The sequence below is a fragment of the Micromonospora sp. NPDC007208 genome (assembly GCF_042869175.1).
Lineage (GTDB): Bacteria > Actinomycetota > Actinomycetes > Mycobacteriales > Micromonosporaceae > Micromonospora > Micromonospora foliorum.
On sequence record NZ_JBIAFG010000008.1, the window covers coordinates 112621 to 224248 of the forward strand.

Here is a 111628-nt window from a genome sequence, read left to right on the forward strand (position 1 = left end):
CGTGTACCCGGCCGAGGAACTCGCCCGAGGCGCCGCGTACGAGTTGTTCAGCACCGACGAGGTGGCCGGCTTCGAGTGGGCGCCCCGCCCGGGTAGCGCCCTGCCGTGGCGCCGCTTCGTGCACGTCACCGAGGTGACCGCGGTACACGGGGCGACGGAGCCGGCCGACGAGCCGGAGACGCCGCTGCTGATGCCCGCCCACCGCGAGCGGGGCTGGGCGTACCTGCACCAGCTCAGCCAGCAGCCGGCGGCGGCGGGCGACCCGATGCTGACGATGGCGCGCGCGTCGGCGGTGGTTCGGCGGGGCACCCGGATGATGAAGGTGCTCTCGGCCCAGCAGCTCGCCGGCTACGTACGGGGTTGGCTGCCGCACGGCTTCTGCTTCCGCGAGCACGACGTGGCGCACCTGCGTACGCCGGCGACGACGACGGTGCTGCGTACCGACGGTGACGCTGGCCGGGACGGCCCGGACGTGGCGTACGCGCTGCGCTGGCGCGCGTCCGACCCGGGCGACTACGACGTGCCGGTGGGCCCGGCACACCGCGGCCTGACCGCGTTGGCCTCCCGGGACCGGCTGGGCGCCCCGGTGCTGGGCACCGGCTTCGTGCCCAGCAATGGTCAGCTCATCCCGGAGTTCATCACCCGGGACTTCGCCGACCTGCCGATGCCGGCGAACGCCGCCCTCATCGCGTACCCGGCGGAGGGGGTGGAGGTGGTGCTGTACACCTACCAGGCCGAGCAGCGCGGGTGGCTGCGGATGGTGGGCCCGCAGTGGCGGCACCTGTTGGCCGCGGTGCCGGGCCTCTCCCCGGACCAGGAGTACGTGCCGAACGCCGACGCGCCCCGCTCCACCCAACTGGTCGGCATGTACGGCGACACCGAGTACGAGGCGGTCGCCGACCTGCCCGGCGGGTTCCGGGTGCTGGCGATGACCCGGGCGGCCCGTTACCCGGTGGACGCGGTGGCCCGCCGGGTCCGGTTCGCCCAGTGGCGGGGCGTGCCGTGCCTGGTGCTGCGGGAGGAGGCCGGCTGGCTGCGGGTACGCCTGCGCTACCCGAACCCGGACACCGTGGTCACCACCGGCGCGCAGTGTCAGGAACGTGGCATCTACGAGGCCTGGGCGCCCGGCGCCGAGGTGACCGACGACCAGGTGATGGACACCCGGTACGCGATGTGAGGGCGCGCGGCGGGCGGGGCACCCCGCCGCCGCGCGCGTCGTGCGTTCAGTCGGCCAGCCGGGCCAGTTCCTCGTCGACGATCGACGGGTCGAGCTTGCGGAACACCGGCTTCGGCACGGCCAGCGGCCGGCCCGCCTCGATCGGCACCGACTCCCAGCGCGCGCCGACGGTGTAGTCCCCGGTGAGCACCGGGTACGCCGGACCGCCGTCCAGGTCGTCGACCTGCTCGATCACCGGCATCGGCGCGTGGACGCCGGTGCCTCCGAGCAGCTCGTGCACCTGCTGCGCGGAGTGCGGCAGGAACGGGGTGAGCAGTGTGTTGGCATCGCTGATCACCTGGAGGGCGACGTGCAGGATGGTGCCCATCCGGGGCTTGTCCGCCTCGTCCTTGAGCTTCCAGGGCGCCTGCTCGGAGAGGTACCGGTTGGCCTCGGCGACGACCTTCATGGCCTCACCGATCGCCTGCTTCTGCCGGTGCCGGCCGATCAGGTCGCCGACCGTGGTGAAACCGGCCCGGGCGACGGCGAGCAGCGCCTCGTCGGCCTCGGTGAGCCCGGCCGGGTCGACCGGCGGGATCGCCCCGAAGTTCTTCGCGGCCATCGAGACGCACCGGTTGACCAGGTTGCCCCAGCCGGCGACCAACTCGTCGTTGTTGCGGCGAAGGAACTCGGCCCAGGTGAAGTCGGTGTCGTTGCTCTCCGGGCCGGCGGCGGCGATGAAGTACCGCAGCGCGTCGGCGTCGTAGCGCTCCAGGAAGTCGCGTACGTAGATGACCACCTTGCGGGACGACGAGAACTTGCGCCCCTCCATGGTCAGGTACTCGCTGGAGACCACCTCGGTGGGCAGGTTGAGCCGGCCCAGCTCGCCCGGCTCACCGTCGCGGGAACCCTCACCGGAGTATCCGGAGAGCAGCGCCGGCCAGATCACCGAGTGGAAGACGATGTTGTCCTTGCCCATGAAGTAGTAGGACTGGGAGTCCTTACCGGCACCGTCGGTGGACCACCACTTCCGCCACGCGTCGGGGTCACCGGAGCGGCGGGCCCACTCGATCGAGGCGGACAGGTAGCCGATGACGGCGTCGAACCACACGTAGATCCGCTTGTCCGACCGGTCGCGCCAGCCGTCGAGCGGGATCGGTACGCCCCACTCCAGGTCACGGGTGATCGCCCGGGGCTGGAGGTCGTCGAGCAGGTTGCGGGAGAACCGCAGCACGTTGGGCCGCCACCCCTCGCGGGTGTCCAGCCACTGCCGCAGCACGTCGGCCAGGGCCGGCAGGTCCAGGAAGAAGTGCTCGGTCTCGACGAACTTCGGAGTCTCCCCGTTGATCCGCGACTTCGGGTCGATCAGGTCGATCGGGTCGAGCTGGTTGCCGCAGTTGTCGCACTGGTCACCGCGGGCGCTGTCGTACCCGCAGATCGGGCAGGTGCCCTCGATGTAGCGGTCGGGCAGGGTGCGCCCGGTGGACGGGGAGATCGCCCCCATGGTGGTCTTCGGGACGATGTAGCCGTTGCGGTACATCCCCTCGAACAGCTCCTGCACCACCGCGTAGTGGTTGCGGGTGGTGGTGCGGGTGAACAGGTCGTAGGAGAGACCGAGGCCGTGCAGGTCCTCGACGATCACCCTGTTGTACCGGTCGGCCAACTCGCGCGGGGTCACCCCGTCGGCGTCGGCCTGCACCTGGATCGGGGTGCCGTGCTCGTCGGTGCCGGAGACCATGAGCACGTCGTGGCCGGCCATCCGCATGTACCGGGCGAAGACGTCGGAGGGAACGCCGAAACCGGAGACGTGGCCGATGTGGCGGGGGCCGTTGGCGTACGGCCAGGCCACTGCCGCGAGAACGTGACTCATGAGCAGTGAGCCTAGTGACCCGTCCGGGGCGTCCGCGAACCAATGGGGGGTGCCCGACCGGCGGACCGGGTCGACCAGCTCGCCCGTTGGTCCGATTTGTCGTCGACACGCGGCTCAGCTGCCCGTTTCACCTCCTGCAGCGGTGTGCAATGAACGTCGTGACGGGCAGAGGAGCGGCGCGGGACCACGAGGACCGTCCCACCGGACCGGGGGTCGGCGACGATCCGGAGCCCGAACCCGCCGTGCACCGGGTCACCGGGGTCGCGCCCCAGCCCCGGCTGGTCCCCGGCGCCGACCCGGGCGCGCAACGTCCCACCCCGGCGGGGAGGTCCGCTGCCCCGGCCCGCCCCACGCCGGCGGCGCCGTCGCCCACCCCGACCCGGCCGACCCCGGGGGCACCCGTACCCAGCCCGGCCCGGCCCGGCTCGGCGGGCGCGCCGACCGGATCGGCGTCGGCCGGTGCGGGGCCCGTCGAGGTGGAGCCGACGACCGGCGCGCCGGTGGACGCGGTGCCGCGTCGGGTGCCGGTCCGGCAGCAGGGCCCCCGGCAGCGGGACCACCGGCCCGACGGCGACCCGTCGGACGACGACGACGGCGCTTTCTGGGCACCGATCGAGCAGGTGCACTGGGACGGCACCCCGGTCCGCACGGACCCGGCACCGGCGCGGTTCCGCGGCTTCCGGCTGACGCGGCGCCGGGCACCCAGCCGTACGCCCCCACCGCCGGATCCGCTGCCCGGACTCGCCGCGCTGGTGATGCTGAGCCTGGTCGCGGCCTTCTTCGCCTGGGTCAGCGCCGGCCCGTTCTGGCTCGCGGTCGGGCACGCCCAAACGGGCACGGTGGTGATCGACGAGTGCTCCGGCGGCGGGCTCACCCAGCGGTGCCGGGGGATCTTCACGGCCGAGGACGGGCGGTTCATCGCCCATGGTGTGCGGGTCAGCGGCGTTCCCGTCGAGGGCAGCGCGGCCGGTACCCCGCTGCCGGCGCGGATGACCGGCCCGGACAGCGGCACCGCGTACGCGGACGTCGGCCTGAGCCGGCACCTGCGGTGGCTGCCCGGGCTGTTGGGGGTGCTGGGCTGCACCGCCGGCATCGTCCGGTGGACCGGATCGGCGCGGCTGCCCGGCCGCCGGCACCGCCGCTGGGCGGTGGCCGCCGCCATCGCCGGCCCCACGCTGATCACCGTCGGCTTCCTGGCCGCCGCGTGGTGAGCCCGCTGTCCGGCGGGCCCGACCACCTTGGTCAGCTGTGCACGATCGTGTAGACGTCCCGGCGGCGCAGCGCGTACTCGGTGGCGACGTCGGTGATGGCGTCCCGGCGGGACCGGCCGGCGGCCTCCCGCTCGGCGACGGCGGCGCGCAGGGTGTCGTCGTCGGGGCGTTCGGCGGCGGTCACCGGGGCTCCGGCCACCACCAGGGTGATCTCCCCGCGCGGGTCTCCCTCGGTGGCCCACCGGGCCAGCTCGCCGAGGGGACGGCGGAGCACCTCCTCGTAGGTCTTGGTGAGTTCGCGGCAGAGCGCGGCCGGCCGGTCCGCTCCGAACGTGTCGGCCAGGTCGGTGAGGGTCGCCCCGATCCGGTGCGGCGCCTCGAAGAAGACCAGGGTGCGCTCCTCGGCGGCGAGCGCGCGCAGCCGGGATCGGCGGCCGCCGCCGGTGCGGGGCAGGAAGCCCTCGAAGCAGAACCGGTCGCAGGGCAACCCGGAGACGGCCAGCGCGGTGGTGACCGCGCTCGGCCCGGGGGCGACGGTGACCGGCGCACCGACATCCAACGTGGCCCGGACCAGCCGGTAGCCGGGGTCGGAGACGCTCGGCATCCCTCCGTCGGTGACCAGCGCCACCACGTACCCGCCGAGGATGGCCTCGACCAGCTCGGGGGTGCGCCGCTCCTCGTTGCCCTCGAAGTAGGAGACGATCCGACCTCCGACGGTGAGGTCGAGATCGCGGGCCAACCGGGTGAGCCGGCGGGTGTCCTCGGCGGCGACCACGTCGGCGCTGATCAGCACCTCCCGGAGCCGGGCCGAGGCGTCGGCGGGGTTGCCGAGCGGAGCACCGAGCAGAATCAGGCGCCCAACTTCGGACATTTCACCCACGGATTCGTCTCCTTCATTGACTGGGAATACCGGTATCAGGGACGACGGACGCCGCCGGACACCTTGGCAGCCTACGATCGCCGGGTGACGAGTGCGTCGACAGCGCAGAGCCCGAGCGCCGATCCGGACAAGATGATCCAGGTGACGGGCGAGCCCGGTGCCACCCAGGAGCCGACGGCACCGAACGCCGAGGGTGGCGGGGTGGCCGCCGTGATCCGGCGACGGTTCGCCACCGTCGACACCCAGGCGGACCGGTTCTCCTGGCTCGCCACGGCAGTGGTGGTGGCCATCGCGGCGATCCTGCGCTTCGTCGGGCTGTCCAGCCCGAAGGGCAAGGTCTTCGACGAGACGTACTACGCCAAGGACGCCTACGGGCTGATCTCCCGTGGCGTGGAGTGGAACTACAAGGACAACGTCCCGTCGTACGTGGTGCACCCGCCGCTGGGCAAGTGGCTGATCGGCATCGGCGAGTGGGCCTTCGGCTATCAGGACGTCGAATCCAAGGTCTCCGTCCCCGGGCACCTGATGACCACCGCGCCGGCGTTCGGCTGGCGATTCTCGGCGGCCGTGATCGGCACGCTGTCGGTGCTACTGCTGGTCCGCATCGGTCGGCGGATGTTCCGCTCGACGGTGCTCGGCTGCGCGGCTGGCCTGCTGCTCGCCCTGGACGGCTTCCACCTGGTGCTGTCCCGCGCGGCGCTGCTCGACATCTTCCTGCTCTTCTTCGTGCTGGCCGCGTTCGGCGCGCTGGTGCTCGACCGGGACGCCCGCCGCCGGCGTTGGGCACGGGCTCTGGACGACGGGCTCGATCCGAGCCAGCCGGGCCGGGCCGGCCGGCCGCCGACCGGTTGGCGCACCTGGCCGTGGTGGCGGCTGGCCGCCGGGGTGTTGATCGGCTGCGCCTGTGCGGTGAAGTGGAGCGCTCTCTACTTCGTGCCGGCCTTCGCGCTGCTGGTGCTCTTCTGGGAGGTCGGCGTCCGCCGCTCGGCGGGGGTCCGCCGGCCCTGGCGGGACACACTCATCGACGAGCTGCCCTGGCTGGTGCTCGCGGGCGTGCTCATGGTGGGCACCTACGTCGCCACCTGGTCGGGCTGGCTGCTCACCGACGACGGCTACTACCGGCTCGCGTCGGCCTACCCGAGCGCCCCGCTCAGCGACCGCCCGGTGATCGGCCCGCTGATCAACCTCTTCGAATACCATCGCGCGGCGTACGGCTTCCACGCCCAGCTGGACGACGCGCACAAGTACCAGTCGTGGCCGTGGCAGTGGTTGCTGTTGGGCCGGCCGGTGGCGTTCCACTACGCCAGCAACGGCGTCTGCGGCGCGCCGAGCTGCGCCTCCGAGATTCTGCTGCTCGGCACCCCGCTGCTCTGGTGGTCGTTCCTGCCCGCCCTGGTGGCGCTGGTCTGGCTGGGTGTTGCGCGGCGGGACTGGCGGGCCGGCGCGATCCTGCTCACCGTGGCCGCCGGGCTGCTGCCGTGGTTCTGGTTCGCCCTCGACGGCCGGACGATGTTCTCGTTCTACGCCGCACCGGCGGTGCCGTTCCTGGTGCTGGCCGTGGTGTACGTGCTGGGCGCGCTGATCGCGCCCGCCGGGGGTGAGGTGGGTGCGATGGCGCCGCTGGTGCCCGGTGACCCGAGTTACGAACGCCGGCTGGTGGGCAGCATCGCGGCGGGGGCGTACGTGCTGCTGGTCGGGCTCTGCTTCGCGTACTTCTATCCGATCTTCGTCGGCCGGGTGATTCCGTACTCGGACTGGCTGTCCCGGATGTGGCTCGACGGTCGGTGGATATAAGCGTCGACAGGCGACGCGCCGCACAGCGCGACGAGAGAAGGGCCCGCACGCCGAAGCGTGCGGGCCCTTCTTCACAAAGACGCGCGCCCCGATCGCCTGCCACGGGGGAAGCGGGCGATTGGGGCGCGCATGAAGAGCTTAACCACCGCGCACCACCGGCACAACGGGTCGACTTGGGTCAGATTTCCGACGGATGGTGGCCGGGCCGACACCTTCCCTCGCACAGTTGACCGAGGGTGACCCGCCGTGGACCCAGAGCGTGGGCGCGGCCGGCCCGAGGTGGCCGCTGACCCGGCCGGTGTCGTCAGCTCCGCGCGCCTCCACCCAAACGATCATCCAAAGTGGATCTCACTACACTGCCGGTCGTGATCAACTTCAGACGATCGACGGCGGTCCTTCTCGGGCTGCTGGCGACCACCGCACTGGCCGGGCCCTCCCCGGCGCAGGCCGACGAGGAGCCGGCGCCCGAGCCGCCCCGGGTCGAGCTGGTGCTCGACGTCAGCGGGTCGATGCGCGCCGCCGATATCGACGGACGCACCCGGATCTCGGTCGCCCAGCAGGCCTTCAACGAGGTGGTGGACGCGCTACCCGAGGAGACACAGCTCGGTATCCGGGTGCTGGGCGCGACCTACCGCGGCAAGGACAAGAAGGTCGGTTGCCAGGACACGCAGCAGATCGTGCCGGTCGGCCCGGTGGACCGGTCCGCCGCCAAGGCGGCCGTGGCGACACTCCGGCCGACCGGGTTCACCCCGGTCGGGCTGGCGCTGCGCTCCGCCGCACAGGACCTGGGCACCGGAGCCACCACCCGGCGGATCGTGCTGATCACCGATGGAGAGGACACCTGCGCTCCGCCGGACCCGTGCGAGGTGGCCCGGGAACTGGCCGCCCAGGGCACCAGCCTGGTCGTCGACACCCTCGGCCTGGCCCCCGACGAGAAGGTCCGCCGGCAACTGCTCTGCATCGCCAGCGCGACCGGCGGGACCTACACCGCCGCGCAGAGCGCCGAGGAGCTGACCGACCGGATCAAACAGCTCGTCGAGCGGGCCGCCGACACGCACACCCGGGCCCCGACCGTGGTGGGCGGCACGACCGCGTGCGACTCCGCGCCACTGCTCGCCCCCGGCGTCTACGCCGACCGGGAGGCGTTCTCCGAGCATCGCTACTACCGGGTGCCGATCCGCCCCGGGCAGGAGCTGCGGGCTTCGGTGAGCATGGCGTTGGACCGAGCCGTCAACCGGGACTACGGGGTGCTGCTGCGGGCCACCGCGGCCGACGGCCGGGAACTGGTCCGGGGCGCGGACGCCGGCAGCGGACGGACCGACGTGCTCTCCGCCGGGCTGCGCTGGTCGGCCACCGCCGACGACGAGGATGCCGCGGAGACCGAGGAGAGTTCCGCGCCGGTCGTCGAGCCCACCACCGTCTGCCTGGTCGTGAGCAACTCGTTCGCCCCGCGTCCCGGCACCGCGGCGACCCCGGGCATGCCGGTGGAGTTGACCATCGACGTGGTCGCCGCCGCGCCCGCACCGGACGGACCGGACCTCGGCCGCGGCTGGGTGCTGCTCGCCCTGCTCACCATCGCCGGGCTGATCACCGGTCTGCTCGCCGGCCTGCTCACCCGCTGGTGGGTCGCCACCTGGAGGGAGAACTGATGCGCACCGCACTGTTCCGGTCGATGGCGGCGCTGCTCGCCGCCGGCGGGGCCGCTCTAATGCCCGCTGCGGCCCTCGCCGCACCGACCCCCTCCCCCGGTGCCACGCCGGTGAACCGTGCCGGTACGTCGTTCCTCAGCGCCACCCCGATCACCGCCGGACAACCGGTACGGGTGGACGCCTCGATCGGCGACCACCTCTACTGGTCGTTCCCGGCGACGGCCGGCCAGGTGCACGAGATCACCGCCACCGTCACCTTCCCGAAGGGACGCAGCGGCGCCTCCACCTGGACGGTGGACGTCTTCGACGGGCTGCGCCGACGCCAGGCGTGCACGGCGGGGGCACAGACCCCGACCGTGGACGCGAAGGCGCCGAACGTGGTGCTGGGCTGCACGCTGCGCGAGGTACGGCCGTGGGCGGAGCCCTGGTCGGCCGATCCACTGCCCGGCACGTACGTCGTCCGGCTCTCCGTGATCGACCTGCCGGAGCCGGATCTGGGTGCGCCGATCGACGTGGACCTGCTGGTCGGCACCATCGCCGACCGGGGCGCCTCGGCCGACGACGGCGAGTTGGCCGCCCCGCTGGTGCCGAACACCAAGGCCGGCACGGTGCTCAACGCCGTACCCCCGGTGGACGCGGAGGCCGACGACGAGGGCGATCCGCTGGCGGACTGGTTGCCGGATCTCGGCTCGCGCTGGGTCTGGACCGGCATCGGCGGCGCGCTCGCCGCGGTGGCCGGCGTGTTCGGCTTCGCGGTGACCCGACGGCCGCGACGTCGCTGAACGCCCCGCTGGTGACCCCGCCCGGCGGTGGGGTCACCAGCGGGTCAGCTACGCCGGGAGCCGCGCGGCAACCAGCCGATGAACCGGTCCTGGAGCGACATCACCGGAGCGGCGCGCAGATCCTCCGCGGCTGCGGCGAGGCAGGAGCCCAGGTAGACGCTGAGCATGGCGCGATCACCCCCGTACTCCGCCAGTAGCCGGGTGCGCTTCGTCGCGCACGGCCACTCGTCACCGCAGGAGCCGCAGCTCCAGCACGGGGTCTTCGGGGCGTGCTCGTCAGCCCGCACCCCCGGCCGTTCCGCACCATCGGTCATCGCACGTCCTTCCAGATGTCCACGGGACTGGCGGCTGCCACGCCGGCCAGCATTGATGGTGGTCCCCCCGGAGCCATCAGGGAGAGCGCTGCGCGTCCCTCCGGTGTTACATCTTTGCGGTACCTTCGGCGGTCATGGGAGTCGGAAAGTTGACGGTTAACTCGATGCGTCATTCCTACCGACCAGTAGGTAACCGGAATGCGTGACCTGCTGCCATCGACGGTCGCTGTTGCCGTCGCCGGGCTCGAGGACTGGACGGGCGAGTTGCTCCCCGCTGAGCAGGCATGTCTCGGCGAGCGAGCGGCGCAGACCCGTCGGCGGGACTTTGCCGCGGGAAGGATTTGCGCCCGCAGGGCCTTGCGTGACCTCGGCCTACCGCCGACCGCCGTGCCGGCCGCCGCCGACCGCGCGCCGGTCTGGCCGGCCGGGGTGGTCGGCAGCATCACCCACACCGCCGGCTACTGCGCCGCCGCGGCGGCGCACACCACCGACATCCGGTCCGTCGGAATGGATGCCGAGCAGCACCGCGAGGTCAATCCGGGAGTACGCGGACTCGTGCTGCTGCCCGAGGAGGAGGCCGCCTGCGCGCGGTTACCCGGCGACGTCCACTGGCCGGTGGTGTTGTTCAGTGCGAAGGAGACCGTCTACAAGGTGTGGTACCCGGTCGTCCGTGGGTGGTTGGACTTCCATGACGCTCGACTCGACCTCGATCCGGATGCCGGCACCTTCACCGCTCGGATCGCGCCGGCCCGGGTGGACGCGGCGGGGGTCGACGACCCGCCGGCATCGATCACCGGCCGCTTCGTGATCGCCGACGGGCTGGTCCGGACCGCCGCCGTGCTTCCGCTGCGCTGACCTCGGCCGGTTACTCATAGCGATGAATGGAATACCGGTCCATATTGGCGTTCGGTGACCAACCGAACACCGTCCACGCTGGCCAGTGGGGCGACGCATTGCCTTCGATGGGACTCCCTCCAACGTGGCGACTGGGCGCTCCGCCACCCACGGTAACGTCGAAGGGTTCCCGCACCGCACGTACCGAAGCGTCAAGGAGTACGGTGACCCACCCCCAGCCCTCCGTCAGGCCGCAGGACCCCCACCAGCCGAACCCGCAGTCGCCGAGGCGTCCGTTCGCGGCGACACCGCAGCCGCCGTTCTCGGGGGCCGCGTACCCGGCTGCTGGCGGGTACCGGGACGCTGGCGGCGGATACCGGGCACCCGGTGGCCCGGGCTACCCGATCATCGCACCACCACCGGTGCAGACGGACCGCGCCAAGAAGTCCGTCGTGCTCGTCGCGGTCTCGGCGGCCGTCCTCACCCTGCTCACCTGCGCCGGTGGCATCGTGGCGGTCGTCATCGGCACCAACCGCACCTCGACCACGGTGAGCGAGGCGCGGGCCACCCCGTCGACGCCACCGCCGGTGAACGACGACACCCGTGACCTGTCGCCCGGCGACACCCTGGTCGTCAACGGCGACGCCGGCACCGTCGAGATCACCGTGACGAAGTTCAGCAGCGCCACCAAACCCTGCAAGTCCCACGGACTGAAGCCCGGCGAGGGCGTGTACGTGATCGCCGACGTGACGGTGGCCGTCACCAAGGGCACCGCGTCGACGAACCCGCTCTACTTCCAGTGGGTCGCCGCCGACGGCACCAAGACCACCGCGATCGGTGGCGCCTTCTCCGGCTGCGGCAAACCGATGCCGGCCATTGACGACCTCACCGCCGGCACCAGACGCACCGGCAGCGTGGTGTTCGACGTGCACGACACCTCAGGCGCGTTGGAGTACCAGGACCAGTTCCAGACCGCCGGTTCCTGGAAGCCGTGACCGTCCGGCCGGGGGCTGGTCCAACCGGGCCAGCCCCCGCGTCCGGCGTCGTCAGTAGGTGTGGCGGGCGGGCTACCGCCCCCACGCCTCGGTGGCGGTGACGACCGGCCGACCGGTGCGTACCGACTCTTCGATGGCGAGGCTGATCAGGTGGTCCTGGCAGGCCTCGGCGAGCGGGTACGGAGCCGGGCCCTCCTCCCGCGCCCACGCCCCGGCGCGGGCGACGATGTCGGCGACCGCGATGTCGTCGTCGGACATCCCACTGCCGACGAACGGATTGCGATAGACCACGTCGCCGTCGAAGCTGATGTGCTTCAGGTCGAGCCCCTCCAGGTTGAGGTCGAGACCCGTCTGGCGTCGCACCAGGGATGACTCCACCGGCGTGGTCGGGTCGACCAGGCGGACCACCCGGTCGTCCACCAGCTCACCGCGCGAACCCCGCACCACCAACCGGCGGGTACGCAGCGGGTTCCACCACTGGTTGTCGGTGAAGTCGTACAACCCCATCCGCCCGCCGAAGTCGATGGTCGCGAGGGTGGTGGTGAGCTGCTGCGGGGTGTCGTCGCCGCTCCAGCCGGCCGGCGAGAGCGGATTGGCCAGCGGCGCGACGAAGGCACGCCCGCTGACCTCGGCACTCTCGTGACCCACGCCGAGCAGGCCACGAATCAGCGACACCGCGTGGTACAGGTGGGTGGAGGAGATCTGGACCGAGGTCGGCTCGCCGAGCACCCCGGCGCGGACCAGCTCCAGCCGGGCCGCGTGCCCGGGCATCAGCAGGTACTGCTCGGCGACCTGCACCAGACCGCTGCCTCCGACGTCGGCCCAGAGTGAGCGCAGACCCGCCAGGTCGGGGGCGGGCGGTGTCTCGGCGAGCACCGGTACGCCGGCCGCCACCAACTCCCGGGTCGCCTCGGGCGTCACCGGCCACGGCACCGACACGATGACGAAGTCCGGCCGCTCGTGGGTGAGCAACTCCGCCGTCGTGCGGAAGGTCGGCACGCCCCAGTCGGCCGTCACGGCGGTTCCCCGCGATTCGGTACGCGTCACCACCCCGGTCACCCGGAACCGTTCGGGGAGCAGCCGGGCCAGGCGAAGGAAGAACTCACCTCGCCAACCGCTGCCGACGATGCCGAACCGGGTCTGGGCCACCGAAGTCATCTGGGCTCCTCACGTAGAGGTCCGGATGCTAACCGGTCTCCTTCGCTACGGTTGCGCTGGTGACCACCGACCCATTCCGCGCGGCATCCGTCTCGGCGACCGTCGAGGTGACCGGGCCGCGACCGTCCCTGGACTACTACCTGGTCCTCGCCCAGCATGGTGACCGTGACCCGACCGCCGATCCTGACGGGATCGTCGTCGAGGAGTTCACCCGCCACCACGATCACTCCACGACGGGCCTGGACAGCGCGGGCTGGACGCCGGCTTCCGGCTGGTGGAGTTCGGCGGCGCTGAGCCGCGGCATACGTACCGACCCCGACGCGCTCGCACGGGTGGTGCCCACCTGGCGGCGTGAGGCCGAGAGCGTCTACCGCACGCTCGGTGGCGGGCACCTGCCCGACGAGACGACGCTTCGGACGTACTTCCGCGACCACCAACCGATCGCGAGTGCCCCGCCGCTGCGGCTCGGCCCCGCACAGCCACCAGCCGGCTTCCACGAGCGGCGCGTGTACCGCGTCCTCTTTGCCAAGGATCTTCGGGTCGATCAGGTGACGAGTCTCCGGGCGGCCTGGCAGACGCCGGCCGAGGGCAGCGGCGCATCGGTCGCGAGCGGTCATCTCGACCGGGATGGCGACCGGTTCACCTGGGACCTGCGACGGGTCGGCCACACCCTCGCCTGGTGTCTCGACGTGACCGTCCTGCTGAGGACCGCCACCGCCCGGGCGGTGGGTCCGACCCTGTCCGACCTGACGAACGTGCTGCGACGGCACGGTCTGATACCGGTGACGACCGAACGCTTCTCCTAGCTAGCTGTTCCGAAGCACGAAGAAGGCTGTCAGGTCTTCACGTCGAGGAAGGCGACCCTCGCGCGACCCACCCACCCCGGTCGATCATGGAGTTGTGGTGCCGACTTGATGCCATGGCGGCCGTTTTGTTACCCACCACAACTCCTTGATCGACGAGGCGAGGCAGAGGGGGCGGTGGACATCCACCGCCCCCTCGTCCTCAGCCCCAGTCCGGTGAGGTGCTCATGATTTGCAGGTGGCGACTGCCGCCGCACTGGCCGACAGCGCACCTATGCCCGCTGCGGCGATGCCCAGGGAGGCCCCGAGCGTCACCGGTGCGGCGGCAGCTGCTCCGGCAACTAATGCGGCTGTGCCCAGCGCTCCAGCCACAGACGCACCCAGGGCTGCCGCGCAGGCGAGGCTGGGTGCGAGGCCGGTCGGGTCGACGTAGTTCACCGGGTTGCCGGCGGCGTACGCGTACCGGTTGCCGCTGGCCGGGTCCGCGAGGAAGCTCAGGCTGTCCTGTTGGGTGAAGCGGCCGGTGTTCGGGTCGTACCAGCGGCGACCGAACTTGGTCAGGTCGTCGTGGCGGGTGCCGCTGGCGAACCCGATCGCGTTGTCGATGATCTCGTTGTTGCTGCCGACAGTCCTGATCACCTTGCCGTACGGGTCGTAGGTGTAGGAGCCGGCCAGCGAGCCGTCGTACTTGATCAAGGCGACCACCGAGCCCAGCCCGTCGAACACGTAGAAGTAGTGGTGGAAGGTGCTACCGGTCTTGCCCCGGAAGCCGAGAGGCGTGCCGAGCTGGTCGCGCTCGACGTAGTGCCGGCCGTAGGTGCCCGGCACGGTGTAGCTCTGCACCACGCTCTGACCGTTCTGGTCGTTGCGGCCGAAGAAGTACTCGTACTCGAACCGGGGCGTGCCCTTCCAGCCCAGTTCGATCTGGTCCGGCCCGTTGTACGCCCAACCCAGCTCCGCGCCCCCGGCGGTGAAGCCGCGCATCAGCTGCCCGGCGGAGTTGTACTCGAAGTCGCGCAGCGCGGAACCACCGAGCTGGTTGCCGGCCCCGTCGTGGGAGTAGCCCGAGCTGGTGATCTGGTTCCCGGCGTTGTACGTCAGCGTCTGCGTGGTGGCCCCGTTCACCTTCTCCGAGGTGCGGTTGCCGTTGCTGTCGTACGCGTAGTCGTAGGTCCTGCCGTCGATGTCGGTGGCCTTGGTAAGCCGGTTGCCCCGGTCGTAGGTGTACAGGCTGACCGCGCCGCCGCGGTGGTGGTCGGTCTGCCACTGCCGCAGGCCGGTGTCGTCGGCCTTGGCCGTGGAGCAGGCGGCGGTGCCGACCCGCTTGGCGTAGCAGTACGACACGTCGAAGACGGTGCTGGCCGTGCCGCCCTGCCACCGCTTGCTGGTGGTCCGGCCGATCCGGCCGGACTGGTCGAGCGTGTTGACCGTCTCGGCCACGGTCACCGAGGACACGGCGAGCTTCGTGGAGGTGCGTCGGCCCTCGTCGTCGTAGCCGAAGGTGTAGGTGCCGTTCGCCGCCACCAGCTTGGTGAGCAGGTTGCGGGCGTTGTAGGTGTAGTAGGAGCTGCCCCGCTCGTCCTGCTGCTCGATGAGGTTGCCGACCGGGTCGTAGACGTACCACAGGCCACCGACGCTGCCGGTGCGCCGCCCGGTCAGCCGGTTCAGCCGGTCATAGAAGAAGTTCTGGTACGCGTTGCCGTCGATGCGGGCGTAGACGTTGCCGCCGCCGTCGTACTCGTAGGCGACATCCGGGATGTCGGGGTAGTTGATCCGGGTGACGCGGTCGTCCAGGTCGTACTCGTGCTGCACGGTCCGCCCGGCGCCGTCGGTCGTCGTACGTACCCGGCCGAACTCGTCGTAGCTGTACCGACGAACCCCGAGCGTCGTCCCCGTCGGTGGGGTGATCGAGGTCAGCTGCTTGTTGGCGTCGTACTGGTAGGTGGTCTTGTTCGCGCCGTTGCCCGGGTCGATCGACGAGGCGATCGTTCCGTCGGTGTTGTACTCCACCTTGGCCTCGGCGGCCAGGGCGTCCGTCGCCGACAACCGGTTACCCGCCCCGTTGTACGTGTACAGGCTGGTGTTCCCCTGGGTGTCCGAGTGGGACGAGGGCTGGAAGTTCGCCGTCGGGTTGGCGGGCGTCGCCACGTTCGCGTAGTCGAGGGAGGACTTCGCGCCGGTCGGCGTGACGACCAGGGTCGGCGACTGCCCACCGTTCGCCTCGTACGAGATGGTGGTGAAGCCGCCGGTGCCACTCTGCGTCGACGCCACGTCCAGGTTCGGCGTGTAGGAGATACTGCGGGCCTTGCCGTCCGGGTCGACCAGGCCGGTCACCCGTCTGTCGGCGTTGACCGTGTACGTGCTGCGCGGCACCGAGGTGACCGGCTGCGACTGGTTGGTGTTGGCGTCGGCGATGAGCGTCTGGGTCGCCGACGGGTACGCCCACCGGGTGGTCGCGCCCACCGACGGGTTCTCCGGCTTGAAGGCCCGGGTCAGCGAGGTCACCCGGTGTGCCGCGTCGTAGGTGATCGTGGTGGCGTTGCCCAGCGCGGACCCCTGGATACCGCCCGAGATCCTGGTGACCCGGCGGGACGAGTCGTACTCGAACCGGGTGTCCGTTCCGGTGGCTGAGCGGATCTGTGTCAGGTTGCCGCTGCCGTCGTAGCTGTACCTGACGCCGCGGTACTGCCCGCCCGCGCCGGTCTGCTCGACCGTCGACACGTAGCCGTTCGAGCCGTAGAGCACCTTCGCGGTACGAACGGCCGTGGCACCCCGGTCGGACGTCACAGTGGTCAACCGGCCGCCGGCGTCGTAGCTGTAGTCGGTCACGCTGTCGTTGCGGTCCTGACTGCGGTCCAACAGTCCGGCGGACGTGAAGAAGAGCTTCCGCCCGCTGTCGTGCTCGACCAGCTTCCACCCGGAGCCGTCGGCGGAGAGCGTCGCCTTGAACTCCTTCGCGGCGGTGTAACCCGATCCGCTCGGGGTGAACCGCCCGATGACGCCGTCGGCCGCGACGTACGTGACGGAGCCGTCGTCCGCCCTGATCAACCTGACGTCCACCCCGGCCCGGGTACGCCAGCTGTGACCGAAGGAGCCGGCCGGCACCTCACTTCCGGTGAGGAGGCTGTTGTACGCGGCACCCAGCACCACGTTGTCCGCGATGCCCGGCAGGACCAGATCGGTGCTGCGGATGAGCAGGTTGCCCGAGCCGGTGTTCACCTGGGCGGTCAACCGGTCGGTCAACTGGAAGGTGCTGAACAAGCCGTTGCGCACCGGCCCGGTGCCGATCGGGACCGAGATCGGCCCGTCGAGTTGGCTGACCGGGGCGTTCGACGGCCCGAGCGCGCGCTGCTCCGGCGAGCCGGGCGACGCGGGCTGGGACGGCGGGGCCGAGGCGGGTTTCACAGCCGCCTGCGGTGGCGCGGCGTGCGCTGGCACGACCACCACGCCGGACGTCGACACCAGTAGGACACCCAGCGCGACTCCGGTGGCACGCCGTCGGCCACCCGCCCTTGGTAGGAACCTGAGCATTCAACTCCCCCTTGACGATCCTCGAGACAGGAAGGGCTTCACAGACGCGCTCGTACGCGGCGCGTCCGCTTCCGCTGCGGTGGTCGCCTCTGGTCAAGGACCCGCGCATGCCGTCGGCCGAACTCCCGACCGTCCGGTCAGGACTGCGACGACCCGCCGCGAGATCGAGTAGAGCATCGATGATCGCCGCTTCCGGCAGGAAAGCTGTTCGGGACGGTTCGGGCCAGTACGGGCCCGTTCGGGACACGCCGCACCTGCCGCTGCAAAGATCGAAGAAGGCCGCCTCCCATCACGGGAGACGGCCTTTTACCGGGGATGGAGACCCCTCAAGGCTGGTCGGTTGTCGTGCGTCGCCGCCGAGCAACCCCTCGCTGTGCACGATAATTTCTAAGGTTTACCCAGATGAGCACGCCGAGGCCGACGATGGTCAGCGGTCCGAACCAACCGCCGCGACCGGCGATGATGCCGCAACCCCACGAGCGATCGCGCCTATGGTGTCTTCCACCGCCTCAGCGTAAGTGGCCGCTGGAAGCCCGTCGATTGGCCGCCGAACGCATGCCAGCACCGGCGATACCAGCGCCACCGGCCATTGCCAGTAGGCCCACGAAAAAGAGCACCAACGTCGCTCCGCTCCAGATCGCGTACTGCATGAGCATGGCGCCACCGGCCCACATCACGGCACCGCAGGCGAACTGCCATCTGCTTGCCTGGATCAGTGACCTCATCTGCTACCTCGCCAGGTCGGTCATGAGCGGCGCGCCCCGCGACGCGAGCGTCAAACGAAAACGGGGCCCGAAGGCCCCGGATCCTTGCTGACTTGTGCCGGGTCTGTGCCCGCCGATCTTGCCGGCGGGATCTTCCCGGATCGTACGTGTTGCTGGTGGAGCTGAGGGGATTTGAACCCCTGACCCCCTCGATGCGAACGAGGTGCGCTACCAGTCTGCGCCACAGCCCCCCGCCGGCGAACCGGCTTCGGTCCCACCCGGCTTACACCGGGCGGGCCGGCAGCAAGGCTAACAGGTCGCCGGCCCTCACCGCGAATCCGCCCCCTGCCCGGCGCTGCGGCCCACCCGAAGATCGACTCGGGTTCCCGGAAACCGGGGCATCCCGGACGCCGCGACCCCCCGACTTCCAGGAACCCGAGTCGATCAAGCCAGCCGGGCGCGGCCGACGCCGAGACCACGGGCGCGGCCGAGGCCAGGGCGCGTCAGGCGCCTCGGCCGGCCTCGTAGGGGCGACCGCGGAGGCCGCCCGACCGCCGGTACGAGACGGATCCGCCGTTGACCGCCGCCGGCAGGTCTCCCGGTCGGTCCAGGCCCATGGCGGCTCGGCGTACCCCCTCGCGCTGGGCGGCCAGGCGGCGCTGCGCCTCCCGTCGGGCCGCGGCCCGACGGGCCTGCTCCCGGCGCACCTCGGCCTGCCGCGCGGCCAGCCAGGCGGCCTCCCGGGCTCGGGCGAGCCGGCGGCGCCGCCCGGCGAGGGCCCGACCCCGCAGGTGGACGACGTACAGGGCCAGCAGCAGGAAGGTGACCCCGAAGCCGACCCAGAAGCCGGGGCTGACGAACAGCACGCCGATCAGCTCCACGACGTTGAGGAGCAGCAGAGCGGCGAGCACCCGGCGACGCCGGTACACGGCGGGGGTGTGCTGCCGGCGCGGCGGGGGGCGGCGACGGGACCGCTTGGGTGCGGCGGGCACGGCGCGCAGCCGACCGGAGCGGCGGACGGCGGGGGGCGCGGAAACCGGCGGGCTCAACACACCGGTAGTCGCATCTTCGCTGAGGGTGACGACAAGTGAGCGCGGAGGGTGGACGGGTCGCCGTCCCGGCACAGTACGGCGCCGTCGGCGGCGCTGGAGCACCCGCGCCGTCGACTGCGCCCGCTCCGCCACCAGCCGCTCGGTGGCGTCGTACCGGCGAACCAACGCCGGGGCCAGGGCGAGCAGGCCGGCGGCGGCGAGGACGGCGAGGAGCACCGAGGTCGGCACCCTCACCCCTCCCGTCACCGAATTCGAAGCAACCGCCATCCGACCGCAGGATCTTCCACCGATCGCGCCTGAGTGCGTGGATCGTCCGGCCGGGGAGCGCTTGCCGCAGCTTGCAGTTACTTGAGGTTACGGCGCGCCGACCGGGATGCCACCGCGCCGCGCCGATCCCGTCCGTGGGACGACGGGGAGGAGGTCCGGAAATCCTCCTACCGCGCGTTGGCCCGAACCCGGTGCCAGCGGGCCAGCAGGCCGCCCTCGGCGGCGATCTCCTCACTCGTCATCGCGTACCCGATGTGGTCGCGCCACGCGCCGTCGATGTGCATGTAGCGCACGTGGTACGACTCCTCGCGGAAGCCCAACTTTTCCACCACCCGCCGGGACGGCCGGTTCTCCGGGCGGATGTTCACCTCCACCCGGTGCAGCCCACCCGGACCGAACGCGTGGTCAACGGCGAGCGCGAGCGCCGTCGGGATCACACCCCGGCCGGCGACCCGCGCGTCCACCCAGTAGCCGACGTAGCCGGAGCAGAGCGCCCGCCGCACGATGCTGCCGATGTTTATGTGCCCGACCAGCCGGTCCCGATCGGCCTCACGCAGGCAGACCGCGAACGGCATGCCCTCACCCTCGCGGGCCGAGCGGCGCTGGTCACGGTGCACCCAACGGAACGCGGCCGGCGAGTTCATCTCGTCCCAGCCGCCGGGCAGCGACGACTCCCAGGGCGCCAACCAGGCCCGGTTGGCGCGCCGCACCTCCGACCACGCCGCCGCGTCGGAACGCCGGTAGGGCCGCAGCAGCACCGGGCCGTCGGCCAGCTCCACCGGCCAGCCCGGTGCCCGCGCGGGTCCGAAGAGACTCACCCGCACAGTCTCCCGCGCGGGACCGTGTCGCGCGCAAGTGGCCCCGCCGCGTTCACCGCAGCAGACCTTCGACGACCATCCGACGCGGGCCGCGAGCGGACCGGCCGGGACAGGTCACCGGCGGCGGTCCAGCAACAGGACGTCCACGGTGGAGCCGGCCGCGGCAGTGGTGACCCGCTCGCCGAGCACCAGCAGCCCGTTGGCCTCGGCCAGCCCGGAGAGGGTGAACGGTCCGCCGCTGAGCGGCTGGACCGTGTACCCGCCGCCACGTCGCTCGGCGACGTGCGCCGGCCGGAACTCGCGCAGCCCCGCTGGCGACGACACGGTCTCCAGCAGGTGTGCCCGCACACTGGGTCGGAACACCGGCTCGGCGCCGGCGAGCAGTTGGATGGCGGGGCGGGCCAGCACCTCGAAGCCGATCAACGCGGCGCCCGGGTCGCCGGGCAGGCAGACCACCGGCACCTCCTCGGCGCCGACCGTGCCGAACCCGAGCGCGGTGCCGGGATAGAGCGCCACGTCGGTGAAGGTGACCGGCCCGGCGCGCCCGCCCTCGCGGCGGGAGAGGATCCGGCGCACCATGTCGCCGGGGCCGGTGCCGGTGCCACCGGTAGTGATGATCAGGTCGGCGCGCAGCGTCTGGTCCTCCAGCAGCCCGCGCAGCCCTTCCGGGTCGTCGTCACAGATTCCCACCCGGTACGCCAACGCGCCCACCTCGGCCGCCGCGGCGGTCAGCGCGTGCGAGTTCGCGTCCACCACCTGGCCGGGCTGGCTGCCCCGGCCCACGTCGACGAGTTCGTCGCCGGTGGCCACGATGACCACCCGTGGACTGGGCCGGACCACCACGTGCCCGATGCCGGTAGCCGCGAAGACGGCGACCAGGGCCGGGGACACGTAGGTGCCGGCCCGAGCGAGCAGGGTGCCGGCGGGCAGTTCCTCACCAGCGCGGCGTACCCCGTACCCCCGTTTCGGGGTGCGGAAGATCTCCACCGCGGCCATGCCCTGGTCGGTCCACTCCACCGGGACCACGACATCCGCGGCGACCGGCAGTGGCGCCCCGGCGGCCACCGAGAAGCACGAGCCGGGGGTGAGCCGGACCGGCCGCCAGCTCGCGGCGCCGAGATCGCCGACCACGTTGAGCCGGATGGTGCGGCCACCGGGTGTGCCGGAGGGGGCCGGGACGTAGCTCGGCCCCCGGCCCCCTCCGGAAATGTCCTCCCAGCGCGCGGCGTAGCCGTCCACGGCCGCCTGGTCGAAGGCCGGGAAGGCGTGCGGCGCGACGACGTCCTCGGCGAGGACGTTGCCGTGCGCCTGGGTGAGGTCGAGGTCGAGTGGCGGCAGCGCGCGCAACCTGCGCAGCACGCTGCCCAGGTAGTCGGCGAGCGGCGTCAACTCGTTCGCGGCCGCCTCGGCGTCGGCCGTCGCGGTCATGTACCAGATCCGCCTGCCGCGTCGGCCTTGACGAAGTCGGCCAGCCAGGACCGGAACTCGGCGCCCAGGTCGTCGCGCTCGGCGGCGATCTGCACCACCGTCTGGAGGTACCCCAGAGGCATGCCGGTGTCGTAGCGGGTGCCCCGGTAGACGATGGCGTGCACCGGGGTGCCCTCGGTACGCAGCAGCTCCATCGCGTCGGTCAGCTGGATCTCGCCGCCGCTGCCCGGCTTGGTCCGCCGGATCGCGTCGAAGATCTTGCCCGGCAACACGTATCGGCCGAGCACCGCGAGGTTGCTCGGGGCGTCCTCCGGCTGCGGCTTCTCCACCATCCCGGTCACCTTGACGACCTCGCCGATGTCGGTCAGCTCCGACTCGGCCGGCTCGACGGAGGCGATCCCGTACCGCTTGGTGTCGGCCGGGTCGACCTCGAAGAACGCGAGCACCACACCGCCGGTGCGGGCCTGCAACTCCAGCATCGCCGGCAGCAGCGGCTCCGACGGCTTGACGAACTCGTCGCCGAGCAGCACCGCGAAGGGCTGGTCGCCGACGTGCGACTCGGCGTACCCGACGGCGTGGCCGAGCCCGAGCTGCTCGGGCTGCCGCACCGTGTAGATCTCGGCCAGCTCGCTGGGCCGACGCACGGCGGCCAACCGCTCGGAGTCGCCCTTCTCCTCCAACCTGGTCTCCAGGTCCGGACGACGGTCGAAGTGGTCCACCATCGACGTCTTACCCCGACCGGTGATCAGCAACACGTCACCGATGCCGGCCTGTGTGGCCTCCTCGACGATGTACTGCAACACCGGCCGATCCACCACCGGCAGCAGTTCCTTGGGCACCGCCTTGGTGGCCGGCAGGAACCGGGTGGCCAGTCCGGCGGCCGGGATGACGGCCTTGACCGCCAGGGGACGGCCGGTTGCGGCGGCCGCCGATGAGGGGTTCGCTGAGTGCTCCGACATGCCGCGAGACTATCGGCCACGGCTCTGCCGCGGCGGGTGTGGCCCAGAAGACGCGCCGCCACCCGGCCCCGGCCGGGCCACGTCCGGGCCGGCGCGCGCCGCGCCCGGCGCGCTTTCCGGTGTGTCGTCGGCCGAATCCGGTCGGGCGTGCGCCGGGCCCGCCAGCGATGATTCCGGTACGCCCATCGCCGGGTCGGACCGGGCGGGCCCGCCCGGCTCCCGGATGGCCTGCACCGGCTGGCCGGCGCGCGGCAGCCCGTCGGGTGGGCTCACCGCACACGCGAGCACCGGAATCTCCCGGGTCGGCAGATCCGATCGCACCTCCGCGACCCGGTACGTGTCGCGACCCGCCGCCTTCGCCGCGTAGAGCGCGTCGTCGGCGGCCTCCAGCACCTCCCGCCCGGTGCTGCCGTGGTCCGGGAAGACGGCGATGCCCACCGACACGGTCACCAGGACCGGCCCGGCGTACGCCTCGACGGCGATCGGCGTGTCGCGGACCGCCGCGCCGAGCCGTTCGGCCACGATCGCCGCGCCCCGGGCGTCGGTCTCCGGCAGCAGCAACACGAACTCCTCACCGCCCTGACGGAAGGCCAGGTCGACCTCACGAATCTCCCCGCGCACCCGCCGGGCGAACTCGGCAAGCACGGTGTCCCCCGCGGCGTGCCCGTAGGTGTCGTTGACGTCCTTGAACCGGTCCAGGTCCAACGCGAGGACGCTGAGCATCCGCCCGAAGCGGCTGGCCCGTTCCACCTCCCGCCGGATCGACTCGCGCAGGTAGCGGTAGTTCCACAGCCCGGTGAGCGGGTCGGTGAGGGAGAGCCGCTGCGCCTCCTCGTGCACCCGGACGTTGTCCACCGCCACGGCCGCGTGGCCGGCGAAGGTGCGCAGGGTGGCCAGGTCGTCGTCGTCGAACTCGTCGGCGCCCAGCCGGTCGTAGAGGGCAAGCACGCCGACCGCGGCCGCCGAAGCCGCCTCGTCGGCCGACCCCGACGGTCCGCCGAGGGTGGTCGTGGCGCCGCCTCCCGGGGCGGCGAACGGAACCGCGACATACGTGCGGCAGCGCGGTTCACCGGTGGGTGCCTCGGTCGGCTCCGCCCTCCCCCGCTGCGGTTCTCCGGTGGCGGCGACCTCGCCGACCACGCCGACGCCGACCGGCACCCGGAGCGGCTGCGAGCCGTCCGCCTCATCAGCCGGCCAGTGCCCGTCCAACCCCTCGGTGCACTGCGCGACGAGCACCCCGCCGGTCTCCACCAGCAGCACGGCCCCGGCACGCGCGCCGGTGGCCCCGATGGCACTACGCAGGATCACCCGCAGGATGCGTTGCAGGTCGTGCGTGCTGGCCAGGGTGTCGCCGAGCACCGCGAGGTGCCCGCGCAGTTGGTCCCGGTTGCTGGTCAGCGCCGCGACGTAGGAGCCGGTCTCCCTGGTCATCCGGTTGAACGCGGCGGCCAACCGCCCCAACTCGTCGCGACTGCGTACCGGCACCCGGGCGGTCAGGTCGCCCTGGGCCACCCGGTCGACCGCACCGACCAGCTCCGCCAGCGGTCGGGTGGTCACCCGGGCCAGCCGCCAGGCGGTCAGCACGGCCAGCAGCCCGGCCAGCACGACCACGCCGACCAGCGTGGCGTGCAGCCCCGGTGGCCGTTCGCTGGGCACGGAGAGCACCAGTGGCAGCGGCTGCGCGTCGGAGGGCCCGAGCCGCCGCACGTACCGGCCCTCGTTGGTCTCTGTGACCTGTTCGCCCCGGACGGCGACGGCGGCGGCCAGCACGTCGTCGCGTACGTCACGGGTCTCGGTCGTGTGGGTCACCCGCGCGGCGCGCGCCCCACTGTCGAGCAGGGTGACCGCCACCCCGGTCACCGCCGCCAGTCGGGCCACGAAGGCCGGGTCGACCAGTTGCGCGGCGGTCACCGTGCCCAGCCGGGTGCCGGCGCGGTCGCGCAGGTCGACCTGGGCGGCCAGCGCGCGGACCGGGCTGGACGAGGCCCCGTTGGAGCCCCCGGTCGTTCCCCCGTTCGAGCCATCGGTCGAGTCGCCGGTCGAGCCGGCGCAGGCCTGCCAGGGGGTCGACGGCGCGCCGGGCGAAACGTAGGTGACCTGGCCGGCCACGTCGGTGATCAGCACCGCGGCGGCCAGACCCCGGCCGACCAGTTGCGCGGCGGCGACGGCCGGATCGGCGGTGAGCGCCACCGCGTCGGCGGTGGCGCGTAGCTGCTGGCAGAGCGCGTCGACCGAGGTACGCACGCTGGACGCCGCCACGGCCAGGCGCTCGGTGGAGCGGCTGCGGTCGACCGCCGCGACGGTGGAGGCGACGAAGAGCGCGCCGAGCAGGACCGGCCCGAGCACCACCACGAGGAAGGCTGCCGTCAACCGCCCGCGTAGCGTCACTCGGTCCCCCCGGAAGTTCCGCCTCCGTTGCTTGCGATGCTGACACAGAGCAACCGTGGGAGAGGCGTTGCGTCAGGAGTGTTGCGTGACGGAATTTTCTGATGAAGCGGAAGTGACCCGGCTGGCGAAGCGGGACACCCGCGTCGAGCTGCTCGCTCGCCGCCGGTCGCTGCCCGCCGCGACGAGGGCAGCCGCCGCCGGGCGCGTCCAGGCCGAGCTGGTCGCCCTGGTACGCCGGCTGCGGCCACAGCGGATGACGGCGTACGTGCCGGTCGGCTCCGAACCGGGCGGCGCGGACCTGCCCGAGGTCCTGCGGGCGGCCCTGCCGGTGGACGCCGAGTTGCTGCTGCCGGTGCTCCTCGCCGACCTGGATCTGGACTGGGCGGCGTATACCGGACCGGATGCCTTGATCGCGGCCGGTCGGGGTATCCGAGAACCAGCCGGTGCACGCCTCGGGGTGATGGCCGTGGCGCACGCCGAGCTGGTGGTCGTACCGGCTCTCGCAGTCGACCACCACGGTCGGCGGCTCGGACGCGGCGGCGGCTCGTACGACCGGGCACTCGCCCGGGTACCCGAGGCGGCCCTGACGGTGGTGCCCCTGCACGACGGTGAGGTGGTCGAGGCGCTGCCGGCGGAGCCACACGACCGCCGGGTGCGCGCGGTCGTCACTCCCGCCGACGGGGTGCGTACGCTTGACGACGGCCCGGGTGCGGCGCACGGTGTCGCGCCCCACACGTCCGCTGGACGAACCCGGGGCGAATGACGCACCATTGGCACTCGAATACGTCGAGTGCCAACTGGCCGAGCCGAGATCCGGAGGAGAACGTGCCCACGTACCAGTACGCCTGCACCACGTGCGGTCACCAGCTCGAGGCGGTGCAGTCCTTCTCTGACGAGCCGCTGACCGAGTGCCCGGCGTGTCAGGGGCGGCTGCGCAAGGTCTTCAACTCGGTCGGCATCGTCTTCAAGGGCTCGGGCTTCTACCGCACCGACTCCCGGGCGTCCGGCTCCGAGACGACGGCCGGCGGCACGGCCACCAAGCCGGCGAAGTCCGAGTCGTCCTCCGGTGACAGCTCCTCGTCCTCTTCGGGGTCCTCCTCCTCGTCCGGGTCGTCCTCGGGGTCGTCGTCCTCCTCGGGGTCGTCGTCCGGGTCGTCTGGGTCGTCCTCGGGTGGATCGGGCGGCGGCAAGGCGGCGGCGGCAAGCTCCGCGTCCTGACCGTCGAAGGCCCGACCCCCACGGGTCGGGCCTCGATCAACTCGGGTTTCAGGAAGTCGGCCCATCCCCGCTGCTCCAACCACCCGGGTTCCTTGATCGCGAGTCGATCAAGGCGGCGGCCATAGCAGAGCGAACCGACGGATGGGCGTTTTCCACAGGCCGACGGGTTGTCCACAGGCGTCGGCCGTGGGTCGGCCGTGGCCGCGGGATCTGCCTAGCCTGCCGTCCATGGGTGCCACTGCGGTGCTCTGGGACGGAAGGCGGCAGAGGCGATGGTCGATCCGGATTCCGCGCGGGCATTGCGCCCGCTGCGCCAGCTCACCCTGCCCGGCGGGCGCACCCTGCTCCGAGCCGGTCTGGTCGCCGCACTGCTCGGCCTGGCCGCCGCGATCCTGCACACCCCGGCCGGATGTCCGCCGGCCGCCGTGCCCTCCAACGCACCGTCGGAGGCGGTCAGCACGGCCCGGTAGCTCGACGAGGACCGACCGGCCGATGCCAGCACAGGCTCCCCGACCATGATGGGCCAGGTCTTGCTCCGGAGCCGTTCGGTCCAGCACCGCACGGTCGGCTTCTGTACCTGACGTCGTGAAAATCTGGCCGAGCCGCCGCGGTCAGTCCCAGTGCGGGGGGCGTTCGGCGAGCAGCCAGTCGTCGTTGCCGCCCGACCGCTCGCCCCAACCACGGTCGGTGTCGTCGGAGGTCTGCTCGGGCAGCACCACGAAGTCTTCGCTCAGGTCGACGGCGCGGTCGTCGTCACCACGTGCGCCGTGCGTGCCGGGGTCTTCGGTGCTCACGAGCGGCAAGACTAGCGCAGCCGACGACGCAGGACCGGGCCGTCCAGCGTGGCACGCCGGCCAGAAACGACCGGGCCGCCGGTGGCGTTGGTAGCGTCGGACGGCGTGACGACCCCCAGCGGTGGCAGCACTCCGGACGACTACTGGCGACGACCCGACACCGGTGACGACGCGGTGGCGGACCAACCTCCCGCCGCGCCCGCGTTCACACCATTGACCGGGCCCACCAACCCACCCGCGAGCGGGACCAGCAACCCACCGCCGACCGGGCCCACCAACCCACCGCCGACCGGGCCAGCCAACCCACCGCCGAGCGGACCCGACGGCCCAGCATCGCCGGGGCACCCTGCCGGCGGGCAGGCTGGACCACAGGCCGGGCAGACCGGCCCGCTACTGGCAGGGCAAACCGGCGCAGCACAGGCCGGGCAGACCGGCCCGTCACAGGCCGCGCAGACCGGCCCGCCACAGGCCAGCCAGACCGGCCCAGCGTCGGCGGGAGGCGCTCCCAGCGGATACTCCGGCCCGCCGCCGAGCGTGCCGCCGCCGGCGGGTTGGCGACCACCCGTACATCTTCAGCCGGCGCCGCCGCGACAGCTTCCGCCGCAGGACATGGCCGACCTGGACGCGGCCGAGCAGCGCTCGCAGCGGGTCACCTACGGCTTCGGCGCGGCGGCCGGCGTGGTGCTGCTGGTTCTGCTCTGCCTCCTGTGCTCGCGAGTCATCTTCTGACGCTCGGGACCGCAGCCCAGCGGGGGCAGCGGCCCAGCGGGGGCAGCAGCCCAGCGGGGGCAGCAGCTCAGCGGGGGCAGCACGCCAGCGCTGTAGCAGCTCAGAGGGTGGTGCCCCAGACGGTCTCGGCGCCGGAGTGGCCGGTCAGGTAGACGTAGATCAGGGCGGCGATGGCGAGCCCCACGGCCGCTACCGCCAGCACCGGGATGACCAGCGCGGGCAGCTGCGGCACCCGGGGGTGCCCACTTGTCGCCACGAGCAGCAGGATGGCCACGATCCCGAGTGGCACCACGATGCGGAGCAGGATGTCACCGTAGCGGGAGTGGTCGAAGATCTGATCGAGGATCGGTCCCTGGAAGCCCCGGGCTACCAGCGCGTCGGTGAGAGCCTCACCCGACTTGACCGCGACGTAGGCGGTCACCGGCGCGGCCACGGCGAGGAGGCCCAGGGCCCAGTCCAGCCGGTGCCGCCACCGCGGCAGTCCCACGTACGCGATGGCCAGCACCGCCAGCAGCGGCACGAATACGACGACCGCGTGGATTACCAGGACGTGCACCGGTAGACCCAGGATCTCCTCGAACATCGAACCCTCCAGGTGGATCATGGTCAGGGGTGGCCAGCCTATGGTCCGCCGATCGTCCCCAGGCTCTCGACCGGTGACACGCGCGCCGCGTCGATCGGGTTCACCCTCCGGGCCGTACTCCCGATCTTGCCTGGCTGTGTCGGTGCCCACCCGGAGCGGGCGACGGTTGTCGATGCCGATCGGGCGTGCTGTCATTGGCCCATGTCCGGTGCCGAGGAGCTGCTGCGGTCGAGGGGCCTGCGGGTCACGCGGCCCCGCCTCGCGGTGCTCGACGTGCTGGCCGACGGCGGCCATCTTGAGGTCGACGAGATCACCCGACGGGTTCGCGAACGCCTCGACTCGGTCTCCACCCAGGCTGTCTACGACGTGCTGGGCGCGCTGTCCCGGGCCGGGCTGTCGCGCCGGATCGAGCCGGCGGGCAGTCCCGCCCGCTATGAGGCGCGCGTGGGCGACAACCACCACCACGTGGTCTGCCGGAGCTGCGGCGAGATCGCCGACATCGACTGCGCGGTGGGCAGCGCCCCGTGCCTGGAGCCGAACACCGCGCACGGGTTCGAGGTGGACGAGGCCGAGGTGACCTTCTGGGGTCTCTGCCCGGGCTGCCGGGCCCGCCGCTCCGCCGACGTCTGACCGGCGGCACCGGCGGCCCAGGCCGCACTGGCGGCCCGGGCGCGGCACCGGTGGCACGTGACCGGCGAGGTCGGCCCGGCCGTGGCACTCTTGAGCGGTGGACTCCGATGACCTCGGCCTCTTCGGTCCGGGTTCGGTCACGTGGAAGGTGCACGAGGAGCCGATCCTGATCGTCGCCGGCCTGCGCTCGCTCTACCTCCAGGCGTTGCACCCTCGGGCCATGGCCGGGGTCGCGCAGAACAGCAACTACCGCACCGACGCCTGGGGTCGACTGGTCCGCACCGCCACCTACGTGGCGACCACCGTCTACGGGACCACCGCCGAGGCCGAGGCCGCCGGGGCCCGGCTGCGCCGGCTGCACGACCGGCTGCGGGCCACCGACACGCTCACCGGTGAGCAGTTCCGGGTCGACGAACCGGACCTGCTGCGCTGGGTGCACGTGACCGAGGTCGAGTCGTTCCTGAGCACGGCCCGACGCGCCGGGCTGCCGCTGAGCGACGACGAGGTGGACGGCTATTACACCGAGCAGCGCCGGGCCGCCGCCCTGGTCGGCCTGGACCCGACCACCGTCCCGGGCACCGCCGCCGAGGTCGCGGACTACTACGAGGCCGTACGGCCACAGTTGCGGATGACCCGGGAGGCCGCCGAGACGGCGGTGTTCCTGACCGCCCCGCCGCTGCCGTGGAAGCTCAGCCTGCCGGTCCGGTTGGGGCTCACGCTGGGCCCGCCACGCTGGGCGTACCTGGGGATCGCCGGCACCGCGTTCGCGCTGCTGCCGACGTGGGCGCGTCGGATGTACGGAGGTCTCGGCCTGCCGACCACCGCGCTGTCGGCGGACCTGACCCTGCGCGCGCTGCGGCTCGCGCTCGCCGCCGTCCCCCGCCGCTACCTGGAGGGGCCCTTGATTCAGGCAGCCAAGGAGCGGGCCGCGCGGCACGCCGCCGCCTCGCTGGCCAGCTGACCCGACCCTCGGGCAGCGGAGATCAACCGTCGGCGGGCCGGTCCATGGCCGCCCACGGCTCCTTGCCCGGGACCTGCGCGCCCGTGGGGCAGTGCCGCCGGAAGTCGCACCAGCCACAGCGCGGGCCGGGTGCCACCGGGAACGCCTCGTCCGCGTCGGCGCCGTCGGCGACGGCCCGTTCGGCGGCCATGATGTCGCGGGCTGTCTCTTCCGCGCGGGTCAGTTGTCGGGCCAGCGACTCGACTGTGTGGTCGTGGCCGGCGACCGTGCCGGTCGGCAGGTGGTGCAGCTCCACCCGGCGGCACGGCCGGCGGAACACCCGCTCGGCGGCGTACGCGTAGAGCGCCAGCGCCTGCGAGCCCCGGGCGTCGTCCGTGTCCAGCCCGGTGCGACCGGTCTTGTAGTCGACGATGACCAGCTCCGGCCCTTCCGGCCCGGGCCGCGAGTCGATCCGGTCGGCGCGGCCGTTGAACGCCAACACCGCGGTCTTGACCGCCACCACCCGCTCCACGCCGAGTGGGTCGGAATCCGGCTCCAGCGTCTCGACGTACGCCTCCAGCCACCCCAACGCCCGCCGGTAGGCGGCCCGTTCCTGCTCGTCGTCCCGGTAGCCCTCGCGGACCCAGGTGCCCTTGAGCAGCGTGGCCAGCGCCTCGGGGCGTCGCCGGTCGGCGGGCAGCGCATACCAGTTTTTCAGGGCGGTGTGCACGCTGGCGCCGAGCGAGTTGTGCGCCCACGGCGGGCCCTTGGGTGGGGCGGGCCGGTCGACGTAGGAGTAGCGGTAGCGACGCGGGCAGTCCGCGTACGCGCCGAGCTTGCTCGGGGTGCAGACGAACAGCCGCTCCGGCATGCCCTCGAAGCCGAGCTGCTCGGCTTCGCCGGAGCGCTGCCGTGGGGCCCGGCCGCCGGCGGCCGGCCGCCCCGCTGATGAGGATCGTCGCACGCCTGCGATCCTGCCATCCACCCCCGACACCGCGCGCGTGCCGTCAGGCCATGTTGACGTACTGCGTGACGAAGGCGGCCACCGCGTCGGCGATGAGCTGCACGGCGATCGCGGCCAGCAGCAGGCCGGCGATCCGGGTCAGCACCTCGATGCCGCCCGGCCGGAGGATCTTCACGATGCCGCCGGAGAAGCGCAGGACGATCCAGACGGCGACCATCACGGCGAGGATCGCCACCGCGATGGCGCTGAACTCCCCCAGCCCGTCGGCCTGCTGGACGAAGAGCATGGTGGCCACGATGGCGCCCGGGCCGGCCAGCAGTGGCGTGCCGAGCGGCACCAGCGCGATGTTGGAGGTGACCTGCTGGCTCGGGTCGTCGGCCTTGCCGGTCAGCAACTCCAGGGCGACGAGCACGAGCAGCAGCCCACCGGCCGCCTGCAACGCCGGCAGGTCCACGTGCAGATAGTCGAGCAGGGTCTGCCCCGCCACCGCGAAGATCACGATGACACCGAGCGCCAGCGCGACGGCCTGCCAGGCCGCCCGGTTGCGGTCGCGGGCGGGCAGCGGGCCGGTCAACGCCAGGAAGATCGGCATCATGCCCGGCGGGTCGGTGATCACCAGCAGGGTCACGAAAACCTCGCCGAACAGCTTCAGATCCACGTGATCAACCTAGCCGCGCCGCGATGGACGAAATACCCGGATCAGCCCGAAGCGACCTCGGTCACCCCGTCGGCGACGATCCGCTCGTACGCCTCGACGCTGGTGCTGAACTCGCCGAGTTGAACGGTCTTGTGGGTGCCGTGGAAGTCCGAGGAACCGGTGACGAACAGACCCAGCTCGGCGGCGAGCGCCCGCACGTGTTCCCGCTCGGCCGGGCTGTGGTCCTCGTGGTCGGCCTCAAGCCCGGCGAGCCCGGCGGCGGCCAGTTCGGCGATCAGCTCGTCGGGCACCACCCGGCCGCGTCGGGTCGCCCGCGGGTGGGCGAAGACGGGCACACCTCCGGCCGCCCGGACCAGTCGAACGGCCCGGAACACGTCGATGTCCTCCTTGGGCAGCCGGTATCGCTCGCCCAGCCAGTCCGGGCCGAACGCCTCCCGGACACTGCCGACCAGGCCGGCGCGGATGAGTGCCTGCGCGAGGTGCGGACGCCCGACGGTGCCGCCACCCGCGCCGGCCAGGATGTCCGGCCAGTTCACGTCGATGCCGTCGGCCCGCAGAAGGTCGACCATTCGTTCGCCGCGCTCTTCCCGGGCGGCCCGGACCCGAACCAGCTCGGCCACCAACTCCGGGTGGTCCGGGTCGAACAGGTACGCGAGCAGGTGCAGCGGCACCGCCGGCCGCGCGCCGGACCAGCGACACGACAACTCCGCACCCCGGACCAGACGCAGACCCGGCGGCAGCGCGTCCACGGCCGGCGCCCAACCGGCCGTGGTGTCGTGGTCGGTGATCGCCAGCACGTCCAGCCCGGCGTCGAAGGCCGCGCCGACCAGCTCGGCCGGGGTCAGCGTGCCGTCGCTGGCCGTCGAGTGGGCGTGCAGGTCGATCCGGGGGGCGGAGCCGGTACGCGAGGTCACCGCCCGACGCTACCGAGGAAACAGCGAGCCCGGCTCACATGGGTCGCGCGGGTCACCCGCGGTCAGAAGCCCTTCACCAGGATCGGTCGGTCTCCGGCTGGCACACCTGGCACCGCGGCGGGGCTGGCGGGTTTACCCGCCCGCACCTGGCCGACGACGACCTGGACCAACTCGCCGGCGCCGTCGAGGTAGGAGGCGTGGGCCTCGTCGCTCCACACGATCGCCCCGAAAATCGGCGGCCCGGCCGCGACGGCGGTCGCACCCGGCCCGAGCCGCTGCAGGTCGACCAGCAGGGACCGGCCGGCCTTGCCGCTGTCCCCGTTGACCAGCAGCCACCGCCCGTCCGGCGAGACCTCGCCGATGCCGTCCTGGCTCAGGTCCGGACCGCAGCCGGTGCGTACCGGGTCCAGCTGACGTGTCGGGGCGAGTACGGCGAGGCAGCCCCGGCCCGGTTCGGTCGTGGCGACCTGGCCGACGAGCCGCCCGTCGGGCAGCCGCCCGTAGACGTTGAGGCTCTTCTGGTCGAGGGCCTCGGGCAACGGCCCCGTACCGGGGCGCCAGAGGGTGTGACCGGCGCTGGCCGGGTCGAGTCGGACCAGCACGCTGTCACCGACGAACCGGACGGGCTCCGCCGTCGCGGGCACCGGGGTGCGCACCGCCCCGATGAGTTGGGTGCCGACCACGCCCGCCACCAGCAGGTCGCCTCCGTCGCGCCAGGCGACCTGGAGGCTGTCCGGGGCCAGGACGATCGCGCCCGCCCCGGCCAGCAGCACCTGCACCAGGCCGTCGTCCTGCACCACCCACAGGGAACGGCCTGCGGCGCTCGACGCGCCGACCACCAGCCAACCGCCGCCGCTGGGCAGGGGCTGGACGCGGTCGGCCGGCCCGACGTCGGGCAGCACCAGCCGCCGCCCGTCGGCGTTGACCAGCGTCTCGCTGACAAGCGGAGCGGTCGACGCCTCGGGTGAGGGGGCGGGGCCGGGGATGCTGGCCGTCGGGAGCGGTCGGCTGGTCGGGCCCGGGTCGCCGATCACCACGATGGGTGACCCGTCCCGCCCGGTCTCGGCACCGAGCTGAGCCATGCCGGCGCTGAGCAACACGGTGGCGACCGCCGCGAGGGCGAGGCCGGCGGCGGTGCGTCGGCGCCGGATCCGGTTCGCGCGACGGATGGCCTGGCCCGCCGGATCGACGCTCAGTGGGCGGGCAAGGGCGACCTGGTGCGAGAGGGTCTCCCGCACCGCACCTTCCAGCTCGTCAGGCCGCACCTGGTATGGACGCTGCGGGCCGTCCGTCAGGTTGTCGCGCCGGCCGGGGAACTCACTCACTGCTGCTCCCCGGAGCCGGTGCCGACGGGCACGGCCGCCGGGGCGGTGGGCAGCACGACCTGCGGGGTGACTGAGCGCGGCACGGCGGGGCGCGCTGCCGCCGGGCGGGGCTCGGGTCGGCCAGCCGCCCGGCCCGGACCGGGTGTGGCAGCGGCACCGGCGGTCTGGATCCGTCCGGTCCGGGAAGTCGAGCCCGTCGCCCGACCGGCGGCACCGGTCGCGGCCGATCCACCGGCGGCGGCCGACCGGCCGGCGATGCCGGCGGCGGCGGCGAGGTCCGGTGCGTCCGCGCCCAGGCGCCGACGCAGCGTGGCCAGTGCCCGGGACGCCTGGCTCTTCACCGTGCCCGGTGAAATGTCCAGCATCGCGGCGGTCTGCGCCTCCGACATGTCCTCGTAGTAGCGCAGCACCAGCACTGCCCGCTGCCGGTTGGGCAACTCCCGGAGATGCCGCCAGAGCAGGTCACGGTCAAGTTGCTGCTCGATCTCGTCGACACCGGCCCGCTCGGGCAGCACCTCGGTCGGGCGTTCGCCGTGCCAGCGCCGCCGCCACCAACTTGTCGACGTGTTGACCATCACCCGCCGGGCGTACGGCTCGACCGCCTCGATCCCGCCGAGCCGCTTCCACGCGAGGTAGGTCTTGGTCAGCGCCGTCTGGAGCAGATCCTCGGCCGTGGCCCAGTCCCCGGTGAGCAGGTAAGCGGTGCGTAGGAGCGCGGCGGAGCGGGCCGCGACGAACTCGCGGAACTGCTCCTCCAACGAGTCCTTGCTCGCCACCGCCCACCTCCACACCCCCGCCGTCCTGGCAGAGTGCCACGTCAGGGGCGCTCTGGTCCATGACGAAAGGTGCGCACTTGCTCCGATGTTCGGTCGAAAACCTTCACGCCCCGTCGTCGGCCTTGGCCTCGTCGGCCTCCTTGCCGAGCCGCGCCTCGACCGCCTGCGGCTCGTACATCTCCTCGACGACGCGCAGGTAGAGCTCGTTCGGGTTGGGCAGGTTCTTGATCTCGCGGAGCGCCTGCTCCTGGCCGGCGGACTCCAGCACGAAGGTGCCGTAGTTGAGCGCTCGGCCGGTCGGGGTCTGCTCGTACTTCATGTCGGTGACCCGGACCAGCGGCATCATCGCCACCTTGCGGGTGACGATGCCGTTGACCACCATGACCCGCTTGTTGGTCAGGATGAAACGGTCATACCACCAGTCAGCGACCTTCCACGCCACCCAGCCCATCACCGCGAACCAGAGCAGCACGGCGATGGTGGTCAGCGCGCCGACGTCCTGGCCGGCGAGGAAGCCGGAGAGGTAGCCGAGCACGAAGGTCGCCGCGACGCCGATCAACAGCGGGTTGGTGAGGTGGATCCAGTGTCGCTTCCACTCACCCCGGTAGCGCTCGGTGGGGAACAGGTAGCGAGCCACCAGCGAACTGGGCTCGTCTTCCAGTGGCAGCACGCGCCGAGGGGTCGAGCCGGTCGCGTCGGCACGCAACCCGGCCAGCTCGTCCTCGGAGATCTGCGGCGGCTGGTAGCTGGCCTCCGGATCACGGATCCACCCCCGACCGGAACGACCCTGGCCGGCATAGCCGGGCCCGTCGCCATAGCCGACGTCGTCCGAAAGGGACGGACCGTCGGACAGGCCGGGACCGGCCCCGTAGCCCGGGCCGTCATCAGGCCCGATCCGCGGGATCGGCTCGGTGTCACGCTCGCGACGTTCCCGGTCGGGGTCGTCCGGGTCGAAGGGTGGACCGGAGGGGCTGCCCATCGGCGGCTAGGCGACGAGGCTGGTGAAGAAGTCGCCAAACCCCTGGGCGATATCCATGATCCCGCCGCCGAGCGACTTGAACACATCCGCCGCAGAGTTTGGCCGGTAGGCGACGAAGAAGATCAAGAATGCGATTCCGGCCCAGGTGAGGACCTTCTTGACCATGGCGGGCCATCCTCTCGCGCGGCGCCGGGTCCCATTACCGCAGCGGCACCCAGAGTATCAGTGTGGTGTCGTACAGTGAATATCTGCGTCCGTTCTCCGTCAATCCGGAAGAGTTGTCAAGCTCTACCGGGTAGATACGGGGACGGTGCGCCGTACACGAGCTCGGGGGGAGTCCACTCGGTCAGGTCGTGTAGCACGACGTCTTCCGCGAGCAAATGACCCGCACTCGCCGGCCAGGCTATCGCATGGAGCCACATTCCCCGAGCCTCGCCGGCGTACGCGCTTCGATCCGTGGGTGAATTCACCAACCACAGTGGAGTGGGGTGCCCGCCGACCTTGATCTTCGCCTGTCCGACGTGGTCAGGATGACCCGGCCCCGGGTCGGTCAGCGCGTCGACCAACTCCGGCCCCGGATCGGGGCCGGCCAGTCCGGCGAGTCGGGTGCCCAGGCCCACACCGGGTTCCTCGGCCACGAAGACCAGATCGGCCGGGCCACCGCCGAGTGGCGCCGGGCCCGCACAGGCCACGGCGGTCGCCCGCACTCCCGTCCGGTCGTCCCCGGCGTACGCCACGCCGGTGAGTGTCCAACCGGGCGGCAGCGGCCACGGGCACCACAGGGGCGTCACCGGCGGATCGCCGCTCGCGGTGATCTGCTCCACCACGCTCGCCACGATCTCCGCTCCGATGTGCTCGGGCACGTGCAACGGCGGCACCGGGCCGCAGCGCACACACCTCGAGTCGGTGTTCATCAGATCCGGCGCCCGCACTGGGCCCCCGCATCTCGGACAACTCACCGCGACACTCACATCCCCACCGTCTCCCCGGAGCACCGGCACGTCAAGCCGGAACGTCCGATTCGGCACCGTACGTGGGTCAGTCCGGCGGCGTGCCGGCGTGCGCGCGGATCCAGGCGTGCATGGCGATTCCGCTGGCCACGCCCGCGTTGATCGACCTCGTCGAGCCGTACTGGGCGATGGAGTAGAGCTGGTCGCACGCGGCGCGGGCCGGCGCGGAGAGACCCGGCCCCTCCTGGCCGAACAGCAGCACGCAGTCCCGCGGCAGGGTGCCGGTCTCCAGCGGACGCGACCCGGGCAGGTTGTCGATGCCGAACACCGGCAGCTGCCGCTCGGCCGCCCAGGCGACGAACTCCTCGATCGTCTCGTGGTGCCGCACGTGCTGGTACCGATCGGTCACCATAGCTCCGCGCCGGTTCCACCGTCGCCGTCCGACGATGTGCACCTCGGCGGCGTTGAACGCGTTGGCGTTGCGCACCACCGTGCCGATGTTGAAGTCGTGCTGCCAGTTCTCGATCGCGACGTGGAAGCCGTGCCGGTGCCGGTCCAGGTCGGCGACGATCGCCTCGTGCCGCCAGTAGCGGTAGCGGTCGACGACGTTGCGCCGGTCCCCCTCCGCCAGCAACTGCGGGTCGTAACGGGGATCGTCCGGTGGGTCCCCCGGCCAGGGGCCCACACCCACCTCAAGCTGGTCGTCGGTCACGGTCATCAGAGGGTACGGACCGCGTCGGCGCCCGGCGCGACGACCTGCCGGTCAGCCCAGGTCGAGGGCGGCACCGAGCCGGTCCAGGAAGCGCCGGTCCGCCGGGCTGGCCGGTGGGTCCACCCGGCGCGCGCCGGTGCCGGGCACCGCGCGACAGACCCGGGCCGCGACCGACTGCACCCACTGGCGGTACGCGGCCGAGTCGGCGGGGTCCGCCCGCCGCCGGAGGACCCGGCTCGCCGCCCGGCAGGCGGCCAGCAGGTCCACCAGATCGGTGAGCCGCTCGGCGGGTTGCGGGGTGCCGTCGTGGCGGGCGTAGATCGTGGCGACCACCGCGCGGACCAGGTCGCTGTCGGAGGCTCGGCCCGCGGCCACGGCATCCACGCCGGCCAGGCTTGCCATGACCCCACGCTCCGTCCGGCCGGGACCGGGCGCCGCGGCGGCCACGAGAACCCGACCGGGCAGGCTGGTGAGCAGATCCCACTCGACGGCGGAGTAGACAGCGGTGGTCAAGGGTGCGGCTCGGCGGCCGGCAGAGGACGGCTCTCCCGCGACGGAGTGGCTCATCGGAACCTCCGGCGTCAGCATATGCCCCGAGACGGGAACAGGGCCCCTTCCCCCGCAGACCCGCGGGGAGGAAGGAGCCCGTGTTCGTCGACGGTCGAGCCCGGCGCGACGGTCAGCGCGGTTCGGGGAAGCTGGGCCGCTCCGGGTCCACTCCGTCGGGCACCGCGGCGGCCGCGTACTCCCGCTTGGGGACCATGACCTTGCGCCGGAAGACGCAGACCATCGTGCCGTCCTGGTTGTAGCCGCGAGTCTCCACCGAGACCACGCCCCGGTCGGGTTTCGAGCCGGACTCACGCTTGTCCAGCACCGTGGTCTCGCCGTAGATCGTGTCGCCGTGGAAGGTCGGCGCGACGTGCCGCAGCGACTCGACCTCCAGATTGGCGATCGCCTTTCCACTCACATCGGCCACCGACATGCCGAGCAGCAGCGAGTAGATGTAGTTGCCGACCACGACGTTGCGCTTGAACTGGCTGGCCGTGGCGGCGTAGTGCGCGTCCATGTGCAGCGGGTGGTGGTTCATCGTGAGCAGGCAGAAGAGGTGGTCGTCGTACTCGGTGACGGTCTTGCCCGGCCAGTGCCGGTAGACCGCGCCGACCTCGAACTCCTCGTAGTAGCGACCGAACTGCATGCTGGTCCCTTCGACGGGCGGCGATGGAGTTCGGCACAGCATGCCTTACCGATGGTTAAGGCGACCGGCGGGGCGCGACGGCGGCGGAAATGTCACACCGGTCACTCGCCAGGGGGGAGACGCAATGAGCGGCGGGGCCCTCCCCGGCACCCGCCGCCCACGCTCTGATGTGAGGAATTCTGCCCTACGCCTGCGTAGGTTCAACAGAGATCGCGGTCACATTTATCTTTTTGTAACACTACTCTCCGTGACGGAACGGAGGTTGATCAGCGATCTCCGCAGGCCGGATACCTCCTTGTCAAGGCCCAAGTTACCGATTCGTACTGCTCAATCGCGTGGATCTCCCTGGAAACGCTCCCATCACGGCAGGTCACGCAAGTGCGTCGTGCACTTGCGTTCCGCAGGTCGGGTGTGAACAGACGCGTGTCGATGACCCGCAGCACCCCCGGGCAGCCCCGAGCACGTTTCGTGCCCCACCGCCCGGGAATTCGATACGGTCAGCCCTGGTTCTACGGGACGTAGATAAACCGCGGTGATCGGAGAGTGCAATGGCAACCGTTGAGCTGACCTCGGCGAACTTCGACGAGGTGACCGGCAACGACGGCATCGTCCTGGTCGACTTCTGGGCCGACTGGTGTGGTCCGTGCAAGCGGTTCGCCCCGGTCTACGAGCGCTCCTCGGAGAAGCACCAGAACATCGTCTTCGGCAAGGTCGACACTGAGGCTCAGCAGGAGCTGGGCGCCAAGTTCGACATCCGGTCGATCCCGACGATCATGGCGATCCGTGACGGCGTCATCGTCTTCGCCCAGCCGGGCGCCCTTCCCGAGTCCGCGCTGGAGAACCTGATCGAGCAGGTCGAGGCGCTGGACATGGACGACGTCCGCAAGCAGCTGGCCGAGCACAACCACTGAGTCGTCCGCGCGACGACACGCGAGGCCGGGCCCGATTCGGGCCCGGCCTTCGTCGTACCCCCAGATGCTGCCGCATGATCACCTGCCTGGTCAGGCCGAACTGGCCGTCGGAGGGACCCGACGCAGCCGGTACATCCCGTATCGTCACGACCCGATGGAGAACCTGACCACCCGCGGGCGCGTGACCCGGCTGGGCGCGACCGCACTCGGTCTCGTCCTGCTCGTCGTCGGCACCTTCTGGGGCAGCGACGACGACTTCCCGTTCGGCCCGTTCCGGATGTACTCCACCTCCAACCCGCCGAACGCCCCCGCACCCGACACCCGCGTCGAGGGGGTGAACAGCTCCGGGACGGTGATCGACCTCGACCAGAACGCGACAGGCATCCGCCGCGCCGAGATCGAGGGTCAGCAGGCCCGATACGCCGCCGACCCGACGCTGCTCACCGAGGTCGCCGACGCGTACGCCGAACGCCACCCGGACGCGCCCGCGCTGGTCGAGGTCCGCATCGTCATCCGCTGGCACGGCATTCGTGGCGGCCGACCGACCGGCCAACACACCGACCAGACCGTCGTCCGCTGGCAGGCCACCCGATGAACCGCTGGCTGACCGAGGCCGTACCCCGGGGCCGGGTGGCCGCGTTCCGCACCCTGATCTACCTGTTCGTCGCCGCCGACCTGGTCATCTTCACCCCCTGGGTACGCACCCGGGTCAGCGTGCCCGGCGACCTGTACCGGCCGCTCCTGATCGGCCGCCTGCTCCCACTGCCGACGCCAACCGAGACGCTGGTGACGGTGATCTTCTGGGCGTTGCTGCTGCTCGCCCTCCTCGCCGCCACCGGGCGGGCGCCCCGGCTGCTCGGCTGGGCGGTGTGCGCGCTGTACCTGGAGTGGATGATCATCGCGATGAGCTACGGAAAGGTCGACCACGACCGGTTCGGGCTGCTCGTCGCACTGGCTGTGCTGCCCACCGCCGGTCGCGCCCGACATGGCGACACCACCCGCACCGAGGCCGGGGGCTGGGCCCTACGCGTCACCCAGATCGCGGTGATCTGCACGTACTTCCTGGCCGCCTTCGCCAAGCTGCGCTTCGGCGGCCTGGACTGGCTGACCGGCTCGGTCCTGGCCCGCGCGATCATCCGACGCGGCACCGACCTGGCGGACCTGATCGCCCAGGTGCCGCACCTGCTGATCGTCGCCCAGTTCGGCATCGTGGCGTTCGAGCTGCTGAGCCCGGTGGTCTTTTTCCTGCCACCCCGCTGGCGACTCGCCATGGTCGGCTTCTTCTACTCGTTCCACGCGGTCACCATCGCGACCATCACGATCTCGTTCGCGCCGCACCTGGCCGCGATGACCAGCTTCCTACCGCTGGAGCGGGTGCGCCCGCTGGTCTGGGCCCGCCGGCTCGTCGGCCGCGACACTCCCAACCCAGCGACGACGGACGCCCCGGAACCGCGCCCGGCGGGCGACGACCGGGAGCCGGTGCCGCCTGGCCAGGACCCGGTGGGAGCCGGCGCGGAACGGGCGCTCGACGATCAGACGCCGGTGGTCGGGCGACCGGTCGGGCCGTAGAGCCGCTCCCGGGCCTCCTGCGGCAGCGAGCAGGCCGCGGTGCCACCGGGGAGTCGGTGGCGGTTGCGCGCCACCCAGCGGTACGCGGGCCAGGCCGCAGCGCGCACCGGAGGAAACCGCAGGCCGGCGCCGGCGACCCGCCAGAGCGGACCACTCGCGGCGAGCAGCTTCGCGATGGCGTCCGGACCGGCCGCGCGGGAGCCGTCCACGCCGACCCACTGCACGGCCTCCTCGCACTCGGCCACGGTGAGGCCGAGCGCGTCCAGGTCGGCGAACTGCCAGGGCACCACCCGTGCGGCGGTGGGGATGCGGCGCTCGATGAACTGCGCACAGCTCGTGCAGAACGCGCAGTCCCCGTCGTAGACGAAGGTCGACGTCTCCATGGCGTCCATCCTCCCCTCTCCGACCATCCGAACGCCCACCGGTGTACGGCGGGTCACTTGCGCTCACCTCGTACACGTGTTCGAATAGTGGCCATGCGCTGGGACAACCTCACCGCTCCCCCGGTTGAGGGAGACCCCGAGCGGGCAGCGCCAGCGACGCCACCCCTGCCGCTGGCGCTGCCCGGCGCCATCGCCCGCACCTTCGACACCCCCGAGTTCGCCGGGATGACCTTCTACGAGGTGCAGGCCAAGTCGATCCTCAACCGGGTGCCCGGGCAGTCCCGCGTCCCGTTCGAGTGGACGATCAACCCGTACCGGGGCTGCTCTCATGCCTGTGTTTACTGCCTGGGCGCGGACACCCCGATCCTGATGGCGGACGGTCGCACGAAGCCGATCAGCGAACTGGAGCCGGGCGACCGCATCTACGGGACCGAGCGACAGGGGGCCTACCGCCGGTACGTGATCACCACCGTCCTCGACAAGTGGTCCACGGTGAAGCCGGCCTACCGGGTCACCCTGGAGGACGGCACGACCCTCATCGCCAGCGGGGACCACCGGTTCCTCTCTGAACGTGGCTGGAAGTACGTCACCGGGGCCATGCAAGGCAGCTCCCGACGCCCCTACCTGACCACCAACAACCGTCTGATCGGCACCGGTCGTTTCGCCGTCGGGCCCAAGGAGTCACTGGACTACCGCCGGGGCTACCTGTGCGGCATGGTCCGCGGAGACGCGCACCTGGGCGCGTTCTCGTACTCGTACGGGACGGTGCACCGGTTCCGGCTGGCGTTGGCCGATGATGAGGCATTGAGCCGCAGTGAGCGGTACCTCGCCCTCGAAGGGATCAAGACGCAGCGTTTCACCTTGGCGCAGGTCAGCACCACGCGACGTGCGATGACCGCCATCCGCACCTCGAAGCAGCGGGACATCGAGACGATCGCTGACCTTGTCCGCTGGCCGGTCGAGCCCAGCGACGACTGGCGGCTTGGCTTCCTGGCCGGCATCTTCGACGCGGAGGGCAGTTGCAGCAGAGGCGTCCTGCGCATCAGCAACAGCGACGACGCCATCCTCGACCAGACGACGGCAGCACTGCGCCATTTCGGTTTCGCCTGCGTGCAAGGAGATCGCGGCCTAGCCAACCGCGTGCGGGAGATCAGGCTGACCGGGGGCCTCGCCGCCCGGCTCCGCTTCTTTCACCTGACCGACCCTGCCGTCACTCGGAAGCGGTCGATCGAGGGTGGCGCACTGAAGCATCAGGGCGCCCTCCGGGTTGTCGGCATCAAGGCACTCGGGCTGGAGCTGCCGCTCTGGGACATCACCACTGGCACCGGGGACTTCATCGCCAACGGGGTGGTCAGCCACAACTGCTTTGCCCGAAACACGCACACCTATCTCGATCTCGATGCCGGTGCGGACTTCGACCGGAAGGTGATCGTCAAGGTCAACGCCGGTGAGCTGGTCCGGCGGGAGTTGGCCGCGCCGCGCTGGCGGGGCGCGCACGTGGCGATGGGCACCAACGTGGACTGCTACCAGCGCGCCGAGGGTCGCTACCGGCTGATGCCGCAGATCATCGGCGCCCTGCGTGACTTCGCCAACCCGTTCTCGATCCTCACCAAGGGCACGCTGATCCTGCGCGACCTGCCGCTGCTGCGCCAGGCCGCCGAGGTGACCACGGTGGGCATCTCGTTCTCGGTGGGGTTCGTCGACGAGCACCTCTGGCGCACCGTCGAGCCGGGCACACCACACCCCCGCCGTCGGCTGGACGCCGTCCGGGCACTCGCCGACGCCGGCTTCTCCGTCGGCGTGCTGATGGCCCCGATCCTGCCCGGCCTGAGCGACAGCGACGAGTCGATCGACGCCACCGTCTCGGCCATCGCCGCCGCCGGTGCGACGAGCGTGACCGCCCTGCCCCTGCACCTGCGTCCCGGCGCCCGGGAGTGGTACGCCCGCTGGCTCGCCCGCGAGCACCCGCACCTCGTGCCCCGCTACCGCGAGCTCTACCGGGCCGGCGCGTACGCCCCGCAGGCGTACCAGCGGGAGTTGACCGCACGGGTGCGGATCGCCTCCCGCCGGCACGGGCTGCACCGCGGAGAGCGCGGCGACAACCGCAGCCTGCCGGAGCCGCCGCCACCGGCAACGGCCGAGCAGCTGACCCTGCTGTAGTCGGAGCTACAGTCGGCGGGTGCGTACCGCTCAGCAGATCCTCGCCGACTCCGCCGTGATCGCCGTCGTGGGCGCGTCCCGCGACCCGTTCAAGGCCGCGCACGGCGTGCCGCTGCAGATGCAGCAGTACGGCTGGCGCATCATCCCGGTCAACCCGACGGTCGACGAACTGTTCGGGGAACGGGCCTACAAGACCCTCGCCGACATTCCGCACCCCGTCGACCTGGTGGACGTGTTCCGGCCGGCGGCCGACGCCGTGCAGGTGGTCCGGGACGCGGCGGCCATCGGTGCCCCCGCGGTCTGGCTCCAACTGGGCATCGTCTCGGCCGAGGCGCGGCGGATCGCCGAGGAGGCCGGCATGGACTACGTCGAAGACCGCTGCCTCATCGTCGAACGCGCCGCCGCCAACCTGACCCGCCTGACCTGACCTGACCCGCCCCCGCGATCTTGCACTTACTGTCCCGGCATACCCGGCATAAGGGTCAATCGGGCAACCGAAAGTGCAAGATCGCGAGGGTGGGGGCGGGGGCGGGTTAGAGCTTGTACTCCTTGAGGAGGCCTCGGGAGATGATGGTCTTCTGGATCTCTGAGGTGCCCTCGCCGATGAGCAGGAACGGGGCCTCCCGCATCAGCCGCTCGATCTCGTACTCCTTGGAGTAGCCGTAGCCGCCGTGGATGCGGAACGCCTCCTGGACGACCTCGGCGCAGTATTCCGAGGCGAGCAGCTTGGCCATCCCGGCCTCGACGTCGTTGCGCTGACCGGCGTCCTTGAGCCGGGCGGCGTTGACCATGAGGGCGTGCGCGGCCTCGATCTTCGTACCCATCTCGGCGAGCTTGAAGGCGATCGCCTGGTGCTTGGCGAGTGGTTGGCCGAAGGTCTTGCGCTGCTGGGCGTAGCTCACCGCCAGCTCGAAGGCGCGGATGGAGATGCCGCAGGCGCGGGCGGCCACGTTGACCCGGCCCACCTCGATGCCGTCCATCATCTGGTAGAAGCCACGGCCCACCTTGTCGGCGCCGCCGAGGATCGCCGAGTCGGGCACGGTCACGCCGTCGAGCACCATCTCGGTGGTCTCGACGCCCTTGTAACCCATCTTCTCGATCTTGCCGGGGATGGTCAGGCCGGGGGCGGTCTCACCGAAGCCGGGCTCCTTCTCCAGCAGGAAGGTGCTCATGTTGCCGTAGACGGACTCGGCGCCGGTGTCGGTCTTGACCAGGGTGGCCACCACCGAGGAGTACGCCCCGTTGGTGAGCCACATCTTCTGCCCGTTGAGCACGTAGCGGTCGCCGTCGCGGACGGCCCGGGACTTGATCGCGGAGACGTCGGAGCCGGTCTCGGGCTCGGACATGGAGAACGCGCCGCGCACCTCGCCGGTGGCCATCTTCGGCAGCAGCCGGGCCTTCTGCTCGGCGGAACCGTGCTGGGAGATCAGGTACGCCACGATGAAGTGGGTGTTGACGATGCCGGAGATCGACATCCAGCCTCGGGACAGCTGCTCCACCACCAGCGCGTAGGTGAGTAGCGATTCGCCGAGCCCGCCGTACTCCTCGTCGATGGTGAGGCCGAACAGCCCCATCTCGCGCATGCCGTCGAGGATGTCGGTGGGGTACTCGTCGGCGTGCTCCAGCCGCTGCGCGTGCGGGATGATCTCCTTGTCGGCGAAGTCCCGAACGGTCTCCAGGATCGACTGTTGCACATCGGTCAGGCCGGGCGTCTGGGCGAGTCGGGCCATCTCAGCCTCCGGGGATCCGCGCACTACTCGTGGGTAACTGAACGCTGGGTCAGTATCGGCCCCTCGGGTCGACGAGGCCAAGGTGACCAGTCCACACAACCGCTGTGAAAAGGTTCACCGCTGCGGGTAGCGTCCGGCAAGAGGGACTTTTCCGGCACCGGCAGGAGGAGGACAGCTGTGAGCTACCCGCCGCCGTCGGGACCGCCCGAGGACGAGCCGCCGCCGTCACCCTACGAGCCACCGAAGGACCAGTCGCCGTACGCGCCACCGCCGGCCGGCCAGCCACCGTACGCGCCGCAGCCGGACCAGCCGGCGTACGAGCTGCCAGCGGAGCGCTCACCGTACGGGCCACCGCCCGGCGAACCGTCGCCGTACGGCCACCAGGGGCCGCAGCAGTCGGCGCACTGGAGTCAGCAGCCGCCGTACCCCCCGCAGGGCCCCTACGGCCAGTACGGCCCACCGCCGGCCGGGCCGGGTCGGGGCACCAACGTGCTGGCGATCCTGTCGCTGGTGTTCGCCTTCGTGTTTCCGCCGGCCGGCGCCGTCCTCGGTCACGTGGCCAAGCGGCAGATCCGCACCAGCGGCGAGGAGGGCGACCAACTCGCGACCTGGGGGCTGATCCTGGGCTACGTCTTCACCGGGCTCACCGTGCTGGCCTGCTGTGGCTGGCTGGCGCTGGTGGCCTTCGGCAACACCAACGACACCGGCGGCTACTGACAGGCGCCGGTGCGGACCGCGCGGTCAGCGGAAGCGGGCCTCGCGGACGCTGTTGCCGCCGTCGACCACCAGCATCTGGCCGGTGATGTACGAGGCGGCCGGCGAGCAGAGGAAGCTGATCGCCGCGGCGACCTCGTCCGGCGTGCCCGGTCGCCCCACCGGGGTGCCCAGCCCTTGCTTGATCTCGGCCATGGTGGACGCCGCGGTGTAGATGGTGCCGGGTGCCACCGCGTTGACTGTCACACCGTCGGCGATCATCTCCATGGCCAGGGCGCGGGTCAGCCCGACGACCCCGGCCTTCGCCGCGGCGTACGCGGCCTCGGTGGGCAGGGCGTTGACCGGGCCGGCCGTGGCCGCCAGGTTGACGATCCGACCCCAGCCGCGCTCGGCCATCCCGCCGATGAACGCCCGGCTGCACAGGAACGCCGTGGAGAGGTTGCGGTCGATCTCACCGCGCCACTCGTCGTAGGTCAGCTGCGCCACCGGCCGCAGCACGCCCTGGCTGGCCCGACTGGCCAGGCCGGCGTTGTTGACCAGCACCTCGACGTCGCCCAACTGCTCGGCGACGGCATCGGCCAGCGCGCCGACCTCGGACTCGTCGGTCAGGTCCGCGACGAAGCCGGTGACCCCCAGCTCGGTCGCCCGCTCGTGGATGCGCCGGGTGGTGGAGACGATGGCCACCCGAGCGCCCAGGTCGGCGAGTCGCCGGGCGGTGGCGTACCCGATGCCGTCCGGGCTGCCCGCCCCGGTGACCAGGGCGACCCGCCCGTCGAGGCGCATGGTGACCGGGTCGGCGAGCGCGACCGGCTCGTCGGGGCCGGGGCTGCCCGCCGGGGCGGCCGTCCGGGCGCGTCGGGCCGCACCCGGGCGGCTGACGTCCCGTCGGGGTCGGCTGCCGGAGCGGTCCGCGGCGCGCGCGTCGTATGCCATGCCAGGGATCCTGCCCGTTACGACCGGCCCGAGCAACGCGGCACCCGGAAGCGGGGGCGTCGGGTTTGGGCAGCGCTGGCTACCCTGTCTCCGCACCCCGACCTGACGGAGAGTTCGCATGACAAATCCCCCGCCGCCCGGCAACTGGACCGATCCCACGTGGTCGGCACAGCCGTCGAGCCCCGCACCCGACCCGACCCTGGTGGCCGGTCAGCCGGTCCCCCCGCAACCCGGCCCGGTCGACCCGTACGCGCCGACCAACCCGTACGCGCCGACCAACCCGTACGCCCCGGCCGACCCGTACGCCGGAGCGCAGCCGCCAGCGACCCAGCCGATGCCCGGGTACGCCCCGCCCGGCTACGCCCCACCCGGCTACCCGCCGCAGTACCCCGGTTACGGCTACCCGCAGCCGCCGAAGACCAACGGGATGGCCATCGCGGCGTTCGTACTGGCGCTGCTCGGTTTCACGTCCTGCATCACCGCGCCGGTCGGCGCGATCCTCGGGCACGTCGCGCAGAAGCAGATCCGGCTCAGCGGCGAGGGCGGTGCGGGGATGGCGAAGGCCGCCATCATCGTCGGCTGGATTCTCACCGGGTTCCTGGTGCTGGTGATCGCCGGCTACGCGGTCGCGATCATCTACGCGATCACGACGGGCGACAACAGCAGCAGCTACTGACGGGCGGGCGGGCCGGCGTACCGTCGACTGTCGAGCCGGACCGACGGCCGGCGGCGGTCGTCCCGGCCCGGCCGGTCACTGCGCCGGTGGGGTGAACGACGAGGTACGGCTCATCCCGGCGGCCCGGCCCTTGGCGGCGACCACGAGCGCCATCTTGCGGGACGCTTCGTCGATCATCTCGTCGCCGAGCATCACGGCGCCGAGCCGGCCGCCAGCCTCCGAGGTGTAGTGCTCGTACGCGTCGAGGATCAACTCGGCGTGGTCGTAGTCGGCCTGCTCCGGCTGGTAGACCTCGTTGGCGGCGTCGATCTGGCCCGGGTGCAGCACCCACTTGCCGTCGAAGCCCAGCGCGGCCGAGCGCTTGGCCACCTCACGGAACGCGTCGACGTCGCGGATCTGCAGGAAGGGGCCGTCGATGGCCTGCTTGTCGTGCATCCGCGCGGCCATCAGGATCCGCATCAGGATGTAGTGGTACGGGTCGCCCGGGTAGTCCGGGATCAAGCCGCCGACCACCATCGACTTCATGTTGATCGACGCCATGAAGTCGGCCGGGCCGAAGATGATGGTCTCCACGCGCGGCGAGGCGGCGGCGATCGCGTCCACGTTGACCAGACCGGCGGCGTTCTCGATCTGCGCCTCGATGCCGATCCGGCCGACCTCCAGGCCGATCGTCTTCTCGATCTGGGTGAGCGTCAGGTCCAGCCACTGCACCTGGGCGGCGGTCTGCACCTTCGGCAGCATGATGCAGTCCAGGTTGGCGCCGGCGCCCTCGACGACCTCGATGACGTCCCGGTAGGTCCACGGGGTGGTCAGGTCGTTGACCCGGACCACCCGGGTCTTGCCGGCCCAGTCACCCTCGTTGAGGACGGCCACGATGTTCTTGCGGGCGTCCGCTTTGGCCAGTGGGGCGACGGCGTCCTCCAGGTCGAGGAAGACCTGGTCGGCCGGAAGCCCCTGGGCCTTGCCGAGCATCTTCACGCTGGAACCCGGCACGGCGAGGCAGGACCTGCGGGGGCGACCGACTGCGGCCATCAATGCGCTCCTTCCAGCGTCCGGCGGGCATGCCGACGCCACCTGACGACAGATCCGGGACCTTAACGATCCCAAAGGGCGTTGTGACGTCACGGTAACCTCGCGCCATGACCGGGGTGAATGGACCTGTGGAAGATCTCACTGGGCGCCGACTGGTGGTGGTGACCGGGGCCAGCTCCGGCATCGGGCTGGCTGCCGCCGTGCACCTGGCCTGCCGCGGCGACCAGGTGGTGCTGGTCGGGCGGGACCCCGCCCGGCTACAGGCCGCAGCCGAACGGGTGCGGGAGAACTCCGGTGAGCGTCCGGAGCTGTTCCGGGCCGACTTCGCGATCCTCGACGACGTACGCCGGCTGGCCGAGCAACTCCGGGGCGCGTACGACCGGATCGACGTGCTCGCCAACAACGCCGGCGCGATCGCGCTGCAACCGCTGAGCACCGTCGACGGTTTCGAGATGTCGATCCAGGCCAACCACCTGGCCCCGTTCCTGCTGACCAACCTGCTCGCCGACCGGGTCGGCCGGGTCGTGGTGACCGCCTCCGGCGCGCACCGCTTCGGCGCACTCGACCCGGACGACCTGAACAAGCCGCTGCGTGACTACCGGCCGATGGGCGCGTACGGCACCAGCAAGCAGGCGAACATCCTGTTCACCGCCGAGGCCGCCCGCCGCTGGCCGGACACCTCCGCGTACAGCTTCCACCCCGGGATGGTCCGCACCCGGTTCGCCAACGACAGCAGGCTGGTCGCGTTCGGTATGCGTTTCCTGCCGTTCCGCAGCCCGGAGAAGGGCGCCGAGACCCTGGTGTGGCTGGCCAACCAGGACCGCTCCCGGCTCATCAACGGGGGTTACTACGCCGACCGCCGCCCACGTCGACCACTCCGGAAGGCATCCGATCCGCAGCTCGCCTCCCGGCTCTGGGCGGCGAGCGCCAAGGCCGTCGGTCTCGATGGCTGACCGGGCCGGCGTGCTGACACTCGTCGCGATCGTCGAGTTCGCCGTCGGGGCCGAGGCGGCCGGGCAGCGTTACGAGGACGCCGTACTGGCCCTGCTCGAACGGCACGACGGCCGGCTGGACCGGCGACTGCGCGGCACCGCCGGGCAGGCCGAGGTGCACGTGATCCGGTTCGACGGGCGGGCCGGCTACGAGTCGTTCCTCGCCGACCCGGACCGGGCGGCCCTGCGTACCGCCCTCGGCGACGCCGCCCCGACGACCCGGGTCATCGAGGTGTACGAAAGCTGACCCGCCGGGCGGGTGTCGCGCGGTCAGTCGGCCAGCGGGGTCGGGTCGGTCGGCAGGGCGCTGGGCTCGCTCCGCCGGCCGCCGAGCACCACCACCGCCACCCCGGCCAGCAGCAACGCCATCCCGAGCAGCGCGTACGGGCGGGGCAGCTGGCCCAGCCAGGCCCAGCCGAGCAGGGCCGCGCCGGGCGCCTCCAGCAGGATCAGCACGCTCACCGTTGTCGCCGGGATCTTCCGCAGGGCGTAGTTGAACATCGAGTGCCCGAGCAGCTGGGCGCCGGCCACCAGGGCCAGGATGGCCAGCCAGGTACGGCCGTCGAAGCCGGTCAGTCGTACGCCGCCGACCAGGCACAGGGCCAGCAGGATCAGCGCGCAGATCCCGTAGCAGATGGTGGTGTAGGTGGTAGTGCTGATGCTGCTCCGCGCCCGTTCCCCGAACGCGGTGTAGACGGCGGCGAACAGGGCGCCGATCAGCGCCAGCACGTCACCGAGGACGGCCCGGCCGGAAACCCCCACGTCCACTCCGGTGGCGACCGCCGCGCCGCCGACCGCCACCGCGATGCCGATCCACACCACCCGGGGCAGCGGACGTCCCTGGGCGCGGGCGATCAACCCCTGCCAGACCGGCTGGGTGGCGACCAGGGCTGTGGACGTGGCGACCGAGGTGAGCTGGGCGCTCGGCACCCAGGTGGCGAAGTGTCCGGCCAGGGCGACCCCGGACAACACGCAGAACAGTCCCTCCCGCCGGCCCGCGCCCACGGTCAGCCTGCGGAACTCGGCCCGACGCCGGACCAGCGCGAAGGGGCTCAGCACGGCCACCGCGAGCAGGTTGCGCCAGAACGCGATGGCCAGCGCGGGGGCGACGGCGTACGCGATCAGCGGCGCGGACGACGACACGGCTACCACGGCCAGCCCGACCGCTCCGGTGGTCAGCGGATCCAGGGTCGGCCGGTGTGAAGGTGGGGGCACGGGACGTAATCCTCACACGTATGACACTCGACACGGACGGTCATCACTCCGTTACGATCACGCGGTTCCGCGCCGGCGACCCTCGACCGCCCGGAGGCGTTCCCCCATGCCCAGCTACCAGGCGGTGCTGTTCGACTTCTTCGGCACCCTGACCCGTTCGGTGCAGCGCGGTGTCGCGCACCTCGGCACCGCCGAGTTGCTCGGGTGCCACACCGACACGTTGACCGAGGTGCTGGACCGCACCTACTACGAACGGGCCACCGGCCTGCTCGGCAACGCGGAGGCGACCCTGCGCTGGGTGTGCGCCCAGGTTGGCGTACACCCCAGTGACCATGCGGTGCGGGCGGCGGTGGCGTCCCGGCACCGGGCGGTCCGCGCGGACACCTGGCTGCGGGCCGACGCGGTGCCGGTGCTGGCGGCCCTGCGCCAGCGCGGCCTGCGCACCGGCGTGATCAGCGACTGTACGCACGAACTACCGGCGTTCCTGCCGCAGCTCGCGGTCGCCCCCCTGCTCGACGTCCGGGTCTTCTCGGTGCAGGTCGGGCGGTGCAAGCCGGATCCGGCGCTCTACCTGACGGCCTGCCAGCGGCTCGGGCTCGCGCCGGGCGACTGCCTCTACGTCGGTGACGGCGGCAGCCAGGAGCTGACCGGCGCCGAGCGGGCCGGGATGACCGCCGTCCGGCTCGCCACACCGGATCTGGCCACGCACCTGGTGTTCAACGCCGACCAGGACTGGCGCGGCCGGACGCTCGGCACCCTGGGCGAGGTGCTCGCCCTCGTCGACGCCGACGCCGCGGTGGCGGGCGTCGGCGGTCGGGCGGACTGATCGACTGATCAGCGGCGGCGGACCCGGTGCAGGCGGAACGGCTTGCGGGTGGCCCGGACCGCCGGAGTCGGCCGGGGCGGCTCGGCCTGCGCGTCGGCCGGCAACTCGGCTCCGGCCAGCGGCGTACCGGCCGGGGCGAGTCGGTTCACCGCGCATCCGTCGGCGGCCCACCGGGCCACCAGATCGGCGGTCGGACCGGGCGCGTTGAGGCGCTTCGCCGCGACCAGCGGCGCGGTGACGTCCCACGCCTCGGTGCCCGGCCGCAACCGGCTCACCCGGGCCGGCCAGGTGACGATCCGCCCGCCGTGGTCGCCGCGCAGGGTCACCTGGGCCTCGGTCGCGTCGGCCAGGCCCGGTGCGGCCTGCTCGCCCGGCCCGCTGACCACCAGGAGCGCGCCCTCCAGCGGGGCGCACCAGAGCGCCAGCGCCGGCCCGCCGGCAACGCTGACCCAGGCCACGGCGGCCTTCTTCATCGCCTCGTCGACCAGTGGGGTGCCCCCGGGGGCGTCCTCGTCCGTCACACCCGCATCCTCCCGCATCGGCGCCTCCGCTCAGCCCACGAACGGCGGCACGGCGATCTCGCCCCGGGCCACCGGCATCACCTGACCGGCGACCGTCGCGCCGACCGCCACCCCGTCCGCCGCGGTGACCGTGCAGGCCAACGCGGACGGGCGGTTCATCTCCACACCCTGTCGGACCGCGTACTCCGACCGCCCCTCGCCGGGCAGCAGACCACTCGCCACCAGCCAGACACCGAGGCCGAGCGCCGCCGAACCGGTCGCCGGGTCCTCCGGAACGCCGATCCCCGGCACGAAGACCCGGGCGTGCGCGGTTTGCGCGGCCGCGTCCCAGGAGAAGACGCTGACGTGCGACACCCCGTACCGCTGCGCCGCCGCCGGGTTCACCCGGGCGCGGGCCACCGACTCCGGACGCACCGGCAGGTACGGGAACTCCAGCCCACAGCCGGCGACGCGTGGGGCGGGCCCGAAGTGGTCGTCGGCGACCAGCCCGGCGATCTCCAACAACGGCTCCGGGTCCAGCTCCGGCCCGAGGGTCGGGGTGCCACCGGTCAGCGTCGCCCCGGACGCGGTCACCTCGATCGGCAGTACACCAGCGTGACACTCCTGGGTGACCTGCCCCACACCGAACATGCCCCGCCGGCACGCGGTGACCGCCGCGCCGACGCTGGGGTGCCCGGCGAACGGCAACTCCTCCACCGGAGTGAAGATCCTGGCCCGGTAGGTGCTGCCGACCTGTGTCGGCGGCAGCACGAACACCGTCTCGGAGAGGTTGAACTCCAGCGCGAGCGCCTGCATCTGCTCGGTGGCCAGCGCCTCCGCGCCGAACACCACCGCCAGCGGGTTGCCGGCGAAGGGGCGATCGGTGAAGACGTCCACGATCTCGTAGGCCAAGGTCGACATGTTGATAAACACTAGGCGCTTAGGCTGGTGCCCGTGAGTACGCCGACCCGGGTCTACATCGCCCGTCTCGCCGGAGTCGCCGTCTTCGACCCGAACGGTGATCAGGTGGGACGGGTTCGTGACGCCGTGGCACGGCTTCGGGCGACGAAGCGTCCGCCGGAGGTGGTGGGCCTCGTCGCCGAGATGCCGATGCGTCGTCGGATCTTCCTGTCCATCAACCGGATCACCTCCATCGACGCGGACGCCGTCGTGCTCGGTTCCGGCACCCTCAACCTGCGCCGGTTCGAGAAGCGCCCGAACGAGCTGCTGGTGCTTCAGGAGCTGCTCGACCGGCGGGTGCAACTCGACCCGGGCGGCCAGCCCGGCGCGGTCGTGGACGTCGCGATGGAGTGCACCCGGGGCGGCGAGTGGTCACTGACCCGCGTCGCCGTACGCGAGCAGACCGGTCGGCTCAGCCGCCGCGGCCACCTGCACCAGGTCGAGTGGGACCGGGTGCGCGGGCTCAGCGGCATCGCCGACAACCGGGGTACGGCGAACCTGCTCGCCGTACTGGAGGACATGCGCCCCGCCGACCTGGCCAACGCGTTGCAGGATCTGCCCGACGCGCGCCGCAACGAGGTCGCGGCCGCGTTGGACGACGAGCGGCTGGCCGACGTGCTCAGCGAGCTGCCGGAGCACGACCAGGTGGAGATCCTCGCCGCCCTCGACCGGGAGCGGGCCGCCGACGTCCTGGAGGAGATGGACCCGGACGACGCCGCGGACCTGCTCAACGAGCTGCCCCCACCCGAGCAGGACGTGCTGCTGGACCTGATGGAGCCGGACGAGGCCGACCCGGTACGCCAACTGCTGAAGTACACCCCGGGCACGGCCGGCAGTGTGATGACGTCGGAGCCGGTCATCCTGCCGCCGGACGCCACCGTCGCCGAGGCGCTGGCCCGGATCCGGGAGCCGCAGCTCTCCCCCGCCGTCGCCGCGCAGGTCTTCGTGACCCGAGCACCGCAGAACACGCCGACCGGCCGCTACCTGGGCATGGTGCACTTCCAGGCGCTGCTGCGCGAACCCCCGGCAGACCTGCTGGGCAAGGTGGTGGTCAACGACATCGACCCGCTGCGCCCCACCACGCCGCTGCCGGAGATCACCCGCCGGATGGCCACCTACGACCTGGTCGCCATGCCGGTGATCGACCGCAACAACCGACTCGTCGGCGCCGTGACGGTGGACGACGTGCTGGACCACTCCCTACCCCGGGACTGGCGGGACCGCGACGCCCTGGCCGCCCCGGGCGCCACCGACACCGCGATGGGCGGCGCGGATGGCTGACCAGCGGCGGACGGAGCGTCTCGACCAGCCACGCGAGCCCCGGGGCGTCAAGTTGCCCCGGTTCGACGCGGAGGCGTTCGGTAGGTGGTCCGAGGGCATCGCCCGGGGCATGGGCACCGCGAACTTCATCGTCGTCATGACGGTGGTGATCACGATCTGGTTCGTCTGGAACACGTTGGCCCCGGCGAACCTGCGCTTCGACCCGTACACCTTCACGTTCTTGACCCTGGTGCTGTCGTTGCAGGCCAGCTACGCGGCCCCGCTGATCCTGCTGGCCCAGAACCGGCAGGCCGACCGGGACCGGGTGGCCCTGGAGGAGGACCGGCGGCGAGCCACCGCGCAGAAGGCGGACACCGAGTACCTGGCCCGGGAGATCGCGGCCCTGCGGATCGCGATGGGTGAGGTCGCCACCCGCGACTTCCTCCGCTCCGAGCTGGCCCGGCTGGCCGAGGAACTGGACGAGGTGGGGCAACGCCGGCAACGACTGGAGCGCCGCCAGCAGGAGAAGGACAGCCGGCAGGAGCGACGTGGCCAACGGCCGACCGACGGTGTCGGCCTGGACGAACCCCGCGACGACCTGGACGGCGACTTCACCCGGGACGCCCGGCCGGACGGCACCGGCCCGCGCCGGTCAGAGGGCTGACCGGCGGGTCATCGATTGGCTCACACCGCACCGGGCAACGGCGGCAGCGGATGCCCCGCGACGTAGCATTGCGGGCATGTCAGCACCCGTGAGCACCGTCGAGGACGCGATCCAGGCCGCCCTGGCCACCGTCAACGACCCGGAGATCCGCCGGCCCATCACCGAGCTGGGCATGGTCCGCTCCGCCACGATCGGTGCCAGCGGTGTCGTCCGCGTCGAACTGCTGCTCACCGTCGCCGGCTGCCCGCTGAAGGACAAGCTGCGTACGGACATCACCACCGCCCTGGCCGCGGTGCCCGGCGTCACCGGCGTGGAGATCGACTTTGGGGTGATGACCCCCGAGCAGCGGCAGTCGTTGCAGTCGCAGCTGCGCGGCGGCGGCGGCGCCACCGAGGAACCCGTCATCCCGTTCGCCCAGCCCGGCTCGCGCACCCGCGTGTACGCGGTGGCCAGCGGCAAGGGTGGCGTCGGCAAGTCCAGCGTGACGGTCAACCTGGCGGCGGCGCTCGCCGCCCGTGGGCTCTCCGTCGGGGTGGTCGACGCCGACATCTACGGCCACTCGGTGCCCCGGATGCTCGGCACGGAGGCCCGGCCCACCCGGGTCGAAGACATGATCATGCCGCCGCAGTCGCACGGCGTGAAGGTGATCTCCATCGGCATGTTCACGTCCGGCAATGCCGCCGTCGTGTGGCGCGGCCCGATGCTGCACCGGGCGTTGCAGCAGTTCCTGGCCGACGTCTACTGGGGCGACCTGGACGTGCTCCTGCTCGACCTGCCCCCGGGTACGGGTGACGTGGCCATCTCGCTGGCCCAACTGCTGCCCAACTCGGAGATCCTGATCGTCACCACCCCGCAGACCGCCGCCGCCGAGGTGGCGGAACGGGCCGGTGCGATCGCCCTGCAGACCCACCAGCGGGTGGTCGGCGTCATCGAGAACATGTCCTGGCTGGAGCTGCCGGACGGCTCCCGGATGGAGATCTTCGGCTCCGGCGGCGGCACGGCCGTGGCCGAGTCGCTGAGCCGGACCATCGGCGCGCAGGTGCCGCTGCTCGGTCAGATCCCACTGGACACCCGGGTCCGTGAGGCCGGCGACGCCGGCAACCCGATCGTGCTGGCCGAGCCGGAGTCCCCGGCCGCGAAGGCACTCGGCACGATCGCCGACCGGCTCGCGCTGCGCCGCGAGTCACTGCTCGGCAAGCCGCTCGGCCTCAAGCCCGCCGGCCGCTGACCACCCCGAACACCGTCAGCCCGCCGGCCGCTCCTAGCCGGCGGGCTGAATCACGTTGGTGAGTAGCCCAGGCAGGCCGCCACGACGTGGTTGACCGGCCGACTTCCTGCGACGCGAGTTGATCAGCGCCGGGGGGTCGGGCGGGTACGGACCGGGTCGGTCAGGTGGCGTCGTCGTAGCTGGCCCGGGGGGCCGGGGCCGAAGGAGTGCTGGTGGCCGTGCCGGAGCGGGCCTCGTTCGACCGCAGGTCGGCGGCGTTGGCCACGTCCTTCAGGTCGTTGTGCACGCCGCTCACGTCCGCGCGCAGGTTGTCGTAGACGCCCTGCAACGGCTTGCGGATCGCCGCCTCGTCCTCCTCGCTGAGGAGGTGCTTGCGGATGAACGCCTTCGGGTGCAGGTCTTCCAGCTGGATGTCGGTGCCCAGCTCGCGGCTCAGGTCGCCGGTGGCGTTGCGGGCCATGTTGCGCAGGTTGCGCACCAACCGCAGGCCATCGGTGATCACGGCGGGGAGCCGGTCGCCGAAGATCAGCAGCGCCAGGAGCAGCAGCGCACCGATCTCCCACCAGTTCAGGTTGTCGAGCATCCCGCGGGCCTCCTCTCGGCGTCAGCAGCAAGACTACGCACGCCGGGCGGCTTTCGGGCAGGGGGTGCGCAGCTGTTCACTTCGCGTCCGCCGCGAGGGTTACCGAGGTGTTCTGCCGGGCGGAGCCCCGCCGATACTCGACGGTCACCACCGAGCCTGGCGCGTACTTGCGGACCAACGCGGTCAGATCGGTCGGCTCGGTCATCGGCCGCCCATTGATCCTGAGGATCACGTCACCGACCTTCAACCCGGCACCGTCCGCGGGGCCGGACGGCTCCACCTCGGCCAGCCGCAGACCACCCCCGGCAACTCCGGTCGGGCCGTCCGCCCGGGCGCCGATCACCGTACGCCGGGCCTTGCCGGTGCCGATGATGTCCTGGGTCACCCGCTTGGCCTGGTTGATCGGGATGGCGAAGGCGAGCCCGATGTTGCCCGCCTCCTGCCCCTCGGCGACAAGCGACTTGATGGTGGAGTTCACCCCGACCACCCGGCCGGCGCCGTCGACAAGTGGACCGCCCGAGTTGCCGTGGTTGACCGCGGCGTCGGTCTGGATGGCCGCGTAGTAGCGCACCGGACCGCCCGGCTCCCCGGCCTGCATCGTCCGGTCCAGAGCACTCACGATGCCGGCGGTGACCGTGTTGGCCAGCGACAGCGGCGAGCCGATGGCGAGCACAGGGTCGCCGACCGCCAGCGCGTCGGAGTCGCCGAACTCCACCGGCCGCAGCCCGGGACGACTCACCTTGATCACCGCGATGTCCGACTCCGGGTCCTGCCCGACGATGGTCGCCGGCGCGGTGCTGCCGTCGTTGAAGACCACCGAGGCCTTGCCGGTGCCGCCGGCCACCACGTGGTCATTGGTGATCACATGGCCGTCGGCGGTGGCGATGAACCCGGAGCCCTCACTGGTCCCGCCGAGGCTGCTCACCCGCACGGTGACCACGCTGGGCAGGACACGTTCGGCGACCCCCGCCAGCGACTCCGGTTTGCGCTGCGCCAGCGCCGGCACCTCCGCGGGCGCACCACCGAGGACCGCCGCGCCAGCGCCGCCGCGTACCGCGAACGCGTAGCCCAGCGCACCGCCGAGGGTGCCGGCCAGGAGCGCGGTGATCACCGGGATGAGCAACAGGTGGCGCAGCGTCGGCCGGCCCGGCGCGTCGGGGTCGGTGACCGGCTCGGGCTCGGTGCCGGGAACCACCACCCCGGGCACCACCACCGCGGTCGGTGCCGCCGGGTCCCGCCAGGGGTCGGCGAGCGCGTCCGACCACCAGGGCGACGCCCCGGCCGAGTTCGGCCCGCCCGCAGCCGACGCCGGCCAACCCGGTGCCGGCCCGCCGGCAGACCCCGGCATGGTCGGCGGCCCCACCGACGGGGCTCCTGCCCCGGGCGGTCGCGCCGGAGCCGGAGTCTCACCGCCCCGGCGCCAGTCCCAGCCGTCGGTCACGTCGGTGCCTCCCAGTCCGTCCCCGGATCCCGCGCCGCGTCGCCCGGCCACGGGCCGGTCTGGTCGCGGCTGACGGGATACCGCCTCCAGGATTGCACGGATGTACGCGGTGCAGTCAGCGGTTGCCCCGGTGATCGCTTCCGGCGGAGGCGCGGCTGCGCCCCACGACGGTCGCCTCTACGCTCACAGTGCCAACCCGCCCCCGCACCACGCACCGCCCCCGGAGGTGCCCCATCGCCACGGTCGCCGGTTCCGGCAGTTCGACGACGCAGGCTCAACACTTCGCCGAGTCGTACGTCACCGAGGATCTCGTTCTGCGTACCGCCCGCAGCCTGGCCCGGGAGGTGGGCCTCGACGCGGTCACCCCCGGCGCGGGAGCGGCGCTGCGGCTGCTGGCCGCCGCCGGCAATGCCCGTGCGGTGGTGGAGATCGGCACCGGCACCGGGGTCAGCGGCGTCTGGTTGCTGCGCGGCATGCGCGCCGACGGTGTGCTCACCACCATCGACGTGGAGGTGGAGCACCAGCGGATCGCCCGGCGGATCTTCGCCGAGGCGGGCTTCGCGGCCGGGCGCACCCGGATCATCACCGGTCGGGCGCTCGACGTGCTGCCCCGGCTCGCCGACGGCGCGTACGACCTGGTCTTCGTGGACGCGGAGGCGACCGGCTTCCATGCCTGTGTGGAGGCGGCGCTGCGGCTGTTGCGCCCGGGGGGCGTGCTGGCGCTCAACGGCGTGCTGGCCGGCGGACGGATCGGCGACCCGGCCGCCCGGGACGCGGAGACGGTGACGGTTCGCGAGACGATCAAGGCGGTCCGGGAGTCGGAGCACTGGATCCCCGCGCTGCTTCCGGTCGGGCACGGGTTGCTCGCCGCGGTGAAGTGCTGACCGGTGCCCAGGAGGGGTCGAAGCCTCGGTCGAGCCGAGGCTTCGGCTCCCGCACTAGTTGACGTCGGCGAGCCAGCGCAGCAACGACCGGACGCCCCAGCCGGTGGCGCCGCGGCTGACCTCGGCCTGGTCGCCGTCGGCCCAGGACGGGGCGGACATGTCCAGGTGCAGCCAGCGGTCCCGTAGGTCACCGGTGAACTCGCGCAGGTAGAGCGCGGCCAGCACCGAGCCGGCACCCTGCGCCGGCGCGCTGTAGAGGTCGGCGATCTCGCTGCCGAGGTACTCGACGTAGTCGGTGTGCAGCGGCATCCGCCACGCCGACTCGCCGGCCGCCTCGGCCGCCGCCAGCACGCCGGCCGCCAGCTCGTCGTTCTCGCTGTACAGCGCGGCGGTGCGCTTGCCCAGCGCCACCGAGTTCGCGCCGGTGAGCGTGGCCAGGTCGAGCAGCAGGTCCGGTTTGAGCTGCTGCACCGCGTACGCCAGCGCGTCGGCGAGGACCAGTCGACCCTCGGCGTCGGAGTTGGTCGTCTCGCTGGTCGTGCCGCCGTAGTGCCGGATGACGTCGCCGGGGCGGAACGCCGAGCCGCTGACCATGTTCTCGGCGAGCGGGGCCAGCGTGGTGATCCGGACCGGCAGCCGCAGCGCGGCGGCGCCCAGGGTGGCGGCGACGACCGCGGCCGCGCCGGCCATGTCCTTGCGCATCAGCTTCATCGACGCCACCGGCTTGATCGAGATGCCGCCGGTGTCGAAGGTGATGCCCTTGCCGATCAGCACCACGTGGGTGCGCGCGTCGGCGGGGTGCCAGTCCAGTTCGACGAGTCGGGGTCCGCTGGCGGAGCCTCCGCCCACGGCGAGGATCCCGCCGAAGCCCTCGGTGGTCAGCTCGGCCGGGCCACGGACCCGCAGCCGCAGGTCCGGAAGATCGGCTGCGGCGGAGGCCACCTGGTCGGCGAACCACTGGGGGGTCTTCACCGACGACGGGGTGTTGGTCAGGTCCCGGGCGAGATGGGTCATCGCGGCCGTGGTCCGGGCCGTGGCGACGACGTCCTCGTACCCGGTCGGGTCGGCGATCAGCAGATCGACGCTGGTGAGCGTCGGTCGGTCGCCGGCCTCGGTGAGTCGGAACCGGTACGGGGCGAGCAGCAGCCCCTCGGTCAGCCCGCGAACCGCGGCCGGGGTCAGCTCGGCCGGTAGCGCGATGGTGATATGCGTCTCAGCTGCGGCGGAGCGGGCCAGGGCCGCGCCGGCCGTCCGCCAGGCCGCCTCGTCGCCGTCACCGATGCCGAGCAGCAGCAGCCGACCGGGGGTACGCCCGGGGCGCAGCTGGGTGTGGATCTCGCCGACTCGGCCCGTCAGCCGGGCCGCTGACACCAGCGCGGTCGACTCGTCGGCAGTGCCGTCCGGTGCCGCAACGGCGGTCGACACGGGCTCGGCCGAGGTGTCACCTTCCGCCGTCGGATCGGCGGGGCGGACGGGCAGGACGAGGACGTCGAGCCGGTCGGGCTCGGCGATCAGGCGGATGGCGAGCACGCGGAACCGTACCTCCAGGAAAGTGTCGCGGACGGCGGCGAACCCACCTGCCCGCAGCGTTGAAGACCCTGAGCCACCGGCGATTCCGGTGGCTCAGGGTCCGACGAACGTTCCGGGCGGCGTGAGCCGCCCGGAGCACTCCTTACTCAGCCGGCCGCTGCCTTCAGTGCGTCACCGAGCGCGTTGGCCTCGTCGGGAGTCATCTCGACGACGAGCCGGCCACCGCCCTCCAGCGGGACCCGCATGACGATGCCCCGCCCCTCCTTGGTGACTTCCAGCGGACCGTCGCCCGTCCGCGGCTTCATCGCCGCCATGTTGTCTCCCCTCAGACCTACACCAGGGTCGGTGGGTTGCCCCACAGCCACTTCGTCACGACCACCCGCAACGGTCACGGGGGTGTCGACCAACGATTTTCCCTGATGAACACCGCCGGACCCAAACCGGAGCAGCATTGATGTAACAGCATCTAGCTTATCTTGAGAAGGCCTGTCACAATGTGCGGTCATGCAGGCACGGTCGGCACTCTTCGACCTGTACGGCGACCACCTCCGTCCGAGGGGTGGCCGGGCACCGGTTGCTGCCCTGGTCAAGCTACTGGCGCCGCTGGGAATCGCACCGCCGGCAGTTCGCACCGCCGTGTCCCGGATGGTGCGTCAGGGCTGGCTCGAACCACTCCGGTTGGTCTCCGGACCGGGGTATTCGATCACACCGAAAGCCGCCCGGCGACTCGACGAGGCAGCGGCCCGGATCTACCGGACCGGCCGGGTCACCTGGGACGGGCGGTTCGATCTGCTGGTGTTGGAGGCCCCGGGCTCCCGGCGGGACCGCCAGCGGCTCGCCGCCAACCTGAGCTTCCTCGGCTACGGGACGCTCGACGAGCAGACCTGGGTCGCCACCCGCCCCGCCGACGATGTCGACCTGCTCCTCGCCGAGACCGGCATCCGGTTCGAGCGGTTCACCGCCTCGCACTTCTCCGGCACCCCCGGCGCGATGGGTGTGGTCCGACGAGCGTGGAACCTGGCCGAGATCGGCCGCGCCTACGAGCGGTTCGTCGCGGACCAGCGCCCGCTGCTCGCCGCCGTCACCGTGCGCAGCAGCGACGAGGAGGCGTACGCGACGCGGTTCCGCCTCGTGCACGCGTGGCGTACGTTCCTCTTCCAGGACCCGCAGCTGCCCCCGGCGCTGCTACCCGAGCGGTGGCCTGGCACCGCCGCGGCCAGTTTCTTCGACCGGCACGCGGCTCGCCTGCGTCCGGCCGCCGACCGGTACGTCGAACAGTGCCTCGACGCCGGCAACCGCATCGTCCGACAGAAGGGTCGTTAGACACGTGACCGAGCCGCTGCTGGTCGACCGGACCGATGCCGTCGTCACCCTCACGCTGAACCGGCCGAACGCCATGAACTCGCTCAACGTGGCGCTCAAGGAGGCGCTGCGGGACGCCCTGGCGGAGCTGGAGACCGACCGGTCCTGCCGCGCGGTCGTCCTGGCCGGGGCCGGCGGGTCGTTCTGCGCCGGGCAGGACCTGCGCGAGCACGTGGCCACCCTGGAGCACTCCGCCAGTGACCCGTTGGGCACCGTGCGGGCGCACTACAACCCGATCGCCGCCCGGCTCGCCAACCTGCCCAAGCCGGTGATCGCCGCGGTCCGTGGGATGGCCGCCGGGGCGGGCGCCTCGCTGGCGTTCCTGGCCGACATCCGCATCGGCGGTCCGACCACCAATTTCCTGATGGCCTTCGCCAAGGTCGGTCTCGCCGCCGACACCGGCGCCTCCTGGACGTTGCCCCGACTGGTCGGGCACGCCAAGGCGGTGGAGCTGCTGATGCTGGCCGAGCCGGTCCGCGCCGAGGAGGCCTGCCGGCTGGGCCTGCTCAACCGGTTGACGGACGACGACGAGCAGGTGTTGCCCGTCGCCCAGGAGTTGGCCGCCCGCCTCGCCGCCGGCCCGACCGTCGCGTACGGGGCGATCAAGCGGCAGCTCTCCATCGCCGACGCCGGCACCCTCGCCGACGCCCTCGCCGCCGAGGCGCAGGCCCAGTCGATCTGCGGCGCCACCGCCGACCACCGGGCGGCCACCCTCGCCTTCGTCGGCAAGCAGAAACCGGTCTTCGAGGGACGCTGAACGCGATCCGGACGCCGCCCTTACCGTCCTCGAACACGGGCCGCCTAGCGTCGGCCGGTATGAGCGATCGTGAAGCGGTGGCGCACCTGCTGCGCCGGGCCACCTTCGGGCCGACCGCCGACGAGGTGGACGCGGCCGAGCGGGCCGGGCCGGCGGCGACCCTGGACCGCCTGCTCACCCCACCCTCGACGGACAAAGGTGCGGCGGCCACGCCGATCCCCACCCTGGCCCCCGACCCGTACGCCGGGCTGACCAAGGATTCCACCCGCGAGCAGCGGCAGCAGGCCAACGCGGAGCGCCGCAAGCAACTCCAGCAGGTCACCGAGTGGTGGCTGGACCGGATGGTGGCCGCCGAGGGCGGGCTGACCGAGAAGTTGCTCTTCTTCTGGCACGGCCACTGGGCCACCAGCGCGCAGAAGGTCAAGTCGGCGCGGCTGATGGTGGGCCAGTTGGAGACGCTGCGCCGGCACGGTCGTGGGCCGCTGGGCCCGCTGGTCGCCGCGATGGTGCGCGACCCCGCCCTGATCGTCTGGCTGGACGGGCAGAAGAACACCCGCAAGGCGCCGAACGAGAATCTGGCCCGCGAGCTGATGGAGCTGTTCACCCTCGGCATCGGCGCCTACAGCGAGGCCGACGTGAAGGCCGGCGCGCGGGCACTGACCGGCTGGGTGGTCGACAGGCGTACCGGTGCGGCCCGCTTCGAAGCCAAGCGGCACGACCCGGGCGAGAAGAGCATCCTCGGGCAGAGCGGCCGGTTCGACGCCGAGGCGTACGCCGGTCTGCTGGCCGCCCAACCGGCGGCGGCGACCTTCGTGGCCGGGCGGCTCTGGTTCCGCTACGCCGGCACCGAGACCCCGGCACCGGACGGCCTGGCCGGCGCGGACACCATCGCGACCCTGCGCGCGCTCTTCTCCGCACCGGCCTTCGCGCAGACCCGGGGCACGCTGGTGAAGCAGCCGGTGGAGTGGCTGGTCGGTGCGCTACGGCAACTCGGCATCCGGCCGTCGACGCTGCCCGAGCAGCAGCGCAAACAACTGCTGGCCGGTCTGAACGCGCTGGACCAGGTGCCGCTGCGCCCACCGAGCGTGGGCGGTTGGCCGGCCGGAGCCGCCTGGCTGACCACCTCGTCGTTGCAGGCCCGATTGCGGACGGCCGGGGTGCTCGCCGCCGCCACGGCGCCGGCGGTGCTGGCCCGGCTGACCGCCGCGCCCACCGCCGGCCGACCGGACGCGCTGGCCCGACTGCTGGTGGTCGACGGCTGGGGCGCACGCACCCGGGCGGCTCTCACCCCGCTGGCCGGTGAGCCCCGCAAGCTGCTGGCCGCCGGCCTGGTCAGCCCCGAATACACAGTCAGCTGAGCGGAGGAGTCGACATGGACACGGTGACCCGACGTAGGTTCCTGCTGACCAGCGGGGTGGTCGGCGCGGGTGCGCTGGCCGCCGGGGCCGGGGCGTACAGCCTGCGGGACCTGTTGGACACCAGCGGGGACCGCGACCCGCAGTCCCGCACGCTGGTGCTGGTGACCCTCTACGGCGGCAACGACGGGCTCAACACGGTCATCCCGTACGGCGACCCGGCCTACCGGGCGGCCCGCCCGGAGCTGGCGTACCCGGACGGGGAGGTGCGGCGGTTGGACGACACCTTCGGCCTCAACCCGGCGCTGGCCGGCCTGCACCAGCGCTGGTCCACCGGTGGGCTGGCGATCGTGCGCGGGGTCGGCTACCCGAAGCCGGACCGCAGCCACTTCCGGTCGATGGACATCTGGCACACCGCGCAACCGGACCGGCCGGGCAACACCGGCTGGCTCGGGCGGTGGCTGGACCGGGCCGGTGGCGACCCCCGGCTGGCGGTCTCCTTCGAGCCGGCGCTCCCGCCGCTGCTGGCCGGGGCACAGAGCGCCGGTGCGGCGGTGCCGGTGGCCGACCGGAAGGCCGCCAAGGGGCTACCCGCGGAGACGCTTACCGCGTTCGCCGCCGCGGAGGCGGGCGAGTCGGCGGCCCGGGGTCGCGCTGCCGCCTGCTTCGCCGACCTCCGGTCGGTGGACGAGATGATCCGCCAGGTACGCGACTCCGCCGACCCGGACACGGCGGACCCGGACGGCGAGCAGGCACCCGCGACGGCCACCGGCGGGGCGCGCACCCCACTGGACGCGCAGCTCGACCTGGTCGCGCAGTGCGTCGAGGCGGGAGTGTCAACCCGGGCCTTCTCGGTGTCGCTGGGCGGCTTCGACACGCACGCCGACGAGAAGCAGTTGCAGGCCGTCCTGCTGAGTCAGCTGGACCGGGCGCTCACCGGGTTCGCCGACCGGATGAGTCGCACCGAGGCGGGCCGGAAGGTGGTGGTGGCGGTCTACTCCGAGTTCGGCCGTCGGGTCCGGGCCAACGCCTCGGACGGCACCGACCACGGCACCGCCTCGGACGTGTTGCTGCTCGGCGCTGGCGTCCGGGGCGGCTGGCACGGCGAACCGCCGAGCCTCACCGACCTCGACGACGGCGACCTGAAATACACCACCGACTTCCGGGACGTCTACGCCACGCTGCTGGAGCGGGTGCTGGACACCGACCCGGGCCCGGTCCTCGCCGACTGGCGGGGACGGGTCGACAAACTGTTCTAGTCGTCCTCTTCCGGGTCCTGGTTGGCCTGCTCGCCCAGCACGAACGCCTGCATGGCCAGCTCGTCACCGGCCGGCGAGACGAAGGCGGGCAGCTCACGCGGCCCCAACTCCTGCACGTAGGACCAGAACAGCCGGACCGCCTCGGCGGGCGTGCCGGCCTCGATCGGCAGGTCCAGGCTGACCAGCCAGGTGCGCCGGGCCGGGGGCGGGCCGAGCTGGTCGGCCAGCGCCCGGAAGGCGGCCGGCTCCAGTGCGGTGACCGGCCCGTCGAGCGTCAGCAGGTCGGCCGGGACCGGCTCGTCGAAGGCCCGCCGGGTGTACGCGACGACGAGCGTCCCCGGCTCGACCGGGGACTGCGGGTCGTCCGGGTCCTCGCGGTGGCGTTGGCCCGGCGCGCCGACCCGACCGAGGGCCACCAGCCGTGGCGGCCCGTCGACCAGCACCGCCACCTGGTCGCCCGGCCCCGGCCGGGTGACGTCGGTCAGCCCGGTCAGCTCCAGCGTGTCGTGGTGCACGAGCCGCTCGGCCTCGTACCGCTCGGCCGGCAGCAGCACCGCCCAGGCGCCCACCCCGTCGGCGTTGCCGGCCGCACCGGCCCGGTGCGCGGTCTCGGTCGTCATGTCTGCCATCTCATCACGCCGCCGGTGGGAGGGTGACGTGACAGCCGACGATGTGATCGTCGACCATTCCGGTGGCCTGCATCAGCGCGTACGCGGTGGTCGGGCCGACGAACCGGAAGCCGCGCTTCTTGAGCGCCTTGGCCATCGCCGTCGACTCCGGGGTGATCGGCGGGAGCTCGGCGAACGAGGCGGGGCGAGCTGGCCGCGGCTCCGGTGCGAAGGACCAGAGCAGCGCGGACAAGCCCTCCGGCAGCTCCAGGGCGGAGCGGGCGTTGGCGACCGCCGCCTCGATCTTGGCCCGGTTGCGGACGATGCCGGCGTCGGCGAGCAGGCGCGTCACGTCGGCGTCGTCGTAGCGGGCGACGGTCGGGATGTGGAAGTCGTCGAAGGCCAGCCGGAACGCCGGACGCTTGCGCAGGATGGTCAGCCAGGACAACCCGGACTGGAACGCCTCAAGCGTCATCCGCTCGTAGAGCGCGTCGTCGCCGCGCAGCGGCCGCCCCCACTCGGTGTCGTGGTAGATGGCGTAGTCGGGGGTGCTCGACCCCCAGGCGCAGCGAGCCAGCCCATCGGCGCCGATCACCAGGTCAGTCACCTCGTACACGCTAGGGCATCCGTCCGACACCCCCATTGCCACCGGCCGCCCGGCTGCCTCGGGCCGCGGTGACCTGGCGGCACCGGGCCGGGCACCTCTTCCGCGCGCCGGGTTGGCAGCCGGCACCGGGGCGCACGGTCAGGGCAGCCGGCCCTGCTCGACCAGACGGGCAAACCTCTTCAGTGCCTGGGTGAGGCCGAGCTTGGAGCCGGGCCAGAGCACCGGCCAGGCCAGTCGACCGCCCCGCCCGCCCGGCAGGTGGAACCACTCGTGCCAGACGACCTGGGTGCGGTCCCGGCCCAGTTGGGTGCAGCGCAGCACCCCCGGGCCGCGTAGCAACTGGCCGTGGTGCACGACGCCGATCTCGTACGGCTCGTCGACCCGGACCACCAGCATCTCGTCGCGCAGCGTCGCCCGGCCGAGTGCGGTCACCGCCTCGATCCGGCTGCCCTCGCGCCCGTCGCCCTCGACCACCCGGACGCGGGTGAACGGGATCCAGTCGGACTGACGTTCCCAGGCGAGCAACGCGGCGAAGACCCGCTCCGCCGGGGCGTCGACGATCACCGTGGCGGTCACCTCACCGGCACCGGGTCGGGCCGCCTCCCGAAGATCGTCGGCGCCCTCCGGCTCGGTCACGCCGACTCCGACCGAACCACCGCGTCGCGCTGCTCGGTGCCGGCGGCGGGCGCGCCGGCGGTCTGCTCACCATCTGTCGACTCGTCGTCGGCGGGCGCGGCGGCAGGTGCCACACCATCGGAATCCGCCGAGGACGAGGTGGCGGCGGGCAACGGGCCGGGGGTCGTCGAGCCGACCGGGGCCGAGCCCGCCTCGCCGGCCAGCGGCACGTCCTTACCCGGCTCGGCTGCCTCGCCCGGCTCTGCCGCGTCCGCGGTCGTCACCTTGCTGGCGGACTGCTCGCGGGCCTGGCGTAGCACGTCCGCGTCGTCGGTGCGCCCCTCACGCAAGGCGATGACCTCCGACTCCAGTACGCCGATCAGCTCGGACTTGTAACCGATGTCGTAGGCGGCACGGCGCATCGCCTTATCGACCTGGTCCATCCGGTACCCGCGCAACGCGGTGTCGAAACGGACCGCCCCCACGTCGGACTCGCGCAACGGGCGGGTGCCCGGCAACGCCACGGCCTGCGAATCCGGCTCGGCCGGCGCCAGGCCGGGATCACGGCCGCTGACCAGCACCGTCACGCCGAAGATCACCGCCGCGACGGTCAACGCCACGACCAGGAGGAGCAGAAGCTGACCCATGCACTGATCGTGGCATGGCAGCCGGCCCGGAGCGACCCCGCCACCCGCCCCGATCACGATCGGCGCCGACGCCCGCCCGGAATCGCGGACGGGCGACCGACTAGCGTCGGGTCCGGCCGACGCGGCGGCGACGGCGCGAACTTCCAGGAGGCGGGCATGGCCGGGGCGCTTCGGCTGGGTGGGCACACGTTCGCCCCCGGCGAGCTGGTGGTGATGGCGATCATCAACCGCACACCGGACTCGTTCTTCGACCGGGGGGCGACCTACGCCGCCGACAGCGCCCTGCGCGCGGTGGAGCGGGCGGTGGACGAGGGCGCGGCCATCATCGACATCGGCGGGGTCAAGGCCGGCCCCGGTGCGGACGTGGGTGTCGCCGAGGAGATCCGCCGCACGGTGGACACCATCGCGGCCGTCCGGGCCGCGTTCCCGGAGGTGGTGATCTCCATCGACACCTGGCGTGCCGAGGTGGCGACGGAGGCCGTGGCGGCCGGTGCCGACCTCCTCAACGACACCTGGTCGGGCGCCGACCCGACGTTGGTCCGGGTGGCCGCGCAGACCGGCGCCGGCCTGGTGTGTTCGCACGCCGGCGGCCTGACACCGCGGACCAGGCCGCACCGGGCCGCCTTCACCGACGTGGTCGCCGACGTGGTCGCGACGGTGACCGGGCTCGCCGAGCGCGCGGTGGCGGCAGGGGTACGCCCCGACGGCATCCTGATCGACCCGGCGCACGACTTCGGCAAGAACACCCGGCACTCGCTGGAGGTCACCCGCCGACTGGACGAGCTGACCGGGACCGGCTGGCCGGTGTTGGTGGCGCTCTCCAACAAGGACTTCATCGGTGAGACGTTGGGCCTGCCGGTGGCCGAACGGCTGGAGGGGACGCTCGCCGCGACGGCGGTCTCGGCCTGGTTGGGCGCCCGGGTCTTCCGGGCCCACCAGGTCGGCCCGACCCGCCGGGTGCTGGACATGGTGGCCTCGATCCGGGGCGACCGCCCGCCCACGGCGACCCGCCGGGGGCTGGCCTGACCGGTTGTCGCCGTAACCGGCCGCGAACGGCCGGACGGACCGACACGATCGCCGGACGCCCCGGCGCTCAGGTCCAGCGGAGGATGTTCCTACGCCAGGCATAGAGGATGCCGAGCGCGAGCACCGCCACGAACACCGCCATCTCCACCACCGTCACCAGACCGAAGCCCGGCCGGTCGAAGACCACCGCCCAGGGGAAGAGGAACACCGCCTCGACCGCGAACAGGACGTACAGGTAGGCGTACACGTAGTAGCGGATCTGCATCTGCGCCCAGTCGGTACCGACCGGGTCGAGCCCGCACTCGTAGCTGGCCCGCTTGCCCGCCGGGTCGGCCGGACGCGCCGGGCGTAACACCCGGTTGGCCGAGAACGCCGTAACAAAGAAGACAACGCTGGCGAGCAGCAGGAGCCCGAGCGTCGCGTACGAGCCCAGGTAACCGGTCACAGTCGGCAGCCTACCGTCCGCCCGGACGGGCCGTCCCAAACACGTTACGCATTTGTTTCCAGATGGGACTAGTGCTCCGGGGCAACTGTTACCGAATATTGGACACCCACCCATGTCACCGGAGGACAGATGGCCCGCGTGAAGGCATCGCCCGGTAACCGGGCGGAGGGGCGGCGTTCCACGCCCCTGCTGGCCACCGCGCTCGCGCTCGGTCTGCTCACGGCGCTCGCCGTGGGGCCGGCCTGGGCCAGCGCCGCCGTACCGGACGCGGATCCGGTCGGAACCTCGGCCGAGCCGGTCAACGAGCCGGGAGGGGAAGAGCCCCCGACCACACCCGCCGACGAGCCCACCCCGAGCGAGGGGCCGGGCGGTGAACCGGAACCGACCGACCCGGCACCGGAGACCACCGCGCCACCACCGGAGACGACGCCACCCGCGTCGGTGACCACCGCCCCGGAGGTCCCGCCGGCGCCGACCACCGTCGCGCCCGCGCCGGGCGGCACCACCGGAGCGCCGACCCCGGGTCCCCCGGGGCCACCGACGGCACCCCCGGCCCCACCGACACCCCCGGTGCCGCCGGTCCGCCCGCCCGCGCCGGGTTCGGCGGCGCCGCCGCAGAGCCCGCTGGGCGTGCAGGTCACCACCGGCGACGTCACCCTCACCGAGGCGTACTGGAACACGGCGAGCACGGCCGCCACCCTGCAGGTCACGGTGCACAACACCGGCACCACCGAGGAACGGATCCGACTCTCGTACACATTGCCCGCCGGGCTGACCGACGCCGGCACGAAGGGCTGCGCCGCCGCCGGTGGTGGGGCGTACCGCTGTGGGGCCTGGTCCGCCGGGGCGGGTGTCCGGTTCAGCACCGTGCTGCGCCTGCGGGTCGCCGGCACGGCGTGGAAGCAGATGCCGCTCAGCGGCTCCGTCCAGGTCATCGCGGACGCGCCGGGGGTGCCCGGGGAGGCGAGCGACGACCAGGGCTTCGCGGTGCTCTTCCCACCCGGCCCGCCGGTGCCCGGGATCACGCTCGCCGCCGACGAGGTGGCCTTCGACATCAGCGGCAGCCCGAGCACCGTCACGGTCCGGCTGGGCAACACCGGCGCGGTGGACGCCGCCGGCCGGGTCGAGGTCGTCCTGCCGGCCGGGGTTACCGTGCCGACCCCACCGCTCGGCTGTGTGGCGGTCGACCCGACGCGTACCCGCTGCGACGCCGGCGTGGTGCCGGCGGGCAAAGCCGCCGAGGTGCAACTGCCGGTGGAGGCGACGCCGCAGGCCCAGCGGGAGGCGCCGCTCTCCGGTGCCGTGATCGGTCAACTCGACCCACGCAGCGGCCCGACCCGTCGGGTGCAGATGAGTTTCCGGATCACCGCGGCGGCCGCCCTGGCCACGCCGGTGGTCTCCCCACCCGCGCCGACCGGCTCGCAGGGCGTACTCCCTGCCGGTGCCGCGAACGACGACGGCGGGATGACCTCGGTGCAGCGCACGGCGGTCATCCTGATCACGGTCTCCACGCTGCTGGTGGTGCTGGCTCTCACGCTGGCCATGACCTCGCTGCGCCGCCGGTTCGGCGGCCCGCCGCCGGAGCCCACGCCCACCCCCGCCGACTGATCGACGGACGACCCCGGCGGCGTGCCGCCGGGGTCGTCGGCGCTGCCCGGTGGTGATCTGAATTACGGCGGGCGGGGCGTAACACCGCAAAGGTGGGCATTTCGCAACCCGTTCGGGTCCCAGTCGGCGGACCTCCGGGGATGGTTAGGGCTCCCTTAGACGTAGGCTCTCAGGTGAGGAACGACAGCGGCCGGACCAGCCTGGGGCGGTGCGGTGAAGCGTTGCGTCAAGGAGGTTCCGTGGCCGGGCAAGCCCCGCAGTCGCGAACGAAGGTGGCACAGTGACCAAGCAGATCCGTCAACTCGACCGGGTGGTCATCCGGTTCGCCGGTGACTCCGGCGACGGCATGCAGCTGACCGGCGACCGGTTCACCTCGGAGACGGCGCAGCTCGGCAACGACATCTCCACGCTGCCAAACTTCCCCGCCGAGATCCGGGCTCCCGCCGGCACCCTGCCCGGCGTGTCGAGCTTCCAGGTGCACTTCGCCGACTACGACATCCTCACACCGGGTGACGCGCCCAACGTGCTGGTGGCGATGAACCCGGCGGCCCTCAAGGCCAACCTGGCCGATCTGCCGCGCGGCGCGGACATCATCGTCAACACCGACGAGTTCACCAAGCGCAACCTGGCCAAGGTCGGCTACCAGAGCAGCCCGCTGGACGACGACTCGCTGGCCGGCTACGTCGTGCACCCGGTGGCGCTGACCTCGATGACGGTCGGCGCGCTCGCCGCCCACCAGGTGTCCAAGAAGGACGCCGAGCGCTCGAAGAACATGTTCGCGCTCGGCCTGCTCTCCTGGATGTACTCCCGGCCCTACGAGTCGACGCTGCGCTTCCTGGAGCGCAAGTTCGCGGCCCGCCCGGAGCTGGTCGCCGCGAACGTCGCCGCGTTCAAGGCCGGCTGGAACTTCGGCGAGACCACCGAGGACTTCGCGGTCCGCTACGAGGTCAAGCCGGCCAAGATGAAGCCGGGCACGTACCGCAACATCACCGGCAACGCGGCCCTCTCGCTGGGGCTGGTCGCCGCCGGGGTCCGCTCCGGGCTGCCGGTCTTCCTGGGCGCGTACCCGATCACGCCCGCGTCGGACATCCTGCACGAGCTGAGCAAGCACAAGCGCTTCGGCGTCATCACCGTGCAGGCCGAGGACGAGATCGCCGCCGTCGGCGCCGCCCTGGGCGCCTCCTACGGCGGGTCGCTCGGTGTGACCACCACCAGCGGCCCCGGTGTGGCGCTCAAGAGCGAGACGATCTCGCTCGCGGTGGCGCTGGAGCTGCCGCTGGTGATCGTGGACGTGCAGCGCGCCGGCCCGTCGACAGGCATGCCGACCAAGACCGAGCAGGCCGACCTCAACATGGCGCTCTACGGTCGGCACGGCGAGGCACCGGTCGCGGTGATCGCGCCCCGGTCACCGTCGGACTGCTTCTTCGCGGCGCTGGAAGCGGCACGGATCGCGCTGACCTACCGCACCCCGGTGATCCTGCTGTCCGACAACTACGTGGCCAACGGTTCCGAGCCGTGGCTGCTGCCGGACGTGGAGTCGCTGCCCGACCTGCGGGTCGAGTTCGCCACCAAGCCCAACGGCGAGGACGGCACCACCTTCCTGCCCTACCTGCGTGATCCGGAGACCCTGGCCCGGCCGTGGGCGATCCCCGGCACGGCGGGCCTGGAGCACCGGATCGGCGGTCTGGAGAAGGCCGACAAGACCGGGGACATCTCCTACGACCCGGCCAACCACGACTTCATGGTGCGCACCCGGGCCGCCCGGATCGAGACCATCCCGGTGCCGGACATCGAGGTGGAGGACCCGGACGGCGACGCTCGGGTGCTGGTCCTCGGCTGGGGCTCGACGTACGGGCCGATCGGCGCGGCGTGCCGCGGCGTACGCCAGCGCGGCCTCTCCATCGCCCAGGCGCACCTGCGGCACCTGGCTCCGATGCCGGCCAACCTCGGTGAGGTGCTGCGCTCGTACGACAAGGTGGTCATCCCGGAGATGAACCTGGGCCAGCTCGCCCACGTCATCCGGGCCCGCTACCTGGTCGACGCGATCAGCTACAACCAGGTCCGCGGTCTTCCGTTCACGGCCGCCGAGCTGGAGACGACGCTGGAAGAGGTGCTGAAGAATGTCTGAGCCCGTCGCCGTCAAGCTCACCGCGAAGGACTTCAAGTCCGACCAGGAGGTGCGCTGGTGCCCCGGCTGCGGTGACTACGCGATCCTGGCGGCCATCCAGCAGTTCATGCCGGAGCTGAACATCCCCCGGGAACGCACCGTCTTCGTCTCCGGGATCGGCTGCTCGTCCCGCTTCCCGTACTACATGAACACGTACGGGATGCACTCGATCCACGGTCGGGCCCCGGCGATCGCGACCGGCCTGTCGGTGTCCCGGCCGGACCTGTCGGTCTGGGTGGTCACCGGCGACGGCGACGCGCTCTCCATCGGTGGCAACCACCTCATCCACGCGCTGCGGCGCAACGTCAACCTCAAGATCCTGCTGTTCAACAACCGGATCTACGGTCTGACCAAGGGCCAGTACTCGCCGACCTCCGAGGTCGGCAAGGTCACCAAGTCGACCCCGGCCGGCTCGGCGGACGCCCCGTTCAACCCGCTGTCGCTCGCCCTCGGCGCGGAGGCCAGCTTCGTCGGCCGGACCATCGACTCCGACCGCAAGCACCTCCAGTCGGTGCTGCGGGCCGCCGCGGAGCACGAGGGTTCGGCGTTCGTGGAGATCTACCAGAACTGCAACATCTTCAACGATGGGGCGTTCGAGCAGCTCAAGGACCCGTCCACGCGGGACGACTACCTGATCCGCCTGGAGCACGGGCAGCCGATCACCTTCGGCGCCGACGGGCGGTTCTGCGTGGTGCACCCGCCGGGCGGCTTCGGCCTGGAGGTCCGGGACACCAGCTCGGTCCGCCCGGAGGAGATCGTCGTACACGACGCGACGGTGACCGACCCCGCGTACGCCTTCGCGCTGTCCCGGCTGCCCGGCCTGGACCTGCGCAACACCCCGATCGGGGTGTTCCGCTCGGTGGACCGCCCGTCCTACGACAGCGTGGTGCAGGCTCAGCTCGCGGCCGCCAAGGCGAAGGTCACCGAGACCCCCGAGCAGCAGCTCGCCGGCCTGCTGGGCAGCGGCGACACCTGGACCATCCTCTGACCCGTCCGCACTGACGAGAGCGGCCGTCCCCCGGATCGGGGGCGGCCGCTCTCGTCGTACCGGCGCTGCCTCAGCGCTGGGCGGTGGCCGGGGTCCAGAGGTTGTCGATCTCCTTCTCGGCCGCCGCGAGGCTCGCCTCGTGCAGCGGGATCAGCTCGGCCATCGCCGGTACCGACGGCGCCAGGGTCAGCTCGGCGCTGATGAAACGCGGCTGCATCCCGGTCATCGACAGGCCGTGCGGGAGCCATGGCTCAGCGTGGTCCCAGCCGTAACGAGGGGTGCCATCGCCGTAGCCGCCGCCCCGGGTGGCCAGCACCACGAACTCGCGGCCGCCGAGCAGGCCCTCCTGCGTCGTCGGGTCGTACGCCAGCCCGGGAAGGATCAGGTGGTCGACCCAGGACTTGACGCTGCTGGGCGCGCCGTAGTTGTAGAGCGGCAGGCCGAGCAGCACCACGTCGGCCTGCTTCACCTCGTCGACCAGCCGCTCGCTGAGCTCCCAGGATTCGCGCTGGGCCGGCGTGTGCTGGTCCGGAGGCGTCATTCGCGCCAGCCCACCGTCCGCGTCCAGGTGCGGCAGCGGTTCGGCACCCAGGTCCCGGTAGGCCACGGTGCCGTCCGGGTGGGCCGCACGCCATGCGTCGACCGCGCGGGCGGTGAGCCGCCGGCTGACCGACCAGTCACCGCGGATGCTCGAGTCAATATGCAGAAGATGCATCATTCCTCCTTCAGGAATCGTTCGTGAGGCACCAACTATTTATAGCAGGCCGATGTTCCGTCGGGTCGGTAGACTGGGTCACATGTCCGCGCAGCCGCTCGACTCCTCGGAGCACCGCTCGGGCGCGCTCCTGGACCATCTGGCCCGGCGGATGCGGCTGCGATCGGAGTCGGTGCTGGCGCCACTGGGGCTACGGCCCCGGCATCTGGTCGCGCTTACCGTGCTGCGCGCCGGCGGCGGCACCGGCCAACAGGCGCTCGCCACCATCCTGGAAATGGACAGCACCAACATCGTCGGGCTGCTCAACGACCTGGAGGCGAAGCAGCTGATCGAGCGTCGGCGCTCACCCGAGGACCGCCGCCGCCACGTCGTCGAACTCACCGAAGATGGGGCAAAACGCCTCAGCGAGGCCGAATGCGCCCTGGCCAGCGCCGAGGACGAGGTGCTTGGCGCGCTGGATCCCGCCGAGCGGGAGACGCTCTACAAGCTGCTCAGCCGGGCCTCCACCGGCACGTCGGTCAACTGCACCGAGGCGATCTGCGTCGCCGACGACACCTGCTGACACCGCCTCGCCACAGCGGCGGCGCAGCCGTCACGCAGCGCGGCCGGGCGGTCGCCCGGCCGACCGCGGCGCGACGATCAGGCGGTCGTGGCCGACTGGGGGCGGTCGTCGCGTACGTGCACCAGCATGTCGCCGGTCTCGATTACCGCGCCGGCCCGGTCGGCCAGGGTGACCACCTTGCCCCGCCGCACCAGGGCGATCACCAACGACTCCAGCTCACGCGGCGAGCGACCCACCTCGTCCCGCTCCGCGGAACGCATCGCCAGCGCCATGCCCTGGCCGGGAGTGAGCAGATCCTCCACCACGTCGATCAGCGGTGGCGCCGAGGTGGACAGGCCGAGCAGCCGGCCCGCCGTGGCCGAGGAGACGATCACATGGTGCGCACCACTCTGCTTGAGCAGCGGGGCGTTCTCCGCCTCCCGCGCCGCCGCGATGATGCGGACCTGCCCGGCGGTGAGCTGCCGTACGGTCAGCGCGACAAGCACCGACGCGTCGTCACTGTCGGTCGCGATGATCACGGCCTTCGCGGTCTTGACGTGCGCCTCGTTGAGCACCGACGAGCGGGTCGCCGAGCCCTCGATCGCCACCAGGCCAGCGGAGGTGGCCTGCCGCAGGGCGGCGGCGCTGCGCTCCACCACCACGATCCGCGAGCGGTCCAGACCGTTCTCCATCAGGGCGGAGACAGCGCTGCGCCCCTTGGTGCCGTAGCCGCAGATGATCACGTGGTCCTTCACGGCTCTCCTCCACCGCGACAGGCGACGGCCGGTCCGGTACTGCTCGGTCAGAACTTCCAGGGTGGTGCCGACCAGGATGATAAGGAAGATCACTCGGGCCGGGGTGATGAAGAGGACGTTGACCAGCCGGGCCGACGGCGCGGACGGGGTGATGTCCCCGTAGCCGGTGGTCGAGAGCGACACGACCGCGTAGTAGAAGCAGTCGAGCAGGGTGAGGCCGTCCTCATTGACGTCGCGGTAGCCGGCCCGGCCCAGGTAGACCGCTGCGACCACGGCGAAGACCAGGCCCAGGGCGGCGGCGAGCCGAAGGCTCAGCGCGCTCAGCGGGCCCCGGCGTTGCGCGGGAAAATGGATCACTGTCGAACCTGCTCCCCCGCCGTCGCCTGCACGCCCACAACATAGCGGGTACACCGCCGACCGCACGTCCGGGTCGCGGCGGACAACCGGCGGCGCGCCCGCACCCGACTACCGGACGACAACGACGAACCGGTGCAGGCCGGCAGACGGAGGGGGCGCGACCCTCGTGACGACGAGCGGCAGACGGCGAGCCGAGGCCGACGACGAATACACCGAGTACGTCCGGTCCCGGATGGCGCAGTGGCGACGCACCGCCCCGCGCCGTCGGAGCGGCGCGGGCCCGGACGGGTCGGCCCGGACGGCCGGGGACGGGCATGATGAGGGTGTTCCCGACGACGACCGCGAAAGTGAGGCCGGCATGTCGTTGCTGCGACGAGTCATCGGCGGAGTGCTCCGCCGACTGCGCCAGAGCCAGGGCCGCACGCTGCGCGAGGTGGCCGCCTCCGCCGGGGTCTCCGTGCCCTACCTGTCCGAGGTGGAACGGGGCCGCAAGGAAGCCTCCTCGGAGGTGCTCGCGGCGATCTGCCGGGCGCTCGGCATCCGCCTCTCCGACCTGTTGGAGGAGGCCCGTGACGACCTGCGCCGGGTCGAGCCGCGCATTCCGGCCGCGCCCCGGGCCGCGCTGACCCAACTCGAGCGGGCCACGGTCGCCCGCCGCGAGGCGAGCCAGCACACGCTGCGGACCAGCGGCCCGATCCTGCACCGGGCCCCCGGCGCGAGCGGGCCGACCCTCTGCGTCGGGGCGATGGCCTCCGCTGGCGGCTCGCGCCCTGGTCCGCGTACCTCCGCTCTGCTGGGTTGCGTGCGGGCCCGGGCGGGCGCGCGGCGGGTGACCATCGCGTAGGCCGCGCGGGTTCTGCCGTTGGCGGATCTGCCGGCGGCAGAATCACTGGGCCAGCCACCGCCGCCGACCGCACGCTGGAGGGGCCGGTCCAACGGGTGGTCCCCACCGCCCGCCGGCACGGTGGAAGGCGGCGGCACATGATCGGGTACGACGTGCGGATGCTGGAGGGCGGGCAGCCGTCCTTCGGTGACCATGTGTTCGAGCGACTGCTACGGGAGCGGATCGTCTTCCTCGGCACCGAGGTGACGGAGGAGTCGGCCAACCAGATCTGCGCGCAGATCCTGCTGCTCGCCGCCGAGGACGCCGACCGGGACATCTACCTCTACATCAACTCGCCGGGTGGTTCGGTGAGCGCGGGGATGGCGGTCTACGACACGATGCGCTACGTCCACAACGACGTGGCGACGCTGGCGCTCGGGTTCGCCGGCTCGATGGGGCAGTTCCTGCTCTGCGCGGGTACGGCCGGCAAGCGGTACGCGCTGCCACACTCGCGGATCATGATGCACCAGCCGTCCGGCGGGATGGGCGGGACCGCCGCCGACATCACCATCCAGGCGGAGAACATGCTGCACGTGAAGCGCACGATGCAGGAGCTGATCGCCCAGCACAGTGGACGGACGCTCGACGATATCCAGCGAGACTGGGACCGGGACCGTTGGTTCACCGCCGAGCAGGCCCGGGAGTACGGCCTCATCGACCATGTGGTCACCCGAGCCGAACAGCTGCCAACGCTCTGACCCGCGGGTGTGGCCCGAGAGCGGATACCTAACCCGCGGGTGGGTTCCTCAAGCCGCGCCACTGTTGGGCTGGTGCCTCCAAGCGCTGAGCGATCGTGACAAGCGAGACAGTCGTTCGGTAGACACCGTCTCGTTTCTCGACCACGTCGATCCGGGCTGACGCCAGATAGTCGAGGATCGCCTGGATCTCGGCGGGTTCGGCCAGAAGGCCGGCGGTGGCTCGCAACTCCCTCCTGAGGGAAGGAATTGCCAGCCAGCCTTCGTCGTTGTCGATCGGCCGGTCGGCCTCACGAAGCAGAACATCGACGATCGCGCGCTCCAGCTTGGCAACCCGCTCTTGCGCGGCCCATTTCTCGACCAGGATCGGCCGCCGTTCGTGGGACCTGATGGACGGGTCAATAAGGGCGGTCAGTTGGGTCAACAGGAGCGGGGTGGTCGCCTGACGCCGCACTGCCTCCGCCAGCAGTGACGCGTGCACGACGGCGGTTTTCGGGTCTTCGTCGGCTGCCTCAAGCAGTCTTCGGTCGAATCCAGGACCGACATAGACCGTTGAGAGTGCGCTGATCTTCGCTCTCTGTTCCGGCAGTCCGAGAATGTTCCCGTTGTGTTCGGAGACGTGCCCGCTGGCTGCGGTCTTGGCTTCCACAGCCATCACCCGACCGTGGACTCCGATGGCGGTCAGCAACTCGCCGTCTGGATTGTCGTTTCCCCCGATGTGCCGACAGGGGAAACCCAGGTAGGCCAGGGCTCGCACCACAAGCTCCTCGAACCTTCTCGGGTCAGCACTTTTTTTTGCGGCGGCAACCAGTTCGCTGGCGACAGTCTCGGCGTCGTCGGCTGATTCTTCGGCTCGGATGGGGCGGCTGGCCACCGACTCAGGTTTCTGCTCCTCTACTGGGCGCAGGGTGGGAACCGACTGCACAAAAGCAAGTCCCAGCGGCGTCGCCCGATAGGAGGTGGACGACGATGTGTCGATAAGACCACAGGCGCGAAGAAGTCCGAGGCGACCGTTGATCGCGTTGCGAGTGAGAGGCCGGCCGTCCTTCGGAGCATATGCGGTGCTCCGGGCGGACAGCGCCGTCGAGGTGGGCGGACATGACCTGGTCGACAGATCGGTGACTATCTCGGCGAAGTACCAGATGTTGGCGTGAAGTATGCGAGCAAGATCGACCACACTCTCGGTATCGAGCCACGCCTTGGCCGCGTCGGTGACTCTTACTGTCTTGGAGCTCACGCGACCCAGCAGGCCGGCACCGCTGAGACAGTCGAACACGCTACGCACAGAATCAGCTTTGATACCGAATGTCGAGCTTGTCGCCTCTGCAAATGTCTGATCACTTACTTCGCTGAGAGCGGCACCGAGTATGATGCGCAGATTCTGGACCCGGTCATCACTACTTCCAGGTATGTACAGCGTCGACGCCCAGGACCGTTCCTTCAGAGCCTGTTCATCCAGTTGCTCGAGTAGCACCTCGATGACCCTCGGCGCCTTCGGTAGAGCAACCACTGAGTTGAGGTCGCAATTCTCAGGCTTGCCCAACGTCAGCCGCGCCAGCACCTGTCGGCCGAATTCAGTGATGTGTGCGGCATTGTCGAACAGATCGACCGCGCCGAAAGCTCGAAGCCAATTGGTCCGGCTGCGGACCGGAGTCAAAGAAGTCCAGTGAAAACCATATTCGGTTCGCGCCAACTCGGCCAACTGCTCATGAGACAGCGGCTTCAGGGCCAACGCGGCCAGAAGCTCACCGAGAAACCGAACATGGCGATGCAGAACCTCGACAAGGTAGCTCGGATCCGGATCTTTCAGCCATGCCTGCCCGTACTCGGTCAGTTCGAATCGGTTGCCGACTTTGACGAATAGGCCGATTCGGGTGATGCTCTTCACCGCTGCCGCGACTGGTGTCCGACTTGATTCGTCCGGCCAGTTGACGGGCTCGTCCGCGGTGATGCCTCGACTGATTGCCGCAAGCAGCGATTCCAGTGTTGCTGGCCAACCGTCTATCGAGCCGGGGAGGTTGGACAACCCGTCGGCCCGTTCAGACCAGCGCCGGGCGGGAACCGGACGTTCGAGCGGGGTTCCCAAAGGGCGCGCGACCATGAGCAGGGACGATAGCAGACCTTTAACGACTTGCGCGATGGACCATATTCTCTAGCATTGGCTCGGATGATTTGCCTCAATATAGAATGATCAGCCCTATTTAAGGCACACCGTGGTCAATGCTGGGAAGGCATACGCGAAGCGCATCGACGGGGAACGCGTGGTTCCACGTGACCTCCACGTTCACCCTTGGCAGGACGTCGAGCCGGCGACTGCCGACGGCGGCTACGGGTGGCAGGCGGCTGCACAGTTCGACCGATCGGCGCGGTGACGTATCCGCACTTCAGATGGCGTTTTGCTGATGTTCGAGGTGCCCCCGGCAGGATTCGAACCTGCGACACACGGTTTAGGAAACCGATGCTCTATCCCCTGAGCTACGGGGGCGCGAGGGCCTAGTCTAGCGACCTGGGGTTCACCTGGGGTGGCAGGGAGCGCCCACGCGCACCCCCGTCATCCGGACCCCTGTTTTCCCAGCCCAGGGCCACACATCATCGATTGCCTACGGGCTGGACGGTCGGGCGGCGCGGCGACGCTCGGTGAGCCGTCGCGCCTTCACCACGTTGCCGCAGTCGGCCATGCGACACCAGCGGCGGGATCCGTTGCGGCTCTGGTCGAGAAACAGCCAGCCACACCCACCTTCGAGCACCGGGCAGCGACGCACGCGGGTCAGGTCGGCCGTCAGCATGACGTCGAGGGCGGCCTCGGCGATCCGGTCGGGCACCAGCATGGCTGGCACCGTGCCGTAGACCAGCCGCACCCGCGATGGGTCGAGCACGAATCTTGCTCGGGCGGCCGCGCCGGACCAGCGCTGATGTAGTGCGACCAGCGCGGCGCCGGCCGCGATGGGGTCGCCGGCCGTACCACCGTCCGGGTCGGTGATCGTCGCGAGCAGCACAAGATGGAGGCCTGCACGGATGTCCCGCACGGCGGCCAGTCCCGCCTGCGCCGCCGAGGGCTCGTCGCGCCAGGCCCGGCCCACCTGGTCGGCCTCCGCGTCGCTGACCACGCCCACCAGGACCGACCAGCGCAGCAGAGCGAAGCTGTCGGACAGGAAGTCGTGCGGCGACTCGCCCCCTCGCTCGAGCGTGTTGACCAGATCGAGTGCCGGGTGCCCGCCGACCAACGGTAGCTGGCACACGTCGAGAGGCATTCCGCAAGGCTACCACCTAAACCATCGAAGGCGGTTGCGCCCGATCCCGTTGGCATGCCGATGCGACTTGGCAGAGTCATCAGCAAGGGATGCACGCCCACCTATGCTACCGTCGAAACCCTGTTAGCCGGAATCACGACGCTACATGTGTAACGGCTGCTTGCTCCAAGACCTGGGAGGTAGCCGATGGCGCACCAACGACGAGCGGTCTACGCCCTCGCCGCGTTGTCCGCCGCCACTTTCTGTTACGTCACCACCGAGGTGCTTCCGATCGGGTTGCTCACGCTGATCGCGCCGGACCTGGGTCGCTCCAGGTCCGAGGCCGGTCTGCTGGTGACCGGGTACGCCGTGGTGGTCATGATTGTGGCGCTCCCGCTGACCCGAATCACTCGGCGAGTGCCCCGGCGCCCGCTGCTCGCGGGCGCCCTCGGTGTGTTCGCCGCAGCGACGACGGTGTCGGCCTTCGCAACCTCCTACGAGGTGTTGCTCGCCGCGCGGCTGGTGTCCGCCACCACCAACGGCGTCTTCTGGGCGGTGGTGTTCCCGGTAGCGATCTCGATGTTCCCCGCGAACATCCGAGGCCGCATCGTGGCTCGGCTGTCGATCGGCAACGCCCTCGGCCCGGTCCTCGGCGTGCCGTTGAGCACCTGGTTGGGCGGGCAGGCCGGGTGGCGGGCCGCCTTCGTCGCGATGGCCATCTTCGGCTTCGTCACCTGCGTCGCGGTCGCCCTGCTCCTGCCGAACGTCACACCGCAACAAACTGCGGGAGACATCGGGCCGATGCCGGATCGGCACCGCTTCGTCGTGCTCCTTCTCGCCACCATCCTCGCGGTCACCGGCGCCATGGGCGCGTTCACCTACATGACCGTCTTCCTCCTCGACGTCAGCGGGTTCGCCGCCGCGTCTCTCGGCCTGCTGCTCTTCGTCCAGGGCTCGTTCGGCGTCGCCGGCACCTGGGCGGTCGGCCGGGTCCTGGACCGGTTTCCGCTCGGTGTCGTGCTGGTTCTCCTCGGCCTCCTCACCGCCGCGATGCTCGGCCTCTATGGAGTGGGCGCGAGCAAGGCATTGACGATCCCGTTGCTCGCCGTGGCGGGGATGTCGTTCAGCTCGCTGATCGCGGGAATCCAGCACCGCGTCATGCAGGTGGCCCCGTCGACCACCGACATGGCGTCGGCCAGCCTCAGCGTCGCGTTCAACTTCGGTCTCGCGGCTGGCTCGTTCATCGGCGCGGGCCTGCTGGCGACGGCCGGGGTGCGCGTCATCCCGTTGGTCGGTGGCCTGCTGACGGCCGCGGCGATCGCGTTGCTCGCCGGCCACGAACTGTCCCGCAAAAGAAGAGAACACCACACTGACCGAGGCACCTGGGCCGTGCGACCGACCCACGGACGCGATGCCGAGGAGCCACCGGTCACCAGCGTGCGGACATAGCTGGCGCAGCCCCGGCTCGTACCGGCAGGACAGGGACGGGCCCAGCGCGGAGAGGGGTTCTCCACGCCGGGCCCGCCGACATCCGGTGGGGTCAGCTGGTCACGCAGTCGGCCAACACGCCCGGGCCGGTGCCGGTGCCCTGGAAGCCGAAGTTGGTCGACTGCCGGCCGAGGACCCGTCCGTTGTAGCTCACGTTGGTGAACCCGACGGTTCCGCTGGTGCCGCTGACCTGGGCGTTCCAGGCGCTGGTGACCGCGCCGCCGGGCAGCGGGACGGTCACGGTCCAGCCGTTGATGTCCGACTTGCCGGCGGTGACCGTCACGCTCGCGGTGAAACCGCCGGCCCACTGGTTGACCGCGATCGACGCGTAGCAGCCGTCACCGGCCGGCGGCGTGGTGTTCGGCGGAGGGGTGGTCGGCGGCGTGGTCGTCGGCGGGGTCGTGGTCGGCGGCGTGGTCGTCGGCGGCGGCGTCGTCGTTGGCGGGGTGGTGGTGGGCGGGTTGGGCGCACCGTTGGCCAGGCTGAAGGCCAGGTCGGGCTGGAACGAACCGGCCGTGAAGCGGCAGCCGTCCGCCTCCCCCGGCGGCTTCACCCACAGGTACGCGTCGATGTTGGCGTCGCCGGTGTTGGTCGTCGGGTACTGCCCGATGCGCCGGTCGGTGTTGTCGTCGCCGCACCAGTCCCCGCTGGCGCCTCCGTTACGGCTGGTGTCGATGACCTGGCGCTTGCCCGAGATCCCCATGCCGTTGAGGGCGGAGATGACCGCCCGGCCGAAGTTCGCCTCGCTGGAGGTGGAGTTGTAGTTCGACACGTTGGTGAAGAAGCCGTCGGCGTACTGCACGCCGGCCGCCCGGAGACGGTTGGCCGTCTCACCCGCGCTGTTCCAGGTGGAGTGGCCACCGTCGAGGTACACCTTGGCGTTGGGGTTGGCCGACTTGATGGTCCGGGTGGCCGTCGAGATCGCCTCGTTGCGCGCGTTGATCTCGGCGCTGCTCAGGCAGGTCAGCAGGGCGAGCGAGTCGGTTTCCAGGATGATGATGACGGTCTGGTTGCCCAGCCCTCTGGCGAAGTTGGACACCCACGTCTGGTACTGGTTGAGGTCCGGCGCCCCACCGGCGCTGGCCCCGCCGCAGTCCCGGTTGGGGATCTCGTACACCGCCAGCACCGGGATCTGCTGCGCCGCGTTGGCGGCGCCGATGAACCCGGAGACCTCGGACTGCACGGTGGAGGGGTTGAAGTTGGCGAACCAGCGCGCCTGCGGCTGACTTGCGATCTTGTCGCGGATGACGGCCGTACGCGAGTCGCCGGGGTTGGCGGCGACCCAGCGGACGACGGCCGAGCTCGGGTCGCGGTAGAGCGACCCGGACAGCGTGCCGGCGGAGGCGCTGCTGACGGCGAGGCAGACGCCGACGGCTGTGGCGCCCGCGACGGCCGCCACGCTGATGGCCGCCGATCTGCGGCGGAGCGAGGAGAGGATAGCCACGACGTGTTGCCTCCAGATCACATAGATGTATCTAAGTTCATGGGAGCGTTCCCATGGACGGTAGCGGAGGCGCGCGCCGCTGCCAAGGTGTCACCACCAAGTACGCCACCGGCAGCAAGACCGCCGAGATCATTGAGTTGAACAGGCCAACCGCCCGCATCCGCTGGCCGCTGGACCTACCGATGGCCGGCCAGAAAATCTATGCTCAAACGACTAGACATTCTTGGTGGCTGGGGATACTGTTCCTCAAGTCGAGATCAGAGAGTAAAGACGCAGACGGACCGCCCGGCCGTGAGGTCACGACGGGCGCGAGAGCGGGAACGTGGTTCACCGTCCCCGCTCCGGAAAGGCAGTAAGGCACGTCAGCCCCGACGGACGAACGACGGGGCACCGCAGGTGGGGCCAAGGAACCATTCAGGGCTCCAGCTGATGTTCGTCGTACGTGTGCGGGGCCATGAAGTCGCGTGGGGCTCCGACACCGGCGAACCGCACGTCAGAACGATAAGAACAGATGCAGAGGAAAGGGAGGGCCGTACACCGTTGGATCGCCCGCCGCTGGCCGTCAGTCAGGCCGGGCGGACACCGCAGTTTCCATCGAACGAGAGGTGGTCTCCGGTCACGCATACGCGATCCTCGCACCCGAGGCCGTCGATGACGGCTGGTGCGGATACGACAAACCGACGTTCCTGTCGGCAGATGGTGTTCTGACCCGTAACCCTGGGCCCCGGCGCGAGAGCGCCGGGGCCCTCGACGTGGAGGTGACATGGGGCGAAACCCCGAAGACATGTTCGGCGACGAGGACTACCCCGCCTACACCATCGGCCAGGCCGCGGAGATGCTCGGCACCACGCAGGACTTCCTGCGCCGCCTGGACGAGGCGAAACTGATCGACCCGCACCGCTCCAGCGGCGGGCACCGCCGCTACTCGCGCTACCAGTTGCGCCTAGCCGCCCGGGCCCGCGAGATGGTCGACGACGGCACCGCCCTGGAGGCGGCCTGCCGGATCATCATCCTGGAAGACCAGCTCGAGGAAGCGCTCCGGCAGAACCAAGAACAGCAGCGCGGACCGCGCCGGCAGGATGAGCGGCCCGCCGTCGAGTGACTGCCGCCCGTGTGCGCGGGCCGCGTTCGTCTTGGCCGGCTGGCCCGTCAGACCCGGGCCAGCCCCAGCGCGCGCACGTCGACCGCGACGTCGGGGCCGTAGGAGTCGGCGATGCGGCGCTCGAAAGCGTCGGCGTCGACCGTGTATTCCTGCGGGCCCTCGACCTCCAGCACGTGCGCCGCCAGGACACAGCCCACCTGTGCCGCACGCTCGATGGGCAGGTCGGCGGCGAGCGCGGCGAAGAAGCCGGCCCGAAAACCGTCGCCGACACCGGTCGGGTCGACGATGCCGCCCACCCGCGCCGCCGGCACCAGGAAGTCGCCGTCCTGCCCGGTGATCCGTACGCCGTTGGCGCCCAGGGTCACGACCCGCACGCCCACGCGGCGCAGGATGTCGTCTTCGCTCAGCCCGGTCTTCGACTCCAGCAGCGCCGCCTCGTACTCGTTCGTCAACAGGTAGCGTGCGCCGTTGATCATCGCCTCGATGTCGGCCGACGGCATCCGGGCCAGCTGCTGTGACGGGTCGGCCGCGAAGGGCAGGCCCAGCCGGCGGCAGGCGGCGGCACGGGCGAGCATCGTGTCCGGGTTCTCCGCGGCGACGATGACGAGCCCGAGCCCACCGGCCCGCGCCGCGACACCGTCGAGGCTGATCCGGTCGGGCTCCCCCATGGCACCGGGGTAGAACGACGCGATCTGGCAGAGGTCGGTGTCGGTGGTGCAGATGAACCGGGCGGTGTGCGCGACGGAACTGACCTGCACCTCCGAGCAGTCGACCCCGTGGCCCTCCAGCCAGCTGCGGTAGTCGCCGAAGTCACCACCGACCGCGCCGAGCAGCACCGGCCGGTGCCCGAGTTGGGCGAGCCCGAAGGCGATGTTGGCCGCGACCCCGCCGCGCCGGACGACGAGGTCGTCGACGAGGAACGAGAGCGAGACGGTGTCGAGGCTGCCGGCGATGAGTTGCTCGGCGAACCGCCCCGGGAAGCGCATCAGATGGTCGGTCGCGATCGAGCCGGATACGGCGATCATGCGGGGCGGGCCCTCTCAGTAGCGGTAGTGGTCGGGCTTGTAGGGCCCTTCGACCGGGACTCCGAGGTAGTTGGCTTGTTCCTTGGTCAGTTCGGTGAGGCGGACACCCAGCGCGCCGAGGTGGAGTCGGGCGACCTTCTCGTCCAGGTGCTTGGGCAGGGTGTGGACGCCTACCGGGTACTGGTCGGTGCTGGTGAACAACTCGATCTGCGCGATGGTCTGGTTGGCGAAGCTGTTCGACATCACGAAACTCGGATGCCCGGTGGCGTTGCCCAGGTTCAACAGCCGCCCCTCGGACAGCACGATGATCGAGTGGCCGTCCGCGAACCGCCACTCGTCGACCTGCGGCTTCACGGTGATCCGCTCGACGTCTCCGCGTTTCGCGAGACCGGCCATGTCGATCTCGTTGTCGAAGTGGCCGATGTTGCCCACGATCGCCTGGTGCTTCATCCGCGCCATGTGCTCGTTGGTGATCACGCTGAAGCAGCCCGTCGCGGTCACGAAGATGTCCGCGGTCTCGACCACGTCATCGATGGTCGCCACCTGGTAGCCGTCCATCGCCGCCTGCAGTGCACAGATCGGGTCCACCTCGGTCACGATGACCCGGGCACCCTGACCACGCAGACTCTCGGCGCAGCCCTTGCCGACGTCGCCGTAGCCGAACACGACGGCGACCTTCCCACCGATCAGCACATCGGTGGCCCGGTTGATCCCGTCGATCAACGAGTGCCGGCAGCCGTACTTGTTGTCGAACTTGCTCTTGGTCACCGAGTCGTTCACGTTGATCGCCGGGAACAGCAGGTTTCCCGCCTGCTGCATCTCGTACAGCCGGTGCACACCGGTCGTGGTCTCCTCGGTCACCCCCTTGATCCCGGCGGCGACCCGCGTCCAGCGGCGGTTGTCCTCCCGCAGCGACCGCGTCAACACACCGAGGATGACCTCGTACTCCTCGGAGTCCGCGCTCTCCGGCGACGGGACCGCACCGATCGCCTCGAACTCGGCGCCCTTGTGCACCAGCAGCGTGGCGTCACCACCATCGTCGAGGATCATGTTGGGGCCCTGCCCGTCCGGCCAGAGCAGCACCTGCTGGGTGCACCACCAGTACTCGTCGAGGGACTCGCCCTTCCAGGCGTAGACCGGGACACCCGCCGGGGCGTCCGGGGTGCCGGTCGGGCCGACCGCGACCGCCGCCGCCGCGTGGTCCTGGGTGGAGAAGATGTTGCAGGACGCCCACCGGACCTGCGCGCCGAGCGCCACCAACGTCTCGATCAACACGGCCGTCTGGATCGTCATGTGCAGCGAGCCGGTGATCCTCGCGCCCTTCAACGGCTGCCGCGAGGCGAACTCCCTCCGGATCGACATCAGACCGGGCATCTCATGCTCGGCCAGCTCGATCTCCTTACGCCCGAAGGCCGCCAACGACAGATCCGCCACCTTGAAATCGCTGAATTCGCCAGTCATGTCCGCACCCTCCCGCACCAGTGTCGAGGACCGTTGGAGTCCCGTTCAACCGCGCCCGTGCTCCACACACCGGGCCGCCAGGGGCCCGGGTGTGTGGAGCAAGCGCCGTCAGGAGTTGCGGCTGGCCGGGTCGACCCGGGCGTACGTGAGCAGGTCGGCCATCGTGAACTGGCCCGAGAAGCGGGCCGGCAGGGTCGGACGCCAGTTGGGCTGCACCTTCAGATAGCTCGCCGGGTCGAGTTGGGCGATGCCGATGAGCACCTCGGCCACGATTCGCCCACCTACCGCGCCCAGTGAACCGCCGCCGGCCTGGAGTTGTGCCTCCTTCAGGATGTAGTAGAAGAGCGGAGTGTTGGAGTCCAGGCCGAGGCCGTACCCGCTGAGCTCCGGGAAGTTGAAGCTGCCCAGTGCGGGCGCCCCGATGTGTGCGGCGATCCGCTGGCCCGACGGGATGCCGAAGGTGAGTTGACGAAGCAGGTCGCGTCCGAGCAGGTTGGCCGACGGCGAGCCGGACGGCGGCGGTGGCAGCGGGAACCCGAACAGCGGCGTCGAGTTGCGGACGTCGATCCACTTGCTCCAGTGCACCTGGCCGTCGAAGAACTGGAACCAGAACTGGTAGTCGAGGTAGCGGCGGGCGGCCCGCTTCCCGCCGCGCAGGTCGGCGGGATCGGCGCCGCTCAGCGCCGGGTCGAAGAGCATGGCGTAGAACTCGTCGCCGCCGTCGCCGGTGCGGTTGACCAGGTAGGCCGGTCGCGGCTGGCTGTGACCGAAGCGGAACGCCGCCGCGGTGAACTCGACCGGGATGAACGTCGCGTTCGGCTCCGGACGGTAGAAGCGGCGGCCCCCGTTGAGCACTGTGAAGACCGTGCCCGGGCCGGCGATCAGCGGAAGGAACTCGTTGAGCACGATCCACTGGTAGTGCCAGGTGACGAGTTGCCGAGCCGCGCCGAAGACCTGCGCCGCCGGTGTGCCCTGCGCGCGCACCAGGTCGACCACCCGGTTGTGGAAGAGGATGAACGCGGCAGTGATCTGCGCGATCGGCAGGTTCTCGTCGTTGCGGGGGTCGAAGACGATCGCCCTGCCACTGGAGTTGCGTGGCAGGTCCTCGAAGCGCCCGCCCGACTCGATCTTGAGTTTGGCGGGGTCGGCCGAGTTGTAGAGCTCCGGGTTCCCGGTCGGCCCGCCGCCATAGAGCGAGTCGAGGTCGAGGGCGGGCGTCCGCGGGTTGGGCACCGTGGTCGGGTCGACAGGCGTGCCCAGCGGCGCCGTCGTCTCGAAGGCCAGGTCGTGGTCGACGAACTGCCCGAAGTACGTCATGCCCTGCGGGATCGAGAAGTTGTCGGGGTTGTTGATGCTGTGCTGCTGTTGGTCGGCGAGCGCCTCCGCGCCGACGCTGAGCGGGTCGCGGGCGTCCATCGGGCCGCCGACGCGCGACAGGTCGATCAGCGCGTTCCGCATCTGGGTCGTCGCGGACCCGAACGCCGGCAGCGACGGGAACATCCGACCGAACCGGTTGGAGAACGCGGCCGCCGCGGGCGCCGCGTCGAGCAGGACTCCCCCGGTGCCGGCGACGAGCGCCCCCGCGCCGACTCCGGCCAGTAATCGCCGTCGGCTGACACCTCGAGAAGCGTTGTCAATTGCCATGTCGGCCACCTTCCGTCCGCGGGCGCCCGCGTGGACGCACGGGCCGCAAACCCGCGAACCGGCAGCAGTGTGAACCCTTCGGTTAGTGGCGCCCTGGAGCCTTGGTGGTGTCCGGCTGGAGGCCGCTGAGCATGGTGTCGACAAGCGAGGTGTCGTGTTTCGCGGCGCGGAACAGCGGGTGGTCGAGCGTCGATCGGAGGAAGTCGCGGGTGGTGGCCACACCCGGCCCCTCGACGGCGCACTCGTCGAGGGCGCGGGCCATCCGGGCCAGGGCCTGGGTGCGGTCGGGCGCCCAGACGACCACCTTCGCGAGGAGGGAGTCGTAGTCGGCCGGCACCCGGTAACCGGCGTACCCGTGCGTGTCGACGCGGACGAACGGGCCGGCGGGCAGGTCGAAGCGGGTCAGCTCACCCGGTGTCGGTACGAAGCCGCGCGTCGGGTCCTCGACGTTGAGGCGACACTCGATCGCCGTGCCGCGCGGCGTCACGTCGGCCTGGGTCAGCGCGAGCCGTTCGCCGGCCGCCACGAGGATCTGTTGCCGCACCAGATCGACGCCGGTCACCAACTCGGAGACCGGGTGTTCGACCTGGAGCCGGCAGTTGACCTCCATGAGGTGGAAGTCGTCCCCGCCGCCGACCAGGAACTCGAACGTACCCGCGCCCACGTAGCCGACGCCGAGCGCGCCGGTGACCGCGGCGGCGGTCATTCGGTCGACCATGTGTTGCGGCAACCCGGGCGCGGGCGACTCCTCGATCAGCTTCTGGTGGCGTCGCTGCACCGAGCAGTCGCGCTCGCCGAGGTGGATGCCGTTGCCGTAGCGGTCGGTGAGCACCTGCACCTCGACGTGGCGGGCCGACTCGAGGTAGCGCTCGATGTAGACCCGGTTGTCGCCGAAGAGCAGCTGCGCCTCGGCCCGCGCGGAGGCGAACTCGCCCAGGAACGAGGCCGGGTCGCGGACCACCCGAACGCCTCGGCCGCCGCCACCGGCGACCGCCTTGATGATCAGCGGGAAGCCGATCTCCTCCGCGACCGCGCGGGCGTGCGCCGCCGACTCGACGGCGTCGGTGGTGCCGGGGAGCACGGGCAGGCCGAGGCCCGCCATGATGCCCCGCGTCCGGGCCTTGTCGCCCAGCGCGGCCATCACGGCGGGCGGCGGCCCGATGAACGTGATCCCGTCGGCCTCACAGATCTCGGCGAAGTCCGGGTCCTCGGAGAGGAATCCGTAGCCCGGATGGATCGCGTCGGCCCCCGTGCGGCGGGCCGCCTCGATGATGGCCGGTGCGCTCAGGTAGCTGCGCCGGCTCGGGCCCGGCCCGATCTGGACGGCTTCGTCGGCCAGGCGCACCACCGCCGAGTCGCGGTCGACGGTCGAGTAGACCGCGACGGTACGCAGCCCCATCTCCCGGCAGGTCCGCGCGATCCGGACCGCGATCTCGCCCCGGTTGGCGATCAGCACCGACTCGAACACTGTCAGCCCTCCGAAACAGCTAAGGCGATCAACCGTTCGCCGTACTCGACCGGGGTCGCGTTGGGTACCAGCACCTTCACGACCTCGCCCGCGCGGTCGGCTTCGACCGGGATCATCATCTTCATGGCTTCGAGGATCGCGACCTGCTGGCCGGGTACGACCTGGTCACCCTCCCGGACGAACGGGTCGGCGCCGGGCGACGGCGCGAGGTAGAGCGTGGCGACCATCGGCGCGCACACGTAGTGCAGGCCGGCGTCGGCATCCACCAGCGGGACCGCCGGGACCGCCGCCGCCACAGCTGCGCCTTCCGGCCACTCCACCTCGACCACCAGGTCGCCGTGCTGGAGCCGGGCACGGCGGACCGGACCAGGCGTCGATCCGATCAGCCGCGCGAGACTGCGGACCGCGGCATCCAGCGGGTCGGCGTTACCCTCCGGCATTCGTCAAACCTCCGATCTGTCGGAAGCGGGCCCGGCGATGGGCCCGCACCTCCTCGCGGTTGAGACCGGCCAACTCCGCCAACGCGTCGACAACCGCCCGGTGTACGGCAGACGCGGTCGCCCCTGGATCGGCCGGCGCCCCGCCGGGCGGTTCGGGAACCACTCCGTCGACGACGCCGAGCGCCAGCAGGTCACCGGCCTGGAGCTTGAGCTGCGCGGCGGCCTCGTCGGCCCGACCGGAGTCGTTCCAGAGGATCGCGGCGCAGCCTTCCGGGCTGATCACCGAGTAGGTGGCGTTGGCGAGCATCAACACCCGGTTGCCGACGCCGAGGGCGAGCGCGCCCCCGCTGCCGCCCTCGCCGGTCACGACCGCGACGACCGGCACCGTCAGCCCGGCCATCAGCCGGATGCTGTCGGCGATGGCGAGGGCCTGCCCGTTCTCCTCCGCCGAGATGCCGTGGTAGGCACCGGGTGTGTCGATAAGCGTCACGATCGGCGTGCCGAGCTTGTCGGCCAGGCGCATCAGCCGGGCCGCCTTGCGATAGCCGGCCGGTGTCGCCATGCCGAAGTTGCGGCTGGCCACCTCGGCGACCGTGTGACCCTTCTGGTGGCCGATCACCACTGTGGGTCGCCCGTCGATCAGGCCCACCCCGCCGACGATCGCCGGGCAGTCACTCGCCAGCCGGTCACCGTGCAGCTCGACGAAACCGTCCACGAAGTGGCCGATGTAGTCCAGCGTGGAGGGTCGACCGAGATCGCGGGACAGCGCCACGACCGCCCACGGGTCCGCCGACTCGGGGGGCGCGGTAGCCCGTACCCCGTAAGGATCCGGTGCGGACCGCTCGGCCCCCGCGAAGGCCAGCAACCGGCCGATGGTCGGCCGCAGGTTCGACCGGGGCACCAGGTCGTCGAGCATGCCGCGGGCGAAGAGGTACTCGGCGGTCTGGAAGCCGGCCGGCAGCGGCTGACGCAGGGTCTGCTGGATGACCCTCGGCCCGGCGAAGCCGAGGCGTGCCCCCGGCTCGGCGAGAATGACGTCGCAGAGCGTCGCGAAGGATGCCGCGACGCCACCGTAGGTCGGGTCACTGACCAGCGAGATCGTCAACACCCCGGCCTCGTCGAGGGCCCCGAGCGCCGCGCTCGTCTTGGCCATCTGCATGAGCGACAGCACGCCCTCCTGCATCCGGGCGCCTCCCGAGGCGCTGACGATCAGCAGCGGCGTACGGGTCTCGAGCGCCAACTCGGCGGCCCGGGTGATCCGCTCGCCGACGCCAGTGCCGAGGCTGCCGCCGAGGAACCGGAAGTCCATGACCGCCGCGATCAACGGCTGCCCCTCGACAGTGCCCTGGACGCAGACGACCGCCTCGTCGAGCCCGGTGCGCCGGCGGGCGGCCTCGATCCGTTGCGGATAGGGCTTGGTGTCGACGAACCCCAGCGGATCGCCGAACGCGCCGACCGGTGCCAGCTCCTCGACCGAGTCGAGGTCGAAGAGTTGCTCGATCCGCTGGTGTGCGGTGACCTGGTCGTGGTGGTCGCACTCCGGGCAGACGCCCAGGTTGCGCTCGACCCGGCGCTGGTAGAGCAACGCCCGGCAGCCCGGGCAGATCAGCCAGCTCTTACCGACCGGCGTGTTGACGGTGGCGGTCATGACTGCCCGCGTTCGGCCGCGGCCTTCTCCACGATCTCCCGGATGCGTGCCTGCTGCTCACGTGTGGTCCGGTTGAGGTGGGCGGTCATGCCCTCGTCGTCGGCGTGCCCGCCCGGCCGCATCTCGAAGTCCTGTACCCACCGCATCCGCACGCCACCGTCCGAGATCTCGGTGTACTCCCAGAACAGGTTCATGTATTTGAAGGCGCCGGTCTCCAGCCGCCGTGCCCGGACCACCCGGTCGGCGCGGTCGGGCACCCGCTCGGAGACCCAGCTCCAGACCCGACCGGCCGGGTCGGGGTGCATGGTCAGGCGGAAGACGACGGCCCCGTCGTCGGCCGTCGAGAGCACCTCCGTGCTGGCGTACTCGCTGAACAGGGAGGGCCAGTTGGGGATGTCGTTGGTCAGGTCCCAGACGAGGTCGAACGGTGCGTTGATGACCACCGAGTTGTCCGTGTGTCCGGCCATGGGGTCACCGATCCGCGAGTCGTTGGTTGACGTAGTCGACGGCGAGCCGAGGCGTCTTCATGATCGACACAGCGTCGTCCGGGATGCGCACCTCGTACTCCTGCTGCACCCGCGCCGCCAGCTCCAGCAGCGCGAGCGAGTCGTAGCCGAGGTCGTCGAACGGCGCGTCGAGCGTCGCCGGATCGGCCCAGTCGGTCTGCTCGACCACACCGGAACTGGTCTCCAGGATCCGACGCAGGTCGTCGAGGGTCAGCTGGCTCATGAGTTTCCTCCCGTCGGTCGCTGCCACCCGTCGCGCACGCCACCGACCTGCGGCACCGGCGTCTCGGGGTGCGGGACCTCTTCGGTGTCGACGTGACCAAGCTCGGGGCGCGGCGCGAGCGGACTGATCTGGAACACGATCAGCGCGGTGTCGCCGCCGGCGTTGACGATGCGGTGCCGCTGGCCGCGACGGACCATGAGAGCTTCGTCGGCCGTCAGCTTGACCTCCGTGCCGTCGACCTGGATCACGACCTCACCGCGCACGAGGTAACAGAACTTGTCCGAGTACGGGTTGTACTGCTCGGCCAGGAACTCGCCCGGCTCCAGCCGGACCGTGCCCATGAAGCCCTCCGTCGCGTCGACGGTCTTCGGGCTGAGCAGGATCCGCACCTCCCCGCCGATCCGGTTGATGCCGGGCACGTCGGTGGCGGCGACCTTCACGATCGGTTGCCGATGCATGATCATCCCTTCTCTGCGACGAGCACGCGGAACGGCAGGTCCGTCGGGTGGACGGTGGCCGGGCCGAAGCCCGCCGCGGCGAGGGCCCGGTTGTAGGCGGCGACGGAGTGCGACTCCCCCTCGAAGGTCCAGACCAGCATCAGCACCGAGAAGAGGTACGGTGCCGGGTCCAGCGCCGGCGACTCGTCGCCGGTGGTGAAGCCGACGATGACGAGCCGCCCACCCGGCTTGACCACGGAACCGAGCCGGGTCACCAGCTCACGCACCCGCTCCTCGGAGAAGTGGTGGGTGACGTTGGTGAGCAGCACGACGTCGTAGGGCCCGCCGAGATCGGTGGTGAACATGTCACCCGGCAGGAACGACGCCCGGTCGCGTACGCCGAGCCGCTCGGCGTGCTTCTCCGTCACGGCGAGCACGTTGGGCCAGTCCAGCGAGGTCACCGCCGCCTGGGGGTTGTGCTGGGCGAGCGTGTAGCCGTAGACGCCGTGGCCGCAGGCGACGTCGAGGATGTCGAGCTCGGCGCGCTCCTTCGTCCACGGCGCGAGCGCCTCGGCCATCACCTCGGCGGTCGGCTGGGCGACCTTCGTCGCGTACGCCGCGAAGTCCTCCCAGTAGGTGTACTCCGGGGTCTCGGCGTGCACGTCGAGCACGGTGCCGCCGGCTCGGACGGCCGCGCTGAGGTCGCGCAGTGCGTCCCACTCCCAGTCGCTCGACATCACCTTGACCATGCCGCCCAGGTAGTCCGGACGGGTGCTGACCAGGTGATCGGCGGCCGCCGGGGTGAGCGAGAAGTGCTCGCCGGTGCGGTCGGTGAGGCGGACCGCGGTGAGCGCGTCGAGCAGGATGCGCGCGCCCCGAGGGTGGATGCCGAGCTTCGGGGCGAGCCCGCTGGCCGTGGCCGGGCCCGCGGCGAGGGCGTCGAAGACGCCCAGCTCCACGCCGGTACGCAGCAGGCTCGTCTTCTTGTATGCCTGCATCATGTCGTTGATGTCGCGGCGGGTCAGCGTCACGTGATGCTCCCTGTCTCGGGGCTCCAGGTGTAGAAGGGCGTGGCCTTCGAGTCCTGCAGCTCGGTCATGCTGTCCGGCGCGTAGCGCTGCAGGTAGGCCGAGAGGCGCCGGTTGACCTCCTGGAAGTCCGCGCGGGCTCGGGCCGCGAGGAGCTTGTCGAAGACGTCGGTGTCGGCCTCGAGCAGGTGCATGTAGAGGTCCTGGTAGCGGAAGAGCGTGCGCCGGGAGATGCCGACGACGTAGGGCATGTCGCCCTTGTCGTGCTCGGCGAAGAGCTCGGCGACCGCGTCGGCGTGGCTGGGGTCCATCCGCATGACCATGAGAGCGCGGTAGGACATCTGCTCACGCTCCCCGCAGGATCGTGGCCAGGGCAGCGGCCAGGGTCTGCGTCTGGTCGTCGACCGGGCCGGCGCTGCGCCAGGCGACGATGCCGTCGGGGCGTACCAGCAGGGCCCCGCCGGAGCCGACTCCACAGCTCGCGAGCCACGAGCCGTCGTCGGCGAGGTCACCGTCGGGGCCGGCGGTCAGCGCCCTGATCGGAAGCCCGGTCTCCGCGGAGACCGCCTCGGCCGCCGCGAGCCAGGCGTCGTCGCCGGGAGCGGTGGTCAACGTCCAGCCCTCGGTCAGTACGTCGATCGTGGACACCCGAGCGCCGTCGTGGTCGACCCAGCCGTGCGGGGCACGCGATCCGGGTTGGCCGGTGAAGGTCAGCTCGCGGGGCAGCAGCTCGGTGTCGGCGGGTGCGCCGACGATCGCGTTCGAGGTGTACCGGTAGCCCATCGTCACGATGACGAAGTCCCGGTAGGCGGCCTTGTCCTCGTCGGCGAGCTGACCCCGGGTGCGGAAGAGCATCCACGCCTGGTCGGCGGTCGCGGCGCCGACCGGACGACGCTCGGCTTCGTAGGAGTCGAGCAGGCTCTCGTCGGCCCGCCCCTGCAGCACGTCGGCGAGCTTCCACGCCAGGTTGTGCGCGTCCTGGATGCCGGCGTTGACGCCGAAGCCGCCGGCCGGCGGGTGGGCGTGGCAGGCGTCGCCGGCCAGGAAGACCCGCCCGGACTGGTACGCGTCGGCGACCATGTGCCGCGCGTCCCAGGGCTGGGCCGACTCGACCTCGACCTCCAGCTCGGGGTCGCCGGCCGCGATCCGGGCCAGCTCGACGCAGCGTTCCGGGGTGAAGTCGGCCGGCGACTGCCCCCGCTCGGGGTAGTAGTTGACGCCGAACATCCACCGCCCCGGCTCGATGAAGAGCAGCAGACCCTGGGCCAGCTTGTTCATCAGGTAGATCAGGGTGAACCGGGGTGCCGTGTCGGGCAGGTCGACCTTGGCGCGGAAGATGATGCTGACGAAGTTCCCGGCGACACCGTTGCTGCGGTTGCCGACCTGGAGCAGTTCGCGGACGGGGCTCTTCACGCCGTCGGCCGCGACGACATAGCGCGCCCGGATGGTGCGTGTCGTGCCGTTGTCGTTGACGGTCGCGGTCACCCCGTCCTGGTCCTGGGTCAGCCCGATCAGCTCGTTCTGGAAGCGGATCTCCGCGCCCGCTTCGACGGCGGCGTCGTGGAGCAGCGGCTCGTAGTGGTCCTGGCCGCACCAGATCGGCCAGCTCGGCGTGAACGTGTCGTAGTCGACGTCGTGGGCCTCCATGACGAACGACTTGTGCAGGTCGGCCAGCGACTGGGCGCCGAGCATGACCAGTGGCGTGGCGCGGCCGGCGCGGACGAGGTCGAGTTCGGCGCCCGGTCCGACGATCTTCATGCCGGCCTGCTGGACGGCCGGCTCCAGGCCGACGGTGCGGAAGATCTCCACCGTGCGGGCGTGCAGGCCTGTCGCGCGGGGGATCGTCGACAGTCGGGGCCGACGTTCGACAAGGATCGGCCGGATTCCCTTGCGGGCCAGGAAGAGCGCGGTCGACAGGCCGACCGGGCCGCCGCCGACGATCAGGACGTCGGTGCTTCCGTCAGACATGAGCGTCCTCCGTGTAGACGACTTTGTAGAGGTGGCGTTCCGGCGTGGCGATCGCGCGTACCTCGCCGAAGTGGGGATGGACCTCGGGGTTCTGGAGCATCGCGGTGAAGTGCTCTTCGCTCTTCCACTGCGCGTAGTTGACGACCCGGGTCCCGTCGAGGCTGGCGTGGATGTTCGCCGACACGAACCCGTCGACCTTGGACATCACCGCGTCGGTCGCCTCGATCAGGATGTCGACGAGCTTCTGCTGGTTGGCCGGCTCGACGGTGAAGACGTTGACCATCGTCACGACCGGCTGGTCGATGCCGATGTGTGCCATTGCGGGCTTCCTTTCCTAGATCGGACGCGCTTCGAGCAGGGCCCAGCCGCGGGACGCGGGGGTGTTGACCAGCTCGAAACCGGACGCGGTGAACAGCGCCTGCCATTCGCGGAGGTCGCGCTCCTTGCCGCCGAAGAGCACCAACATGTCGATGTCGATGATCTTGGCGTGGTCCCACTGGTTGCGCGGCGGCACGATCTGGTCGATCGCGATCAGGCGGGAGTCGGCGTCGCCGATCGCCGCGCGGATCCGACGCAGCAGCGTGACGCAGGTGTCGTCCGGCCAGTTGTGGACGATCGACTTCAGGATGTACGCGTCGGCACCGGCCGGCAGCTCGTCGGTGAAGAAGTCGCCGCCCCGCACCTCGACCCGCTCGGTGACACCGTGCTCCTTGAGCAGCGGTTCGGCGTCGGCCACGACCTCGGGCAGGTCGAAGAGGACGCCGGTGCCCTCGGGGTGGCGCTGGAGCATCTTGGCCAGGAAGTAGCCGTTGCTGCCGCCGATGTCGGCGATCCGGCCGAACCGCTCGGGCGCCAACTCCGCCGCGAACCGGTCGGCAAGCCGCCGGCTCCAGTGGGCCATGAAGCCCTCGAAGAACCGGTTGGCCTCCGGGTGGGCCTGGAGGTAGTCGTAGAAGCCCATGCCGAAGACCTTGTTGAAGGCCGGCTCGCCGGTGCGGACGCTGTGCAGGATCTCCGCGTACGGGAGGCGGTTGAAGTCGGCGCCGCTGAACTGCACCATCGGCCGCAGCCCGCCGATCCGGGCCGACGTCAGCCCCTCGCCGAGCGGCGTCAGCGCGAACGACCCGTCCTCCTGCTCGTCGAAGATGCCGACCGCCGAGGCCGCGCGGAGGATCCGCCGCAGCGCGTCCTCGTGTGACTCGGTGGCCGCCGCCAGTTGGGCGACCGGCACCGGTCCGTCGACGAGCAGGTCGGCGACGCCGAGCTCGGTGACCACGTAGATCACGTTGGCGATCTGTTTGGCGCTCCCCAGCACCGCGATCTGCCGTTCACGCAGGTCAAGTGCCTGCTGCTCGTCGAAGTTCGCGACGGCGGCGAGGCTGGCGTCGGTCATCGTCCATTCCTTTCGTCGGTCACGACCATGGCCGCGTTGAACCCGCCGTAACCCCTGGCGAGCACGAGCGCCGCGCGTACGGGTGTCTCCCGCGCGACGTCGCGCACCAGATCGAGGTGCAGGCCCTCGGCCGGCTGGCGGATGTTGGTGGTGGGCGGGATGACACCGTGTCGGATCGACAGCAGCGCGGAGACGAGGTCGAGCGCCGCCCCGCCCGAGTAGAGCCGGCCGGTCATCGTCTTGGGCGCCGTCACCGGCACCCCACGTGGGCCGAAGACGGCGGTGATCGCCTCGGCCTCGACCCGGTCGAGTTCCGCGACCCCGGCGCCGTCGGCGAAGACGACGTCGATGTCGGCCGGCGTGAGACAGGCGTCGGACACTGCCATCTCGGCCGCCCGACGCAGACCCGGTGGGCGGCCGGAGCCGGGCCGCGGGTCGAACGTCGCGCCGTATCCGGCGATCACCCCGTAGACGTCGGCCCCGCGCTGGGCAGCGGCGTGCTCGTCCTCCAGCACGAGGATCGCCCCGCCCTCGCCGGGCACGTAGCCCGACGCGTTGGCATCGAACGGCAGGAACGCCGTGGCCGGATCGCGCCCGGTACTGAGGAGGCCGTTGGCGAGCTGGGCCGTCCAGCCCCACGGGCAGAGCGATGCGTCGACGCCACCGGTCATCACGAGCTGCACGCCCTTGCGCACCTGGCGCCGGGCCTGCGCCACCGCGTCGAGCCCACCCGCCTGCTCGGTGACGAGCACCCCGGTCGGCCCACGCATCCCGTGGCGGATCGAGATCTGGCCGGTGTTGACCGCGTAGAACCAGGCGAACGACTGGTAGGCGCTGACGTGCTCGGAGCCCTTGCTCCAGAGCTTCTCCAGCTCACGATGGCCGAACTCGAAGCCGCCCGACGCACTGGCCGTGACGACACCCATGCCGAACTCGGGCAGCGCCGCCGGGTCCACGGACGCATCGGCCAGCGCCCACTGCGCCGCCGTCAGCGACAGCCGGGTCATGTGGTCGGTCTGCGCCATCAACCGACTCGGAATGTGATCGGCCGCCTCGTATCCGGGAACCTCGCCGGCCAACTGCGCGGGGTATCCCGACGGATCGAAACGGCTGATCGGCCCGATGCCACCCACCCCGGCGACGGTGGCCGCCCAGAAGGCGTCGCGGCCCAACCCGTTGGGCGCGGCCACCCCGACGCCGGTGACGACAGTGGTCATGCCACACGCGCCAGGAGCATCGCGCTCTGGAAGCCGCCGAACCCGCTACCCACGCTCAACACCACGTCGGTCTGCTGCTCGCGGGCGGTGAGCGGCACGTAGTCGAGGTCGCACTCCGGGTCGCGTTCATGCAGGTTGGCTGTCGGCGGCACCACCCCGTGCTTGATCGCCAGGGCCGACGCCGCGATCTCGATCGAGCCGATGGCGCCCAGCGAGTGGCCGATCATCGACTTGATCGAGCTGACCGGCGTGCGGTACGCGTGGTCGCCGAGGCTCCGCTTGAACGCCGCCGTCTCGTGCCGGTCGTTCTGCTTCGTACCCGAGCCGTGCGCGTTGATGTAGTCGACGGCGTCGCCGGGCAGCCGAGCGTCGGCGAGCGCGACACGGATCGCCTCGGCCATCTCCCGCCCGTCGGGCCGCAGGCCGGTCATGTGGAACGCGTTGGAGCGCGAGGCGAACCCGACCAGCTCGGCGTAGATCTGCGCACCTCGCCGGCGGGCGTGCTCCAGCTCTTCGAGGACGAACATCGCCGACCCCTCGCCGAGGACGAACCCGTCGCGGCTGTTGTCGAACGGCCGCGACGCGTGCTCCGCGTCGTCGTTGCGGGCCGTGGTCGCCTTGATCGCGTCGAAGCAGGCCACCGTGATCGGCGAGATCGGGGCGTCGGTCGCGCCGGCGATCATCACGTCAGCCGAGCCCTCGCGGATCAGCTCCCGGGCGTGACCGACCGAGTCGAGGCCCGACGTGCAGCCGGTGGAGACCACCGTCGCCGGACCTTCCGCGCCGACCGACCACGCCACCTCACGCGCGAACGAGCTCGGCACCAGATAGTCGTAGAGGTGCGGGGTGGCGTACCGGTGGTCGGTCAGCCACTTCCGGCCGCCGTCGCTGACCACGACGTACTCCTCTTCGAGGCTCATCGTGGCCCCGACCGCCGTGCCGACACTCACGCCGACCCGGGTCGGGTCGACTACCTCGAAGCCGCTGTCGGCCAGCGCCTCCCGGGTGCAGACCACCGCCATCTGAGCCGCCCGGTCCATCCGGCGGATCTCCTGCGGCGACAGGCCCTCGGCGGCCGGGTCGAAGTCGGCCTCCGCGGCCACCCGTGACCGGAAGGGTGTGGCGTCGAAGAACGACAGGGTACGGGTGGCCGTGCGGCCAGCGGTCAACAGTTCCCAGAACGCCTTGGTGCCCAGTCCACCGGGGGCGATGACGCCAATCCCGGTGATGACCACCCGACGGTCGGATGTGCTCGTCATGGAAGACCTCCTGGCCGCGATGTCCGTGTGAAAGCTAGGGACGGCCGGTCGAACGGCGCTGGAGCGTCGGTCGAGGGCATGTCACGAGGCCCTGGCCAGCCCCGGGCGCAGAGGTCCGCCGGCGGCCAACACCTCCCGCTGGAGCCGTTGGAGGTCAGGCGAAGGGTCCAGGCCCAACTCCTCACTGAGCACCCGGCGCAGGTGGTGGTACGCCTGCAACGCCTCGCCCCGGCGTCCGGAGCGGTTGAGCGCCACGATGAGCTGACGGTGGAACCACTCGTTGAGCGGGTACGTGCCCACGAGGTAGCGCAGCTCGCCGATCAGCTCGCGGTGCCGGCCGAGCGTGATGTCGGCCTGGATGCGCAGCTCCAGCGCCCGGATCCACTGCTCCTGCAGGTGGATCGCGTGGGCCTCCAGCGCCGGCCCGAACGTCACGTTGGCGCCCACCGGCCCGGTCCACATGGCCAGCGCCCGCCGCAGCACCTCGGCGCCCTCCTCGGGCCGGTCCGACTCGATGTGCGAGCGACCCTGGTCGAGCATCGTCTCGAACACCTCGGCGTCGAGTTGGCCCGGCTCCACCCTGAGCAGGTAGCCGCGCGCACGGCTCTCCAGCACGGTCCGGTCCGGGGTCTCTATGCCCTCCTTCGCGAAGAGCTTGCGCAGGTGGTAGATGTAGGTCTGCACCGTGGTGACGGCGCTGCGCGCCGGATCGTCACCCCACAGCTCCCGGATTATCGAGTCGACCAGAACGACCCGGTTGGCCCGCATCACCAGCAGCGCCAACACGGTCCGCACCTTCGGCGGCGTCGGCGTGCAGATCCGGCCTTCGTGGATCACTTCCAGCGACCCGAGGATCTCGTACCTGACCACAGTGGTCCCCCCATTCCCCATAGCACTCGTCGAGACGCTCTCAAGCTATGGATGAGCGGGGCGTGTCGGAACGACCGCAGGTAGCGAGATCACGGGTTCTTCCGAGGATCGATGCGTGTCGAAAGTTGTACGGCGGATACCCCTTTGATCGCTCGATGCTTCCTCAAGGCAACCTCCACCGGAGGCGGGAAGACTCGCCGGGCCCCCCGCCCCCTGGGTTAGGAGTCACACATGTCGCGCCGCCTCTTCACCTCCGAGTCGGTCACCGAAGGCCATCCCGACAAGATCGCCGATCAGATCAGCGACGGGATCCTCGACGCGCTACTGGCGCAGGACCCGCACAGCCGGGTCGCCGTCGAGAGCCTGATCACCACCGGCCAGGTCCACGTCGCGGGCGAGGTCACCACGCAGGCCTACGCCGACATTCCACGCATCGTGCGTGAAACGGTTCTGGGCATCGGGTACGACTCGTCGAAGAAGGGCTTCGACGGCGCCTCCTGCGGCGTCAGCATCTCGATCGGTGCCCAGTCGCCCGACATCGCGCAGGGCGTCGACACGGCGATCGAGCTGCGCGACGGTTCGTCCGGCGGCGGGCTGGACGCCCAGGGCGCCGGCGACCAGGGCATGATGTTCGGCTTCGCCTGCTCGGAGACGCCGGAGCTGATGCCGCTGCCGATCGCGCTGGCCCATCGTCTGGCCCGTCGCCTGGCCGCCGTCCGCAAGGACGGAACGGTGCCCTACCTGCGACCGGACGGCAAGACCCAGGTCACCGTCGAGTACGACGGCCTCCGCCCGGTCCGGCTGGACACCGTCGTGGTCTCCACGCAGCACGCCGCCCACATCTCCCTCGACGACCTGCTCACCCCCGACATCCGAAACCACGTGATCACGCCGGAGCTGGAGGCGCTCGACCTCGACACCGAGGGCTACCGGCTGCTGGTCAACCCGACGGGGCGGTTCGAGATCGGCGGCCCGATGGGCGACGCGGGCCTCACTGGACGGAAGATCATCGTCGACACCTACGGCGGGTACGCCCGGCACGGTGGTGGCGCGTTCTCGGGCAAGGACCCGTCGAAGGTCGACCGGTCGGCGGCGTACGCGATGCGGTGGGTGGCGAAGAACGTGGTCGCCGCGGGCCTGGCGGAACGGTGTGAGGCGCAGGTGGCCTATGCGATCGGCAAGGCCCATCCGGTGAGCCTGTTCGTGGAGACCTTCGGCACGGAGACGGTGCCGCTCGACCGGATCGAGAAGGCGATCGGGGAGGTCTTCGACCTGCGTCCGGCGGCGATCATCCGCGACCTGGACCTCCTGCGTCCGATCTACCAGCAGACGGCGGCCTACGGCCACTTCGGCCGTGAGCTCCCGGACCTGACCTGGGAGCGCACGGACCGCGCCGCGGATCTCAAGGCGGCTTGTTGAGGAACCTCCCCGACCGCTAAGGCGGCGGGCGGCGAGGGCGCGGTACCAATCGGTCGTGTGGCAGCGTCACCAGTGACGCTGCCACCGCCTTGTTGACCGCGTCGATGCGGGAGACCGCGCCGAGCTTCGCGAAGATGCGACGCAGGTGGCTCTTCACCGTGGCCTCGGTCAGGTCGAGCCGGCGCGCGATCTGGGCATTGGTCATCGCCTCGGCCGCGAGTTGGAGGATCTCCAGCTCGGCGGGGGACAGAATCGCGGACTCCGCGTTCTGCACCTGCACCAGGCTCTGGCCGGAGACCGAGAGCAGCACCGAGCCGCTGCCGTCCCGCGACTTGCGGATCGCGGCGACCAGCTCCTCACGACCCACGCTCTTGAGCAGGTAGGCGCGCACCCCGGCGGCGATCAGACGGCGCAGCAGGCCAGGGCTGTCGTACATGCTGAGGATGACGACCGCGCTGTCGGGCGACACCTCACGAATGCGGCGCACCGTGACCACCGGGTCGTCACCGGGAATCTCGACGTCGAGCAACACCACGTCGGGACGCTCCGACGCCGCCTTGGCGACCGCGGTGGCCGAGTCGCCCGCCTCGTCGACCACGTCGAGGTCGGCGTGGACGTCGAGCACCCAGCGCAACCCCTCGCGGACGAGAGCGTGGTCGTCGACTATGAGGATGGTGGTGGCGCCGGCGGGAGACCCGCCGTCGGACCGCGTCAACCTAACCCCCAGACCCCGTCCCCCGCCGCCAGCGTGCACATGAGTGGCACCGTATCGCGGACGTGTGACGCCACAGCTAACGTGGCGTCCTCCCGACACGAAGAACGCCACGATCGCCGCGCGATTCTGTCAGTCTCGTGTGGACAGCCGGACCAACTCGCCGATACCGAGGCCCTTGTTGGCGATGTAGAAGCTGCCGTCGCGAGCGATGGCGAACGACATCGGGGAGTCCAGGCCGGTGCTCGCCAGTTCCTGGTGGCTACCGTCGCGCTCCACGCGGATCAACGCACCTGTGGAATCGCCCGAGCTGAGCCCGTTCTTCGCGATCTCCAGCACGACCAGCCGGCCGCGCTTGTCGAACGCGATGTCGATGATGTTGGTGAAGCCGGTCGCGAAGATCGTCGGCTCCTGCCCGGGCACCAGCCGCCACACCCGGGCGCCGCCGCTCGGGAACGGGTGCCCGGTCAGCTGTCCGATGTAGAGAGCGCCGTCCGGGCCGCGGGTGATGGTGACCGGCACGAACTGGATCGGCGTCGTCGAGCCGGGCGGGAGGCCCCACTCCGGCGGCGCCGGCACCTGCTCCTGCGGCCAGACGTGTTCGGCCGTGACCACACCGCGGCGGTCGATCCGGAGCACGTCGTTGGCGGCCGCGTCGAGCGCGTAGACGTCCCGCCCGTCGGCGACGACGGCGTAGGGCTGGCTCTCCGGGATGACACCGTCGGGGTTGTTCTGACCCTCGAAGGCGGAGAGGTCGCCGACGACCGACCAGCGGCGCTTCCCCTCGACCCGGAGGATGGTTCCCATCGTGGCCCCGGCCGCCCCGAGCAGGTCGCGCGAGACCGGGTCGGTGCTGTAGCCCATCGCCACCAACAGCTTGCCCTGCCGGTCGAAGGCCAGGTCGTGGGCGCCGTAGACGGAGAAGCCGGCGCCGGTGCTCCGCAGCGACGGCAGACCCGTCACGACTCGCTTCTGCCAGCCGTGACGGACCGCCGTGATCGCACCTGTCGAGCCGTAGCAGAGGTTGGTACCGAACGTGCCGGGGATGCACACGTCGTCGCCGCCGAGCCCGGCCTCGGCGACGTAGACGGTGCCGGCCCGGTCGATGGCGACACCGCGTGGGTTGTCGAGGTTGCGGGCGACGACGGTCAGTCGCCCAGTGGTCGAGGTGGCCGCATTGGCGGGCGCGGCAATGCCGGCCACCAGTAGCAGCGGCACGGCCAGCGACAACGTTCGTCGCATCGCGTCGAGCATGGGTTCTCCTCAGCAAGAGGGGTTCGGATGCGAACGACGCTGCCGGCGTTGCCTCGAGGCCCGGTGGAGGAAGGCTCGACAGGCTCGCCTACTCGGGCTGGTTGGGAGTGCCGCGCCCCAGCTCGTAGGGGGATGTCACGCCTTCGTAGGCGAGGTGCATCACCATGCCGTTGGCCGCGTGGTCGAGGTTGTGGCAGTGGTCCATCCAGAGCCCCGGGTTGTCCGCCGTGAAGCCGATCTCGTAGATCTGGCCGGGGATCACGTCGAGGCTGTCGATCCACCACGGCGACCCGGTCGCGCGGACCCCGTTCCGGGACAGCACCAACGCGTGGTGGCCGTGCAGGTGCATCGGGTGGTTCTGGTGACTGCGGTTGACGATCCGCACCTTGACCACGTCGCCCATCCGGACCATCAGCGTCGGCGTGTCGGGGAAGCTGTGCCCGTTGATGATCGGCACCAGGTGCAGTCCGCCGTTGTAGAAGGACAGCCGGTCGTCCAGGAGCTGGGTGAACGAGCGGTCGTACGACGAGCCCGCGTCGAAGGGTCGGGAGCCCCCGGAGCCGTACGAGAGCGGGTCGAACTGGTCCCCGTCGTCGACGATCTTCGGCGTCGAGGTGTCGCCCGGTGGCGCCAGCACCAGCCCGCCGTCGCGGTTGGCGAGGTCGGTCAGGCGTACCGGGCCCGCCGGCATCGTGAACGTCACGTCGTAGCGCCCACCGGTCGCCAACCCGAACCGCGGGTCGGTCAGCGGGGTCGGGCCGTTGACGTCGACCCCGTCGATCGCCGCGACCCGCACCGGCGTGCCGGTGACCGTCAGGGAGCGCGGGCGGCTGTCGGTGGACGGGTTGTTGTCGGTGTTGATCAGGCGCAGCCGCACCGGCGTGCCCGGGGCGACCTCCTGGCGCTGCAAGGTGTCGCTGGTGCCGAACGAGACGATGTTGTCGTCCGGCGTACGCCACTCGTGGGCCTGCACGACGAAGTCCCGTTCGCCGGGTGGTGGGCCGTCGCGCGGCTCGACGATCAGTGCGCCGAACAGGCCCCGCCGGATCGCCTCCAGCGGGTTCTGGTGGGTGTGGTACCAGAAGGTGCCGACCTGCTCGGCGACAAACCGGTAGGTGAAGGTGCCGCCCGGCTCCACCGCGTTCTGCGTCGCGCCGGCCACGCCGTCCTCACCGTTGGGCACGTCGAGGCCGTGCCAGTGGATCGTCACGTTCTCGTCGGGGATCTCGTTGTGCAGCGTCACCTCGACGAGGTCGCCCTCACGGACCCGCAGCTCCGGCCCGGGCGACTGACCGTTGTACGTGAGCGCCTCGATCTCGGTGCCCGACGACAGCCGTACCGTGGCCTTCTTCGCGGTCAGGGTGAAGGCCTTGTTGGGCTTGCCGGTCCGCGGCCCACGCAGGTCGTCGACGGAGGTGCCGCCATGACCGCCGTGGCCGATCGAGGGGCCGCCGCCGTAGTCGACGTTGTCGTGGGACGTCATGGACATCCGGTCGGGCAGCCGGCTGCTCTGGGCCGCGTAGGTGACGCCGGCGGCGACGACGAGGACCGCGACGGCGGCCTGCGCGGTGGCGCGTAGGGCGCTGGCCCGCCGGCCACGGCGCGCGAAGTCGGTAGCGGTGACAATCCGCAGGCGACGCCCCTGCCAGAGCCACAGCACCAACACCGACAGCAGGATCGGCGCCGCGTGGGTCGCGATGTCGTCGAGGTAGGACGGGACCGGACGGGACACGTACGCGAAGTAGACGCCGACGACAGTCGCCACGGCCGTCACCTGGACCGGCACGACGAATCGGGGATTGGCGGCGGCGGAGCGCGTCTCGACGTCGACAGGCGCGTCGTCGCGGTTGGCCAGGGCGCGCAGGCCCGGCACGGTCCAGACGGCGACCGCCAGCATCGGCAGCAGCAGGAGCGGCATCTGCACGATCACGCGGTTGTCGGCGAAGATCCAGTCGACGGCGAGCATCAGCCCGATCGCGACACACTTGACGACCAGCACCACCAGCGCGGCGACGAGCAGACGCAGCAGCCGACGGGCGCTCTTGCGCAGCGCCTCGGGCGTCGGCCGCCAGGCCAGCCGCGTGGCGAGGATCGCCGCGGACAGCCAGATCAGGAACAGGACCCCGGCCAGGATCCCATCGGCGTTCTCTCCGACCTCAAACATGACGCCAACATACGAAGGACGCGCACCACGCGGCATCCGTTGAGGAACGGCGGATTCGTACGGCGATCGCCGTAGCCGGCACCGCCTGCGAAACAAGTGCCGTAGTTGGCTAGCTGCCGGGCGCGACGAGCCCGGTCTGGTAGGCGAGGACGACGAGTTGCGCGCGGTCGCGGACGCGGAGCTTGACCATGGCCCGGTGGACGTGGGTACGGGCCGTGGCGGGGCTCATCGACAGTCGGCGCCCGATCTCCTCGTTCGTCAGCCCGTTGGCCACCAGGCTCATCACCTCGCGCTCGCGGTCGGTCAACACCGCCAGCCGGCCGCCGTCGACAGGCGTCGGCGCGACCTTGCTGACGAACGCGCTCACCAGCCGACTCGTCACCCGCGGTGAGATCAGCATGTCGCCGCCGGCCACCACCCGCACCGCCTGGCGCAGCTCGTCGGGCTCGATGTCCTTGAGCAGGAACCCGCTCGCGCCGGCGCGCAGCGCCTCGAAGACGTACTCGTCGAGCTCGAAGGTGGTCAGGACGATGACCCGCACGGCCGGGAACCGCTCGACGATCGCGGCGGTGGCCCGCACGCCGTCGAGTACGGGCATCCGCACGTCCATCAGCACGATGTCCGGCCGGGTCGCGGCGACCATCTCGACAGCCTGGGCACCGTTGGACGCCTCACCGACCACCTCCAGGTCGTCGCTGTGGTCGAGCAGGCCCCGGAAGCCGGCCCGCACGAGCGTCTGGTCGTCCGCCAGCACCATCCGGATCGTCACGCTGTCTCCTCCACCTCGACCGGCAGCCGCGCGGCCACTCGGAACCCCCCACCCTCCGGCCGGGGCCCGGCCTCGAGGGATCCGCCGGCCGCCGTGGCCCGTTCCCGCATGCCGGCCATCCCGTGCCCTCTCCGGCTCGCCCCGGCGCCGACCCCGTCGTCGACGATCTCCACCGTGACGGCGCGACCCGCGTAGGTGATGGTGACGTCGACTGTCGTCGCTTCTGCGTGTTTGACCGTGTTGGTGATCGACTCCTGCACGATCCGGTAGACCGAGAGCGCCACCTCCGGCGGGATCGGGCGCGGGGTGCCGGCGATCCCCGACCGCACCTTCACGCCGGCCTGCTCGGCGACCGCGAAGACACGGGCCAGGTCGGGCACCTCCCCGGCGTCGCGGAGCATGCCGATCGCCGAACGGACCTCGTGCATCGCGTCGCGCGCCGCGCCCCGGATGCTCCGCAGCGCGGCCCGCGCCTCGGCCGGCTTGCTGTCGAAGATGTCGTCGGCGAGGCTCGCCTGCACACTGATCGCGGCGATCGTGTGGCCGAGGACGTCGTGGACCTCGCGGGCGATGCGCAGCCGCTCCTGGGCGACCTCGTGTTGACGTTCCTGGCGCATGACGGCGAGACGCTGTTGTGCCTCGGCCAGCCGGATCCGGCGGGTGCGGATCGTCTCGGCGAGCAGCACCACGGCCGCGAGCAGCGAGCCCTCTTCGAGGGTGGCCGAGAGGGCGGGGAAGAACCCCTCGCCGAGCAGCGTGTACCGCATGATCAGCTCAAGGACGACGAAGAACCCGGCGACGACGAGCGCCCAGGTGAACCGGCCGGCGGCCGCGACGGAGAAGAGGGCGGCGGCCAGCGGAAGGGCGGGCGGGATGCCCGGGTACTCGAGCGCGTAGTAGATCATCAGCGCGGTGACCGAGCCGACGAGCACCAGCAGCGGCCAGCGCCGCCGGAAGACCAGCAGGAGCCCGATCACCGCGCCGATCGCGTAGGCGCGCGCGTCCGGCGGCCGGGCACCGGGCTCGTCGGCGACCCGGATCGCCACCGCCACCACGGCCGCGACGACGACCGCGATGAGGGCATCGATCGCGATCCGTCGGACGGCCGGGTTCATGTCCGCAACGGTACGACGCGCGCACGGTCCGTTAGCGAGGGCCCCTTCCCAACCGGAAACCGTCAGCAAGGGGCCCGTGCCATCAGCCGCGGCGGAGAGTGAGCAGGGTCTGCCCGGTGGGGATCACCGTGCTGCCGTCCACCTGGAGCCCGGCCTTCTCGCCCAGTTCGGCGTACTCACGCCAGGTCCTCGCCTTGCCCGCCATCAGCGAGAGGAGGCGCAGGTCCATCTGGGTGATGAACATCAGCCGGGCCGGGTCGTCGGGGAAGTTGTCGTTCTCGTCCTTCACCAGGATCTGCACGATCAGCACCTTGCCGGTCGTGCCGATCGCGTCCGCCGCCCGCTGGAGGATCTTCTCGGCGGAGCTGTCGTTCCAGTCGTGCAGGACGTTCGACAGGATGTAGACGTCGGCGCCGGCCGGGAGCGGGTCGAAGATGCTTCCGCTGACGACCTCGGCCCGGTCGGCGATGCCCGCCGCCTCGAACCGGGCCCGGCCCTGCTCGACCACGCCCGGCAGGTCGACCACGGTGCCGCGCAGGTGCGGCTGGGCCTTGAGGATCTCGGTGAGCAGGGCGCCGGTGCCGCCGCCGACGTCGATGACGTGGTTGACGGTGCTCCAGTCGTAGCCCTGCACGACCTGGTCGAAGTAGCTCGCGTGGGTGGCCATCAGCGCGCCGAACGACGTGGCCCGGTCGGGGTTGGTGGCCAGGTCGTCCCAGAACTCGATGCCGTAACGCACGGGGTACGCCGCGTCGCCGGTACGGATCGAGTGGGTAAGCGAGCTGAACGTGCCCTCGATCCGGCCGGCCATCGAGTCGACGTCGAGCCAGGGGCGCTGGGCGGCGGGGTGGTCGGTCTTGAGGAACTCGGCGGCTTCCGTCAGGGCGTACACCCGCGGCTCGGTCTCCTTGAAGACGCCGCGGACCGAGAGGTAGCGCAGCAGCCGGTGCAGCGCGTCGGGGTTGGCCTTCGTCGCCGCGGCGAGCTCGTCGAGCGTGGTGGTGCCCGCGGCGATCAGGTCGGCGAGGCCGAGCGTCGCCGCGGCCCGCACTGCCCACGGCGTGATCGTGTCGGTCAGCGAGTAGAGATTGACCCGATTTTCCGTCATGGCGGCGAGCTTCGACGACGGCGCTCGAGACCGGCTCGAAGCCGGGTCGATCGACCGGTTCTCCAGCCGGGTTCGAGTGGGCGGGCGCAGGCTGCGCCTGTCACGGCCGCCATGCGAAGGGGACACGATGGGCGCCAGCCACCAGGAGCGCGGAGCGATCGAGGTCATTCAGGACCTCATGCAGCAGAAGTGGGTCTACGAGCTGTTCGGCGAGATCGGCGCGCGCCAGGGTGCCTCGGCCGCGCACGTCGAGCAACTGAGGGCGGTCGACGCCGCCGCGCACGTGTTCTGGCCGTTCCAGGCGCCGCCGTTCCCGGTCATCGCGGCCACCGCCAGCGGCTCGACGTTGACCGACATCGACGGCAACGACTACCTCGACTGCCACATGGGGTACGGCGCTCAGGCGCTGCACGGTCACAACCCGGCCCCGGTCGTCGACTTCGTCCGGGAGCACCTCGGCAAGGGCACCGGCAACGGCTACACCAACGCGCTGGAGCTGCAGCTCGCGACGCTGCTGCGGGAGATCCTCCCGCACAACGAGAAGTTCGCCTTCCAACACTCGGGTACGGGCGCCACCCAGTCGGCGATCCGGCTCTGCCGTGCGCACACCGGGCGCCGGATGGTCGCCAAGTTCGAGGGCACCCTGCACGGGTCCCACGACCTGGCCGTCCACAACACCGCGCCCTGGTACCACGGGCATCCCGCGGTGCCGTTCCCGGAGATCGGCAAGGACGGCATCCCGCTGGTCTCGGCGTTCGCCGGCGTCACACCGGCCGAGCCGCGCGACCTGCTGATCCTGCCCAACGACACCGCGCTCGCGGTCGAGTTGATCGAGCGCCACGCGGGTGAGTTGGCCTGCATCCTGGCCGAGCCGGCCGCCTCGTCGTTCCCGTTCGAGGAGACGACGATCCCGATGATCCGCGAGGTGGCGGTGGCCGCCCAGCGGCTCGGGGTGCCGTTCATCCTCGACGAGGTGCTGACGGGCTTCCGTTCGGGGCTCGGCGGCGCCGCGCAGAAGTTCGACATCCCGACCGACCTCGTCACCTACGGCAAGGTGATCAGCGGGCTCGGGCTGCCGCTGTCGGCGATCGGCGGTCGGGCCGACATCCTCGACATCTCGCAGACCAGCGGCCAGTCGTGGACCGACTTCGGCCAGAAGACCGGCCTACAGGGCAGCCACACCGGCAACTACCTGTCGGTGGCGGCGTCGCTGGCCACGCTCCAGCTGCTCCGGGACAAGGGACCCGCCTACTACACCGACCTGCGGGCCAAGGTCGACCGGGTCCAGGCGCGGCTGGCCGCGTTCCGGGCCGCCGAGGGGATCCCGCTGCGCATGGTGGGGTTCGGCGACTACATCGGGTGCTTCCAGTTCCTCCCGGAAGACTCCTACACCGACTACCGGGTCTACTCGCGGGCACTCAACCCCGCGACGTTCATCCTCACGCTGCTGCTCCGCAAGCGCGGCATCTACACGCTCGGCATGCCGATGTTCTTCGCCGGCGGCGCCCACAGCGACGCCGACGTCGACCGGCTGACCGACGCCGTGCTGGAGAGCACGCTGGAGCTTCGGGCCAACGACTTCCCCTTCGACCTGGCCTGGCCAGCGACGTCCGCGTGGGGCTCCGGTTCCTCCGAGTGGGGTTCGGGTTCCTCCGACTGGTCGTAGCCGCCTTTGCGTTACCGGGCCCGGGTCAG

General features: G+C 71.3%; 110 protein-coding genes, 2 tRNA genes and 1 pseudogene (1 of these 113 cut by a window edge). 43 read left to right on the top strand and 70 right to left on the bottom strand.

The annotated features are described in order from the left end of the window. Positions 1 to 1177: the 3' portion of a hypothetical protein gene (locus ACFYL6_RS18135; RefSeq protein WP_387172417.1), read on the top strand. The gene continues 71 nt to the left of window position 1, outside the view; only the last 1177 of its 1248 coding nucleotides appear in the window; its start codon lies beyond the left edge, outside the window; the stop codon is at positions 1175 to 1177. Positions 1178 to 1223: 46 nt separating this feature from the next. Here the strand turns inward: ACFYL6_RS18135 and metG are convergent, their stop codons facing one another. Continuing rightward, positions 1224 to 3026, bottom strand: coding sequence for a methionine--tRNA ligase (gene metG, locus ACFYL6_RS18140; protein WP_387172419.1), 1803 nt, complete (start codon positions 3024 to 3026; stop codon positions 1224 to 1226). Positions 3027 to 3175: 149 nt separating this feature from the next. On the opposite strand from metG, the gene ACFYL6_RS18145 reads away from it, so the two are divergent. Beyond that, a complete protein-coding gene (locus ACFYL6_RS18145) occupies positions 3176 to 4237 on the top strand; it encodes a hypothetical protein (RefSeq protein WP_387172421.1) in 1062 nt (353 codons plus the stop codon). A gap of 31 nt (positions 4238 to 4268) precedes the next feature. Here ACFYL6_RS18145 and rsmI read toward each other — a convergent pair whose 3' ends face one another. After that, on the bottom strand, positions 4269 to 5108 hold the full coding sequence (gene rsmI / locus ACFYL6_RS18150) for a 16S rRNA (cytidine(1402)-2'-O)-methyltransferase (protein WP_274526812.1): 840 nt from the start codon (positions 5106 to 5108) through the stop codon (positions 4269 to 4271). 141 nt (positions 5109 to 5249) lie between these two features. On the opposite strand from rsmI, the gene ACFYL6_RS18155 reads away from it, so the two are divergent. The 3 genes from ACFYL6_RS18155 (at position 5250) to ACFYL6_RS18165 (ending at position 9342) form a co-directional block, all read left to right on the top strand. Beyond that, complete coding sequence (locus ACFYL6_RS18155; RefSeq protein WP_387172677.1) at positions 5250 to 6911, top strand: dolichyl-phosphate-mannose--protein mannosyltransferase; 1662 nt, start codon at positions 5250 to 5252, stop codon at positions 6909 to 6911. Between the two features lie 365 nt (positions 6912 to 7276). After that, positions 7277 to 8560: a VWA domain-containing protein gene (locus ACFYL6_RS18160; protein WP_387172423.1), complete on the top strand. Its 1284-nt coding sequence runs from the start codon at positions 7277 to 7279 to the stop codon at positions 8558 to 8560. Further along, positions 8560 to 9342, top strand: a complete 783-nt coding sequence (locus ACFYL6_RS18165) for a peptidase (protein WP_387172425.1) — start codon at positions 8560 to 8562, stop codon at positions 9340 to 9342. The genes ACFYL6_RS18160 and ACFYL6_RS18165 overlap by 1 nt, the downstream gene beginning before the upstream one ends. 44 nt (positions 9343 to 9386) lie before the next feature. On the opposite strand, the gene ACFYL6_RS18170 is transcribed toward ACFYL6_RS18165, so the two are convergent. Further along, positions 9387 to 9656: a hypothetical protein gene (locus ACFYL6_RS18170; RefSeq protein WP_387172427.1), complete on the bottom strand. Its 270-nt coding sequence runs from the start codon at positions 9654 to 9656 to the stop codon at positions 9387 to 9389. Positions 9657 to 9854: 198 nt separating this feature from the next. Between ACFYL6_RS18170 and ACFYL6_RS18175 the strand changes: the two genes are divergently transcribed. After that, positions 9855 to 10511 (top strand): 4'-phosphopantetheinyl transferase, encoded by a 657-nt coding sequence (locus ACFYL6_RS18175; protein ID WP_387172429.1) that lies wholly within the window; start codon positions 9855 to 9857, stop codon positions 10509 to 10511. A 203-nt stretch (positions 10512 to 10714) separates the two neighbouring features. Next, on the top strand, positions 10715 to 11485 hold the full coding sequence (locus ACFYL6_RS18180) for a DUF4352 domain-containing protein (protein WP_387172430.1): 771 nt from the start codon (positions 10715 to 10717) through the stop codon (positions 11483 to 11485). Between the two features lie 72 nt (positions 11486 to 11557). Here the strand turns inward: ACFYL6_RS18180 and ACFYL6_RS18185 are convergent, their stop codons facing one another. Continuing rightward, positions 11558 to 12643, bottom strand: coding sequence for a Gfo/Idh/MocA family protein (locus ACFYL6_RS18185; RefSeq protein ID WP_387172432.1), 1086 nt, complete (start codon positions 12641 to 12643; stop codon positions 11558 to 11560). A gap of 59 nt (positions 12644 to 12702) precedes the next feature. Here ACFYL6_RS18185 and ACFYL6_RS18190 point away from each other — a divergent pair, with 59 nt between their 5' ends. Then, entirely contained in the window at positions 12703 to 13449 is a 747-nt protein-coding gene (locus ACFYL6_RS18190) for a hypothetical protein (protein WP_387172434.1), read from the top strand. A gap of 222 nt (positions 13450 to 13671) precedes the next feature. Here the strand turns inward: ACFYL6_RS18190 and ACFYL6_RS18195 are convergent, their stop codons facing one another. The 7 genes from ACFYL6_RS18195 to ACFYL6_RS18225 all read right to left on the bottom strand — a co-directional run bounded on the left by ACFYL6_RS18195 (position 13672) and on the right by ACFYL6_RS18225 (position 24593). Further along, complete coding sequence (locus ACFYL6_RS18195) at positions 13672 to 16908, bottom strand: RHS repeat-associated core domain-containing protein (protein ID WP_387172436.1); 3237 nt, start codon at positions 16906 to 16908, stop codon at positions 13672 to 13674. A 947-nt stretch (positions 16909 to 17855) separates the two neighbouring features. After that, positions 17856 to 17932: transfer RNA gene (locus ACFYL6_RS18200), tRNA-Ala, on the bottom strand. 252 nt (positions 17933 to 18184) lie between these two features. Beyond that, positions 18185 to 18961, bottom strand: coding sequence for a hypothetical protein (locus tag ACFYL6_RS18205; protein ID WP_387172438.1), 777 nt, complete (start codon positions 18959 to 18961; stop codon positions 18185 to 18187). 206 nt (positions 18962 to 19167) lie between these two features. Next, on the bottom strand, positions 19168 to 19818 hold the full coding sequence (locus tag ACFYL6_RS18210; RefSeq protein WP_387172440.1) for a GNAT family N-acetyltransferase: 651 nt from the start codon (positions 19816 to 19818) through the stop codon (positions 19168 to 19170). A 114-nt stretch (positions 19819 to 19932) separates the two neighbouring features. Then, the gene (glp, locus tag ACFYL6_RS18215) at positions 19933 to 21246 is read right to left on the bottom strand and encodes a gephyrin-like molybdotransferase Glp (protein ID WP_030329151.1); all 1314 of its coding nucleotides are present in this window, start codon (positions 21244 to 21246) and stop codon (positions 19933 to 19935) included. After that, positions 21243 to 22205 carry a UTP--glucose-1-phosphate uridylyltransferase gene (locus tag ACFYL6_RS18220; RefSeq protein ID WP_387172443.1) on the bottom strand — a complete coding sequence of 321 codons (963 nt, stop codon included), beginning with the start codon at positions 22203 to 22205 and terminating at the stop codon, positions 21243 to 21245. The genes glp and ACFYL6_RS18220 overlap by 4 nt, the downstream gene beginning before the upstream one ends. A gap of 9 nt (positions 22206 to 22214) precedes the next feature. After that, positions 22215 to 24593, bottom strand: coding sequence for a diguanylate cyclase (locus ACFYL6_RS18225; RefSeq protein ID WP_387172445.1), 2379 nt, complete (start codon positions 24591 to 24593; stop codon positions 22215 to 22217). 85 nt (positions 24594 to 24678) lie between these two features. On the opposite strand from ACFYL6_RS18225, the gene ACFYL6_RS18230 reads away from it, so the two are divergent. Both ACFYL6_RS18230 and ACFYL6_RS18235 read left to right on the top strand, forming a co-directional pair. Further along, entirely contained in the window at positions 24679 to 25356 is a 678-nt protein-coding gene (locus ACFYL6_RS18230) for a 5-formyltetrahydrofolate cyclo-ligase (RefSeq protein WP_387172447.1), read from the top strand. Further along, positions 25353 to 25559: pseudogene (locus ACFYL6_RS18235) on the top strand (FmdB family zinc ribbon protein); the annotation flags it as partial. The gene ACFYL6_RS18230 and the pseudogene ACFYL6_RS18235, both read left to right, overlap by 4 nt. 14 nt (positions 25560 to 25573) lie before the next feature. Here the strand turns inward: ACFYL6_RS18235 and ACFYL6_RS18240 are convergent. Continuing rightward, on the bottom strand, positions 25574 to 25876 hold the full coding sequence (locus ACFYL6_RS18240) for a hypothetical protein (protein WP_387172689.1): 303 nt from the start codon (positions 25874 to 25876) through the stop codon (positions 25574 to 25576). A 207-nt stretch (positions 25877 to 26083) separates the two neighbouring features. On the opposite strand from ACFYL6_RS18240, the gene ACFYL6_RS18245 reads away from it, so the two are divergent. Then, positions 26084 to 26281, top strand: a complete 198-nt coding sequence (locus ACFYL6_RS18245; RefSeq protein WP_387172449.1) for a hypothetical protein — start codon at positions 26084 to 26086, stop codon at positions 26279 to 26281. Positions 26282 to 26422: 141 nt separating this feature from the next. On the opposite strand, the gene ACFYL6_RS18250 is transcribed toward ACFYL6_RS18245, so the two are convergent. Then, positions 26423 to 26605: a hypothetical protein gene (locus ACFYL6_RS18250; protein WP_124863025.1), complete on the bottom strand. Its 183-nt coding sequence runs from the start codon at positions 26603 to 26605 to the stop codon at positions 26423 to 26425. 105 nt (positions 26606 to 26710) lie between these two features. Between ACFYL6_RS18250 and ACFYL6_RS18255 the strand changes: the two genes are divergently transcribed. Further along, a complete protein-coding gene (locus ACFYL6_RS18255) occupies positions 26711 to 27334 on the top strand; it encodes a hypothetical protein (protein WP_387172451.1) in 624 nt (207 codons plus the stop codon). Positions 27335 to 27434: 100 nt separating this feature from the next. Here the strand turns inward: ACFYL6_RS18255 and ACFYL6_RS18260 are convergent, their stop codons facing one another. Further along, positions 27435 to 27917: a DUF2231 domain-containing protein gene (locus tag ACFYL6_RS18260; RefSeq protein ID WP_387172453.1), complete on the bottom strand. Its 483-nt coding sequence runs from the start codon at positions 27915 to 27917 to the stop codon at positions 27435 to 27437. Positions 27918 to 28118: 201 nt separating this feature from the next. Here ACFYL6_RS18260 and ACFYL6_RS18265 point away from each other — a divergent pair, with 201 nt between their 5' ends. Together ACFYL6_RS18265 and ACFYL6_RS18270 are read left to right on the top strand one after the other, a co-directional pair. Next, complete coding sequence (locus tag ACFYL6_RS18265; RefSeq protein ID WP_387172455.1) at positions 28119 to 28547, top strand: Fur family transcriptional regulator; 429 nt, start codon at positions 28119 to 28121, stop codon at positions 28545 to 28547. 97 nt (positions 28548 to 28644) lie between these two features. Continuing rightward, positions 28645 to 29508, top strand: coding sequence for an oxygenase MpaB family protein (locus ACFYL6_RS18270; RefSeq protein WP_387172457.1), 864 nt, complete (start codon positions 28645 to 28647; stop codon positions 29506 to 29508). 22 nt (positions 29509 to 29530) lie between these two features. Here ACFYL6_RS18270 and ACFYL6_RS18275 read toward each other — a convergent pair whose 3' ends face one another. The 11 genes from ACFYL6_RS18275 to ACFYL6_RS18325 all read right to left on the bottom strand — a co-directional run bounded on the left by ACFYL6_RS18275 (position 29531) and on the right by ACFYL6_RS18325 (position 37960). Further along, a complete protein-coding gene (locus ACFYL6_RS18275; RefSeq protein WP_387172459.1) occupies positions 29531 to 30451 on the bottom strand; it encodes a RecB family exonuclease in 921 nt (306 codons plus the stop codon). Between the two features lie 43 nt (positions 30452 to 30494). Further along, a complete protein-coding gene (locus ACFYL6_RS18280; protein WP_091394729.1) occupies positions 30495 to 31109 on the bottom strand; it encodes a MarC family protein in 615 nt (204 codons plus the stop codon). A 41-nt stretch (positions 31110 to 31150) separates the two neighbouring features. Further along, the gene (locus ACFYL6_RS18285) at positions 31151 to 32023 is read right to left on the bottom strand and encodes a PHP domain-containing protein (protein WP_387172461.1); all 873 of its coding nucleotides are present in this window, start codon (positions 32021 to 32023) and stop codon (positions 31151 to 31153) included. Positions 32024 to 32085: 62 nt separating this feature from the next. Then, a complete protein-coding gene (locus ACFYL6_RS18290; RefSeq protein WP_387172463.1) occupies positions 32086 to 33348 on the bottom strand; it encodes a hypothetical protein in 1263 nt (420 codons plus the stop codon). After that, positions 33345 to 34124: a SigE family RNA polymerase sigma factor gene (locus ACFYL6_RS18295; RefSeq protein ID WP_387172465.1), complete on the bottom strand. Its 780-nt coding sequence runs from the start codon at positions 34122 to 34124 to the stop codon at positions 33345 to 33347. Before ACFYL6_RS18295 ends, ACFYL6_RS18290 begins: the two co-directional genes overlap by 4 nt. A 103-nt stretch (positions 34125 to 34227) precedes the next feature. Beyond that, positions 34228 to 35103: a PH domain-containing protein gene (locus tag ACFYL6_RS18300; protein WP_088951386.1), complete on the bottom strand. Its 876-nt coding sequence runs from the start codon at positions 35101 to 35103 to the stop codon at positions 34228 to 34230. A 6-nt stretch (positions 35104 to 35109) separates the two neighbouring features. Then, on the bottom strand, positions 35110 to 35268 hold the full coding sequence (locus ACFYL6_RS18305; protein WP_007455302.1) for a hypothetical protein: 159 nt from the start codon (positions 35266 to 35268) through the stop codon (positions 35110 to 35112). A gap of 116 nt (positions 35269 to 35384) precedes the next feature. Further along, positions 35385 to 36131 (bottom strand): DUF6758 family protein, encoded by a 747-nt coding sequence (locus tag ACFYL6_RS18310; RefSeq protein WP_387172467.1) that lies wholly within the window; start codon positions 36129 to 36131, stop codon positions 35385 to 35387. A gap of 10 nt (positions 36132 to 36141) precedes the next feature. Further along, complete coding sequence (locus tag ACFYL6_RS18315; RefSeq protein ID WP_091397287.1) at positions 36142 to 36765, bottom strand: RNA methyltransferase; 624 nt, start codon at positions 36763 to 36765, stop codon at positions 36142 to 36144. Between the two features lie 51 nt (positions 36766 to 36816). After that, positions 36817 to 37353: a hypothetical protein gene (locus ACFYL6_RS18320; protein WP_387172468.1), complete on the bottom strand. Its 537-nt coding sequence runs from the start codon at positions 37351 to 37353 to the stop codon at positions 36817 to 36819. A 91-nt stretch (positions 37354 to 37444) separates the two neighbouring features. Further along, a complete protein-coding gene (locus ACFYL6_RS18325; protein WP_387172470.1) occupies positions 37445 to 37960 on the bottom strand; it encodes a MaoC family dehydratase in 516 nt (171 codons plus the stop codon). Between the two features lie 548 nt (positions 37961 to 38508). Between ACFYL6_RS18325 and trxA the strand changes: the two genes are divergently transcribed. The 3 genes from trxA to ACFYL6_RS18340 all read left to right on the top strand — a co-directional run bounded on the left by trxA (position 38509) and on the right by ACFYL6_RS18340 (position 40440). Next, a complete protein-coding gene (trxA, locus tag ACFYL6_RS18330; RefSeq protein WP_030329190.1) occupies positions 38509 to 38871 on the top strand; it encodes a thioredoxin in 363 nt (120 codons plus the stop codon). Positions 38872 to 39025: 154 nt separating this feature from the next. Further along, on the top strand, positions 39026 to 39466 hold the full coding sequence (locus ACFYL6_RS18335; protein WP_354945003.1) for a hypothetical protein: 441 nt from the start codon (positions 39026 to 39028) through the stop codon (positions 39464 to 39466). Next, the gene (locus tag ACFYL6_RS18340; protein ID WP_387172472.1) at positions 39463 to 40440 is read left to right on the top strand and encodes an MFS transporter permease; all 978 of its coding nucleotides are present in this window, start codon (positions 39463 to 39465) and stop codon (positions 40438 to 40440) included. The genes ACFYL6_RS18335 and ACFYL6_RS18340 overlap by 4 nt, the downstream gene beginning before the upstream one ends. Here ACFYL6_RS18340 and ACFYL6_RS18345 read toward each other — a convergent pair. After that, on the bottom strand, positions 40404 to 40823 hold the full coding sequence (locus tag ACFYL6_RS18345; protein ID WP_387172474.1) for a thiol-disulfide oxidoreductase DCC family protein: 420 nt from the start codon (positions 40821 to 40823) through the stop codon (positions 40404 to 40406). The two genes, ACFYL6_RS18340 and ACFYL6_RS18345, sit on opposite strands and share 37 nt — an antisense overlap. A gap of 93 nt (positions 40824 to 40916) precedes the next feature. Here ACFYL6_RS18345 and ACFYL6_RS18350 point away from each other — a divergent pair, with 93 nt between their 5' ends. Further along, positions 40917 to 42983: an intein-containing Rv2578c family radical SAM protein gene (locus ACFYL6_RS18350; RefSeq protein ID WP_387172475.1), complete on the top strand. Its 2067-nt coding sequence runs from the start codon at positions 40917 to 40919 to the stop codon at positions 42981 to 42983. A 19-nt stretch (positions 42984 to 43002) separates the two neighbouring features. Next, positions 43003 to 43410 (top strand): CoA-binding protein, encoded by a 408-nt coding sequence (locus ACFYL6_RS18355; RefSeq protein ID WP_124819981.1) that lies wholly within the window; start codon positions 43003 to 43005, stop codon positions 43408 to 43410. A gap of 106 nt (positions 43411 to 43516) precedes the next feature. Here the strand turns inward: ACFYL6_RS18355 and ACFYL6_RS18360 are convergent, their stop codons facing one another. Then, positions 43517 to 44713: an acyl-CoA dehydrogenase family protein gene (locus ACFYL6_RS18360; protein ID WP_112725959.1), complete on the bottom strand. Its 1197-nt coding sequence runs from the start codon at positions 44711 to 44713 to the stop codon at positions 43517 to 43519. Positions 44714 to 44890: 177 nt separating this feature from the next. On the opposite strand from ACFYL6_RS18360, the gene ACFYL6_RS18365 reads away from it, so the two are divergent. Beyond that, positions 44891 to 45430 (top strand): DUF4190 domain-containing protein, encoded by a 540-nt coding sequence (locus tag ACFYL6_RS18365; RefSeq protein ID WP_387172477.1) that lies wholly within the window; start codon positions 44891 to 44893, stop codon positions 45428 to 45430. Positions 45431 to 45454: 24 nt separating this feature from the next. Here ACFYL6_RS18365 and ACFYL6_RS18370 read toward each other — a convergent pair whose 3' ends face one another. After that, on the bottom strand, positions 45455 to 46360 hold the full coding sequence (locus ACFYL6_RS18370; protein ID WP_387172479.1) for an SDR family NAD(P)-dependent oxidoreductase: 906 nt from the start codon (positions 46358 to 46360) through the stop codon (positions 45455 to 45457). A gap of 118 nt (positions 46361 to 46478) precedes the next feature. On the opposite strand from ACFYL6_RS18370, the gene ACFYL6_RS18375 reads away from it, so the two are divergent. Further along, on the top strand, positions 46479 to 47036 hold the full coding sequence (locus ACFYL6_RS18375) for a DUF4190 domain-containing protein (protein ID WP_387172481.1): 558 nt from the start codon (positions 46479 to 46481) through the stop codon (positions 47034 to 47036). Positions 47037 to 47111: 75 nt separating this feature from the next. Here ACFYL6_RS18375 and ACFYL6_RS18380 read toward each other — a convergent pair whose 3' ends face one another. Next, on the bottom strand, positions 47112 to 48068 hold the full coding sequence (locus ACFYL6_RS18380) for an HpcH/HpaI aldolase/citrate lyase family protein (RefSeq protein ID WP_387172483.1): 957 nt from the start codon (positions 48066 to 48068) through the stop codon (positions 47112 to 47114). A gap of 128 nt (positions 48069 to 48196) precedes the next feature. Between ACFYL6_RS18380 and ACFYL6_RS18385 the strand changes: the two genes are divergently transcribed. Both ACFYL6_RS18385 and ACFYL6_RS18390 read left to right on the top strand, forming a co-directional pair. After that, on the top strand, positions 48197 to 49021 hold the full coding sequence (locus tag ACFYL6_RS18385) for an SDR family NAD(P)-dependent oxidoreductase (protein WP_387172679.1): 825 nt from the start codon (positions 48197 to 48199) through the stop codon (positions 49019 to 49021). Continuing rightward, on the top strand, positions 49014 to 49307 hold the full coding sequence (locus tag ACFYL6_RS18390) for a hypothetical protein (RefSeq protein WP_387172485.1): 294 nt from the start codon (positions 49014 to 49016) through the stop codon (positions 49305 to 49307). The genes ACFYL6_RS18385 and ACFYL6_RS18390 overlap by 8 nt, the downstream gene beginning before the upstream one ends. Before the next feature lie 23 nt (positions 49308 to 49330). Here ACFYL6_RS18390 and ACFYL6_RS18395 read toward each other — a convergent pair whose 3' ends face one another. Next, on the bottom strand, positions 49331 to 50275 hold the full coding sequence (locus ACFYL6_RS18395; protein WP_387172486.1) for a DMT family transporter: 945 nt from the start codon (positions 50273 to 50275) through the stop codon (positions 49331 to 49333). A 106-nt stretch (positions 50276 to 50381) separates the two neighbouring features. Between ACFYL6_RS18395 and ACFYL6_RS18400 the strand changes: the two genes are divergently transcribed. After that, complete coding sequence (locus ACFYL6_RS18400) at positions 50382 to 51101, top strand: HAD family hydrolase (protein ID WP_387172488.1); 720 nt, start codon at positions 50382 to 50384, stop codon at positions 51099 to 51101. Positions 51102 to 51109: 8 nt separating this feature from the next. Here the strand turns inward: ACFYL6_RS18400 and ACFYL6_RS18405 are convergent, their stop codons facing one another. Continuing rightward, on the bottom strand, positions 51110 to 51640 hold the full coding sequence (locus ACFYL6_RS18405) for a hypothetical protein (RefSeq protein ID WP_387172490.1): 531 nt from the start codon (positions 51638 to 51640) through the stop codon (positions 51110 to 51112). A gap of 12 nt (positions 51641 to 51652) precedes the next feature. Beyond that, complete coding sequence (locus tag ACFYL6_RS18410; RefSeq protein ID WP_387172492.1) at positions 51653 to 52522, bottom strand: PhzF family phenazine biosynthesis protein; 870 nt, start codon at positions 52520 to 52522, stop codon at positions 51653 to 51655. Positions 52523 to 52555: 33 nt separating this feature from the next. Here ACFYL6_RS18410 and ACFYL6_RS18415 point away from each other — a divergent pair, with 33 nt between their 5' ends. The 3 genes from ACFYL6_RS18415 (at position 52556) to ACFYL6_RS18425 (ending at position 55713) form a co-directional block, all read left to right on the top strand. Continuing rightward, the gene (locus ACFYL6_RS18415) at positions 52556 to 53842 is read left to right on the top strand and encodes a magnesium transporter MgtE N-terminal domain-containing protein (RefSeq protein WP_387172494.1); all 1287 of its coding nucleotides are present in this window, start codon (positions 52556 to 52558) and stop codon (positions 53840 to 53842) included. Continuing rightward, entirely contained in the window at positions 53835 to 54485 is a 651-nt protein-coding gene (locus tag ACFYL6_RS18420) for a DUF1003 domain-containing protein (protein WP_387172495.1), read from the top strand. Before ACFYL6_RS18415 ends, ACFYL6_RS18420 begins: the two co-directional genes overlap by 8 nt. Positions 54486 to 54561: 76 nt before the next feature. After that, the gene (locus ACFYL6_RS18425) at positions 54562 to 55713 is read left to right on the top strand and encodes an Mrp/NBP35 family ATP-binding protein (RefSeq protein WP_387172497.1); all 1152 of its coding nucleotides are present in this window, start codon (positions 54562 to 54564) and stop codon (positions 55711 to 55713) included. Between the two features lie 160 nt (positions 55714 to 55873). On the opposite strand, the gene ACFYL6_RS18430 is transcribed toward ACFYL6_RS18425, so the two are convergent. After that, a complete protein-coding gene (locus ACFYL6_RS18430; protein WP_196920926.1) occupies positions 55874 to 56296 on the bottom strand; it encodes a preprotein translocase subunit TatB in 423 nt (140 codons plus the stop codon). A 76-nt stretch (positions 56297 to 56372) separates the two neighbouring features. Beyond that, a complete protein-coding gene (locus ACFYL6_RS18435; protein WP_387172681.1) occupies positions 56373 to 57752 on the bottom strand; it encodes a trypsin-like peptidase domain-containing protein in 1380 nt (459 codons plus the stop codon). Between the two features lie 299 nt (positions 57753 to 58051). Here ACFYL6_RS18435 and ACFYL6_RS18440 point away from each other — a divergent pair, with 299 nt between their 5' ends. Continuing rightward, a complete protein-coding gene (locus tag ACFYL6_RS18440; RefSeq protein ID WP_088991232.1) occupies positions 58052 to 58621 on the top strand; it encodes an O-methyltransferase in 570 nt (189 codons plus the stop codon). Between the two features lie 54 nt (positions 58622 to 58675). On the opposite strand, the gene ACFYL6_RS18445 is transcribed toward ACFYL6_RS18440, so the two are convergent. Together ACFYL6_RS18445 and ACFYL6_RS18450 are read right to left on the bottom strand one after the other, a co-directional pair. Then, positions 58676 to 60151: a leucyl aminopeptidase family protein gene (locus ACFYL6_RS18445; protein ID WP_387172499.1), complete on the bottom strand. Its 1476-nt coding sequence runs from the start codon at positions 60149 to 60151 to the stop codon at positions 58676 to 58678. 146 nt (positions 60152 to 60297) lie between these two features. After that, complete coding sequence (locus ACFYL6_RS18450) at positions 60298 to 60465, bottom strand: DUF3117 domain-containing protein (protein ID WP_007455245.1); 168 nt, start codon at positions 60463 to 60465, stop codon at positions 60298 to 60300. Positions 60466 to 60655: 190 nt separating this feature from the next. Here ACFYL6_RS18450 and ACFYL6_RS18455 point away from each other — a divergent pair, with 190 nt between their 5' ends. The 4 genes from ACFYL6_RS18455 to ACFYL6_RS18470 are packed head-to-tail and all read left to right on the top strand — an operon-like array spanning position 60656 to position 64884. Next, positions 60656 to 61474, top strand: a complete 819-nt coding sequence (locus ACFYL6_RS18455; RefSeq protein WP_387172501.1) for a PaaX family transcriptional regulator C-terminal domain-containing protein — start codon at positions 60656 to 60658, stop codon at positions 61472 to 61474. Positions 61475 to 61478: 4 nt separating this feature from the next. Continuing rightward, the gene (locus ACFYL6_RS18460) at positions 61479 to 62270 is read left to right on the top strand and encodes an enoyl-CoA hydratase-related protein (RefSeq protein WP_238660093.1); all 792 of its coding nucleotides are present in this window, start codon (positions 61479 to 61481) and stop codon (positions 62268 to 62270) included. 59 nt (positions 62271 to 62329) lie between these two features. Continuing rightward, the gene (locus tag ACFYL6_RS18465; protein ID WP_387172503.1) at positions 62330 to 63628 is read left to right on the top strand and encodes a DUF1800 family protein; all 1299 of its coding nucleotides are present in this window, start codon (positions 62330 to 62332) and stop codon (positions 63626 to 63628) included. 14 nt (positions 63629 to 63642) lie between these two features. Continuing rightward, positions 63643 to 64884, top strand: a complete 1242-nt coding sequence (locus ACFYL6_RS18470; protein WP_387172505.1) for a DUF1501 domain-containing protein — start codon at positions 63643 to 63645, stop codon at positions 64882 to 64884. Here the strand turns inward: ACFYL6_RS18470 and ACFYL6_RS18475 are convergent. The 4 genes from ACFYL6_RS18475 to ACFYL6_RS18490 all read right to left on the bottom strand — a co-directional run bounded on the left by ACFYL6_RS18475 (position 64881) and on the right by ACFYL6_RS18490 (position 67361). Continuing rightward, complete coding sequence (locus ACFYL6_RS18475; RefSeq protein ID WP_238661359.1) at positions 64881 to 65504, bottom strand: hypothetical protein; 624 nt, start codon at positions 65502 to 65504, stop codon at positions 64881 to 64883. The genes ACFYL6_RS18470 and ACFYL6_RS18475 overlap by 4 nt on opposite strands. A gap of 13 nt (positions 65505 to 65517) precedes the next feature. Then, positions 65518 to 66099, bottom strand: coding sequence for a DNA-3-methyladenine glycosylase I (locus tag ACFYL6_RS18480; RefSeq protein ID WP_387172507.1), 582 nt, complete (start codon positions 66097 to 66099; stop codon positions 65518 to 65520). 138 nt (positions 66100 to 66237) lie between these two features. Then, entirely contained in the window at positions 66238 to 66735 is a 498-nt protein-coding gene (locus tag ACFYL6_RS18485; protein ID WP_387172509.1) for an SRPBCC family protein, read from the bottom strand. Continuing rightward, positions 66732 to 67361, bottom strand: a complete 630-nt coding sequence (locus ACFYL6_RS18490; protein ID WP_387172511.1) for a DivIVA domain-containing protein — start codon at positions 67359 to 67361, stop codon at positions 66732 to 66734. Before ACFYL6_RS18490 ends, ACFYL6_RS18485 begins: the two co-directional genes overlap by 4 nt. 156 nt (positions 67362 to 67517) lie before the next feature. On the opposite strand from ACFYL6_RS18490, the gene folP reads away from it, so the two are divergent. Further along, positions 67518 to 68387, top strand: coding sequence for a dihydropteroate synthase (folP, locus tag ACFYL6_RS18495; RefSeq protein WP_387172512.1), 870 nt, complete (start codon positions 67518 to 67520; stop codon positions 68385 to 68387). A 67-nt stretch (positions 68388 to 68454) separates the two neighbouring features. Here folP and ACFYL6_RS18500 read toward each other — a convergent pair whose 3' ends face one another. Beyond that, positions 68455 to 68832, bottom strand: a complete 378-nt coding sequence (locus ACFYL6_RS18500; protein ID WP_238661365.1) for an NADH-quinone oxidoreductase subunit A — start codon at positions 68830 to 68832, stop codon at positions 68455 to 68457. A 129-nt stretch (positions 68833 to 68961) separates the two neighbouring features. Between ACFYL6_RS18500 and ACFYL6_RS18505 the strand changes: the two genes are divergently transcribed. The 3 genes from ACFYL6_RS18505 to ACFYL6_RS18515 all read left to right on the top strand — a co-directional run bounded on the left by ACFYL6_RS18505 (position 68962) and on the right by ACFYL6_RS18515 (position 73595). Further along, complete coding sequence (locus ACFYL6_RS18505; RefSeq protein ID WP_387172514.1) at positions 68962 to 70440, top strand: hypothetical protein; 1479 nt, start codon at positions 68962 to 68964, stop codon at positions 70438 to 70440. Positions 70441 to 70720: 280 nt separating this feature from the next. Beyond that, the gene (locus tag ACFYL6_RS18510; RefSeq protein WP_387172516.1) at positions 70721 to 72568 is read left to right on the top strand and encodes a 2-oxoacid:acceptor oxidoreductase subunit alpha; all 1848 of its coding nucleotides are present in this window, start codon (positions 70721 to 70723) and stop codon (positions 72566 to 72568) included. Then, positions 72561 to 73595, top strand: coding sequence for a 2-oxoacid:ferredoxin oxidoreductase subunit beta (locus tag ACFYL6_RS18515; RefSeq protein ID WP_387172517.1), 1035 nt, complete (start codon positions 72561 to 72563; stop codon positions 73593 to 73595). The genes ACFYL6_RS18510 and ACFYL6_RS18515 overlap by 8 nt, the downstream gene beginning before the upstream one ends. A gap of 70 nt (positions 73596 to 73665) precedes the next feature. Here the strand turns inward: ACFYL6_RS18515 and ACFYL6_RS18520 are convergent, their stop codons facing one another. Next, entirely contained in the window at positions 73666 to 74310 is a 645-nt protein-coding gene (locus ACFYL6_RS18520; protein WP_387172519.1) for an FMN-dependent NADH-azoreductase, read from the bottom strand. Positions 74311 to 74392: 82 nt separating this feature from the next. On the opposite strand from ACFYL6_RS18520, the gene ACFYL6_RS18525 reads away from it, so the two are divergent. Continuing rightward, positions 74393 to 74872: a MarR family winged helix-turn-helix transcriptional regulator gene (locus tag ACFYL6_RS18525; RefSeq protein ID WP_387172520.1), complete on the top strand. Its 480-nt coding sequence runs from the start codon at positions 74393 to 74395 to the stop codon at positions 74870 to 74872. 77 nt (positions 74873 to 74949) lie between these two features. On the opposite strand, the gene ACFYL6_RS18530 is transcribed toward ACFYL6_RS18525, so the two are convergent. Beyond that, positions 74950 to 75963, bottom strand: a complete 1014-nt coding sequence (locus ACFYL6_RS18530) for a potassium channel family protein (RefSeq protein ID WP_387172522.1) — start codon at positions 75961 to 75963, stop codon at positions 74950 to 74952. Positions 75964 to 76129: 166 nt separating this feature from the next. Here ACFYL6_RS18530 and ACFYL6_RS18535 point away from each other — a divergent pair, with 166 nt between their 5' ends. After that, positions 76130 to 76807 carry a helix-turn-helix domain-containing protein gene (locus ACFYL6_RS18535; RefSeq protein WP_387172524.1) on the top strand — a complete coding sequence of 226 codons (678 nt, stop codon included), beginning with the start codon at positions 76130 to 76132 and terminating at the stop codon, positions 76805 to 76807. A 137-nt stretch (positions 76808 to 76944) separates the two neighbouring features. Then, positions 76945 to 77544: a ClpP family protease gene (locus ACFYL6_RS18540; RefSeq protein ID WP_387172526.1), complete on the top strand. Its 600-nt coding sequence runs from the start codon at positions 76945 to 76947 to the stop codon at positions 77542 to 77544. 28 nt (positions 77545 to 77572) lie between these two features. Here ACFYL6_RS18540 and ACFYL6_RS18545 read toward each other — a convergent pair whose 3' ends face one another. The 3 genes from ACFYL6_RS18545 to ACFYL6_RS18555 all read right to left on the bottom strand — a co-directional run bounded on the left by ACFYL6_RS18545 (position 77573) and on the right by ACFYL6_RS18555 (position 80792). Next, complete coding sequence (locus ACFYL6_RS18545) at positions 77573 to 79642, bottom strand: hypothetical protein (protein WP_387172528.1); 2070 nt, start codon at positions 79640 to 79642, stop codon at positions 77573 to 77575. Positions 79643 to 79953: 311 nt separating this feature from the next. Beyond that, positions 79954 to 80026: transfer RNA gene (locus ACFYL6_RS18550), tRNA-Arg, on the bottom strand. A gap of 115 nt (positions 80027 to 80141) precedes the next feature. Next, a complete protein-coding gene (locus ACFYL6_RS18555) occupies positions 80142 to 80792 on the bottom strand; it encodes a CGNR zinc finger domain-containing protein (protein ID WP_387172530.1) in 651 nt (216 codons plus the stop codon). A gap of 186 nt (positions 80793 to 80978) precedes the next feature. Here ACFYL6_RS18555 and ACFYL6_RS18560 point away from each other — a divergent pair, with 186 nt between their 5' ends. Beyond that, the gene (locus tag ACFYL6_RS18560) at positions 80979 to 82220 is read left to right on the top strand and encodes an MFS transporter (protein ID WP_387172531.1); all 1242 of its coding nucleotides are present in this window, start codon (positions 80979 to 80981) and stop codon (positions 82218 to 82220) included. A 91-nt stretch (positions 82221 to 82311) separates the two neighbouring features. On the opposite strand, the gene ACFYL6_RS18565 is transcribed toward ACFYL6_RS18560, so the two are convergent. Further along, entirely contained in the window at positions 82312 to 83703 is a 1392-nt protein-coding gene (locus ACFYL6_RS18565; RefSeq protein WP_387172533.1) for a glycoside hydrolase family 6 protein, read from the bottom strand. Positions 83704 to 84466: 763 nt separating this feature from the next. Here ACFYL6_RS18565 and ACFYL6_RS18570 point away from each other — a divergent pair. After that, a complete protein-coding gene (locus ACFYL6_RS18570; protein WP_387172534.1) occupies positions 84467 to 84805 on the top strand; it encodes a MerR family transcriptional regulator in 339 nt (112 codons plus the stop codon). Positions 84806 to 84852: 47 nt separating this feature from the next. Here the strand turns inward: ACFYL6_RS18570 and ACFYL6_RS18575 are convergent, their stop codons facing one another. The 17 genes from ACFYL6_RS18575 to ACFYL6_RS18655 form a co-directional block, all read right to left on the bottom strand. Continuing rightward, positions 84853 to 85830: a carbohydrate kinase family protein gene (locus tag ACFYL6_RS18575; protein WP_387172536.1), complete on the bottom strand. Its 978-nt coding sequence runs from the start codon at positions 85828 to 85830 to the stop codon at positions 84853 to 84855. Positions 85831 to 85845: 15 nt separating this feature from the next. Continuing rightward, the gene (gene ahcY, locus ACFYL6_RS18580) at positions 85846 to 87291 is read right to left on the bottom strand and encodes an adenosylhomocysteinase (protein WP_387172538.1); all 1446 of its coding nucleotides are present in this window, start codon (positions 87289 to 87291) and stop codon (positions 85846 to 85848) included. A 108-nt stretch (positions 87292 to 87399) separates the two neighbouring features. Beyond that, complete coding sequence (locus ACFYL6_RS18585; RefSeq protein WP_387172540.1) at positions 87400 to 88935, bottom strand: peroxidase family protein; 1536 nt, start codon at positions 88933 to 88935, stop codon at positions 87400 to 87402. 82 nt (positions 88936 to 89017) lie between these two features. Beyond that, positions 89018 to 90403 carry an acetyl/propionyl/methylcrotonyl-CoA carboxylase subunit alpha gene (locus ACFYL6_RS18590; RefSeq protein WP_387172542.1) on the bottom strand — a complete coding sequence of 462 codons (1386 nt, stop codon included), beginning with the start codon at positions 90401 to 90403 and terminating at the stop codon, positions 89018 to 89020. 2 nt (positions 90404 to 90405) lie between these two features. Beyond that, positions 90406 to 90843 (bottom strand): acetyl-CoA carboxylase biotin carboxyl carrier protein, encoded by a 438-nt coding sequence (locus tag ACFYL6_RS18595; RefSeq protein WP_387172544.1) that lies wholly within the window; start codon positions 90841 to 90843, stop codon positions 90406 to 90408. Beyond that, complete coding sequence (locus ACFYL6_RS18600) at positions 90830 to 92491, bottom strand: acetyl-CoA carboxylase carboxyltransferase subunit alpha (protein ID WP_387172546.1); 1662 nt, start codon at positions 92489 to 92491, stop codon at positions 90830 to 90832. Before ACFYL6_RS18600 ends, ACFYL6_RS18595 begins: the two co-directional genes overlap by 14 nt. After that, positions 92488 to 92958 carry an SRPBCC family protein gene (locus ACFYL6_RS18605; RefSeq protein ID WP_387172547.1) on the bottom strand — a complete coding sequence of 157 codons (471 nt, stop codon included), beginning with the start codon at positions 92956 to 92958 and terminating at the stop codon, positions 92488 to 92490. The genes ACFYL6_RS18600 and ACFYL6_RS18605 overlap by 4 nt, the downstream gene beginning before the upstream one ends. A gap of 4 nt (positions 92959 to 92962) precedes the next feature. Next, complete coding sequence (locus ACFYL6_RS18610; protein WP_091394916.1) at positions 92963 to 93220, bottom strand: acyl carrier protein; 258 nt, start codon at positions 93218 to 93220, stop codon at positions 92963 to 92965. Beyond that, positions 93217 to 93681, bottom strand: coding sequence for a cupin domain-containing protein (locus ACFYL6_RS18615; RefSeq protein ID WP_387172683.1), 465 nt, complete (start codon positions 93679 to 93681; stop codon positions 93217 to 93219). Before ACFYL6_RS18615 ends, ACFYL6_RS18610 begins: the two co-directional genes overlap by 4 nt. Beyond that, complete coding sequence (locus tag ACFYL6_RS18620) at positions 93681 to 94688, bottom strand: methyltransferase (RefSeq protein WP_387172550.1); 1008 nt, start codon at positions 94686 to 94688, stop codon at positions 93681 to 93683. Before ACFYL6_RS18620 ends, ACFYL6_RS18615 begins: the two co-directional genes overlap by 1 nt. Next, entirely contained in the window at positions 94685 to 95026 is a 342-nt protein-coding gene (locus ACFYL6_RS18625) for a TcmI family type II polyketide cyclase (protein ID WP_387172552.1), read from the bottom strand. The genes ACFYL6_RS18620 and ACFYL6_RS18625 overlap by 4 nt, the downstream gene beginning before the upstream one ends. Before the next feature lie 4 nt (positions 95027 to 95030). Next, positions 95031 to 96653 carry an FAD-dependent oxidoreductase gene (locus ACFYL6_RS18630; protein WP_387172554.1) on the bottom strand — a complete coding sequence of 541 codons (1623 nt, stop codon included), beginning with the start codon at positions 96651 to 96653 and terminating at the stop codon, positions 95031 to 95033. Further along, positions 96646 to 96972, bottom strand: a complete 327-nt coding sequence (locus ACFYL6_RS18635) for an antibiotic biosynthesis monooxygenase (protein WP_210781784.1) — start codon at positions 96970 to 96972, stop codon at positions 96646 to 96648. Before ACFYL6_RS18635 ends, ACFYL6_RS18630 begins: the two co-directional genes overlap by 8 nt. 15 nt (positions 96973 to 96987) lie before the next feature. After that, positions 96988 to 98046 carry a methyltransferase gene (locus tag ACFYL6_RS18640; RefSeq protein WP_091394932.1) on the bottom strand — a complete coding sequence of 353 codons (1059 nt, stop codon included), beginning with the start codon at positions 98044 to 98046 and terminating at the stop codon, positions 96988 to 96990. Further along, positions 98043 to 99263 carry a ketosynthase chain-length factor gene (locus ACFYL6_RS18645; RefSeq protein WP_387172556.1) on the bottom strand — a complete coding sequence of 407 codons (1221 nt, stop codon included), beginning with the start codon at positions 99261 to 99263 and terminating at the stop codon, positions 98043 to 98045. The genes ACFYL6_RS18640 and ACFYL6_RS18645 overlap by 4 nt, the downstream gene beginning before the upstream one ends. Then, on the bottom strand, positions 99260 to 100522 hold the full coding sequence (locus tag ACFYL6_RS18650; RefSeq protein WP_387172558.1) for a beta-ketoacyl-[acyl-carrier-protein] synthase family protein: 1263 nt from the start codon (positions 100520 to 100522) through the stop codon (positions 99260 to 99262). The genes ACFYL6_RS18645 and ACFYL6_RS18650 overlap by 4 nt, the downstream gene beginning before the upstream one ends. Positions 100523 to 100603: 81 nt before the next feature. After that, entirely contained in the window at positions 100604 to 101392 is a 789-nt protein-coding gene (locus ACFYL6_RS18655) for an AfsR/SARP family transcriptional regulator (RefSeq protein WP_307850467.1), read from the bottom strand. Positions 101393 to 101623: 231 nt separating this feature from the next. Between ACFYL6_RS18655 and metK the strand changes: the two genes are divergently transcribed. Continuing rightward, positions 101624 to 102811: a methionine adenosyltransferase gene (gene metK / locus ACFYL6_RS18660; RefSeq protein WP_238657151.1), complete on the top strand. Its 1188-nt coding sequence runs from the start codon at positions 101624 to 101626 to the stop codon at positions 102809 to 102811. 16 nt (positions 102812 to 102827) lie between these two features. On the opposite strand, the gene ACFYL6_RS18665 is transcribed toward metK, so the two are convergent. From ACFYL6_RS18665 to ACFYL6_RS18690, 6 genes are all read right to left on the bottom strand, one after another. Continuing rightward, a complete protein-coding gene (locus tag ACFYL6_RS18665; protein WP_387172560.1) occupies positions 102828 to 103526 on the bottom strand; it encodes a response regulator in 699 nt (232 codons plus the stop codon). Positions 103527 to 103655: 129 nt separating this feature from the next. After that, positions 103656 to 104777, bottom strand: coding sequence for a ScyD/ScyE family protein (locus ACFYL6_RS18670; protein WP_387172562.1), 1122 nt, complete (start codon positions 104775 to 104777; stop codon positions 103656 to 103658). 88 nt (positions 104778 to 104865) lie between these two features. Continuing rightward, the gene (locus tag ACFYL6_RS18675; RefSeq protein WP_387172564.1) at positions 104866 to 106941 is read right to left on the bottom strand and encodes a multicopper oxidase family protein; all 2076 of its coding nucleotides are present in this window, start codon (positions 106939 to 106941) and stop codon (positions 104866 to 104868) included. A gap of 109 nt (positions 106942 to 107050) precedes the next feature. Beyond that, positions 107051 to 107710, bottom strand: a complete 660-nt coding sequence (locus ACFYL6_RS18680; RefSeq protein WP_387172565.1) for a response regulator — start codon at positions 107708 to 107710, stop codon at positions 107051 to 107053. Next, positions 107707 to 108825 (bottom strand): sensor histidine kinase, encoded by a 1119-nt coding sequence (locus tag ACFYL6_RS18685; RefSeq protein ID WP_387172567.1) that lies wholly within the window; start codon positions 108823 to 108825, stop codon positions 107707 to 107709. Before ACFYL6_RS18685 ends, ACFYL6_RS18680 begins: the two co-directional genes overlap by 4 nt. 82 nt (positions 108826 to 108907) lie before the next feature. Further along, on the bottom strand, positions 108908 to 109933 hold the full coding sequence (locus ACFYL6_RS18690; protein ID WP_238657157.1) for a methyltransferase: 1026 nt from the start codon (positions 109931 to 109933) through the stop codon (positions 108908 to 108910). Between the two features lie 127 nt (positions 109934 to 110060). Between ACFYL6_RS18690 and ACFYL6_RS18695 the strand changes: the two genes are divergently transcribed. Then, entirely contained in the window at positions 110061 to 111599 is a 1539-nt protein-coding gene (locus ACFYL6_RS18695; protein ID WP_387172569.1) for an aminotransferase class III-fold pyridoxal phosphate-dependent enzyme, read from the top strand. Positions 111600 to 111628: the final 29 nt, after the last annotated feature.

Coding starts and splice junctions, on each gene's coding strand:
- ACFYL6_RS18345 (WP_387172474.1), bottom strand. CDS start 40,823: ATGGAGACGTCGACCTTCGTCTACGACGGGGACTGCGCGTTCTGCACG.
- ACFYL6_RS18545 (WP_387172528.1), bottom strand. CDS start 79,642: ATGGTCGCGCGCCCTTTGGGAACCCCGCTCGAACGTCCGGTTCCCGCC.
- ACFYL6_RS18260 (WP_387172453.1), bottom strand. CDS start 27,917: ATGTTCGAGGAGATCCTGGGTCTACCGGTGCACGTCCTGGTAATCCAC.
- ACFYL6_RS18515 (WP_387172517.1), top strand. CDS start 72,561: ATGTCTGAGCCCGTCGCCGTCAAGCTCACCGCGAAGGACTTCAAGTCC.
- ACFYL6_RS18165 (WP_387172425.1), top strand. CDS start 8,560: ATGCGCACCGCACTGTTCCGGTCGATGGCGGCGCTGCTCGCCGCCGGC.
- rsmI (WP_274526812.1), bottom strand. CDS start 5,108: ATGTCCGAAGTTGGGCGCCTGATTCTGCTCGGTGCTCCGCTCGGCAAC.
- ACFYL6_RS18185 (WP_387172432.1), bottom strand. CDS start 12,643: ATGACTTCGGTGGCCCAGACCCGGTTCGGCATCGTCGGCAGCGGTTGG.
- ACFYL6_RS18600 (WP_387172546.1), bottom strand. CDS start 92,491: ATGACCGCCACCGTCAACACGCCGGTCGGTAAGAGCTGGCTGATCTGC.
- ACFYL6_RS18305 (WP_007455302.1), bottom strand. CDS start 35,268: ATGGTCAAGAAGGTCCTCACCTGGGCCGGAATCGCATTCTTGATCTTC.
- ACFYL6_RS18610 (WP_091394916.1), bottom strand. CDS start 93,220: ATGAGCCAGCTGACCCTCGACGACCTGCGTCGGATCCTGGAGACCAGT.
- glp (WP_030329151.1), bottom strand. CDS start 21,246: ATGACCGCGACGGCCGACGCCGAGGCGGCCGCGAACGAGTTGACGCCG.
- ACFYL6_RS18470 (WP_387172505.1), top strand. CDS start 63,643: ATGGACACGGTGACCCGACGTAGGTTCCTGCTGACCAGCGGGGTGGTC.
- ACFYL6_RS18245 (WP_387172449.1), top strand. CDS start 26,084: ATGGTCGATCCGGATTCCGCGCGGGCATTGCGCCCGCTGCGCCAGCTC.
- ACFYL6_RS18325 (WP_387172470.1), bottom strand. CDS start 37,960: ATGCAGTTCGGTCGCTACTACGAGGAGTTCGAGGTCGGCGCGGTCTAC.
- ACFYL6_RS18300 (WP_088951386.1), bottom strand. CDS start 35,103: ATGGGCAGCCCCTCCGGTCCACCCTTCGACCCGGACGACCCCGACCGG.
- ACFYL6_RS18370 (WP_387172479.1), bottom strand. CDS start 46,360: ATGGCATACGACGCGCGCGCCGCGGACCGCTCCGGCAGCCGACCCCGA.
- ACFYL6_RS18390 (WP_387172485.1), top strand. CDS start 49,014: ATGGCTGACCGGGCCGGCGTGCTGACACTCGTCGCGATCGTCGAGTTC.
- ACFYL6_RS18520 (WP_387172519.1), bottom strand. CDS start 74,310: ATGCATCTTCTGCATATTGACTCGAGCATCCGCGGTGACTGGTCGGTC.
- ACFYL6_RS18350 (WP_387172475.1), top strand. CDS start 40,917: ATGCGCTGGGACAACCTCACCGCTCCCCCGGTTGAGGGAGACCCCGAG.
- ACFYL6_RS18455 (WP_387172501.1), top strand. CDS start 60,656: ATGCAGGCACGGTCGGCACTCTTCGACCTGTACGGCGACCACCTCCGT.
- ACFYL6_RS18155 (WP_387172677.1), top strand. CDS start 5,250: ATGATCCAGGTGACGGGCGAGCCCGGTGCCACCCAGGAGCCGACGGCA.
- ACFYL6_RS18320 (WP_387172468.1), bottom strand. CDS start 37,353: ATGCTGACGCCGGAGGTTCCGATGAGCCACTCCGTCGCGGGAGAGCCG.
- ACFYL6_RS18630 (WP_387172554.1), bottom strand. CDS start 96,653: ATGTCTGACGGAAGCACCGACGTCCTGATCGTCGGCGGCGGCCCGGTC.
- ACFYL6_RS18670 (WP_387172562.1), bottom strand. CDS start 104,777: ATGCTCGACGCGATGCGACGAACGTTGTCGCTGGCCGTGCCGCTGCTA.
- ACFYL6_RS18375 (WP_387172481.1), top strand. CDS start 46,479: ATGACAAATCCCCCGCCGCCCGGCAACTGGACCGATCCCACGTGGTCG.
- metK (WP_238657151.1), top strand. CDS start 101,624: ATGTCGCGCCGCCTCTTCACCTCCGAGTCGGTCACCGAAGGCCATCCC.
- ACFYL6_RS18405 (WP_387172490.1), bottom strand. CDS start 51,640: ATGCGGGAGGATGCGGGTGTGACGGACGAGGACGCCCCCGGGGGCACC.
- ACFYL6_RS18585 (WP_387172540.1), bottom strand. CDS start 88,935: ATGGCAATTGACAACGCTTCTCGAGGTGTCAGCCGACGGCGATTACTG.
- ACFYL6_RS18410 (WP_387172492.1), bottom strand. CDS start 52,522: ATGTCGACCTTGGCCTACGAGATCGTGGACGTCTTCACCGATCGCCCC.
- ACFYL6_RS18645 (WP_387172556.1), bottom strand. CDS start 99,263: ATGACCACTGTCGTCACCGGCGTCGGGGTGGCCGCGCCCAACGGGTTG.
- ACFYL6_RS18265 (WP_387172455.1), top strand. CDS start 28,119: ATGTCCGGTGCCGAGGAGCTGCTGCGGTCGAGGGGCCTGCGGGTCACG.
- metG (WP_387172419.1), bottom strand. CDS start 3,026: ATGAGTCACGTTCTCGCGGCAGTGGCCTGGCCGTACGCCAACGGCCCC.
- ACFYL6_RS18425 (WP_387172497.1), top strand. CDS start 54,562: ATGTCAGCACCCGTGAGCACCGTCGAGGACGCGATCCAGGCCGCCCTG.
- ACFYL6_RS18570 (WP_387172534.1), top strand. CDS start 84,467: ATGGGGCGAAACCCCGAAGACATGTTCGGCGACGAGGACTACCCCGCC.
- ACFYL6_RS18430 (WP_196920926.1), bottom strand. CDS start 56,296: ATGCTCGACAACCTGAACTGGTGGGAGATCGGTGCGCTGCTGCTCCTG.
- ACFYL6_RS18340 (WP_387172472.1), top strand. CDS start 39,463: ATGAACCGCTGGCTGACCGAGGCCGTACCCCGGGGCCGGGTGGCCGCG.
- ACFYL6_RS18635 (WP_210781784.1), bottom strand. CDS start 96,972: ATGGCACACATCGGCATCGACCAGCCGGTCGTGACGATGGTCAACGTC.
- ACFYL6_RS18475 (WP_238661359.1), bottom strand. CDS start 65,504: ATGACGACCGAGACCGCGCACCGGGCCGGTGCGGCCGGCAACGCCGAC.
- ACFYL6_RS18465 (WP_387172503.1), top strand. CDS start 62,330: ATGAGCGATCGTGAAGCGGTGGCGCACCTGCTGCGCCGGGCCACCTTC.
- ACFYL6_RS18575 (WP_387172536.1), bottom strand. CDS start 85,830: ATGATCGCCGTATCCGGCTCGATCGCGACCGACCATCTGATGCGCTTC.
- ACFYL6_RS18335 (WP_354945003.1), top strand. CDS start 39,026: ATGGAGAACCTGACCACCCGCGGGCGCGTGACCCGGCTGGGCGCGACC.
- ACFYL6_RS18695 (WP_387172569.1), top strand. CDS start 110,061: ATGGGCGCCAGCCACCAGGAGCGCGGAGCGATCGAGGTCATTCAGGAC.
- ACFYL6_RS18420 (WP_387172495.1), top strand. CDS start 53,835: ATGGCTGACCAGCGGCGGACGGAGCGTCTCGACCAGCCACGCGAGCCC.
- ACFYL6_RS18505 (WP_387172514.1), top strand. CDS start 68,962: ATGGCCCGCGTGAAGGCATCGCCCGGTAACCGGGCGGAGGGGCGGCGT.
- ACFYL6_RS18625 (WP_387172552.1), bottom strand. CDS start 95,026: ATGTCCTACCGCGCTCTCATGGTCATGCGGATGGACCCCAGCCACGCC.
- ACFYL6_RS18595 (WP_387172544.1), bottom strand. CDS start 90,843: ATGCCGGAGGGTAACGCCGACCCGCTGGATGCCGCGGTCCGCAGTCTC.
- ACFYL6_RS18450 (WP_007455245.1), bottom strand. CDS start 60,465: ATGGCGGCGATGAAGCCGCGGACGGGCGACGGTCCGCTGGAAGTCACC.
- ACFYL6_RS18685 (WP_387172567.1), bottom strand. CDS start 108,825: ATGAACCCGGCCGTCCGACGGATCGCGATCGATGCCCTCATCGCGGTC.
- folP (WP_387172512.1), top strand. CDS start 67,518: ATGGCCGGGGCGCTTCGGCTGGGTGGGCACACGTTCGCCCCCGGCGAG.
- ACFYL6_RS18380 (WP_387172483.1), bottom strand. CDS start 48,068: ATGGCCGCAGTCGGTCGCCCCCGCAGGTCCTGCCTCGCCGTGCCGGGT.
- ACFYL6_RS18605 (WP_387172547.1), bottom strand. CDS start 92,958: ATGGCCGGACACACGGACAACTCGGTGGTCATCAACGCACCGTTCGAC.
- ACFYL6_RS18240 (WP_387172689.1), bottom strand. CDS start 25,876: ATGGGCCGACTTCCTGAAACCCGAGTTGATCGAGGCCCGACCCGTGGG.
- ACFYL6_RS18690 (WP_238657157.1), bottom strand. CDS start 109,933: ATGACGGAAAATCGGGTCAATCTCTACTCGCTGACCGACACGATCACG.
- ACFYL6_RS18650 (WP_387172558.1), bottom strand. CDS start 100,522: ATGACGAGCACATCCGACCGTCGGGTGGTCATCACCGGGATTGGCGTC.
- ACFYL6_RS18490 (WP_387172511.1), bottom strand. CDS start 67,361: ATGGGTCAGCTTCTGCTCCTCCTGGTCGTGGCGTTGACCGTCGCGGCG.
- ACFYL6_RS18675 (WP_387172564.1), bottom strand. CDS start 106,941: ATGTTTGAGGTCGGAGAGAACGCCGATGGGATCCTGGCCGGGGTCCTG.
- ACFYL6_RS18145 (WP_387172421.1), top strand. CDS start 3,176: ATGAACGTCGTGACGGGCAGAGGAGCGGCGCGGGACCACGAGGACCGT.
- ACFYL6_RS18170 (WP_387172427.1), bottom strand. CDS start 9,656: ATGACCGATGGTGCGGAACGGCCGGGGGTGCGGGCTGACGAGCACGCC.
- ACFYL6_RS18220 (WP_387172443.1), bottom strand. CDS start 22,205: ATGTCGGAGCACTCAGCGAACCCCTCATCGGCGGCCGCCGCAACCGGC.
- ACFYL6_RS18175 (WP_387172429.1), top strand. CDS start 9,855: ATGCGTGACCTGCTGCCATCGACGGTCGCTGTTGCCGTCGCCGGGCTC.
- ACFYL6_RS18540 (WP_387172526.1), top strand. CDS start 76,945: ATGATCGGGTACGACGTGCGGATGCTGGAGGGCGGGCAGCCGTCCTTC.
- ahcY (WP_387172538.1), bottom strand. CDS start 87,291: ATGACTGGCGAATTCAGCGATTTCAAGGTGGCGGATCTGTCGTTGGCG.
- ACFYL6_RS18400 (WP_387172488.1), top strand. CDS start 50,382: ATGCCCAGCTACCAGGCGGTGCTGTTCGACTTCTTCGGCACCCTGACC.
- ACFYL6_RS18640 (WP_091394932.1), bottom strand. CDS start 98,046: ATGACCGACGCCAGCCTCGCCGCCGTCGCGAACTTCGACGAGCAGCAG.
- trxA (WP_030329190.1), top strand. CDS start 38,509: ATGGCAACCGTTGAGCTGACCTCGGCGAACTTCGACGAGGTGACCGGC.
- ACFYL6_RS18560 (WP_387172531.1), top strand. CDS start 80,979: ATGGCGCACCAACGACGAGCGGTCTACGCCCTCGCCGCGTTGTCCGCC.
- ACFYL6_RS18360 (WP_112725959.1), bottom strand. CDS start 44,713: ATGGCCCGACTCGCCCAGACGCCCGGCCTGACCGATGTGCAACAGTCG.
- ACFYL6_RS18525 (WP_387172520.1), top strand. CDS start 74,393: ATGTCCGCGCAGCCGCTCGACTCCTCGGAGCACCGCTCGGGCGCGCTC.
- ACFYL6_RS18555 (WP_387172530.1), bottom strand. CDS start 80,792: ATGCCTCTCGACGTGTGCCAGCTACCGTTGGTCGGCGGGCACCCGGCA.